Genomic DNA, 115343 nt, shown 5'->3' with positions numbered 1-115343 from the left:
GACCGACCCCACGCCCCCGAGGGGCCGGAGCAGGATCCTCCAGTAGGGGTGGTTCGTGTTTGCGTTCGGAACCGCTGGCGGACCTCCAAGAGAGACCCGTGCCACGTCCGGACCGCCCGCCGCCGGAGCGACCGCGGCGGGCGACGAACGGGGGAACGTGGGCGTCGCTGGTTGCGGCCAGCCGTCGGGTATGGGTCCCCTGATGCCCGTGGTAGTGCGACGAACCACCGGTTACTCGAACAGCCCTTCCTCGCGGAACCCGGCCATCAGATCGTCGACGAGGTCCTCGACCGTCTCGTACGGGTAGTTCTGGTACTCGGCGTACTCCGATCCGAGTTCCATCACCCCGACGCTCACCTCGCCGGCCTCGAACGTCGTGCCCGGGCCGTCCGGGAGCGCCGGAACCAGTTCCATCGGCTCTTCGACGGGGAAGTCGGCGCGGCTGAAAACCTCTACCAGCTCCGCTCGAAGCTGCTCGGCAGTATCGGGCATAGTGTGTTTCGGAGCGAAGCGGACATAAAACCGATCCTCCTTCGACCCACGGGGGCCTCGCGTCCGTTACTCCCCGGTGAGTGCCTCGCTTCCCGGTGCGACGTCGATCGGCCGTCCCAGCCCCTCCTCGCGGGCTTTCTCGTAGAGCAGGTACGCGCCGGCGACGGTCTCGATCCCGGTGCCGCCGCTGTCGAAGACGGTGATCTCCTCGTCTGACTCCCGGCCGGGGGCGTTGCCGGCGACCAGATCCCCGAGATCGGCGTGGACGTGCTCCTCGTCGATTGCGCCCTCCTCGAGGGCGTAGAGGAACGACCCGGCGTCCTGGAACGCCCGGTCCCGGATGTCGGGCACGTAGGTGGCTTGCTCGATGGTGGTCGTGTCGAGCTCGCGCTTGTCGGCGTCGTACTGTCCCATCGCGGTGACGTGGGTTCCCGGCTCCAGCAGATCGCCGTCGAAGACCGGTTCGCTCGCGTTCGTCGCGGTCACGACGATGTCGGCGCCCTCGACGGCGGCCCCGGCGGAGGCGACGGCCGCGACGCTTCCGTCCAGCCGCCGGTCCATCTCGCCGGCGAAGGACTCGCGGTGGTCCTTCGTCGGCGAGTAGATCCAGACGGTTTCGAGGTCCCGGACGGTGGCGAGCGCGCGGAGCTGGCCGCGGGCTTGGGGGCCGCTGCCGACGATCGCAGCCGAGGTGGCGTCCTCGCGGGCGAGTTCGTCGGCGCCGACCGCGCCGGTCGCGCCGGTCTTGAACGGGTTCATACTCGCCCCGTCGAGCAGCGCGATCGGCTCGCCGGACTCCGCGTCGAAAAGCGGCGTGAGGAACCACGCGTCGGACGCACCGAACCCGGCGGTGTACATATAGCCGCCCATCGCGCCGGTCTCCGGCAGGACCGAGGCGTAGGCGGTGAGAAACCCCGCCGGGTCGTCGTTCGGCAGCGTCGTCCGCGGTTCGGCGGGCGCGCCCTCGCCGTACTGCCGGTAGCCCTTGCGGACCGCCTCAACGAACTCCGCGGGGGTCGCGAGCCCGTCGACGTCCGCGCTCGTCAGGAACAGCGTCTCGGTCATAGCCGACCGTTCGACGGCCACCGACAAGAACGTGCGGGGGTCGGAAGCGGTTGCGGTAGTCAGGGGCGTTCCCACACCGGAGCGTTGAACTGACCGCTCGACGCAGGCCGGAACGTGAAGCGGAACGACCGAGCGATCGTCGCCCTGGTGATGCTCGCCCACGCGATGGTGCACACCTACGAGCTCTCGATCCCCATCCTCGTTTCCATCTGGCTCGTCGAGTTCGAGGTGCTGCCGCTGGGCGTCACCCAACTCGAAGTGACCGCGGCGACGCTCGGCGTGGTCGTGACTGCCGGCTATGGCCTCTTCGGCGTCGGCGCCCTCCCCGGCGGGGTGTTGGTCGACCGGATCGGCTCCGCGCGGCTCATCGCGGCGTGTCTGTTCGGGATGGGCGGCTCGTTCCTCCTTCTGGGGTTCGCCCCCAACCTACTCGTCGTCGCGATCGCGTTACTGCTGTGGGGCGCGGCCGCGAGCGTCTACCATCCCGCCGGGCTGACCCTCCTCTCGAAGGGCGTCGAGGAGCGCGGCACGGGCTTTGCGTACCACGGCATCGCCGGCAACGTCGGCACGGGGCTCGGCCCGCTCGTGGCGGCGACCGCGCTCCTGTTCGTGGAGTGGACGGTCGTGGCGGTCGTGCTCGCCGTTCCGGCCCTGATAGCCGGCGTGTACGCGATCCGCGCGGAGTTCGACGAGACCGCCGCGGTCGGTGATCAGGTCCGTTCCGGGATCGCCGACGGCGACGGGGAGTCCGGGGGGGCCGCCGGCGGGATCGAGTCGCTCGCGGCGTTCGGCGCCGAGGCACGGCGGTTGTTCGCCGGCGCCTTTGCCCTGGTCTTCGTCGTCGTGATGGCCTCGGGGCTCTACTACCGCGGGATCCTCACCTTCCTCCCCAGCGTCCTCGAACCGTTCCCGGAGTTCGCGCCGATCCCGCTGACGGCGCTTCTCCCCCCTGCCGTCACCGACGCCCTCGGCGTCGCGCCGGACTCCGCGGGGTCGCTCAACCCCGAACGGTACTTCTACTCGGGGCTGCTGATCGTCGGCGTCCTCGGGCAGTACGTCGGGGGAATGCTGATCGACCGGGTCCGCGTCGAGTACGGGCTCGCGGCCGGGTACGCGCTTTTGGTCGTTCTCGCGCTCCTGTTCCTCCCGGCCGCGTCGGCGGGACTGGTGCCGCTGTTGGTCGTCGGCGCGGTTTTGGGGGCCGCCCTCTTCTTCGTGCAGCCGTTCTACCAGGCGACGGTCGCCGAGTACTCCCCGCCGGGAACCCGCGGGCTCTCGTATGGGTTCACCTACCTGGGCGTGTTCGGCGTCGGCGCGCTCGGCGGGACCGTCGCCGGCGTGATCCTGACGTATGCGACGCCGACGGTCCTCTTCGCCACGCTCGGGGGGTTCGCCGCGGTAGGATCGGGGCTCGGCGTCTACCTCCTCAAGCGTCGGCGGGGGGCCGGGGCAGTCGGCGACACCGACGCGACGTGAGCCTCACCCCTTGAGTTTGAAGAAGAGCCACCTGAAACCCGCGAGCGCGACGCCGCCGGCCAGGAACACCACGACGCCGAAGATCAACCGGAACCCGCCGGAGAAAAGCGGCGAGGCACGGAGCGCGAACCCGATCGCGGCCGCCGGCACCCACGCCCGGACGGCGAGCGGGATCGCGGCCTTCGCCGACTCGGCCGCGCCCGCGGAGTACGCACCGACCAGCGGGCTCACGACCGCCCACCCGAGCAGGAACGGAACCAGGGTCAACAGCCACGCCCCCGTGGCGGTCGTGAGGTAGTCGACGCCGTTGTGGTCGATCACGCCGTAGGTGAGCACCGCCGCCAGCGCGACCACGTCGACCACTGCCAGCGGCGCCGCCGCGGCGTCGATGCGTCGAGCGAGGAACGACTCCTCGGAGGATGCCATACCCGGACGTTCGGACGCATCGTTATGGCTCTCCCGGATTCGATCGCCGGCCCGGTTCGCCGCCGTCTCAGGACCGCGGCACCCGCCCGAGGACGACGTACTCGAACCCCTCGCGGACGATCCGGGGCTCGAATCCGGCGTCGTCGAGCCGGTCACACAGCGCCTCCGGCGCCCGAAACGTCGAGTCGAAGCCGACGAGCCGTTCGGCGGCTTCGAGCAGCCGGCCGCGGTAGCTCCGCGGGTCGAACTCCTGGACGACGACGACACCGCCGGGGCGTATCACGCGGCGTGCCTCCGTGAGCCCCGCGTCCGGATCCGGGAGGTGATGGAGCGCGTCGACGATCACCGCGGCGTCGACGGCGTCGTCGCAGAGGGGCAGCGCCTCGGCGTCGCCGCTGACCGCCGCGTGGCCCGCCTCCCGAGCCCGGCGGAGCATCCCGGCGGAGCGGTCGACGACGACCGGATCGAAGCCGGCCGCCGCGAGTCCGTCCGAGGCCCGCCCCGTCCCGCCGGCGAGATCGACGACGCGGCCGATCCGGCGGTCTGCAAAGGCCAGCCCCTCACGGAGCGGACCGATCCGGGCCGAGGGCATCACGAGGTCGTAGAGGCCGGCGATCCGGTCGAAGAACCGAACGTCGCCGGGGCCGAACCGGGATGACATACCTGGGGTGAGGACCGTCCGGCACAAGTGCGTGCCGACCGCGGGTGGCGGCGACGGGGCCGGTGCGGTCCGATCGCTGCCGGCCACCGCCGGAGTCTTGTCGCTCGGTCGTCTACGTCCGAATATGGAGTACGTCCTCCTCGGATGGCCGCCGGGCGGCCCGACGCTCCGGCTCGACCACCGGCGGTTCGCCTACGCCGGCAAGTTCGTGGTGTCGAACACGGGGAAGGCCGTGGTCCGCCCCGAGGGGGACGAGGCGGACGGGGTCGGAGCCGACGAGGGGCCGAGCACTGCCCCCGACGGGGCCGAGTACGATACCGACATCCTCGCGGCAGTCGCGTTCGACGCCGATCGCACCGACGACCGGACGTTGCGATTCCGGTACATCACGGTGCGATCGGATCTGCAAGGCGAGGGGGTAGGTCCGCGGCTCGCTACCTTCGTCGCCGCAAAAGCGGAGCAGCGGGGGTACGACCGGATCGCAATCGCGGTCAACAACCCGTTCGCCTACGAGGCGATGTACAAAGCCGGGTTCGCGTGGACCGGCCGGGAGAGCGGGCTGGCCGAACTCGTTCTGGAGCGTCCCGCAGGCCCGATCGACGACACCGGGTCGACGCCGGATCCGGGAACATACCACGGAGGGCTTGAGCGGTTCCGCGAACGCGATTTCGGCGAGCCCGAGGCGTCGTTCGTTGCCGGGAAGGTCGGGTCCGACCCGCCGGCGCGGGTCGCGGTCCCCGACGGCGTCGACCGGACGGATCCGGACGCTTAACTCCGATGGCGATCCAGATGGGGGTAATGGGAAACGCGGACCTCCGGAGCCTGGCCGTCATCGAGGACGTCGCCTTCGACACGCTGGCCGGAAGCGTCGTCGCGGTCGACGCCCACAACTGGCTGTACCGGTATCTCACCACGACCGTGAAGTTCACCGACGCGGCGGCGTACACCACCGGGGACGGCGAGGAGGTGGCGAACCTGATTGGCGTGGTCCAGGGGCTGCCGAAGTTCTTCGAACACGACATCGTCCCCGTGTTCGTCTTCGACGGCGGCGTCACGGAGTTGAAAGACGACGAGGTGGCCGAGCGCCGTGCCGCCCGGGAGCGCGCCGAGGAACAACGGGCCGAAGCCGAGGAGCGCGGCGACGCCGTCGCGGCCGCCCGACTCGACGCGCGGACCCAGCGGCTGACTGCTGTCATCCACGAGACCACGCGTGGGCTGCTCGAACGCCTCGACGTGCCGATCGTGGAGGCTCCCGCCGAGGGCGAGGCACAGGCGTCGGTGATGGCCGCCCGCGGCGACGTCGACTACGTCGGCAGCGAGGACTACGACACGCTGCTGTTCGGCGCGCCCGAGACGCTCCGGCAGCTCACCTCCTCGGGGGATCCGGAGCTGATGGGGGTGGAACCGACCCTCCAACGGCACGGGATCACCCGCGAGCAGCTGGTCGACGTCGCGATCCTCTGCGGAACCGACTTCAACGAGGGGCTCTCGGGCGTCGGGCCGAAGACCGCCGTCGACGCGATCAAGCAACACGGCGACCTCTGGTCGGCCCTCGACGACCGCGGGGCGTACATCGAACACGCGGATCGGGTCCGGGAGCTCTTCTTGGATCCGCCAGTGACCGACGAGTACGAGTTCGACGCGGACATCTCGCCGGACATCGACGCCGCGCGGGCGTACGTTACCGACGAGTGGGAGGTCGACGCCGACGAGGTCGAACGGGGGTTCGGTCGGATCGCGTCCGCGACCGTCCAGACCGGGCTCGACGAGTGGACCTGACCCGTGTGACTCAAACGCGCGTTGGAGCTATCCGAACCCGTTTACTGGTGGGTGTGCTATTCGGCATCGATGCGCCGCCGAGCCCTCCTTGCCCTCGTCGCCGGCGTCGTCGGCGGGTGTCTGTCGGCCGTCCAGGCCGACGGGCCGGACGGATCCGACGCCACGCCGGAGCTTCCGCCGACGGGCGACGGCGCCCCGGTGGACGTCGACGTCGGCGACCCCTTCGAGCGGCGGACCGTCGGCGACGCCGAGGCCGGCGCGAGCCACCGGATCGTGGTTTGGAACGACGACGCCGACCGGCGGCCGATCCGGGTTCGACTCCGGGCGGTCGGGGCTGCCGAGCCGGCGGTAGCCGCGACGCCGACGTTTCCGGCCTACGGGACGTTCCGCGTCGCAGTGTTCCGACCTGCCGACTACGTCCTCGAGATCGGCGGCCCCGACGACTCGGAGCGGCGACTCGGGATCCGCCGGGAGTTCGTCGACTGCGACGACTCCGCCACCCACGTCGCGGTCCGCCCCGACGGGAGCGTCCGGGCGCGGGTCGTGTCGACGGTGCTCCCGTGTGACGCCGACCCCCAGCCACGGGTTTCGGGGGCGACGGCGACCCGGCGGAGCAGGTGACGACGCGGAACCGTGGTTCGACCGGTCCAGTGTTCGAACGCGGCCGAACGCCGGGGTCGGCGCAGTAGCTTTTTTGTTTCGTCGTGCTCCATCGGGCGTATGTCTCCGTTTGGGATGGATCGATCACGGCTCGCGTGGTGGGGGCTGGGGCTGGTCCTCGGCGGCGCCTTGGTCTTCGTGATCCACTCCTTCGTGGGCACCTTCGTTTTCGGGCTGTTCCTCTACTACGCGACCCGACCGATCTACCGCCGGATCCGCACCCGGATCCGACCCCCGAGTCTCGCCGCCGCGGTCGCGCTGTTCGTCCTGGCGCTGCCCGCCCTCGCCCTGATCGCCTACACCGGGGCGGTCGCCGTCAGCGAACTGATCAGACTGACCAACGAGGGCCTGTTCGACCTCTCGCGGTACCCGTTCACCGCCGACCAGCTCGCGATGCTGACCGACTTCGAGGAGCTCTTGGAGGTCGACCCCACCGCGATCACGCTCGCCCAGCTCCGCAGTGCGATCTCGTCGCTGGGGTCGGCGGGGGAGGCCGTCGCGTTCGTCGGGATCGGACTCGTTCACCTGTTTGCGATGATCGCGCTCGCCTTTTATCTCCTCCGGGACGACCGGAAGTTCTCGCGGTGGTTCCGGGCGCGGATCGCCGACGACAGGGGGGTGATGGAGGCGTTCCTCGCCGGCGTCGATCGGGACTTCAACAACATCTTCTTCGGCAACATCCTCAACGCCGTCCTCACGGGTACCATCGCCGTGGTGGCGTACTCGGTTCTGAACCTCCTCGCGCCGCCCCGGGTGGCCATCCCCGCGGCGGGGCTGGTGGGCCTCTTTGCCGGCGTGGCCAGCCTCATCCCGGTCGTCGGGATGAAGCTGGTGTACGTCCCCGTCACGGCGTATCTGGGCGCCACCTCGTATCTCGTCGATCCGAACACGCTCTGGTTCACCGCGGCGTTCTTCGCGGTGTCGTTCGTCATTGTCGATACGATCCCCGATCTGGTGCTCAGGCCGTACGTCTCGGGACGTCACCTCCACGTCGGCGCCGTGATGATCGCGTACACGCTGGGGCCACTGCTGTTCGGCTGGTACGGCATCTTCCTGGGCCCGATCATCCTCGTCTTGGTGGTGAACTTCGCCCGACACGTCCTCCCGGTGTTGATCGCGCGGGAGCCGTTGGTCCCGTACGCGGTCGACCCGGGAGTCGTCGTCGGTGAGGATCCGGGGGACCCCGGCTCAGACACGCCCGAGGCAGTCGCCGGGGACCGTACGGGCGGATCGGATCAGGACGGCGGGTTCCGGTTCGGGGCGGAGTCGGGCAGGTCGGCGGACGGCGGCGAGCCGCGGGACGGAAGCCGGTGACTCCCCGGTTCAGTCGTCGATCCCGTCGAAGGAGACGTCCACGTAGGTACCCTCCCAGTCCTTCCGGGCGGCGATCTCGCGGCGCCCGCGCCGGGTGAGCGTGTAGAAGTTGGTGCGTCGGTCCCGTTGTCCCTTGTCGATGAGCCCCTTGTCGACCAGCGTATCGAGGTTGGGGTAGAGCCGCCCGTGGTGGATCTCCTTCTCGTAGTACTCCTCGAGTTCGTCCTTCACTGCGAGGCCGTGTGGCTCCTCGAGCCCGGCGATCACGTACAGCAGGTCGCGTTGAAATCCGGTCAGGTCGTACATTCGTGTAATCTACCCGGACTTCGTCGTTCTCCAAAATAAACATATCGGACTATTGTTGGTCCCACAGACCGCGGTTAGCTCCGCATCATTCGCGTTCGGACAGCATCTCGGGCGGAACGTATCGGTCGTATTACACTGTCGGATGAAGGTAATCAGCCGGTTCGGCGATGCCCCTCGGGGTGCGACGACGCAGGTCGGTCGCCCGGACACTCACGGCTGGTGGTCAGTACCTCCGGCGGACGGACATCACTCTCGGGGGTCGATGCTCCGAAACGGGTGGCAGGCCGCGCAGAAAACGCGCGGCGGTGCCGCCCTGAATTGGTCCCCGCTGACGCTTCGGCCCTCCAGAACGAAGCGTCACCAGATTGTTGCGCGTTGCCCAATATAAATATAACGAACCGACCGAACGGTCGCGACGCGCTTTTCTCGATCCGGCGGGAACCGACAGGTATGCGAATCCGTGGGCGCCGCCGGTGTCAGGACTGCGGGCGCGAGTGGTCGTACTTCGACACGGGACGCGTGGCCTGTCCGGACTGCGGGAGCCTCCGGAGCGTCGGGACGGGCGACAGGGAGCGCCACACCGACGCCCCGGTGGAACTCGACCTCTCGGCGCATCGTGCCGCTTTGGACGACGCCACGGACGTCGGCGACGTCGCCGACGAACTGAAGACGACGCTCCGGGAGTACGTCCGCCAGCGCGGGTTCGTCCGCGGCGGCGAGCTCCGGACGGTCGACGACACCCTCCTGGCCGCCGCCGAACTCCTCCACGGTGTCGACGTCTACGAGCGGATCCGCGGCACGCCCGACGACTCGGTCCGGCTGTACCTGCTCGACCTGCTGTCCGGGGCAGACGACGGCAGGCGACCCGATCCGTCCCGGGTTCCCGACCCGATGGCCGACGCTCGCGGCCTCGCGTACGCCGAGGTGCTCGACCGGTTCTGTACGGACCTGGGGGCGTGGCTCGACGACCACCCCGACCCCGCGGGCGAGCGGGTTCGCGAGCGACTCGACACGCACGTCAGGCGTGTCAGCGCCGTCTACGGCGACGTTCCGGTCACGGAGTCGGAGACGCTGATCCGGGCGGCGCGGGACCTCGGACGCTACCTCACGACCGACGACGGGGCGGCGCTTTCGACCGCCGAGGAGCGGCTCTCCGGGCTGGAGTAGAGCAACGGTTTTGCCGATCCGGCGTCCATTCCCGCGGGATGCCAGCCCGCTTCGACCAACACGCGGTCCGTCACCGGATGAAGCTCCTGCGGGACGACGGCGAGGTGACGCTTTATGCGAACCGCGACGGCGTCCCGTGTCCGGCGTGTGGTGACGCCTTCTCCCGGCTGCTTCTCACCGAGCGGCGCGCACACTCGTTCGACCTCGGCGGCACCGACCGGGTCTGCGTGACACACGAGGACGAGCGGCTGGTCGTCTGTACGCACGACTCCTGATACCGTCGGCTATCGTCCCGTGACGGAGTTCGACACCCCGGGGTGTCGAAACCCGTCACGTAGTTATAGCCAACAGTGAGAGAGCCATCCCGACGACCCGACGGGCGGACTCCGCGTGGTTTATTCCGGCGCCGGAAACAGGGGAGAGGTATGAGACTGGGGGAACGCGGGCCGGTGGCCGCCCTCCGGGGGCTTCTCGAACTCACGCGCCCGGGGAACGTCGTCGCCGCCGGGGTGTTGACGTTCACGGGGTCGTTCGTCGCCGGCGGGTTCGGGGCGGCACCCGTACCGGTCGCCGCGGCCGTGCTCGCGACCGCCTTCGCGACCGCGGCGGGCAACGCGGTCAACGACTACTTCGACCGGGAGGTCGACCGGGTCAACCGTCCGGACCGTCCGATCCCTCGCGGGGCCGTCTCCGCACGAACCGGACTCGGGTTCAGCGGCCTGTTGTTCCTCGGGGCGGTGGGCGCCGCCGTCACGCTCCCGCTCGCAGCCATCGCGATCGCTGTGGTCAACCTGCTGGCTCTGGTGGCGTACACGAAGCTGTTCAAGGGTCTCCCCGGCGTCGGCAACGTCGTCGTCGCGTACCTGACGGGATCGACGTTCCTCTTTGGGGGGGCCGCGGTCGGGCACGTTACGGACGAGGCGGTGGTCGTCTTGTTCGCGCTCGCGGCGCTCGCGACGCTCTCCCGGGAGATCGTCAAGGACGTCGAGGACGTCGCCGGCGACCGCGCGGAAGGGCTGCGGACCCTCCCGATCGTGGCCGGCGAGTCGACGGCGCTCCGGATCGGCGCCGTCGTGTTGGGGGTCGCGGTCGCGGCCAGCGCCGTGCCCTACCTCACGGGGGTCTTCGGACTGGCGTACGTCGCCATCGTCCTGCCGGCCGACGCCGTGATGCTCGACGCGATCCGTCGGTCCTTCGCCGACCCGGGGTTCGCACAGCGGCGGCTCAAACGCGGGATGTTCCTTGCGGCGGTCGCGTTCATCGCCGGCCGGGCAGTCGGTGCGGTCGGTGTCGTCTCCTGATACTGTCGGCTACAGTCCCGTGACGGAGTTCGACACCCCGGGGTGTCGAAAATCTTCACGTAGTTATAGCCAACAGTATGAGCCCCGCGGATCACCCCGTCGCCGCCGACAGGATCAAAAAGAATATTATCTGCACCCGATATTGTCTACTTGTCTGATGGTTCCCGGAGAGTCGCTCACCCGACCGACCGACCCCGCCCGTCCAACTGGCGGCTCGCAGCCGAGGCGACCAGATGTATGACCTCGGCCCGGACCTCGACGAAGAGGTCCCACCGGGAACGAACGTTCTGGTGAGCGGCCCGCCCCTCTCGGGAAAACGCTCGCTGTGTCTCGACATCCTCGCGTCGGGGACCGAGAAGGGCCAGGGATCGATCGTCGTCACCACCAAGGACGGCGCCGACCGGGTACTCCAGGATTACGAGAAACGCACGCCCTACCAGGACCGTCCGGTGGCGGTCGTCGACTGCGTCACCCGCCAGCAGGGTGTGGCCGACGTTCGTGACGACGACCGGATCAAGTACACGTCCTCGCCGGTCGACATGACCGGGATCGGAATCAAGCTCTCGGAGTTCCTCCAGGCGTTCTACCAGAACCAGGGGATCGAACGCAACCGGGTGATGCTCCACTCGCTGTCGACGCTGCTCATGTACGCCGACCTCCAGACGGTGTTCCGGTTCCTCCACGTCTTCACCGGCCGGATCCAGAGCGTCGACGGGCTCGGCGTGTTCGCGATCGACGACAGCGCTCACGACGACCAGACGATGAACACCCTGAAACAGCTGTTCGACGGCATCGTGACGACCCAGGAGGACGGCCCGCCGTCGGTGCGTCTCGCGGGCGACTGAGGGGGGACTCTCGCGGAGTACCACCCGGCGTCCGGGGGCGAACCGTGGCGGTCGCGACGACAGTTCCCGGCGTGTGCTTTATACCGTCCCCTCGATTACCCGGGAGTATGCCCGAGTGCGAGATGTGCGGCAGTGAGCAATCGTCCCTGACGACGGTCAAAGTCGAAGGGGCCGAACTCCAACTCTGCGACGACTGCAAGGAGTTCGGCACCGAGGTCCGCACTGAGTCGAGTTCCTCGACGTCGACGAAGTACTCGACGTCGAGTTCCGGTGGCTCGGGGTCGTCGGGCTCGGGTGGCTCCACTGGCGCCGGCGGCGGGAGCTCCGGCGGCGGGTCCACCCGCCGACGCCGCGATATGTTCGACGACATGGACGAGATCGCGGCGGACTACGACCAGCGCATCCGGGAAGCGAGGGAGGGCCGCGGCCTGAGCCAGGAGGACCTCGCGAAGTCGCTCAACGAGAAGGCGAGTCTGATCCGGAAGCTCGAACGCGGCGATATGCTCCCCTCGGACGACGTCCGATCGAAGGTCGAGTCGGAACTCGGGATCTCCCTGGTCGAAGGCGAGGACGCCGACGACACCGAGTGGTCCGGCGACTCCTCGACGACGACGACGCTCGGCGACGTGGTCAAGCGAAAGGACTGACTGCGGACGGATCTCCGGGGACATCCCGCGCCGATATGAGCAATCTATTTTATCCCGTAGCATCCATACCGGAGCGTGTTCATCCTCGTCAATCTCAAGGCCTACCCCTGCGACCCCATCGAGGTCGCGACCGCGGCCCGGGACGTTGCGGCCGACTCCGGCGTCCGGATCGCCGTCTCGCCGCAGGCCGCAGACATTCCTCGCGTGGCCGACACCGGCGTCGAGACGTGGGCCCAGCACGTCGACCCGAACGGGTTCGGCAGTCACACCGGCAGTACCCTCGCCGAATCCGTCGCCGACGCCGGTGCGGTGGGAACCCTGATCAACCACTCCGAGCGCCGGTTGCGGCTCGCGGACATCGATGGGGCGGTCCGCGCCGCCGACCGCGCCGGGTTGGAGACCTGCGTCTGCGCCAACAACCCCGCCCAGATCGGCGCCGCCGCGGCGCTCGGGCCCGACAGCGTCGCGGTCGAGCCGCCGGAACTGATCGGCGGCGACGTGTCGGTCGCGACCGCGGACCCGGGGATCGTCGAGGACGCGGTCGCCGCCGCAGCCGACGTCGACGGGTCGGTGGACGTGTACTGCGGCGCGGGGATCTCCTCGGGCGCGGACGTCGAAACCGCGGGGGAACTCGGTGCGTCGGGGATCCTGCTGGCCTCCGGGGTCGCGAAGGCCGACGACCCTCGTGCGGCGCTGGCGGCGCTGGTCGAACCGCTGTGACCGCGAGTCCGATCCACGACGGAGTGTCACGATGACGCTACGGCGATTCCTCGACGACGCCGACACCCCCGATCGGTCGCTGGTCGTCATCAACCGTCGGGCGCCGGAGCCGGTCCAGCAGATGCTGGAGAAGATGTTCGACGGCCAGCCGGTGTCGATCGAGGAGGTCGACATCCCGACGGAGGACGACGACCAGGTGCTCGTGGTCGAAGACGAGACCGTCATCGCGCGGTCGCCGTTGCGGGAGCTTCAGGACGCGATCCTCACGGTAAACTCGGATCTCTTCATCACCGGCACCCGGTCCCTCGAGGAGATCGAACTCCCCGACGCGCTGAAGGAACTCGACGAACTCCCCTTCTTCCTCCGCGGCTACCCGGAGTCCCACTCCGAGAAGCTGCTCCTCATCCTGGTGTCCCGGTACATCGAACGGACCGCGTGGGACCACCAGTGTGGCACCTTGCGGACGTCGTTCCAGTCGCTCGACAGGATCGAAGACGAGATCGGCACCAACCAGGTGTACCGCCGGCTGGACGACTCCCCGGTCGACGTCCACGTCTACGGAACCCCGGGGTGGGAGCCCCCGCCGGAATCGACGATCACGATCCACGCGGGGTACGAACAGGACTTCGTGGAGTCGTGGTTCGTGGTCTACGTCCCTCCGGAGGGCGAGGACGGCCACGTGGCGCTGCTCGCCTTGGAGGACGGCCCCAACGAGTGGAGCGGCTTCTGGACCTACCAGCCCGACCGGGTGCTGGAACTGAACGATTACATCACCCGGCGGCTGTGATCACTCCGGGCTGGAGTCGGCGCCCGCCGGCGCGGAGTTCCGCGGCGTCGCTTCCGCATCGTCCGTCTGCATCCCCCGATCGCTCCCCTCGTCGCCGTCGCTGTCGTCGGTGAACGCGGACTCGACGGCGGCGACGACGGCGCGCAGTTCCCCGTCGTCGAGGCGGTCGGCGAACTCCTCGCGGACCAGCCCCGGAAGGGCGTACGCGTACCGGCCGCGGCCCACGTGTTCGACGAACCCCGCCCGCCTGAGAAGCCGGTTTCGGCTGTACGCCAGGTGCGTGTCGCCGACCTCGCCCGCGGCGACGTGTGCGTCGACGGGATCGCAGGCGTCGACCTCGCGGTAGAACGCCATCATCCGCCGGGCGGCGGCGGGCAGCGACGCCACAACGCCGCGGAGCCGTTCGATCACGTCCTCGCGGCCGGTGAGCCCGCCGGTCCCCTCGTGGGCGCGCTCGGGAGCGACGTCCGGTGTCGACGGGCCAACTCCGTTCTCACTCCCGTGGCCGGGGTACGCTTCGGCGGCCGCGGCGGTCACGGCCGCCTCCGCGTCGTCGGCGGTCCCGTCCCCGGCTTCAGGCGCAACGTCTGCGGCCTCCTGCGCCACGTTCTCGGGCTCAGAATCGGTCGGCTCGTCGAGGTCACCTGATGTGGGGTCGACGCCGGCGGCCGCGACGTCGTCGGCTCCCGCAGCGTCGGCGTACTCGTCGAGCGTCGGCGTCCCGTTTTCGGCCCCGTCGGCGTCGTCGGTTCCGGGACCCCGGTACGGCGCCTCGGCCGTCTGAAACATCGCCCGGGCGAACTGGTCGGCCATCCGCGAGAGGTCCCGCGCCTCCTCGAGTTCGCGTTCGAGTTCCCTGATCCTGGCTTCCTTCTCGTCGAGTTCCCGTCTGAGATCCGCGATCTCGCTTTCCCGCCGGGCCTGCTCCTCGGAGATGGCTTCGAGTTCCGAGACCAGGTCGCCGTCGACCGACTTCAACTCCGGCCGCTCGAAGTCCTCCAGCCCGGGCGTCGCGCCCGCGTCGAACGTCCGCTTCTTGTGGAACTGGACCCGGCGCAACGACCCCGACCAGTCGGTGACTAAGAACGCCTCGCCGTCGCCGAGCCCCTCGACGCCGTCGGCGTACTCCGAGCCCAGGATGCGGCCGACCACCTTGGTGTCGTTGTCCCAGGTCAGCCGGTGCCACACCAGCCAGTCACACTGGGTGATGAAGTCCTTCTTGACGTCGGCGGGGCGCTGTGAGATCCCGACGATCCCGAGGCCGTGTTTCCGCCCGCGCTTGCCGATCTTGATGAGCATCCGTCCGGCCTCGGTCATCCCGCCGCCTTCGGGGAGGTACTCGTGACACTCCTCGACCAGCATCAGGAAGGGCTTTTTGAGCTTCTTTTCCTTCGCAAAGAGGCTCTTTGCGACCTCCGTGAGGAGTCGCTGGGCCTCGTCGTCGTCGAGGTACCCCGAGACGTCCAGAATGATCGGGACGTTCTCCTCTAAGGCGAGTCCCGCAATCTTGTCGGCGTGTTCGGGGCTGACGACGATGTCACATTCCTCGTCGGCGCCGGCGTGCAACAGCTCGAACTGCTCTTTCAGCCCGTAGTACTCCCCGTCGGTGTCGACGATGAGTACGGGGAAGCTCTTCTCTAAGAGGTTCTCGATGATCACCGACGCGGTGTTCGATTTCCCCGACCCCGACTTGCCGGTGATGAACCCCCGCCCGGTGAGGATGTCGACCACGGGGAGGTCGACCGACGCCCCGGGGTCGTGGTCCCCGTCGCCGCCCGGCCCGTCGCTCACGTTCGCGACGGTGATCGTCTCGGTGTCCTCGGCCATACTCGTGACAGGCGTCGCCCGGGTCATAAACCATCGCCCCGGAAGCGACGACCCGACGCCGGTCCGCCACCGACCGTGGCGCGTCGGTGACTCGTGAGTCCGTGCGAAGGGTTATCTATCGGTGGAGGATACCAGTACACGGAATGGTCGGGAGCGACTTGGATCGAAGCCTCGGGTTGTATCCGACGATGATGATCAGTATGGGTGCGATGATCGGGAGCGGCATCTTCGTACTGCCGGCCCTGGGGTACAAGAAGGCGGGACCGGCGGTGATCCTCGCGTACGTGCTCGCCGCCCTGGTGGTGTTACCCGCCGCGCTGTCGAAAGCCGAGATGGCGACCGCGATGCCGGAGTCCGGCGGGACCTACCTCTACATCGACCGGGCGCTGGGCCCCCTGTTCGGGACGATCGCCGGGATCGGCGCGTGGTTCTCGCTGGTGTTCAAAAGCTCCTTCGCCTTAGTCGGCCTCGGCGCGTATCTCCTCCTGTTCGCGCCGCTCTCACAGGGGGCGGTGGTCTACGTCGCCCTGGTGCTCGGGGCTTTGGTCGTCGTCCTGAACGTCTCCGGCACCGAACTGAGCGGCCAGATCCAGGCGGTCATCGTCACGCTTGTCGTGATCAGCCTGGCCGCCTATACGCTCAACGCCGGGTTCACGCTCGATACGGCCCGTTTCTCACCGTTCTCTACTGAGGGGAACATCGGCGTCGTCACCGCCGCGGCGTTCGTCTTCGTCTCCTATGCGGGGGTGACGAAGGTCGCAAGCGTCGCCGAGGAAGTGAAGGATCCGGGCCGGAACCTCCCGCGGGCGATCCTCGGCTCGATGGTCGTGATGACGGTGCTGTACGTCGCCGTCGTGGGAGCGATCGTGGGGCTAAGCGACCCGGACGTCCTGAAAGGCGGCGGCCCCGGCGGGTCCGCGTCGCTGACGCCGATGGCCGACGGCGCGGGCGTGCTGCTCGGCGGGTTCGGCGTCCTGTTCATCTCGATCGTCGCCGTGATCGCGCTGACGAGTATGGCGAACGCCGGGATCCTCTCCTCGTCGCGGTTCCCGCTTGCGATGAGCCGCGACGACCTGTTTCCGGCGCCGTTCGGCCGGATCGACGCGCGGTTCAAAACCCCGCGGAACGCGGTGCTTCTCACCGGCGCCCTGCTGCTCACGCTCATCGCGTTCGTGCCGGTGATCGAACTGGCGAAACTCGCCAGCGCGTTTCAGATTCTCGTCTTCTCGGTCATCAACGCCGCACTCGTTGCCTTCCGGGAGGCCGACGTGCCGTCCTACACCCCGGAGTTCGAGGCGCCCGGCTACCCGTACGTCCAGGCGTTCGGGTTCCTCGCCGGGTTGGGGCTGCTCACGCAGATGGGGACGCTTCCGATCCTCGGGGCGGCCGGGATCATCGTCGGGAGTGCGCTGATCTACGCGTTCTACGGCCGGGCCCGGACCGACCGGACCGGTGCGATCGGCACCATCATCCACGCCCGCCGCGGCGAGACCGACGAGGGACTCGCGCCGACGGACCGGGAGTGAGCTACGCCGGCGCCGATCAGCCCCGCGCGTGTCTGTGAGGCCCCCGATCTCGATCGACTTCGCGCCCTCCGCGACGTGGAACAGCGTGAGCTCCCGGGCTGACGCCTGAGGCAGGACCTCGATGAACTCCGGGAGCGGAACGAACTCCGCCGGATCCGGTCGATCACCTCGGTTGGGGCAGAATCCGGCTCCGCGGCCCCGTCGATCCCGCCCCGAACTGGTCGCGCGACGTCGTTCGGCGTCTATTCCGGGACCCCGACGTGGCCCAACGCGACGATGTCGGGCGGGGCCGGGTCCCTGATCAACACGTCCGAGATCGGCTCGGGGTCGGGGAACGCGAAGGGGACGAGGGTGGTGTCGGCCACAGTGTGGCCGCAGCGATCCGATCCAAAACGGTCGTCGTCGCGGGTCGACGGCGTGTCGACCCGGTCCCGTCATCGCCCCGACTCGAACTCGTCTAACGACACCTGGCCGTCCGCGTCCGACTCACCGACCGACCTGCCGTCGGGGACGCCGCCGTTAGCGTCGGATCCCACAACCCCGCCGTCGGACCCCTCGTCGTCCCACCCGTCGAGGCGGGCCTGTTCCCCGGCGGCAAACGAGAGGTTCGACACGCGGACGCCGACCTTCCGGGCTGGGTCGCCCTCGAACTCGGAGAGCAACTCCAAGGCGACCTCTTCGACCAGACCGGGCGCGTCGACCGGCCCCGACAGCGACCGCTCGCGGGTGTTGACGTCGAACGGCGGGACGACGATCTTGATGCCGATGGTGCGGTAGGTCGCCTCGCGGTTCCGGGCGCGGGCGGCGACGTCCGCAGCCAGCGCCGACACGGTCTCGCGTTTTTCGGCGTCGTCGGCCGGTTCCCCGAACGCGGACTCCCGCGAGAGGCTCTTCGGGCGGCCCGTCGGCGTCACCTCCCGGTCGTCGACGCCGCGGGCCCGGTCGCGGAGTTCCGGCCCTCGCGAGCCGAACGCCTCCCGGAGCGCCGCCGGGTCCGCCGCAGCCAGGTCGCCGGCGGTTTCGATCCCCATCTCGGCGAACTGATCGGCCGTCACGGGGCCGACGCCGTGAACCTCGTCGACGGGGAGCGGTTCCAGGAAGGACGCGACCTCACCCGGCTCTACGACGACCAGGCCGTCGGGCTTGTCGTGATCGGAGGCCACCTTCGCGGCCGACATGTTCGGGGCGACGCCGACGCTTGCGGGCACGCCCACCTCGTCGACGATCCGCCCTTTGACGTGTCGGGCGTACCCCTCCGCGAGGGTCCGGTCGCCGCCGTCGACGTGGCGCCAGGCGGTCCGGTCGGTCACGTCGAGGTACGCCTCGTCGATGCTCACCTTCCGGACCACGTCGGCACAGTCCTCGAGGATCCCGGCGATGTCGGCGGCGACCGACTGGTAGTAGTCCAGATCGACCGGGCGGTAGTGGCCCCGGGCGTCGGTACCGTTTGCCGCCCCCTCGGCGGGGTCGGCGTCGCCGACCCGCGGCAGCGCCTCCAACGCTTGGGAGATCGGCTGGGCGCTCTCGACGCCGTACGCCCGGGCCTCGTAGCTCGCGGTGGCGACCGCGCCGAAGGTCTCCCCCGGTTCGTAGCCCATGCCGACGACCACCGGTTCGCCGCGGAGCGCCGGCTCCCGGAGTCGCTCGCAGGACGCGTAGAAACAGTCCATATCGACGTGGAGGACGATCCGGGAGGGGTCGGGGTCGTCGACCCCGGGGAGGGTTTCGCCGCTCATCGTCGGGTGAGCGACCGGCGGTCGGAACGCGGGCTCGGCGGTATCATCGGACGGTTCGACCGTGGCGCGACGGTACGCGGGCGGGGCACTATACGCTTCGGAAACCGGGGCGGAAGTGGAACGTCGACCGACGATCGCCGACGGCGTGGCTACTTCAGTCGCTCCTGGAGGAAGGAGGGATGCGCCGCGGTGATCCCCTCGATCGAGAGGAGGGTCTCGGAGATCACGTCGCCGAGTGCGTCGCCGTCAGCCGCGCGGACCTCGGCCATCAGCATGTGATCGCCGGAGGAGGTGTACAGCGACTCGATCTCGTCGAGTTGCTTGAGTTCCCGGGTTGCCTCCACGTACCGCTCGGAGGCGACGTCGAGGCCGACCAAGGCGATCGACGTCTCCGAGAGCTTCTTCGGGTCGACGTCGGCGGAGTACCCCACGATGATCCCCTCCTCCTCCATCTTCCGGATGTACTTCCGGACCGTCGGCTTCGACACGTCGGCCCGGTCAGCGATCTCGGCGTACGACGCCTGGGCGTCCTCCTCCAAGATATCGAGGATCCGCCCCTCCGTCGATGTGGCTTCCATACTGATATCTTTCGTGTGGCGGAAAAAATACCTTCCGAACCTGAAAACCACGCTTCCGACCTCCGAAGCCGACGGGTCACCCCCGGCGTCGGTGGCGTCCGGAGCTGTGGGTGGATGACGTGCGTGGACTTCTCGCCGGAGGGTCGAGGCGGGCTACTGTCGAGGACTCTCGGCGGGTTGCGGACAGTCCATCGAGTACCCGCCACCGCCGCCGCCCTCGTCGTCCTCCTCGCTGCCGCCGTCGTCGTCGGGACTCCCACAGCCGGCGAGCGCGGCCGCCGCGGCTACGGACGCAACGATGAATCGTCGTCTGTGCATACGTCCCTGTGTCGGCGGTGACTGGTAAAAACTGGGGCCGACGGCCTACTTGTGCCGGTCCAGGAACGTGTCGTAGACGCGTTCCCACTCGTAATCGTCGTCGAAGTACCGCTCCGCGAGGGGCTCGTCGGGCATCTCGCCGATGGCCTGCTTCTCCTGGGTGTAGGAGGGGCGTTCCTCGTCGACGTAGTACCGACCCGTCAGGACCGTCCCCTCGTGGAGGACCGTCTCGGTCTCGTACATCATCTCGGAGGCCTCCGAACGATCGGTCCTGTCGAACTCGTAGTCGTCGGAATCGTTGATGTCGATGTAGGGGACGTACTGCTTTGCGTCCTTGTTCCAGGTGGGACACTGCGTGAGGAAGTCGATGTGGGAAAAGCCGTCGTGCTCGATCGCTTCCACGATGATGTCCTTCGCCTGGTTGGGGTTGACCGCGGCGGTCCGGGCGATGTAGGACGCCCCCGCGGTCAACGATTGGGACAGCGGCCGGATGGGGTCCTTCGCCGACCCGTGCGGCTGGGTCTTCGATTTGTGGCCCTTCGGCGACGTCGGCGAGGTCTGGCCCTTCGTCAGCCCGAAGATCTCGTTGTTGAACACGATGTAGGTCATGTCGTGGTTCTCCCGGGCCGAGTGGGCGAAGTGGTTGCCGCCGATCCCGTAGCCGTCGCCGTCGCCGCCGGCGGCGACGACCGTGAGGCCGGGATTCGCGAGCTTCGCGGCCCGCGCGATCGGCAGCGAGCGGCCGTGGATCGTGTGGAAGCCGTAGCTCTCGAAGTAGCTGTTCAGCTTGCCCGAGCAGCCGATGCCGGTACAGACCAGCATCTCCTCGGGCGACAGGCCCAGTTCGGCCGCGGCGCCCTTCAGGGCCTTCAGAACCCCGAAGTCGCCGCAGCCCGGACACCACGTCGGCTGCGGTTCCAGACCGGGCGTGTACTCGTTGCGGTCGCGTTCGACGTCTTCGCCGATTGCACTGAATGTGCTCATTGTTAATCACCTGCTGCGGGGACGAACTTGGTCTCGTGGCCGGGCAGCGTCCCGTCCTCGACGATGCTCGTGCGGAACCCCTCGACGATCTCGCCGGGCTCGAAGGGGTTGCCGTTGTACTTCAGGAGGCTCGAGAGCTTCTCGCCGAACCGGCCGAGTTCCTTCTGGGTCAGGCCGCGGAACTGCGCGGAGGCGTTCATCTCCACGACCAACACCTCCTCGACGCTCTCGATGAACCCCGCCACCTCGTCGACCGGGTACGGCGCGAGTTCGGAGACGCCGAGCAGCTTCACCGACTCGCCGGCCTCGTTCAGCGTGTCGACGGCCTCGGCGGCGGTCCCCTGCTGGGAGCCGAAGGTCATAATCCCGTAGTCGGCGTCGGCGGGCCCGTAATGGAAGTTGCGCTCGCCGTCGTCGCCGTCGAGTTCCTTCCGGATGGTGTCCATCTTGGACATCCGGCGGTTGACCTGGTTCACGCGGTTCTCGGGGTCTTCGGAGATGTGGCCGGCGGGCATGTGCTCGTTGCCGGTGGCGAGGTACCGACCGCCCTCCTGTCCGGGGATCGACCGGGGGCTGACGTCGCCTTCGACGTCGTACTGGAACCGGTTGAACTTCCCCGATGCGTCGTGGGGGGCGTCCGCCAGCTCCGCCTCGGTGAGGACCGACCCGAGATCGGGGTTCGGTTCCTCGTCGAACACGCTCGCGGGCACGTTCTGGAGCTCCCCGCCGTTCTTCTGGTCGTAGAGGATGATCGAGGGGAGCTGGTACTCGTAGGCGATCCGGAACGCCCGCCGGGTCTGTCGGTACGCTTCCTCGGCGTCGGCGGGCGCGAACACGACCCGGTGGGAGTCGCCCTGGGAGGTGTAGAGGACGTGCTCTAAGTCGCCCTGTTCGGTCTTGGTGGGCATCCCGGTGGAGGGACCGGCCCGCATCGCCTCGATGAGGACGACCGGCGTCTCGGTCATCTCCGCGAGCCCCAGCGGCTCCGACATCAGCGCGAACCCGCCGCCCGAGGAGCCCGACATCGCCTTCACGCCGGCGTGGGAGGCGCCGATCGCCAGCGCCGCCGCGGCGATCTCGTCTTCGACCTGCTCGGAGATCCCGCCGACCTCCGGGAGGTTCTGGGACATGATCGTGAACACCTCCGTCCACGGCGTCATCGGATAGCCCGCGATGAATCGACAGCCCTCGTCGAGGGCGCCGTACGCGATGGCGTCGGATCCCGAGATGAGCACCTGCTCCTCGTCGTGTGAGCCGGTGGGAACCGACACGTCGGGTGCGTCGGCGTCGTACTCCTCGGTGACGACGTCGTAGGCATCGTCGAACACGGACATGTTCGGCTCGAACACCTTCTCGGGCATCGTGTCGTCCATCAGGCTCTTGATGGCCTGCGGTTCGATCCCCGCGATGGCGCAGGTGACCGCGACGCCGGCGGTGTTTCGCATCACTTCCCGGCCGTGCTCGCGGGCGATCGACCGGAGGTCGATGTCGTAGACGTGCCACCCGTGTTCCTCGACGCGCTCGTCGAAGTCGGGGATGTCGTCAGTGTCGAGCAGCCCCGAGTCGTAGACGATGACCCCGCCGTCCCTGAGGTCGTCGAGGTTCTCCGCGAGGGGCTTGACCTCCTCGTTGCCGTAGTAGGCGCCCTCCTTGGGGTTCCGCGCGAAGGAATCGCCCAGCGCGAGCAGGAAGTTGTACCCGTCGCCACGGGATCGGATCGGGTCCGCCGAGACCCGTACCTCGGTGTAGGTGTGACCGCCGCGGATGCGCGACGGATAGTGCCGGTGCGTGAATACGTGCAACCCCGACCGCATCAGGGCCTTCGCGAAGTTCTGGCTGGTCGAGGCGATCCCGTCGCCGGATCCGCCCGCGATCCGCCAGATGAGTTCGTCGGTAGTCATAGTTTGAGCTCACGGCCCGAGGGGGCCACTACCGAATACTTTCGCTACGAGTCGATTAAAGCCTTTGCTATAAGTTACCAAGGAAAGATGATGAAAGTCCTAATATGTGTATGTTTTTAACCTTAAACCGGATTTAATACCCAAATTCCGGCTAAAAATATGCTATTTCTAAGCAAACGTTTATTTATCCACCATACGTCGACCGATTGATCAAATCAGCCGATCGATCTCCCGGTACCGAACGGGATGGAGCCTACTCGTTGTCGGGGCTGGAGGGGTGGTACTCGGTGGCGTACTCGCCGGGACGGCCGTCGAGCCGGTCGGGGTTGATCCGGCCGCCGAGGAGCATGAAGTCGACGATGGTGAGGTTCAACATCGCCTCGACGACGGGAACCGCCCGCGGGGGCAACACGGGATCGTGGCGGCCGACGACCTGGATCTCCTTTTCCTCGCCGGTCTCCCAGTCGACCGTCTTCTGGGTCTTCGGGATCGACGTGGGGGCGTGCCAGGTGGCCTCGCCGTAGATCGGCTGGCCGGTGGTGATGCCGCCCTGGAGGCCGCCGTGTGTGTTGCCCTCGGGGACGGGGTCGCCGTCCTCACTGAACTCCCAGTCCTCGTTTCTGTCCGACCCGGTCCACTCGCGGGCCTCCCGGCCCAGCCCGAACTCGAAGCTCGTGGTCGCCGGGATCGAAAACATCGCCTTGCCCAGCCGGGCGGGGAACGAGTCGAACCGGGGGGCGCCGAGCCCCCGCGGGACCCCGCGGGCCTCGAAGTAGATCGACCCGCCGATGGAGTCGCCCGCCTTCTGGTACTCGTCGATCCGGTCGCGCATCCTCTCGGCGGTCTCGGGGTGGGCACACCGGACCTCGTTTTTCTCGGTGTGTTCGAGCATCTCCTCGAAGGTCACCGGCGGCGCCTCGATGTCGCCGATCTGGTTCACGTGCGCCTTCACCTGGATGCCCTCGCGTTCGAGGATCTTCTTCGCGATTGCGCCGGCGGCGACCCAGTTGACCGTCTCCCTGGCCGAGGAGCGACCGCCGCCGCCCCAGTTGCGGGTCCCGAACTTCGCGGAGTAGGTGAAGTCGCCGTGGCTGGGGCGCGGCGCGGTCACGAACGGCTCGTACTTCCCCGAGCGGGCGTCCTTGTTCTCAATCACCATCCCGATCGGGGTGCCGGTGGTGTAGCCGTCCTGGGTTCCGGAGTTGATCGAAACCGCGTCGGGTTCCCCGCGGGAGGTGGTGATCATCGACTGGCCCGGCTTCCGACGGTCGAGTTCGGCCTGCACGTCGGATTCGTCGAGTTCGAGTCCGGCGGGACACCCCGAGACGGTCACGCCCATCGCGTCGCCGTGGCTCTCGCCGTAGGTCGTGACCTGGAACAGCCGCCCGAATCGGTTCCCGTTCATTACGCCGTCGTCGGGGTTCCGGGGTTAAATACGTTGCAGGACGCACCGCTCGTTCCCGGTCGCAACCGGGCGAGCGCCGCCCGTACGCCGGACCGAAGCCGCGTCCCAGCGCACCCTCCCCTACAGTAGCGTTTGCAACCGGTTGCACGTCCGATCGCACGCCGTCGTGCGATCGAGTGAACGAAGACTTGCAAACGCTACTATACCGTTAGCGTTTAACACGCTGTGAGTGGTAGCTGCGGACGGAGATGCGACGCCCCACGTCCCGGGTCGGCAGGGCGCTCCTCGTCGTCGCCATCGTCACGATCCTGATCGTTTCGGCCGCCCCGACTGCGGCCGACGGGGCCAGCGGGGCGACGGGCCGGGGCGGTGACGGAGCCGCGGCGGTGTGGACCGATCGGTCGGTCGCGGACGGGGGAGACGTTCGGGACACGAGCGACTCGGCCGTGGCGCGACCGGAGCAGCCGACGATCAACGCGACCCACGCGTTCGAGCGGGCCCCCGACCCCGGCGTCGTTGCGGTTCGCGTCACCTACGACGTTCCGCGGTCCGTCACCGGACTCGTGGTCGATCCGGCGGCTCGCAACGCGGACCGACTCACCGTCACGGACACGACCGGGTTCGTCGAGACCTCCGAGGGCGACCGGTGGCGGTGGGAGCGGGACGACTCCGCGGTCGAAGCGCCGTCGCTCCGGCTGCGGTACGCGGTCAACGAGTCGAGCACCGTCTTCGGCGGGTTCGACTACGTCGACACCGGGGAGTGGGCGCTGTTCGGTCCGCCGCGTCCGGTGCTCGGCAGGTACCGGTCGAGTGAGGGGGAGGTGGCGTTCGACCGGGCGGTCGCAGTCGCCGACGGGGAGTCCGGCTACGCGACCCCGGGAATGGTCTACCTCGGGCAGCACGAGCGGACGAACGGAACCCGCCACGGCCAGGAGTTCGTCGTCGTCACGCCTGCGGCGGCGGCGCCGACGAACGCGTCGGCGGTGCTCGACACCCTGGGTGCCGCGAACCGCCTGTACGACGTCCCGAGACGTGACGAACGAGTGGTCGCGTTCGTCGGCCCGAGTCCGCTGCGCGAGGGCGGACTCCGAGCGAGCGTGGGCGGAGTCAACGGGAGCGGCGTCGACAGCATCTGGGTCTCTGCAGAGTCTCCCGCCGACGGCACCACGTACGTCCACGAGTACGTCCACACCCGTCAGGAGTTTTCAACCACGGACCGGATGAACTGGCTCGTCGAAGCACAGGCGTCGTACTACGGGCAGCTACTGCCGCTGTACCGCGGCACGAAAAGCTACCGGGAGTTCCACTCGGAGGTCTCGACCGCCGAAAACGCCACCCGGCGGCTCGCGCCGGAGACCCGCACCGCGGACACCCTCCCGGTGGACTACTCCAAGGGAGCCCGCGTGCTGGCCGCACTCGACGCGAAGATCCGGACCGCCACCGACCGGAACAGGTCGCTCGCCGACGTCGTCCGGCGGCTGAACCGCCACGACGGTCGCGTGTCGTACGCCGACTTCAAGAATGCCGTCGCGGCGGTGTCGGGGCGTCGGCTCGGTGGCTGGCTCGACCGCCACCTCACGACCACCGACGCCCCGACCGTGCCGCTCGATCAGTCGCTGTACGCGCCCGTGCAGTCGGGCGTCGACAGCGACGGCGACGGCCTGCACACGGCGGCCGAACTCGACAACGGGACGGAGCCGTTCGCGGCCGACACCGACGGCGACGGGTTCGACGACGGCGAGGAACTCCGCCGCGGAACCGACCCGCTGTCGTACGACGACTCCCCCAGACGGACCGAATCGGAGGAGCCCGCTCCGGAAGCCGGCGACTCCGAGGGAACTGCGTCCGGCGACGCCGACGGTGCCGCGTCGGGCGACGACGGGATCGGACCCGGTGTCGCGTTCGCCGTCCTCGGGTCGCTCGTCGCCACCGGGGTCTTCGGCGTCGGTGCCGTCGGGGCCGGTGCGGCCAAGTTGCTCAGCCGACGGGTCGGAGTCGAGATCGGCGTTCTCACCCGGCGGTCGGTGGTGCGCCTGGTGCTGTTGTCGGCTGCGTCGCTCGCGGTGTTCACCGCGATCGTCGCGTTCGTCGAGTTCGTCGGGTGACCGGCCACGAGGTCGGTGGTCCGATCGACGACGGCTCGACGACCGGCCGGATCCGGACCGTCGGATTCGCGCGGTCGACCGGTCGTCATCGGCTTCGGTGGACCTCGACGCCGAGTGATTCCAGCGCCTCGAAGAAGCCCGGAAACGACACGTCGACGTGTTCTCCGCCCCGGATGGTCGTCTCGCCGTCGGCCGCGAGCCCGGCGACTGCCAGCGACATCACGATCCGGTGGTCGCCGCGGCCGTCGACCCGTGCGCCCGAGAGGTCGCTCTCGCCGCCGTGGACCGCCAACCGGTCTCGGTCCTCCGTGACCGACGCCCCCAGTTTGGTGAGTTCCGCCGCTATGGCTTCCACGCGGTCGGTCTCCTTGTACCGGACGTGCTCGCAGTTCTCGATCACCGTGTCGCCGTCGGCGACCGCGCCGAGTGCGGCGATCGTCGGGAGCAGGTCCGGGGTGTCGCCCACGTCGACGACGGTCCCCGACAGCGACGCCCGCGGGACGGTGATCTCGCCCGCTTCCTGGTTCCACTCGATCGGCGCGCCCATCGAATCCAGGATCTCCACGATGGCGCTGTCGCCCTGGGCGCTCGGGCGCGCGCCCTCGACGACGACGGCGTCGCCGTCGGCGGCCGCGACCGCCCCCGCCGCGAGCAGGTACGACATCGACGAGAAGTCGCCAGGAACGGCGTACTCGCCGCCCTCGGGCCGGTAGGACTGCCCGCCGGGGACAGCAAAGCCCGCGTCCGTCCGCTCGGCGTCGACCCCGAAATCGTCGAGGACCTCGATGGTGATGTCGACGTACGGCGCGGACTTCAGTTCGGTTTCCAGCTCGATCTCGATCCCCCCGTGGGTGACCGCGCCGGCCATCAGGAGGGCTGTGACGTACTGCGAGGAGACGTCGCCCGGAATCGAGACGGTCCCGCCCTCTACGGGTCCGCCGACCACGAGCGGCGCCTGCCCGTTACCGCGCGTCGACTCCGCGCGGCCGCCCAACTGCCCGATCGCATCGAGCAGCGGGCCCTGCGGGCGCGACCGGAGCGACTCGTCGCCGGTGAACACGCAGAGCCCGTCGACGAGGGCGCCGCAGGCGGTCACGATCCTGGTTGTCGTCCCGGAGTTCGCACAGTCGATCACGTCGTCGGGGACGGCCGGGCGCCCGTCGAAGCCCGAAACGTCGAGCCGGTCGTCGCCGCGGTCGACGGTGCCGCCGAACGCCTCGACCGCTCGCATCGTGGCCCGCGTGTCGGCGCTGAGAAGCGGCTCCGACACGACGGCGTCGTCGCCGTAGCCGGCCGCCAGGATCGCACGGTGGGTGTAGCTCTTCGAGGGCGGGGCGCGAACGCGGCCGGCGACGCGTGACTCCGGGATCGTGACGTCCATACCCGTTGGTGACGCGGGGTGGGGTATCATCCTTACTGTCGCGGCCCGGCGGGTCGGCCGCACGCCGCCGGAGTTATTCCGGACACGTCCGGATTCGGCGTATGACGAGTCCGCTCGCCGAGTACCTCGACGACTTCACGCGCCGCGACTGGCAGACGATCGCCCCCGACGACGTCGACGACCCCGTCCGGGTCGCGGTGGTCGGCCTCGGCTGGTTCGCCCGCGAGTGGGCGCTCCCCGGGATCGCGCGGTCGGCGTTCACCGAGGCCACGGTCGTCACCGACATCGACAACGAAGCGGTCGCGGCGGTCGCCGCCGACCGCGACCTCCGCGGCGTCACGCCCGAAGAACTCCGGGACGGCGCCGCGGCGGACGGGTACGACGCGGTCTACGTCGCGACGCCGAACGCGACCCACCTCGAGTACGTCGCGGCCGCCGCCGAACAGGGCAAAGCCGTGCTGTGTGAGAAACCGCTGGAATCGACGCCCGAGCGCGCCCGGGACCTCGTGGCCGCCTGCGAGGACGCCGGCGTCCCGCTGATGGTCGGCTACCGGATGCAGACCGACCCCGCGGCCCGGCGGCTCCGCGACCTCCTCGACGCCGGGGTCGCCGGCGACGTGGTTCACGTCCACGCGACGATGTCCCAGACGATGCTCGGCGAACTCGGGAGCGACCACGACCAATGGCGGCTCGACCCCGAGTTGTCGGGCGGATGTGCGCTGATGGACATCGGCATCTACCCGCTGAACACGATCCGGTTCGCGCTCGGTGCCGACCCGGTCCGGGTGTCGGGTCGCACCCGCACCGAGCACGACGCCTTCGCCGGCGTCGACGAGCACGCGACCTACCGGCTGGAGTTCCCCGGCGGGATCGACGCGACGTGTACGGTCAGCCAGAACGCCCAGCACGCCAGTCGCCTGGAGGTGACCGGAACCGACGCCCGGCTGATCCTCGATCCGGCCTTCTACGAGCGCGAGGACCGCGGCTTCGCGGTCGTCCGCGACGGGGTTCGCGTCGACATCGACTTCGAGCAAGTCCACCAGATCGAGGAGGAGTTCGCCTACTTCGGCCACCAACTGCTGGCCGACGAGCCGTTCTACCCCGACGGCGAGCACGCGCTCACCGATATGTGGGCGCTGGATGCGATCTACGAGTCGGCGTCGACCGGGGAGCCTGTCGAGCTCGACGGGGAGTGACGGTCGTACCCGCTGAGGGGCTTACTGCGTGATTCCGTAGACATCGCTCGTCCAGTCCCGTGCCGGGAAGTCGTACACCGGCTCGTCGCGGTCGCGGTCGTCGAGCCGCTGGCGGTCCTCCTCGTCCAGCGAGAAGTCGAGATCGGCGTTATTCCGGACGTGTTCGGGCGACGACGACCGCGGAAGCGGGACGATATCCCGGTCGATGGCCCACCGGAGGATGATCTGCGCGGAGCTCCTGTCATACTTTTCGGCGAGCTCCCGGACGACGGCGTCGTCGAGGACGTCTGTCCGGGCCAGCGGCGCCGCCGCCTCAACGACGGTGTCGGACTTCTGGCAGTACTCGACCAGGTCGGGGCGCTGGAACCACGGGTGGAACTCGATCTGGTTGACCGCGATCGGGACCTCGGAGATGTAGTGGGCACAGCTCAGCTGGTAGGCGCTGAAGTTGGAGACTCCGACGTTCCGGACCAGCCCCCGGTCGTGGAGCGCCGCCATCGCCTGCAGCGTCTCCCGGAGCGAGATCGCGGGGTTGGGCCAGTGGATCAAGAATAGATCGAGGTGGTCAGTTCCGAGCCGGTCCAATGATGCCTCACACGACCGGATCACCGACTCGTAATCGAGATGCTTGGGAAGTACCTTCGAGGTGAGGAAGACGCCGTCGCGGTCGTACTCCGCGAGCACGTCGCCGATGACGTCCTCGTTGCGGTACCCCTCGGCGGTGTCGATGTGGGTGTAGCCCGCGTCGAGCGCCGTGCGGACGCTCTCGGCGGTCTGTTCGTCGTCGAGGCCGTACGTGCCGAGCCCCAGGGCGGGAAGCTCGTCGCCGCTCGGGAGCGTGTGTGTCGGGATGCTCACACCGGAGGCGTTCGTCGGATCGCCGATTGAAACTACCGCTTCCGGAACGAATCTGGGCGGACGCGGGAGGCTGCCGTCGCGGAGGTTTATATCCGAAGCCGGGACCACCGCCCCCGTGACGTGAGGTCGACCCCGCGTCGGGCCGCGGTTGTCCGGCACGTCGGCGCGGGCTGCGGTGTGTGCCGGCTGTTCGCTCTCTGTGCCTTCCCGGGCCGCTCTGGTGGTTACTGACGTCTCGCCAGCAACATCACAAGTGCGGCGACCGCGACGACCGACACCGACGCGCCGAACCCGGGCGTTCCGGTGGCGGTCGTCGCCGGCGAGTCGGGGGTTTGCGTCGCCGTCGTCGTCTCCGGCGGTGGGGTCGTCGTAATCGAATCCGCATCCGCCTGGGCCTGGAGCTGACGGTACTCGTCGTAGGCCTCGGGATGGACCGCCTGCATAATGGTCTCCGCGGCGATCACGGCCCGCGGGGCGGGCTGCTGGAGGTAGTTCGTGTCTACGACCACGACGTTACCCTCTTGGACGGCGGTCGTGCTGTTGTAGGCCGGCGTCTCGGGCACCGGGCTGTTCTCGGGGACGACGATCCACTCCGGATCCAGCGTTACCACGACCTCGTCGTTGATCGGTTTGAACCCCGAGATGTTTGCAGCGGCGGCGCCGTTCCGTAGCCCGCCGGTCCCCATCACGTCGCCGATGAACGTGTTCGCGCCGGAGGTGTAGCCGAAGAAGACGTTCAACCCGACGGGCCGCTCCTCGTCGTCGAGCGCCTGCTCCATCAGCGCGACCGACTGCCGCATCTCGGCTGCGCGTTCCGCGCCCGCCTCGCAGTTGCCGGTCAGTCGCCCGATCAGCTCGGTCTTGTTCGCGACGAACTCGAGCGACGTTCCCGGGCCGAACACGTACACCGGGATTCCCTGTGCGCGGAGCTGTTCGACACGGTCCTCGGCAGCGCCGTAGGAGCTGCTCGGGACGAGAACCAGGTCGGGGTCGGCACCGATGACTTCCTCGACGCTCGGGCCGCTGGGGCCGGAGACGTTCTCCGTCGCGTCGGTGCCCTCCAGGTACGACGCGTACTGCGAGACGCCGACGACTTCGTCCTCGGCGCCGATCTCCCACATCGTCTGTGCGGCGCTGGGATTCAGCGTGACGATCCGCTCGGGGTCGGCGTCGATCGTCACCTCGGTTCCGGTGGCGTCGGTGGCGACGTAGGGGAACGAGCACGCGTCGGCTTGCACGGCCGACTGCCGGTCCGGAGCGGTCGCCCCGAACGCCTCGTCATCACCGGGCGCGACGTGGTCCGCGGCGGGTGAGACGGCCGCGACGCCCCCGATAGCCGGGGCGAACGCGGCAACGACGAGCAGGAGCGAGAGGAGCAAGGCGTAGCGTTGCATACGTCACCTGGGAGGTAATGCAACAAGTACTTGGCTAATCCAACTGGACTTGCGCACGTACCGTGACCCTCCGAACCCGCACCCTCGCGTGGTCGACGGGGCTGACGGGCGTCCTCGTGGTCGTCCTGACCATCAGCGCCGGCGTCGGAGCCGAGTCCATTCCGCCGGCGACAGTCGCAAAGGTGCTCCTCTCGGCGGACCCGCTCCCGCTTTCGTTCGATGCGCCCCGGACCAGCCGGATTATCGTCCTCGACATCCGACTCCCGCGGATCGCGCTGGCGGCGTTCGTCGGCGTCGCCCTGGCTTCCGCCGGGACCGTTATGCAGGGATTCTTCCGCAATCCGATGGCTGATCCCTCGATCATCGGCGTCTCCTCGGGTGCTGCGGTCGGTGCGGTGGCGACAATCGTACTCCCGTTCGCGTTCCCGTTCGGCCTGGAGCTGCAGGGCGCCGCCTTCGTCACAGCGGTGCTCACGGCGTTCGGGGTCTACCTCGTCGCGACGCAGGGGGGTCACACGCCGACGGCGACGCTGCTCCTTGCGGGGGTCGCCGTCCAGACCTTCCTCGGCGCGGTCATCTCGCTCCTTTTGCTCCACAGCGGACAGAGCATCCGTCGGGTGGTCTACTGGCTGATGGGCCACCTCGGCGGGACGACTTGGGCGGAGGTCCGGGTGATCGCGGTCGCGCTCCCGCCGCTTTTCCTCGTGCTCCTGTTCTACGCCCGCGACCTCAACGTCCTCCTGCTCGGCGAGGAGGAGGCCCACGGCCTTGGCATCGAGGTCGAACGCACGAAGCGGATCCTGCTTGCGGTCTCGAGCGTCGTCACCGCGGCGGCGGTCGCGGTGACCGGCGTGATCGGGTTCGTCGGCCTCATCGTCCCTCACGGGATGCGCCTGCTGGTCGGCCCCGACCACCGCATCCTGCTCCCGACGAGCGCGCTCGCCGGAGCCTCGTTCCTCGTTGCGACCGACACGCTGGCGCGGTCCGGTCCCGCGGAGATCCCGGTTGGGATCGTGACCGCGGCGCTCGGCGCTCCCTTCTTTCTGTACCTCCTCCGTTCACGGGAGGTGACGGAGCTGTGACCGCCGACCGCTCGCCTCCCGGGGATCCGCTCCTCGCTGTCGACGGACTCCGAGTTCGACTCGGCGGGGCGACCGTTCTCGACAACGTCGATGCGACGGCGGACCGCGGCCGGTTCGTCGGCCTCGTCGGTCCGAACGGCGCGGGGAAGACGACCCTCCTCCGGACGATCGCGGGCGCGATCACCCCCGACGAGGGCCGGGTCACCGTCGACGGCGAGCGGATCCACGACCTGTCCTCGAAGGCCGCGAGCCGCCTCGTCGCAACCGTCCCCCAGGACACGACCGTCGCCTTCGAGTTCGATGTCCGGACGGTGATCGAGATGGGGCGAAACCCGCACCGCTCGCGGTTCGGCGGCTGGACCGAGTCCGACGCCGCGGCCGTCGACCGGGCGCTCGACCGCACCGACACGCGGCAGTTCGCCGACCGGCCGGTCACCTCCCTCTCGGGCGGCGAGCGCCAGCGGGTGCTCCTCGCTCGGGCGCTCGCACAGGACGCCCCGGTTTTACTCCTCGATGAACCGACCGGCAGCCTCGACATCAACCACCAGGTCAGGACCCTCGATCTCGTCTCCGACCTCGTTTCGGGGGGACGAACCGCGCTGGCCGCGGTTCACGACCTCGATCTCGCGGCCCGGTACTGCGACGACCTGCTCTTGCTGTCCGGGGGCCGCGTCGTCGCCGCCGGTCCACCCGCATCGGTGCTCACGGAGTCGGTGCTCCGGGACGTCTTCGGTGCCGACGCGGTCGTCTCCGAGAACCCAGTCACGGGTACGGTGTCCGTCACGGCGCTCGGCGACGGCGAAACGGCCGGCAGAAACCCCGGAGTGGCGTCCCGGCCGCGGTCCGGTTCCGACGGCTCCGGCGGCTGACGCCGGCCAGCCGACACCCCCGGAGGGAATATTGTGTTCGCGAACGGCCGACAGATTTTTTACGCGAGACCAACAATACTTTGTCGAGAGCGAGGCGATGGTTCGGTTCTCATCGTTCTCCCGCAACACAAAATGAGTGATGCCCTTCACGCGCGCACGCGAGACGACGATCGAAAATGGCGTGACCACGACGAGGAGTCCGGCGCCACGACGCAGACCGACGCGGCCGAGCGGTCTGAACAGGCCGACGAGGAGCTCCAGTGTCCGGAGTGCGGTTCGACGGACCTGGTGACCGACAGCGAACGTGGCGAGACGGTGTGTTCGGACTGCGGGCTGGTCGTCGACGAGGACTCGATCGACCGCGGGCCGGAGTGGCGCGCCTTCGACAGCGCCGAACGCGACGAGAAGTCCCGCGTGGGCGCGCCGACGACGAACCTGATGCACGACAAGGGGCTGTCCACCAACATCGGGTGGCAGAACAAGGACGCCTACGGCAACTCCCTGTCGTCGAACCAGCGACAGAAGATGCAGCGGCTCCGGACCTGGAACGAACGGTTCCGGACCCGCGACTCGAAGGAGCGGAACCTCAAGCAGGCGCTCGGCGAGATCGACCGGATGGCGTCGGCGCTCGGACTGCCGGAGAACGTCCGGGAGACCGCCTCGGTCATCTACCGCCGCGCCCTCGACGAGGATCTGCTCCCCGGCCGCTCCATCGAGGGGATCGCGACGGCCGCGCTCCACGCTGCCGCCCGGATGGCGCAGGTTCCGCGGAGCATCGACGAGGTCGCCCGCGTCTCCCGGGTCGACGAAGACGAGTTCGAGCGGGCCTACCGCTACGTGGTCCGCGAACTCTCCCTTGAGATCCAGCCGGCGGACCCCGAGGAGTACGTCCCCCGCTTTGCCTCCGACCTGGAGGTCCCGAAGGAGACCGAGCGGACCGCCCGCGAACTGCTGGAGAACGCCAAACGGGAGAACGTCCACTCCGGGAAGTCCCCGGTCGGCCTCGCGGCGGCCGCGCTCTACGCCTCCGCGCAGTTGACCAACGAGGACCTCACCCAGGCGGACGTGAGTGCGGCGACCGACATCTCCGAGGTCACGATCCGGAACCGGTACCAGGAACTGCTGGAGGCGTGGGATCTCGACTCCCCGCACGGCGGCCGCAGCCGGCGCGCCAAAAGCTGAGGACGCCGGGCTACTCGACGACGACGACGCCTTTCATCCCCATCGTCTTGTGGGGCGTACAGTAGTACTCGACCGTTCCGGGCTCCTCGAAGGTCCGTGAGAAGGTGTGACCATCCTCGGCGACCAGCTTCGACTCGAAGGAGCCGTCTTCGGCGACGACGTTGTGAGTGCTGCCGAGCCCGTTCCACTTCCAGACGACTTTCGTCCCCATAGAGACGCGGATCGCTGCGGGGCCGAACCCGAAGTTCCCGCCGTTGGCTTCGGCCCCGACGGTGACCGTTACCTCCGAGGCGCCGGTCTCATCGACGATGCCGTCGTAGTTGTCGACGTCCGAGAGGTACTCCTCGACCGCGTCGGTCGACCCCCCGGAGGTGGCGGTGCCGGTCGGTTCGTCGGTCGACCCGCTCTCGCCCGACGCGGTGCCGCCACCGCCGGAACAGCCGGCGAATCCGACCGCGGCCGCGGCTGTGCCACCGAGGACCGTCCGCCGCGTGACGCGCTGTTCTGACATCACCTGCCTTACTGTTCCGGTACAAAAGAGAACCACAGTCGTTCCCAGTTCCCGAAAATCGACGGAACGCGTTCGGGGGGAGACCCATACGGATGACCCGATGACCGACTCGAACGTGAAACGCGTCGACGACCCCCGCGGCGACGGGACCCCCGAGTGGGAAGTGTTCCTCCGCGAGGAGCCCGCCGAGCCGCTGCGTCACGTCGGGAGCGTCTCCGCGCCGACCGCGTCGGTGGCGCACGAGCAGGCGTCGTCGCTGTTCGGATGGGCCGCGGACACGTTGTGGCTCTGTCCGGCCGCTGAGGTCGCGCGGTTCACCGAGCGGGACCTCGGGGACGCAGGGGAACCTGAGGACAGCGAGGCCGAACCGGCGAGGAGTTCGGGGGGAGGTGAACGGCCGTGATCTCGATCAGCAAACTCCTCTGTGAACTCGACGCGGAGGGCGACGGGCTTCGGTACGACGACGGCCGCGACTCTTCCCGGGAACAGATCACCGAGGAGCGGACGACAAAGCCCGTGGTGGTGTGGAACCTCACCCGCCGGTGTAACCTCTACTGTGACCACTGCTACGCCGGCGCCGACCTCGATGCGGCACCGGGTGAACTCACGACCGCCGAGGGCAAACGACTGCTCGAGGAACTCGCCGACTACGGCGTTCCGGTGGTGTTGTTCTCCGGTGGGGAGCCGCTGGTCCGCGAGGATCTGGAGACGCTCGTCGCCCACGCCGCCGACGTCGGGATCCGGCCCGTCCTCTCGACCAACGGTACCCTCGTGACGCCCGAACGGGCGGCCGCGCTCCGGGACGCCGGCCTGAAATACGCGGGCGTCTCCGTCGACGGGCTGCCCGAGCGCAACGACGCGTTCCGGGGCGAGGAGGGCGCGTTCGACGCCGCGGTCCGCGGGATCGAGAACTTCCTCGACGCCGGGCTGAAGACCGGGCTCCGGTACACGATCACCGAGCGGAACGCCGCCGATATGGAAGGCGTCGTCGACCTCCTCTCGGAGGTCGGCGTCGACCGGTTCTGCTTTTATCACCTGGACTACGGCGGCCGCGGCGGCGACATCGCCGACGCGGACCTCACGCCGGCGGCGCGCCGTGAGGCCGTCGAACGGCTGTGTGAACTGACCCGATCCTACCACGACGCCGGCGAGGAGATCGAGACGTTGCTCGTTGGCAACTACTGTGACGCCGCGTTCCTCGTGGAGTACGCCCGCGACCGGTTCGGCGAGGAGCGGGCGGCCGCGGTCCGCCGGTATCTCGAAGTCAACGGCGGCGATCCGACGGGCGAGCGGGTCGCAGACGTCGACTACCAAGGGAACGTCCACCCCACGCAGTTCTGGCAGGGGTACAGCCTCGGCAACGTTCGCGATCGGCCGTTCGGCGCGATCTGGGACGACGAGTCGAACCCGCTTCTGCGTGCGCTCCGGACCCGCGAGGAGCACCTGACCGGCCGGTGTGCGACCTGCCGGCACCAGGACATCTGTCGGGGCGGCTCCCGGCTCCGCGGGCTGGCCGCCGAAGGCGACGTGTTCGCTCCGGATCCGCAGTGTTACCTGACGAGAGAGGAGCGGCTCGGGCCGGGGGCGGAGACGGGCGGGTCCGCCGCCGACTGACCTATCGACCGAGGTTGTGGGCGGCAGCCGGCGGATATACCTCGGGACTACGTATAACAGGCCATCGGCCGCGACGATGGGGGAGAGGCCTGAACCACCGGGGGCGGCGTTTCGTGGCCGGTCCGTCCGCGCGTACCGATGTGTATCGGTACTGTTTGTGGTCACATCGATGTGTAACGGGGCTACCGTTTTCTCAATAGTGAGAGTAGCGCGTGTCAGAGGAAAACGCATAATGGATTTCATCGAGGCCCTCCGCGCGACGTACAGCATCGAGATTCTCGGAGCGACCGACACCCCGACGTCGGTGGGTGAACTCAGCGACTCGCTCGACATCCCGCCTGCGACCTGTTACCGGCGGGTCAACCAGCTCTCGTCGGCCGGCCTGCTGGAGGAGTGCGACCCGGAGCACGGCGACTCCCACAGGTCGACGCTGTACCGCCGAACGAGCGACGCCGTCGGGATCCAGTTCGGCCGGAACCCGTCGGTTCTCACCTGCGATTACGTCGCCCACCTGTCGGCCGTCAGCGTACCGGCGGCCGGTCTCTCGGCCGACGGTGGGTCCGAGGGAGGGACCGTCCTGGCGCTGGTGAACGACACTGGATCGCACGATGACGGGCGAGGGGTCGCCGGTGCGGCGGGCGGAGAGAAAAAAGATTAATATGACAGTAATATCAGTTTAGTTATGTCAGCGACACACCCGTCCTCGGGTCGCTTTCTCTCCCTGTCGGCGGCCCTCGACCGTGCTGAGACGGTCGACAGCGCCGTGGACCACGCGACCGAGTTGGCGAACACGGCGTTCGAGCAGCCGGTCGTCTCCGTCTGTGCGTACGAGCCGGCGACCGGAGCGTTCGATACTATGTACGCGTTCGACCCGTTGTCGGCCCCGACAGACGCTGACCCGGAAGCGATCCCGGAGCAGATACGCGCCGAAGTCCGCACCCGGAGCGACGATCAGCCGGCTGGGGTCGACGCCGACGCGACAATCGATACCGATCCCCGGGGACCGCTCCGGGCGGAGGCGTTCGTTCCCGCCGGGTCCCGGTGGGTACTGCGCCTCGGCGTTGCCGAGGCCGATGGGTTCGACGAGGCGGGTGTGGCGGTCGTCGAGGGGATCGCGGCGAACCTCGGGGCAGCCCTCGACCGGATCGACGACCGACGGGAACAGCGGGCCGGCGTCGAACCACAGGAACTCCTGAACGAGGGGCCGTTGCTGTTCGTCCGGACCCGCCGGGTCGACGACGAGGCGGTCATCGACGCGTGTAGCGACCGGTTCCTGCGCCGGCTGGGGTACGACCGGGGCGAACTGGCGGGCGAACCGCTTGCGTCCGTGTACACCGCCGACTCCGCGGCTGACCTGCGGGACGGGGGGTACGACGACGCGCTCGCCGGGTCGTTCGAGGTCACCGAGCGGACACTCGTGGATGCGGACGGGGAGCCGGTTCACACGCTTCTGCGTGCGGTCCCCCGCCGGGACGGGGTCGCCGGGACGAACGCCCTGTTCGTGGACGTAACGGAGCGCGAACGGCAACGACGCGAACTCCGGGAGCGAAGCCACGAGCTGGAGTCGTTCCGGCGGGCTGTCGAAGAGGCGGCCGACGGCGTGGCGATCCTGGAGGACGGCGAGTACACCTACGTCGACCGGACACACGTCGATATGTACGGCTTCGACAGCACGGACGATCTCCTCGGGGAGACCTGGCGAAGGCTGTACGACGACGAGGAGGTCGCACGCCTGGAACGGGAGGCGTTCCCGGCGCTCGAAGCCGACGGCCACTGGCGCGGGTCGGTGACGGGGAGCCGACCCGACGGGTCGACGTTCCCGGCCGAGCTCTCGTTGACGATCGTCGGTGACGGGCGTCTCGTCTGTACGGTGCGTGACGAAACCGAGCGCAAAGCCCGGGAGCGCGAACTCGAACTGAAAGAGCGGGCGATGGACGAGGCCAACGTCGGGATCCAGATCACGGATCCGGACCGCGAGGACAACCCGCTGGTCTACGTCAACGAGGGGTTCGAGCGGATGACCGGCTACGCCCGCGAGGAGGTGCTCGGTAACAACCCACGGTTCCTGCAGGGCGAGGCGGCCGACCCAGAGACGGTGGCTCGACTCCGCGGGGCGATCGAAGCCGAGGACCCCGTCTCGCTCGACGTCCGGAACGAGCGAAAGGACGGGTCGCCGTACTGGTCCCGCCTCTCCGTCACGCCGGTCACTGATGCGAGTGGGGCCGTCCGGAGCTACATCGGCATCCAGCAGGACATCACGGAACGGAAGCGGCGCCAGAAACGGACCGAGTCCAGAAACGACCTGCTGACGCGTATCTACGAGGTCACGACCGACCCGGGGCTCACCTTCGACGAGAAGATCACCGCGCTCCTCCGGGCCGGCAGGGACCACCTCGATCTGCCGTATGGCTTCCTGACGCGGATCGATCGGGGCGAACACGGAGGGTCCGACGCCCAGACCATCGTCGAGGCTGTCGGGTCGCACGAACGCCTCCAGCCGGGCGAATCGGACCCGCTCGAGCGGTCGTACTGTCGAAAGGCGGTGGAGAACGACGGTCCGCTGACGCTCACACACGCCGTCGAGGAAGGATGGGCGGACGACCCGGCCCACGAGACGTTCGGACTCGAGGCGTACATCGGGAGTGAGGTGGTTGCCGGCGACGACCTGTACGGGACGCTGTGTTTCGCCTCGATGGAGCCCCGCGATCGCTCCTTCGACGAGTTCGAGCGGTCGTTCATCCGGCTGGTCGGGCGGTGGGTCGGCTACGAGATCGACCGCCGGGAGACCCAGGCAGAACTGCGGGAGCAGCGCGAGCGACTCGAACTGGCGCTGTCGGGGACGAACACCGGCCTCGCGGAGTGGGACCTGAAGACGGACGCGGTGACGTGGAACGAGACGCTTATCGAAATTCTCGGACGGGAGGTCGAGTCCGCCGAGGAGTTTATCTCGGCGGTACACCCCGACGACCGCGACCGGGTCGAGCGGGAGCTGGAGGCGATGCTCGAAACCGGCACCCCCTGTACCGGGGAGTTCCGGATGCTCGACGGCGACGGCGACACGCTGTGGATCGGATCGCGGGCGACGCCGGTCTACGACGGCGGCGAGGAGCCGGTCCGTGTGCTCGCGACCGGGACCGACATCTCCGACAGAAAGCGGGCGGAGCGCGAGCGGCGCCGCAGCGAGCGGCAGTACCGGCGCCTCGCACGGAACATCCCGAACGGGGCGGTCGTCAGCTTCGATGGGGATCTCAACTACCGGGTGGCGGCGGGGGAGCTCCTCCCGGAGTTCGGTGTCGACCCGTCCGACGTCTCCGGTGCGGCGGTCGGGTCGCTGCTCCCCGACGCCGGAGTTACGGACGACCTGCTCCCGCGCTTCCGGGCGGCGCTCGACGGTGAACGCACGGACCGTCGGGTCGAGCTCGGGGACCGCACGCTCCGGATTCACATCGTCCCGACCGACGACGGCGACGGGGAGGGGCGGTCGGCCGAGACCCGCGGGCTGCTCTTGGCCCAGGACGTGACCGCGGAGGCGCGTCGCGAGCGGGCGCTGTACGAGGAGCGCGAGCAGTTCCGCCTGCTGACCGAGAGCGTCGACGAGTACGCCTTCTTCATCGTCGACGAGGAGGGCGTGATACGGACGTGGAACGACGGGACCGCGGACACCTTCGGGTACGACGCGGAGGCGGCGGTCGGAACGTCCATCGCCGAACTCCACCCGGAAGCCGACCGCGAGTCGGGGCTTCCCGGCCGGCTGCTCCAGCAGGCGCGGATCGCCGGTGAGAGCGCCCACGAGGGGTGGCGCGTCCGAGCGGACGGGTCGGAGTTCTACGCCGACGTCCGACACGCCCCGCTCGAGGCCGACGACGGGGAGTTCCGCGGGTACGCGGTGGTCGTCCGCGACATGACCGACCGTCGGCGACAGCGGCGCCGGACCGAGCGGTTCGTCGAGGAGTCCGACGACGTGATCACCGTCGTCGATCCTGACGGGACGGTGACGTACGCCAGCGGGTCGGCGACCCGCGTTCTCGGGTACGACCCCGACGACCTCGTCGGCGAGAACCTCTTCGACTACCTCCACCCGGATAGCCGGGACCGGGCGATGGAGGCGTTCTTCGCCGGCGTAGACGACCCCGGCGGGAGTTTTCAGGCCGAGTGTCGCTTCAGGTCGGGGGACGGCGGGTGGCGCAACGTCGAGGGACAGTGCCGAAACATGCTGGACGACGACGCCATCGGCGGGATGTTGTTGTACCTCCGGGACGTGACAGAGCGCACGGAACGCGCCCGGCGGTTCGAGAGCATCTTCAACCAGACGTTCCAGTTCACCGGCCTGCTGGATCCCGACGGCACCGTCCTCGAAGTCAACGACGCCGCCTTGGAGTTCGGCGGGATCGACCGCGACGCCATCGTCGGGACCCGGCTGGGAGACGCCCAGTGGTGGGCGCACTCCGAGGCCGTTCGCGACAACGTCGTGGACGCCATCGACCGGGCCGCGGACGGCGAGTTCGTCCGCTACGAGACGGAGGTTCGCGGCGCCGACGGGCTCGCGACGATCGACTTCTCGCTGAAACCCGTGACCGACGAGGACGACGACGTGTCCCTGCTCGTCGCCGAGGGCCGTGACATCACGAGCAGGGAGCAGTACCGACGCCACCTCGAAGTGATGCAGCGGGTGGTGCGCCACAATATGCGGAACGACCTGACCAAGGTCCGGGGGTGGGCGCAGTTGCTGGCCGAGGAGGACAGCGCCGACGAGCGGGCCGAGAAGCTCGAAACGATCGAGGGGATCGTCGACAAGTGGGTGGCGATGTCGGAGAAGATGCGGAAGATCTCGCAACTCCTCCGGGGGCAGCGCACGCACAGCCGCACAGCGGAGTGTGAGACGGTCGTCCGGGACGCCGTCGAGTCGGTCCGTGACGGATACGACGGCGGAACGGTCCGGACGGAGGCCGAAGCGGACGGATCAGTACAGGTGCCGACGACCGTCGGAAACGCGGTTCGCGAACTGGTGGAGAACGCGCTGCAGGCGGGCGACGACGCCACGGTCGCGGTCGAACTCGCACGCCCCGACGAGGACTGGATCGAGGTCCGGGTGCGAGACGACGGCCCGGGGATGCCGGAGATGGAATCGGAGGTTCTCGAGACCGGCGAGGAGACGCCGTTGGCCCACGGGCTGGGGCTCGGGCTCTGGCTGGTCCGGATGGTCGTCACGCAGGCCGGCGGCACGGTGTCGGTCGAGTCGTCCGACGGCGGAACGGAGGTCCGCCTGCGGCTTCCGGCCACCCGGACCCAGCGGGCGCAGGCGGGCGCCGGGGGAGCGGTATGACGGTGACGCAGTCGGGCGTCGCGGGGGTGCTAATCGTCGAGGACGACCGAAGTCTGGCCGAGTTGTACGCCGAGTGGTTGGAGGGGACGTACGACGTTGCGACCGCTTACGGCGGGGCTGCGGCGCTCGAACGGCTCGATTCGACCGTCGACGTGGTGCTGTTGGACCGGATGATGCCCGGCCGTTCCGGCGGGGAGGTCCTTGAGACGATCCGAGCCTCGGAGTTCGACCCGCAGGTGGTGATGGTGTCGGCGGTCACACCGGACCTCGACGTCGTGCAGATGGGGTTCGACGCGTATCTGGAGAAGCCGGTCGACGCCGCGGTGCTGCGGGAGACGCTCGACCGGATGCTCACCCGCGCGGAGTACGACGAGAAGCTCCGGGAGTTGTTCTCGCTGATCGAGCGGCAGGACGCGCTCGAAGCGGTCAAGAGCGCGGAGGTGCTACGCAAAAGCGAGGAGTATCAGTCGCTCACCGAGCGCCTCGAAGCGGTACAGACCGAGGTCGAGGCGTTGTTGGTCGACCTTCCCGGGGAGGACTTCCGCGTCGCGGTCGAGCGCCTCCAGCGGACGGTCGCCGAGCGGACGAACGAGCGGCGGTACGAGTCGCTCACCGAGGACGTCCTCGACGAGTCACGGGAGGCGACGGTCGTTGTCGACGCCGACGGGTCGGTCGTGTGGGCGAACGAGGCCACCGAGCGGTTACTCGGGGTCGACCGGGACGACATCCACGGCCGGGACTACGGCGCGGTCGCGCGCGAGCGGTTGGCCGATGTCGAGGCCGGAGACGAGTCGCTCGTGTCTCTCGTACAGGACGGGTTGTCGCGCCGCGCAGACGAGGTCGAGGCGACGGTCCACGTGCCCGCGGACGGGGAGCGGACGGAACGGTGGCTCGAGTACCGGGGAACGGCGATCCGGACCGGGCTGTACGCGGGTGGCTGGGTCGAGCACTACCACGACATCTCCATCCGACACAGGCGTGAGCAGTACCTCAGGGCGCTCCACCGCGCGACGCGGGACCTGATGGCCGCGGACACGATCGACGCGGTCGCCGAACGGGCGGTCGCGGCGGCGACGGCCGACCTGGAGTTTCCGTACGCCGCCGTGTTTACCAGGGACGAGGCGACGGGAACGCTCGTCCCGACCGCACACGAGGGGGAGACGCCCGACCTGGACCCCGAGTTGCCGACGCTCTCCGGTGGCGACGACCCCGTCTGGACCACGTTCGTCGGTCGGACGGAGCCGCTGGACGCCGAAACGCACCGGGCGCACGACGGGGCCGACGGGTGGCTCGACGCGGCGTTCCGTGACTGGCTCCTCTGCCCGCTCGGTCAGCAGGGCGTGTTTCTCCTGGCGGCGGCGGACGGGCGGTCGCTCTCGGGCGCGAGGCGGAGCCTCGCGGAGACGTGGGCGGCGAACACCCGGCAAGCGCTCAAACAGGCCGCCCGGACGCGGAAACTCCTGGCCCGCGACCGGGAGCTCGAACGGCGGAACGAGCAGCTCTCCCGGCTCGACCGGATCAACCGGCTCATCCGTTCCATCACCCCGGCGGTGGTGAGCACAGACACCCACGCCGAGGTCGAGGCGGAGGTCTGTCGCCGGGTGCTCGATGTCGCCACGGTCAGGGGCAGTTGGATCGCGGACGTCGATCTGTCGACCGGTGCGACGGTCTGTAGGGCGTCAGCGGGTGACCTCGACGCCTATCTCGCGAACGTCCCACAGGCAGGGTCTGAGCCCCCCACAGCGGAGACGGCTCCGTCGACGCCGGCGGTCCCCGCGAGGCGCGCCTACGAGTCGGAGTCGCCGGTGTCGGTGACGGACCTCCTGACCGTCGACCCCGGCGTGTGGTGGCGCGACCGGGGGTTGAACGGGGGCACGAACAGCATTGTCGCGGTCCCGATCGTCCACGAGTCAGTGTGTTTCGGCGTGGTCGAAGTGCACCTTGATCAGCCCGGAGGGATGGTCGAAGAGGAGGTCGATGCGTTCAGCGAGCTCGGCGCGACGATCGGTCACGCTATCGGGGCGTTGCGACGGCGCGACGCGCTTTTGACCGGCGGATCGACGGCGCTCACGTTTCGTATCGACTCGGAGTCGACGCTGTCGCGGTTCGTGACCGACGTCGACGCCCCGGTGTCGGCCACGGACGTGTCGCGCCGCGATAGCGGGACCTGTGCGGTGTTCGTAACGCTCGACCTCGGTCCGGATCAAAACCCCGACGGGATCGGAGCCCGAACCGGAGACCACCCGGGCGTATCGGTCATCCGTGCGGATCCGGGCCGTGTGACCTGCGTCGTGACGCTCAACGCGGAGTCGCCCCTTCAGCAACTGATCAGCCACGGGGCTGCGCTTCGGGATGTCGAGGTAGAGACCGACTCCGGAGCCTCGGTGGTGACGGTGACGATACCGTACGAGACCGGGGTTCGGGAGTACGTCGACGCGGTCACCGAGGCGCTCACCGGTATCGAGCTGGTGTCGAAGCGGTACCTGTCGGTCGACTGGCAGTCCGAACCGGCGGTCGCCGCCGCGGTGGATTCGACCCTGACCGAGCGGCAGCGTGAGACGCTTCGGATGGCGTTCCATGCGGGCTACTTCGACTGGCCGCGGAGCGTCCGTGCGGACGCGGTCGCCGAGGAACTCGGCATCGTGCAGTCGACGTTCAGCCAACACCTCCGCACGGCCGAACGCAAGCTTCTCGCGGAGCTGTTTTCGTGATTCGTGTCCGATACGCGGCCGCGATGTCCCGGGAGGCCTGGATTCACGTCGACGTCCCGGGCTGGTCAGCGCGGGCTGACCTGTCGAGACGTGCGGCACCGAGCCCCGTGTGGCGACGCCGGCCCGACGGCGTGGCCGGATCCGCGCCGCCCGACTGCGGTTCGGCACCGGTCACGCCCGACCCGACCGATCGAACCAGCGACGGAGGACCCACGCCGCACCCGACGGCGTGGGATGGGTGGCTCCGCTGACGAAGGCCTGGAGGGCGTCGTGGGCCGGGCGACGACCCGTCGCGCCGCGGCTACTACCCCGGCCGTGTCGGTTGCCGGACGCGCGGCGCCCGGGAGGCTGCCGTGACACACCGAGCCACCGCGGGCGGCTCTCCGGTCCCCCGTCGTCCGGCGTCGGCTTGCGCGCGACGCCCGGGCAGATGCACAGAGCCGATGTGAATCGGTATTTCAACCTGAGGACCCGAATAACAGCGGAACGGGTGTTATACCTCCTCCGGCAGTCGATCAAATATGAGCGAGCGACAGCGGACGTCCTCGGAGCGAGCACAGGGATGGGAGACGGACACGAAGCTGGTTCGGGAGTTTCCCCGCCCGGTTAGTGTGGCCGATGCCGTTACCTCGACAGTCTCCGAGGCCGCCGCGTCGTGGCCGCGGCTGTCGGAGACCCCGCCTCTTAGCCAGTTCGTCGACGTAGAGAAGCTCAACGGACTGTTCAAGACGAAGGCCACGGACGACAGTAGGTGGCTTCCGTCGGCGGTGTTTCGCTTTCAGGGCTGCCGGGTGACGGTGCTGTACGGGCGATACATCCGCGTGATGATCGAGCAGAACTTCTGAAGCCCTCGGGACCGACTCGGTCGTATACGCCCTCCCAACCCGAACGCGCGTCGTCCGATGATTGTCGTGATCCCGGAGTCCCGGGTCGTACCTGCCGGGACCGCAACACCACTGTTTTCTCGCTTTGGTGCGTCGAAACCCGTATGTCTGTCTCCGACGACGACGGACTCGAACGGATCCTCAACCACGACACGGTCGCGGTCGTGGGGAACTCGACCACGCCCGGGAAGGCGGCCCACGACGTCCCCGCGTACCTGCAGCGCCACGGCTACCGGATCGTTCCGGTGAACCCCTTCGCCGACGAGATCCTGGGCGAAACCGCCTACGACTCACTGGCCGACGTGCCGGACTCGATCGGCGTCGACGTGGTGAACGTGTTCCGCCCGAGCGAGGAGGCCGGGGGGATCGTCGACAGCGCGATCGAACGGGCCGAGCGGCTGGGCGACGTCGCGGCCGTGTGGCTCCAGTTGGACATCACCGACAGCGAGGCGGCCGAGCGCGCCGCCGACGCCGGGCTGGATTTCGTCCAGGACAACTGTATGAAGGTCGAACACCGACGACTCCGCGGGTAAGCGTCCGTCCGGGGCGGTCGGCGGCTCCGCGGGTAGGCGTCGGCGCGGGAGCGTCGCGGGTTCCGGATCGCCCCGATCAGTCCTGTTCGGCGGAGTCAGCGGCCGCCCGATCCGGGTCGGATTCCGCGGCGTCGGTCCCCTCAGCTTCGGCCTCCGAGATGTGTACGTCGGCGGTGACGGCCTCGATGTCGATCCCCTCCGCCTCCGCGAGCGCCTCCACCACCGCCCGCATCTCCGCGGTCTCGCGTTCGAGCCGGTCGACCCGGTCGCTGGTTTCCTGGGTCGTCTTGCGCATCTCGACGACCTGATCGCGGAGGTCGTTCAGCCGGGTGTAGACGTCCTCCGCCATATCGGTCACTTTCTGGAGCTTCTTCGCCGTGCCTCCGAGTCCCATACCCTCCGTTCGTCGGTCCGGGTTTGTGTGCGTTCCGGATTCGGTGCCGCGTGACGGAGCCGAAAACGACACCCTCAGGGGGGCCCCCTCCCGAGTGGGGGTATGCTCTCTCCGGGTGTGGGGGCGGCGCTGGCCGCCGCCGTGCTGTTCGGCTGCTACCTCTACCTCTACAAGCGGCACTTCGACGTGCTGCCGGCGACGGTGTACACGGCGGTCAACGAGGTGGCCGGCTTCGTCTGGTATCTGCCGATCGCCGCGCTCACCTGGCCGGCCGACACGGCCGTGCTCCCGGCCGCGACGACGCCAGCCGACCTGGCGCTTCTCGGGGCGGTCGGGGTGACCGTGGCGGCGGCAAACATCGTCTCGATCCGGGCGCTGAAGCTGGGCGACGCCTCCTACGTCGCGCCGCTGAACAAGCTCGTTCCGGTGTTCGTCCTCCCGATCGAGCTACTGCTTTTGACGACGGCGATCGGGGCCGTCCAGGTTGGCGGGGTCGTGCTCGCCGTCACCGCGATCTACGTCGCGAACTACGAGACGGCGTCGGCCCTCGAACCGCTCCGCCGGGCGGTCACCTACCGTCCGGCCCAACTCGCACTCGGCGGGGCGCTACTGTTCGCCCTCGGCGACGTGGGGACCCGGGCGGTCCTCTCGACCACGCCGATCCCGACCCAGACCACCGCGCTGTTCTCGTTCGTCGCGGTCGCCGGCGTCGCGGTCCCTTTTGCCGTGACCCGCGTGGAGTGGCCGCGTCTCCGTGAGGTGCTCCCGGGGCTGGTAGCGCTCAGTTCGGTGTTCGCGGTCGGAGTCCACCTGGCCACGACCTCGTTCGATCTGGCCCCGGCGAGCATCGCCTCGCCGCTTATCAACACGCAGGTGATCATCGTGGTGCTGCTCGGGAGCCTGCTCCTCGACGAGGGACACCTGTCCCGGCGGCTGGCGGCTGCGGTGCTTGCGGTCGCCGGCGTGGCGCTGGTCGCGACCGGGTGATCGAAGTCACCCCCGCCCCTCAGAGCGCGTCGGCGTCGACGCGGTCGACCAGCCGATGGAGCCCGACGTAGACCGCGACCGCGAGGGCCACGACGCCCGCGACCGCGAAGTAGTCCCCCGTCGTGGGGCTCCCGATGCCGAGCCGGGCGGCGGCGGTCACCGGCCCGTGCGGCAGCAGCGTCGTCCCGCCGATCACGAGCAGGACCCCAACGGAGTAGAGGAACTGCGCGGCCCGGCGGTCCGGCGCAGCTAGTGCGACCGCCGCGCCGAGCCCACAGACTGTGAGCGCCAGCCCGGCGACGAGCGCGACGAGCGGGACCACGTTGGCGACGCTCGTGCCGTTGAGTTCCAGGAGCACGATCCAGAGGCCGGCCTGGACCGGTGCGAGCCCCGCGGCGGCCGCGAGTTTGCCGTCGACGACGTCGTGGAGGGTCACGGGCGCCACCCGGAGGAGTTCGAGCGTCCCGCGGTCGATCTCCTCGGTGACGGAGTCGACCGTGATCGACCCGGAGATGAACACCGGCAACACCAGAAGAAGCGGCAGCAGGATCGTGTACGTGAAGCCGAGGTATGGACTGGAGTCGGTCTCCGGCGGGAGTTCAAGCGGCGTCGACGCCAGGAACGCCGCCCGGTCGGCCCGTTCGGCGCGCTCGAAGGCGCGCAGGACGTCGCGCAACTGCACCACCACGACAGTGGTCTGGACGTTGGAGTCGGGTGCGACCGCCCTGACGAACACCCGCTCGTCGCGGGTTTCAGCCACCAGTACGGCGTCGATCCCGGTCGCGCGGTACTCCTGGAACGCCCGCATCGCCGACGCCTCGCTCCGGTAGAACCGGGCGTCGACCCCGCGAACCTCCCTGGCGGCGCGGATCAGTTCCTCCGAGGCGTCGCCGGTGACCGCGACGTCGACTTCGGTACCGCCGACCTGTCCGGGGTCGTACAGCGACACCAGCCCGACGACGAGGAACGACGAGAACGCCGCGATGAAAAGCTGGAGCACGAGCGCTAATACGATGGTCTTCTCCTTCCGTAGCTGTCCGAGTTCCCGGCGGGCGATCGTGACGCGGGGGTCGGTGCGGTCACGCAAGGCGGGTCACCACCGTGAGGTTGTACGCGGTGTGGAGGAGCACGCTCCCGACCAGGGCAGCGACGTACCACCGGAGGGTCCGCCGCGCACCGAGGGCCGCGATGCCCGTGGTGACCACGTGGAGCACGAGCGGCGCGAGAAACAGTGCCGCACCCTCGGTGACGCCGATCCCGGAGGGCGCAAACGCCGCCCGTCCCAGCACCAGTTCGGGGAGACCGACCACCTGCACGACCGCGGTGAACTTCTCGCCGACGAAGAAGCCCAGCCCCGAGAGCGCTCCGAGGAGGACCGCAGTCCGACGTGTGTCCGGGAACCGATCGGCCTCGAAGGCCGCAAACAGGTGGAGGCTCTTTGCGACCTCCTCGACGACCGCGACCGCGAGCAGGACGATCGGCACGGTGACCGACACCGGCAGCGCGAACAGTACCGCGACCACGAGCAGTTCAGCGACGAACACGAACGGGACCGTAAGCCCCGCGAGGACCGCGGCGTGTCGGGGCTTTGTGACCCGGACCGCGAGCGCGTCCAGCAGCTTCAGCGGGACCGGCCGCTGGGTGAAGAGGTCCTCCTCCCGATAGATCCCGGTCCCGAGCAGGAACAGGACGCCCGCACACAGGGTGAACGGCACGGTCGCGAACGCGAACTCCAGGGGCGCGACCGACTGGAGGGGCTGGAGGTCGCGGACCACCACCGTGAGCGGGGAGATCAGTGCGATCGGCGTCACGTTCGCGAAGATCGCGGGCACGAACGTGTACGCGGTCAGGAAGACGGAGACGGTGACGGTCACGAAGGTGAGTTCCTTGAACGACCGGGCGAACATCGCACCCGCGAAGGTGGCCGAAAGAAACAGGAGCGCGATCGGCAGTGCAGCCGCGACCGCGACGACGCTTCCGCCGACGGCGACTGCGACGAGCGCGGTGAGTCCGACGAGGAGTCCGAGGTACGGCAGCGTCTTCCCGGCCACGATGTCGCCGGGGGACACCGGCGCGACCAAGAGCAGTTCCCCCCGGCGGTTGATCCGTTCGTTCAGCATCGTCGAGCCGTACGCCTGGATCACGAAGTTCATCGGCACCAGAAAGGCGAAGGCGAGCACCAAGGAGCCGAACGGGAAGGGCGGCTGGATCTCCGCCGGGGACCCGGACCCGCCGCCGCCCAGCGGGTTCAGACCCTCCAGGGCCGGGACGCCGAGCGGGCCACCCGTCGAGCCGCCACCGTCGTCCGGTTCCGACCCGGCGTCGCTGCCGTCGGTTCCGTCGCCGCCACCGCCGCTGCCGCCGTCGTCGCCGCCGATGGCTCCCCCGTCACCGTCCCCTGCGGTCACCGAGTCGGGCAGCGCGGCCGACTGGGAGGCGTACTGCACCACGACGACGACCGGGAACGCCGCGGAGCCGTTCTCCTCGGCGCGCATCAGCCCGACGTTGTAGGCCCGCACCGCCGATCGGAACGCCGAGGCCGCGGCCCGGCCCTTCGGGGAGTTCGCGACCAGAACGCGCCCGTCCCGGACCAACACCTCGATCTCGCCGGCGCGAAAGGCGTCGGGCTCAGCAGGCCGGGCGTCGAGCGCGACGCTCCGTTCGACGGGTTCGCGGTAGGGGCTGTCCGGTGCGACCCCGACCCGGTAGATGTCGCGGTCGAGCGCGACCCCGCCGCCGGCAGCGCCCGCGGCGACGACGCCGCCGGCCACCAGGAGTGCGACCACCCCCAGGGCCGCCGTCCGCCGGTCTACGACGCTCGCGGAGCGGTCGACCTCCCATCGGGCGATGCGCAGGACGGCCCGCAGGTGGTCATACGGCGACCGTTTCACCGGCGGTCGCCCCCGGATCCGGGCGTCGACGGCGCCGGTCGGTCGCTCGGACCGTGGCTCGTGGGCGCCCCCCCGTCGCCGTCGTCGACCGGCACACGGCCCCGGTCGGTGTCGGTGTCGGGCGTGCCGCGGGCGAGGTCGAGGAAGATGTCCTCCAAACTCTGCTCGCGGGTCCGGATGTCGACGACGCTCCCGCCCGCCGCCGCGGCGCGCTCCCTGAGCTCCTCGACGGCGTCCATATCCGGGACGACCGCGCGGTGGCGCTCGGAATCGGCGCCGGCGACGGAGTCGCTTCCCTCCACCGGGACCGTCGTGAACACGTGGTAGGTTGTCTCGCCGTACGTCTCGCGGATCTCGGGGACGGTCCCGCGGGCGATGATCTCTCCGCGGTTCATGATCACGATCCGGTCGCAGACGCTTTCGACGTGATAGAGGTTGTGAGCGCTGAACACGACGGTCTTGCCCCGATCGGCGAGTTCGCGGGTGAACTCCAGAACGTAGTTCGTCGTCAGCGGGTCCAGCCCCGATGCGGGCTCGTCGTAGATCAGGAGGTCGGGGTCGTTGACCAGCGAGCGGGCGATGGCGACCTTCCGTTTCATACCCTTCGACATATCCCCCAGCCGTCGCTCGCGGTGTTCGAGTTCCAGCCTGTCGAGCGTCGACTCGGTGCGCTCGGTGGCCTCCGAGCGGGGGACGTCGTAGAGGTCCGCGAAGAACTCCAGATACGACCGCGGCGTCATATCCTCGTAGAGCGGCGACTCCTCCGGCAGGAACCCCAGGTTCCGGCGGGTCTCGGGGTCGTCGGCGGCACGGCCGCCCACCTCGGCGGTCCCCTCGGTCGGTTCGACCAGTCCCGCGAGCATCTTCAGCGTCGTGGTCTTGCCCGCCCCGTTCGGCCCGACGATCCCGAAGATCTCCCCGGCCTCCACGGTGAAGTCGCTCCCGACCACGGCGGGAAAGTCGCCGTAGGTTTTCCGGAGGCCGTCGGCGCGTATCATCCCCATCACCGGTCGTCACGGACCCCTGTAGGTAAAACCCGGCGGCGGGCGCGACCGCCCGTCACGACATTAGTTCATATTCGAGTAAATCAGCGCAACGGAGCCGAAGTGGACTCTTAGCGCCTATAGTGCCTGAAATCGGGACTGCAGGCCGATAGTGACCGAATCGAAGGTGGCAACAAATTTTTGTACTCGGTAACCGCAGTCCCAACTGACGAATCCGTTTCACGAACGACTCACAGATGACCGACACCGACACCACCGATCAGGTCGAATCGATCGCCGCGGCCATCGACGCCGTCGTCGACGTCGTCGCTCGGGCGGCCCCGGAGATCCGTTCCGGCCTCCCGGGGCGTCGGGTGGCCGCGGAGGGGCAGAACCCCTCGGGGGAGACTCAGATGGCCGCCGACGTTTTCGCCGACGACCTCCTCTGCGAACGGCTCGGCGCGCTCGACGGCGTCGGGACGTACGCGAGCGAGGAGCGGGAGACCGCAGTCGACGTCGGGTCGGGCGTGTCGGTCTGCGTCGACCCGCTCGACGGTTCCTCGAACCTCGAACCCAACGCCGCGATGGGGACGATCGTCGCGGTCTACGACGGGCCGCTACCGGCTGCCGGCCGCGACATCCGCGCGGCCGCGTACGTCCTCTACGGGCCGATCACCACGATGGCGGTCGCCAGAGAGGGGTCGGTGACCGAGTACGTGATCCACGAGGACGCCGACTACGACGTGCTGACCGAGGACGTGCGGCTCCCCGACGACCCCACCGTGTACGGGTTCGGGGGTCGGGTGCCACACTGGGTCGAGCCGTTCGAGGCCTTCGCCGCGGACGTCGAGTCGGATCCCTCGCTGAAGCTCCGGTACGGCGGCGCGATGATCGGCGACGTCAACCAGGTGCTCACCTACGGCGGGATCTTCGCGTACCCGACGCTGTCGAACGCTCCCGAAGGGAAGCTCCGCCTCCAGTTCGAGGGCTACCCGGTGGGATACATCGTCGAGGCGGCGGGCGGGGCCTCCTCGAACGGCCGCCGTTCGCTCCTCGATGTCGAGAAGGACGATCTTCACGCCCGGACGCCGGTGTACGTCGGCAATCAGGAGTTGATCGACGACCTGGAGTCGCGGTTCGCCGAGTGAGCCGACAGACGAGTATATAATCACGCCGGAGACTTTTTCCAGTCCGACTCGTTCGGCTATTTTACGGCTTATGAGGCTATTATAACGAGATTCTAATCTCAGGGAAATCTATATATTTGTGGGTTAGCGCGTGCGGTCTCGTAGTGCGTCCGGAACGCGAACCACAGCCCGTGGCGGCCCGGGATCCGCTCGCGCGTGCCGTCCTCGGACCGGAGTTCGTTCCGCGAGAGGCTCCACGTGGTCCCGTCGGCGTCGACGAGGCCGATTCCCTCGTCGTCGTCGACCCGCTCGACGGGCGTCGGCGGCGCCTCGTGAACTGCGGTGTCAGCGGTCGCGTCCAGCGCGGCGACCACCGGCCGGCCGTCGATCTCGGCGGCGAGGACGCCCGCCCCGTCGCGGAGGTCGTCGATCGGGACGACCCACACCTCGTCGGGGTCGCTGCCGGTGATCCCGTAGACGGACTCCTTCTCCGGAAGCCGATCCTGGTCCTTCCGAACCCCCGGCTGGACGATCTCCTCACGGTTCCAGTAGTGTTCGAAGAAGTCGACGTTCCCGTCGTAGTGACTGTAGTCGTACCCGTAGCCCGTCTCGAGGTCAAGCGCGAGCGCGTGGCGTATTCGGCCTTCCACTCGCCCCACTCGGTCCGGGTGACCGCGAACTGGTCGAGATACAGGTCCGGATCGGCCGCAAGCGTCTCCCCGCCGATCGGCCGGCCGGAGTGTTGGTCCCACAGCGTCTCGGTCTCCTCGCCGTACATCACCTTGTTCACCGAGGCGAGCATCCCGGTGCTCCCGAACGTCCGGACGTCGCCGTCGCCGAGTCGGCGGTCGTAGAGGATCGGCGCGTTACAGAGGCTACAGTACGTCAGCGTGACCGGACCCTCGCCGAACTCCGGGTTCAGGAGTTCGTGGGGGAACAGCACCCACCGCGGGACCGCATACGGGATCCCGTCGATCTCGAACCCGAAGACGAGGTGGTCGTCCTCCAAGTATCGCTCCGGGTCCTCCTCGGATCCGGACGCGGATCCGTCACTGCCCGCGTCCTGCAACTGGGTGCACGTCCGATCGCACGCCGTCGTGCGATCGAGTGAGCGAAGACTTGCAAACGCTACTATACCGTTTCGGTTGCCGCCGCGGCGCAAAACCCGTATGCATCGCCTGTCCCGCTCCAGGAGCCTCGCCGCCAGCGGGGGGTATAAGTGCGTCTTTGCCCCAACAGTAGCCATATGCCCGACCGCGACACCGACACCGTTCCGGACGGCGGCGTGGCCTCCGCCACCGCGGCCGACGGTCGCGCCGACTACCAGTACACCTCAGACGACGTCGAGCGCCCGGGGCTGGTCGCCGCCCTCGACGCCCGGGTCGACGGCGAGGTGCGGTTCGACACCTACACCAGACAGCTGTACGCGACAGACGCCTCCGCCTACGAGGTGACGCCGATCGGCGTGGTCTTCCCGACGTCGACCGCCGATGTCGCGAGCGTTGTCGCCTACTGCGCCGACGAGGAGATCCCGGTGCTCCCCCGCGGCGGCGGGACGAGCCTCGCGGGGCAGACGGTCAACGAGGCAGTCGTCCTCGATTTCACGCGACATATGGACGCGGTCCGGGAGATCGACCCCGACGCCGGCGTGGCGCGGGTGCAGGCCGGGACCGTCCTCTCCGATCTCAACGACCGGGCCGCCGAGCACGGGCTCACGTTCGGGCCCGATCCCGCCGCGGGCGACCGCAGCGCGATCGGCGGCGCGATCGGCAACAACTCCACGGGAGCCCACTCGCTGGTCTACGAGAAGACCGACCACTACGTCGAGGAAGCGGAGGTGGTGCTCGCCGACGGCACCGTCACCACCTTCGGCGAGGTGTCGGTGTCGGAACTGAGGGAACGCGCCGACCCCGACGGCGACATCGAGGCGCGGATTGCGGCGGGCGTGATTTCGGTCCTCGACGACCAGGCCGAGGAGATCCGCGACCGCTATCCCGACCTGAAGCGGAACGTCTCCGGGTACAACCTCGACCGGCTGCTCGCGGAGGCCGAGGGGGAGTACGGCGAGGCGGGTGTCGTCAACCTCGCTCACCTGCTTGCGGGCAGCGAGGGCACGCTCGCGGTCGTGACGGAGGCGACCGTCGGATTGGAGCCGCTCCCCGGGTCGAAGTCGGTGGCGCTTCTGACCTACGACAGCGTCCTCGACGCCGTCAGCGACGTGGTCCACGTCCTCGATCACGACCCCGCGGCGGTGGAGCTGATCGACGACACGCTGATCGAGTTGGCGTCGGAGACGACCGAGTTCGAGGACGTTGTCGCGAAACTCCCGGCGGGAACCGAGGCGGCGCTCCTGACCGAGTTCTACGCCGACAGCGACGCGGCGGGGCGGGAGATGGTCGACGGGTTGCTGGCGGATCGGGTGCCGGGATCCGGCGGCGCTACTGCCGCAAACGAGGGCGGGAGGGCCCCGGAGAGCACCGACGGCGGCGTCGTCGCCGAACCCTCGGACGATCGCTACGCCTTCGGTGCCCTGGAGGCCTACGACGACGCCGACCGCAAGGAGCTCTGGAAGCTCCGGAAGTCGGGGCTGCCGATCCTCCTGAGCCGCACCAGCGACGAGAAGCACATCAGCTTCCTCGAGGACTGTGCGATCCCGCCGGAGCACCTCCCGGAGTTCGTCTCCGAGTTCCAGTCCGTACTCGAGGATCACGGCACGTTTGCCGCCTTCTACGCGCACGCCGGCCCCGGTGTCCTCCACGTCCGGCCCCTCATCGACGCCAAATCGCAGCTGGAGGTGGACGCGATGGAGGCGATCGCCGACGGAGTGACCGACCTCGTCGTGGAACTCGGCGGGTCCGTCTCCGGCGAGCACGGCGACGGCCGCGCGCGGACCCAGTGGAACCGGAAGCTCTACGGCGACCGGTTGTGGGAGGCGTTCCGCGACCTCAAGACCGCCTTCGACCCCGACTGGCTCCTGAACCCAGGCCAGGTCTGCGGCGACGTCGCCCTCACCGAGAACCTGCGGTTCGACCCCGACTACGAGTTCGAGGCGGGCTTCGACCCGGCGCTGGAGTGGGACAACGACAACGGGATGCAGGGGATGGTCGAACTCTGTCACGGCTGCGGCGGCTGCCGCACCCAGCAGTCGGAGGGCGGGGTGATGTGCCCAACCTTCCGCGCGGCCGACGAGGAGATCACGAGCACCCGCGGGCGGGCGAATATGCTCCGGCAGGCGATGAGCGGCGACCTCCCCGACGACCCGACCGACGAGGAGTTCGTCACCGAGGTGATGGACCTCTGTATCGGGTGTAAGGGCTGTGCCAACGACTGCCCCAGCGAGGTCGACCTCGCGAAGCTGAAGGCGGAGGTGACCCACGCGTACCACCAGGAGCACGGCTCCTCGCTCCGGTCGAAGCTGTTCGCCAACGTCGACACCCTCGCGAAGGTGGGCAGCGCGCTCGCGCCGGTCTCGAACTGGGCGGCGAAGGTTCCCGGCGCCCGGACAGTGTTGGAGGAGACCGTGGGCATCGCCGGCGAGCGGACGCTGCCGACCTTCCGCCGGAAGACGTTGCGGGACTGGTTCGACGCGCGCGGCGGCTGTCGGGTCGACGCCGCGACCGCCGACAGACGGGCCGTTCTCCTGCCGGACACCTACACCAACTACAGCCACCCCGCAGTCGGGAAGGCGGCGGTCCGCGTGCTGGAGGCCGCGGGCGTCTCCGTCGACCTCGCCGACGCCACCGACAGCGGCCGGCCCGCCTTCTCGAAGGGATACCTCGACGCCGCGCGGGAGTCGGCCCGGAGCGTCGTCGACGAACTCGCGCCCCGGATCGACGCGGGGTGGGACGTCGTGGTCGCCGAACCCTCCGACGCGGTGATGCTTCAAACCGATTACGGCGACCTGCTCTCGGGGCCGGACGTCGACGCGGTCCGCGCGAACAGCTACGGGGTGTGTGAGTACCTCGACGCCTTCCGGCTGGACGAGGCGGTCGACTTCGGCGCCCCCGACCGGTCGCTGGCCTACCACGGCCACTGCCACCAGAAGGCGACGAAGAAGGACCACCACGCGGTCGGCGTGCTCCGGCGGGCGGGCTACCGCGTCGACCCGCTGGATTCGGGGTGTTGTGGGATGGCCGGCAGTTTCGGGTACGAGGCCGAACACCACGCGATGAGTATGGCGATCGGCGAGGAACTCGGCTCCCAGGTCGAGGACAGCGACGCGACCTCGGTGGTCGCGCCGGGCGCGTCGTGTCGGACGCAGCTCTCGGACCTGGGCGCGGGCGTCGACCGGGCGCTGCTCCCCGACGCCGGAAGCGACCGGTCGGAGCCGCCGACGCCGATCGAGGCGCTCGCCGCGGCGCTCGAATAGCATCCGTCCGCCGGGTCGGTCGGGTCCCGTTCAGGCGTCCGCGGCCGGCGCAGTCCCGCGGTAGAACAGGACGCCGCCGAGCAGCGTCGCGCCGCCGAGGAACACGAGCGGGGCGGTGTACCCCCCCGACGCCGACCGGAGCAGGCTCAATACGACTGGCGCCGAAAAGGAGGTCACCGCCTGGCCGACGGTGAACGCTCCCACGACCGCGGTGGCGTTCCCGGGACCGAACCGGCCGATGACGATGGGCGAGAACAGCGGCGCGACGGCGCCGAGCCCCGCCCCGAACGCGACAAGGAGCGCGTACATCGGGAGCGTGGCGGCGATCCACGGGAGGACCGCCAGGCTGAGGCCCGCAACGACGACGCCGCCGGTGAGGGTCACCCGCATCCCGATCCGGTCGGCGAACTCCCCACTGGCGAGTCGGCCGACGACGCTGACGCCGCCGACGACCCCGAACGCGGTCGCCGCGACCCCCCGCGGGATCCCGTTGCCGGTGAGGATGCCGACCAGGTCCGCCGAGAGGACGAAGTACCAGGTCCACAGCAGCGAGAAGCCCGCGACCGCCGCGAGGAACCGCGGATCGAGGACGTTCCGCCGGATCCACTCGGTCCCGACCGCCAGCTCCCCGCCGGACTGCCGCCCGGTCGGCCGCCGGTAGATCGTCGCGGCCGCGAGGACGGCCAGCGCCGTCGCGCCGCCGATGACGGCGAACGCGCCCCTGATCCCGGTCCGTTCGAGCAGCCACACCCACGCCGGCGGCAGCACCAGGATGCCGAGGCCGTTGCCCGTGAACGTGATCCCCATCGCCCGGCCCTCGTACTCGTCGAACCACTGCGGGACCAGGGAGATGACGACGACGAAGATCGTCCCGCCGGCGGTCCCGAGGAGCCCGAACGCCGCGACCACCCCCGGGTATGAGGTCGTGATCTGTAGCAGGCCGACCGACGCGGCGATGGTCCCCCCGGCGGCGGCGACGACGGGCCTGAGCGGCACCCGCGCGGCGAGGACGCCCGCCACGCCGCCGGCGACGTAGAACGCCGCCGTAGTGATCGAGAACACCGTCGAGGTCCGGAGTTCGGAGAGCCCGAACGCCGTCGACAGCGCCTCCGAGTAGACGGTGAACGTGAAGATGACTCCCCACACCAGAAGCAGGACGACCACGCCGAAGGCGACGACGAGCCGGCTCGTGAGCGAGTCGAGTTCAGAATCGGGTTCCCCGTTCATCGTGGTACGACCGGACTGGGGGCGGACGGCGGACCCCCGAGCCGGCCCGTTAGGTGAACTCACCCCGTGCCGCGATTTATAACTTGTCGTCTCGGGGCAGGCCGGCACTGTCGGGTCGACGCGGCAAACGGGACTGACCGCACCGACGACGCGGCCGCGAACCGCCGCCGCGGATCGACCGCCCGGATATCACCGGCGTAACCAGGTTATGCGCGTGAAACCCGATCTCCACCAAACTTTCATTATTGATGTGGTGGACCGGGAGCCACCTGTAGACCGTCGTCGTAGACCGCGCGGCGATACCGCCGGGACGGCGCGCGATCCCGCCCGATCGCCCGCATGGCCGTCGACGGCCACCGGATCGTTGAGTGTGAAAGGCATCTTTTATCAGTGATTCCGCCGTCCGTCCGGGTATGCGATTCGTCCGCTACGACGACACTCGGCTCGGACTGCTCACGGATGACGGTACCGGCGTGATCGACCTCACCGACCGGCTCGGCCTCGAAAGCGAGGAACCGCTCGTCGAGTATATCGAGGGCGACTACGACGCCGCCGAGTACGAGGGTGCCGAGCCCGACCACGACGTCGCGGACGTCCACGTCGGCTCGCCGGTCGGCCGCCCGGGGAAGGTCATCGCGGCCCCGCTCAACTACGAGAAACACATCGAGGAGGCCATCGCGGACAAGGACATCACCACCGAGGAGTGGTTCTCGATCACGGACAAGGGCTACTTCCTGAAGGCGCCCTCCAGCGTGGTCGGTCCGGACCACGGGATCGAACTCCCTTTTGACGACCGCCGGACGGACCACGAGATCGAACTCGCGTTCGTGATGGGCGAGGAGACCAAGGACGTCACCGCCGAGGAGGCGTGGGACAAGGTCTTCGGGTACACGATCCTGCTCGACATCTCCTTGCGCGGCGACCAGGACCGCTCGAACCGGAAGTCCTACGACACGTTCTGCGTGATCGGTCCCTGCGTCGTCACCGCCGACGAGATCGACGACCCCCAGGATCTCCGGATGGAACTCCACCTCAACGGCGAGCGCCGGCAGTACGAGAACACCGGCGATATGGTGTACACCTGCGCCGACATCGTCCAGTACGCCTCCCTGGGTGCGACCCTGGAGGTCGGCGACGTGATCACGACGGGCACGCCCGAGGGCGTGAGCGAACTCCACGACGGCGACACCATCGACGCAGAGATCGAGGACGTCGGCTCGATGACCGTCGACGTCACGGGTCGGGACGTCAGCTACGCCGACGCGAACGTCCGGAAGGGCGGTCAAGGGTAGCGCTGCGGGCCGTTCGAGTCGGCTCCGGAGTTACGACGACGGCTCGGCCTCGGCGTAGAGGTTGATCGACTCGAACACCGGCCGGTCGGTCATCGCGAGCAGCTTCGCCTCCTCGTCGGGGTCGTGGTGGTGGATCTCGTCCGGCGGGACCACGAAGACGTCCCACTGGCTCCACTCTAAGGCCTCGTTGCCGACGTGGGTCGCACCCTCGCCCTCGATGACGAAGTACACCTCGGTGGCGTTGTGGAAGTGCGGGTCGGTCTCCTCGAAGAGGAGTTGTGCCCGGAACGACATCGTGGGGAACAGCGGCGGCTCCCCGGAGGCGGGATTGACGTACGACAGGCTGTAGCCGTCGTGTGGGTCGGGGTCGCCGTTGTCGGCCCGCTGGCGGAGCGACTCGATCATCTCCGCCCACTGGAACCGGTATGGCGGCGTCGGCTCCTTGGTGCCCTCGAAGGGCCCCGGGATGCTGTCGTCCTCCACTTCGTCCTGTGGACGGCCGCGACCGTACTGGGAGGCCCAGTATCCCTGGGTCTTGGTCACCGGCTGCCGCTCGAGTTCGTGGTACTCGAAGGTGTTCTTCGCGTTGAGCGAGTCCAAGACCAAGGGGAGGTCCAGGACGTCGAGCCACGCCGCCGTCTCGTCGCTCTCGTTGACGTGATCGTGCCACTCCCACTGCGGGGTCGTGATCAGGTCGTTGTCCTTCATCGGGAACTCCTCGCCGGCGACGACGGTCTTCATGTCCTCGGCCCCGTCGATCGTGAACCGGAGGGCGTTGGCGCCGTGGCGGTGCGCGGGCGCGGTCTCGCCGGGCGAGACCGTCTGGATCCCGACGTAGATGGTGTTCGAGATCGCGTTGGCGGTGTCGATCGGAACGGCGACCCGACGCTGGAACCCCGGCGGGAGGTCGGCGATCGGGACGTCCCGCTCGATGGCGTCGATCGACTCCTGGATGTCCTCCCACTTCCAGATGTCCGCCTCGGGGTCGTCCATCACGGTCCCGAACCGGTCTTCGACCTCCCACAGCGGCTCGAGGCTGTGTTCTTCGAGGATGCTCCGCGTCTCGGAGCTCATCTCTAAGAGGTCTTCTGGCTCTTGCTGTGCCATACCACTACTTGGTGAAACGCGGGCATAAATGTACTGGGACCGACGAACGTCGGCGTCGAGACCGCGACGGCGGTCGTCGTCAGCTCGTCTGCGCCTCGAGGATCTCGTCGGTCCTGAACAGCGCCCGGCAGTCCTCACACACCATCCGGCGTTGGATCCCGTACTCCCAGAGTTTGCCGCCGCACTCCAGGCACTCGAAGTGGGCTTCCACGAACGGGTCTTCCTCCGCGTAGGGGTTCGTGAACTCGGCCATAGACGAAGTTGCCGTGTTGATAGTAAAAACGTAACGAACAGCCCCTTACTCCTCGGCGTAGTCGAGGAACTGCTCGCGGATCCCGTCGGGGATCTCGATGGCGCCGCCACCACCCGTCCGCGCACAGACCCGCTGTTCGTAGCCCGAGAACGCGAGCGTGTCCCCGGCGTACGCCTCGTACTCGAACCGGACGGCACGGGTACTCGGGTCCGGCGTCAGTGTGATCCGGACCTCGTCGCCGGCGTGCAGCGGGGCGTCGAACTCGAAGTCCATCTCCACCAGCGGGAACCCGAAGTCCCGGTTCTGTGCGAGCTCCCAGAACGGGAAGCCGATCTCCTGCATGAACATATCCGAGGTCTCGTGCAGGGCGTCGACGATCCGTGGGTAGTGGGCGATGCCGTGCGGGTCGGTGTCGGAGAACCGAACGGTCCAGATGCGTTCGAACATCACGCGTCCTCCAGTACGACGAGCGCGTCGAGCGCTATTACTCCGTCGGTCGTCGCCAGAAGTGGGTTGACGTCGAGTTCGGCGATCGGGTGCTCGGCCACGAGGTCGCCGACCGCGACGACCGCCGCCGCCAGGGCCTCCACGTCGGCCGGGTCGCTCCCGCGGTAGCCGTGCAGTAGCGGCGCGGCCTGTAGCTCCTCGATCGCGCCCCGAGCCTCCGCGTGATCGATCGGCGCGACCCGGTGGCTGGTGTCCTCGAAGATCTCGGTGAAGACGCCGCCCAACCCGGTGAGCACGACCGGCCCGAACGAGGGGTCCCGGACGCCGCCGACGATGACTTCGATACCGCGATCGAGGTCCGCGGCCTCCTCGATTAACACCTCGGCGTGGATGCCGCGCTCGTCGCCTGCGGCGAAAACTTCGGCCGCAGCCTCCCGGACTGCCTCCGGCGAGTCGCGTCCGACCGCGACGCCGACGCCGCCGGCCCAGTCGCTTTTGTGCGTCACCTCCGGTGCGGAGACCTTCGCCACGACCGGGTAGCCGATCTCCTCGGCAGCCTCGACCGCGGCGTCGGCGTCGGCGCAGACACGGAATGCGGTCGTCTCGACGCCCGCCGAGGCGAGGAGCCGCTTGCCCTCCGCCTCGGTCAGCGTCGTCCGCCCCTCGGCACGGGCGGCGGCGATCGGGTCGGGGTCACTCATCGCGGGGCACCTCCCCGGGCACGCCGCGAGGTCCGCTGTGCAGCGACCGCCCGCCGTCCGCCGTGGCCTCCGGCGCGTCGTCGGCGTGAAGCCGGGCGTATCGGGCGAGCACGCCCGCGGCGTCGGCGGCCCGCTCGGGCGTCTCGAAGGTTGGAATCCCGGCAGCTTCTAAGGCGTCACGCTCGGCTGCGAGTTCCGCCTCGATCCCCTCGGTCGCGAACAGGACCGGCTTTCCGACCCGCTCTGCGAGCCCTTCCAGCGTGTCGACCGGGAGGCCGAGCGCCTCCTCGAACAGTTCGTAGACGAGCACGATGTCGATCCGATCGTCCTCGGCGACCGCCGCGACGAGGTCGCCGAACTCCGGCATCGGCCGGCCGGTGTCGACCGGGTTGTCGTCGTAGGTGATCCCCGGGAGGATGTCGTCGACGCGGGCGTTGGTCTCGGCGGTGAGTTCGGGCAGCCGGCCGCCGGCCCGCTGGATCCGGTCGGTGATGATGATGCCCGGCCCGGCCTGGGCGGTGACGACGCCCACGTTCGGGCCCTGCGGCGACGGCGAGTTGCCGAGCGCCGCCGCGGCGTCCAGCAGGTCGTCGGTGGCGTCGACGGTCGGGACGCCGTACTGGGCGAACCCCGCGGTGTAGAGCTCGTGGTCACCGGTCAGGGCCCCGGTGTGGGATTCGGCGAACGCCCCGACGTCGGACTGGCCGACCTTGTACGCGATCACCGGCGTGTCGCTTTCCCGGCAGGCTTCGAGCAGCCGGCGGCCGTCGTCGGTCCCCTCGATGTGGAGCACGATCGAGTCGGTCCGGTCGTCGCCGTCGAAGTACTCGATCGCCTCCGCGAACCCGACGTCGGCGCGGTTTCCGAGGCCGACCATCGCCGAGACGCCGCGTCGCTGCCGGCGGGACTGGAAGCCCAGCACGTGGGCGACACCGCCGCTCTGGGCGACGACCGCGGTGTTCCCCGGCGGAACCTCCTCGACGCCGCTGGCGAAGGAGCACCGGAGGTCGGTCGCGGGCACCAGAAAGCCGCTGGTGTTCGGTCCCAGGAGTGAAACGTCGTGCTCGTCTGCGACCTCGACGATCCGCTCCTGGAGTTTTTCGCCCTCGCCGCCGGCCTCCGCGAACCCGCTGGCGTAGATCACGGCCGCGCCGATCCCCGCCTCGCCGCACTCCGCTAAGACGTCCGGCATCGCCGGACCCGGGACGCAACACAGCGCCAGGTCCACGGGGCCGTCGATCTCCGTCACCGAGGGAACGAACTCCGCGCCGAACAGCTCCCCCGACCCGGAGGGGTTCACCGGATACACCGGCCCCTCGAACTGCGTCGCGTTCGCCATCGCCACGTATCCGATCTTGCCATCGGTCCGCGACGCGCCGACGACCGCGACCCCCGAGGGCTCGAACAGCTGTGTCAGACTCACACCCCGGGTTTCGTCGAAGAGTGTCAAAGCGTTTTCCCACCGCCCCACTCCGCCGGGAGACGGGCGGGGAACCGGGAAGCGGCGTTTCCCAACGAGCTCCAGGAACGCGTCGATCTTCCCGCTTGCCCCCTCGGTCAGGCTGGAGCCCTAATAAACGAGACCGGCCTCGAAGTCGTACTCGAGCAGCCGCGACAGGGAGTCGTCGGCGGTCGCGAGGTCCACGGAGTAGTGTGCCGCCGGGAGCCACGGGCGTCGGCGCCGAACAGCGCGTCGCCGATCACGGCCACGCCGGCGGCTTCGTCGACCAGTACGTGGTGGGCGTCGGTGTGACCCGGGACGGCGATCGCGGTGAACGGTCCAACGGCGTCGCCGTCGCCGACGCGGTAGTCGGCCCGGACCTCGACCGCGGCGCCTTCGGGGACCCACGTCTCCGGGCTGAAGCGCCCGGCGAGGCCGGCGAGCCCGCCCACGTGGTCCGGATCACCGTGGGTGACGGCGGCCCCTCCGGGGGTGATGCCGAGGCGGTCGGCCGCGTCGCCATCGGTACCCTCATTTGGGTTGCCTGAGACGCCCGATACCGTAACGTATGACCGACGGACTCCCGGGCCGCGTCGCCGCTGCCCTCCCTGTCGATCCCGCGTGGCTCGCGGTTCCGGCCGGCGTCGCGGCCGCCGGGATCGTGCTCGGGGCCGCGCCGCTCCCCGCCGACGCCGCCCGGATGCTTGCGATAACGGTGTTCTGTGTCGCCCTCTGGATCGCCACCCCGGTGGATCCGTGGTTCACTGCGCTGGTCGGAATCGGGTTGATCGGGGTCGCGTTCTCCCCGGAACTCGCGCTCACCGGGTTCCAGTCGCCGGCGACCTGGCTCGTGGTCGTGGGGCTGCTCATCGGCGAGGCGGCCGGCGAGAGCGGGCTCGCGGGGCTTGTAGAGTGGATCACCCTCGACCGGATGCCCGACGGGGTCGCCGGCGACGCGCTGTCGGCGTACCGGTATCTGCTCGTGGTCCTGTCGGCCGGGGGGCTCGCGCTCGCGGTGCTCGTTCCCTCGTCGCTGGTCCGGGTGTTGATCCTCGCGCCGATCGTGCTGTCGGTCGGGGAGCTGTTCGACGAGCGGGCGGCGACGATCGGGCTCTTTCTCGGCCCGCTTTTCGTGACCTACTACGGCGGAGCCGGCATCCTCACGGCGTCGCTCGCGAACATCATCGTCACCGGATTGATCGACGCCGGCGGCGGCCCCTCCATCTCCTGGACCCTCTGGGCGCTGTGGATAGGGCCGGTGATGGCGATCTGCCGGGCCGTCGTCGTGATCGGGGTCACGTACCTGCTCTACCGCCCGTCGGACCGCGACGCGATGACGGCCCCGGACGTGATCGAGTCGACCGCGGCGTCGCCGCGGGAGCGCCGGATGCTCGCCTTTCTGCTCGTCGGGGTGGCGATCTGGGCTACCGACTTCGTCCACGGGCTGCATCCGCTCTTCGGCGCCGCCGTCGTCGCCCTGCTCGCGTTCGCGCCGCGGATCGGCGTGATCGACCACGGGGCCGTCGGCGAGACCGACCTCTCGATCATCTTCTTCATGGGCGCGATCTTCGCGATCGCGGAGGGACTCCAGCGGACGGCGTTCACCGACCTCGCGGCGAACACCCTGCTTACGTACCTCCCCGCGGACCTCTCGCTGCCGCTCGTGATGGTGTTCGTGACGGCAGTCTCGATGGGGTTGGCGTTCCTGATGGAGGGGCTGGCGGTCGCGAGCGTGATCACCCCCGTGTTCGTGTCCTTTGGGAACACCGCCGGGATCCCGCTTCTCCCGATCGCGGCGGCCGAGAGCGTCGCCCTGAACAGCTACTTCTTCCCGTATCAGTCGGCGGTGCTCGTCGCGATGTTGGGGCTGGACGTGGTCGACTCCGCGGAACTCAGCCGGATGGCGAGCGCCTGTACGGTCGCGACGCTCCTTCTCCTCTTCCCGATCCAGATCGGGCTGTTCGTGCTGTTCTTCTGACGGCGTCACCGCCCGCGGGCGAAGGGCCGCTCAGGCGAAGTACTCCTGTACGAGTTGCTCTCTCAGTACCGTCCCGGTGTCGCTCCGCGGGAGCGGCTCGTCGGTGATCGCGTAGGCTCGCGGGCGCTTGAAGTTCGCGAGCCCGTCGTGCTGGAGGCAGTAGTCGTCGAGGTCGTCGTCGGTCACCCTCGCGCCCTCCTCGGTGACCACGACTGCGGTAACGATCTGGCCCCACTCCTCGTCGTCGCGGCCGAAGACGCAGGCCTCCGCCACGTCGGGGTGGTTGCCGAGGACGCGCTCGACCGCCGCGGGGTAGATGTTCTCGCCGCCGCTGACGATCATATTGTCCACGCGATCGACGATGTAGAGGAAGCCGTCCTCGTCGATCTCGGCGACGTCGCGCGTCCGGAGCCACCCGTCGAAGTAGCTCCTTTCCTCGGCCTCGTCGTTGTCGATGTACCCCGTCGACATCCCCGGCCCGCGGGCGATGATCTCCCCGCGCTCGCCGGCGTCGACCGTGGCCTCGGGGTCGGGGTTCTCCGAGAGGCCGGGGGATTCGACCACGCGGAGCTCCCAGGAGAACGCCTCCTTGCCGATCGTCCCCGGGTGCTCGGCCTGGGCGCTGGGGCGTGCGAAGGTGAGGTCCGGCCCCGCCTCGGTCATCCCGTAGGTGTTGTAGACCGCCTCGCTGAGGTGCTCGTGGGTCTCCTCGATCAGGGTCTCGGTCACGATCGCGCCGCCGGTCCGGACGTACCGCAGCGAGTCGGTGTCGTAGGGGTCCTCGACCTCCTTTTGGACGCCGTTGAGCGCTTTCAGCTGCGTTGGGACGCCGAGGAGCCCGGTCACGTCGTGGGCCGCGATCAGCTCCAGCGCCTCCTCGGGCTCGAACGTCGAGTGGAGCACGACCGTCGCGCCGGCGACGAAATGCGGGTAGAGCCACGCGTCGGTCGTGACCATATGGTACCACGGCGACGTACAGAGGGCGACGTCGGTCTCGTCGATACCGTGTTCCATGATCCCCTGGATGGCGCCGTACCACAGCTGTTCCTGGTCGAACGGGACCGCCTTCGGGACGCTCGTGGTGCCGCTCGTGTACAGCACCGCACACTCGTCGTCCGCCGGCAGGGTCGGTTCGAGTTCAGGGTCGGCGCCATCGAGGACGGCCTCGTAGGACTCGACGTCATCGCGACCGATCTCCCGGTCGCCGGTGTGGATCGCGACCTCGAAGACGCCCCTGTCTGTGAGTTCCAACGCCTCGTCGGCGTTGTGATCGTCGAAGAGGACCGCGGTCGCCCCCGCCGTGTCAGCCATACTCGCCAACTCCTCGACGGTTGCCCGGTACGACAGTTGGACGGTCGCGATCCCGCGTTTGTTCCCCGCGAACATCGACTCGATCGCGGCCACCGTGTTGACCGAGAGGATCGCACACCGGTCGGTGCCGATCCGCTCGCCGAGGGCGTTCGCCAGCCTGTCGGCCCGGGCGTCGAGTTCCGCGTACGTGAGCGACCGTCCGTCGTCGGTCACGAGGGCGGTCTTGTCGGGGTAACACCGCACCGTCCGGTCGAGCGCATCCTTGAGGTTCATACGGGTCTATGACGGGAAGACAGGCGAACGGCCCTGTTAATAATTGTGATCCTCGCCGGTGTCTCGTGGCGGAATCGGTGACCAGGCCCGAACGCGCCCGTTTCATTGACCGGCCCCCGGATATGGCGCGGACGATCCACGGGGCCCTGGCGTACGTCCGCCGACGTTTACGTTCCCCGTGGTGGGGGGCTATACTAGCGTTTGCAACTGGTTGCACATCCGATCGCACGCCGCCGTGCGAGCGAGTGAGCGAAGACTTGCAAACGCTACTATAGCGGTACGCAAGCGTGAGATCGATCTCGTCGGTGGCGGCCCGGAGCCGATCGAGGATCTCCCCTTCACACCGCTCCCTCGGCATCCGGTGGGCCGGCCCGGCGACGCTCAACGCCCCCTGTATCTCGCCGTCGACGGTCAGGCGCACGCCGACCGCGTGGATCCCGCTCAGGTCCTCGCTGAGATTGAGCGCGTATCCCTGCTCTCTGATCCGATCGAGTTCGGCGAGCAGTCGGTCCGGGTCGGTGATGGTGTTCTCCGTCCGCGCCGGGAGTCCGTGGGTGTCGATCACGTCCGCCACCGCCGATTTCGAGAGGTGCGCGAGGATGGCTTTGCCCCCGTAGTGCATATGCGTCCGCGTCCCCAGTATGGTGTTCACGTGGATGTCGTTTTTGCCGCTGCGCCCGTAGACGTGGATTGCCTTCTCGTTCCGGTGGGCGAAAAGCCACACCATCTCCCCGGTCTCCGCCTCGAGTCGCTGTACGGCGAACGTCGCCGACTGGACGATGTCGAGTTGGCTCCGAACGTACTGCCCGTACTCGAAGAACCGAAGCCCCAGTTCGTACTGTCCGGACTGCTTGACGACGAACCCACGCTCCCGTAGCGTCGTGAGGTGACCGTGGACGGTGCTCTTTGCGATTCCCAGCTCCCGGGCCAACTCCGTGACGCCTGCGCCGTCGAGGCTCCGAAGTAGTTCGACGGGATCGAACAGCGTCTCGTCGGAGTCGATCCCGCCTCCGCCGCCAGCGCTTCCGCTCATATCGGGGTTTCCCGACCGGTCGAATGATAGCTTTTCGGGCGGTGAGTCGGCGGTTACTCGCGTTCGCCGCCCGTACGAGCGTGTTTGACAGGATCGAACGCGAGGGGGGACTCCCTACCGAATAACAACTGTACGGATGTTACTACCGGAGTCGGGTCCGCGTCGGCCGTAGTCGTCGGCGACGATTCCCGGGCCAACAGGTCACGGTACCGCCGTCCGGGAGGTGAACCGGGCTGGACGCGAGCCGATAGTAGCGTTTGCAACTGGTTGCACATCCGATCGCACGCCGTCGTGCGATCGAGTGAGCGAAGACTTGCAAACGCTACTATACTGTTCGATCATATCGAACGGATGGATCCAGTACGAATCCGGCGCGCGATCCGACCTACCGTCTCAGCGTCCGGCTCCCCGCGGACGGGAAACGACCGCGGAGATATAAGTGGGTGGCGGGGAGACGTTCGGGTATGGTTCGGATACTACTCGCACTCGACGACAACGTTCCGCAGGCTCGCGCACAGACCAACGCTATCGCCGACATCGTACAGTCCGCCACCGGTGCGGAGATCCACCTGCTCCACGTCTTCGGCGACAACCCCGAAGGCGCCTCGGTTCACCAGGTCGAGGCCGTGCGGGAGGCTTCGGGTCGGCTGGAGGAACTCGGCGTCGAGGTCAACCTGCTCGAAGCCAGCGGCTCCCCCGCAGACGAGATCCTCAGGTACGCCGACGAGTACGATGTCGACCAGATCTGCGTCGGGGGACGGAAGCGGTCGCCGACGGGGAAGGCGCTGTTCGGCAGCGTCACACAGGACGTGATCCTCGGCACCCACAGGCCGGTGCTCGTGTGCGGGAGCGCCCCCGAGGAGTAGTAACCGAACCTACTCCGTTCGGCCTCGGTCCTTGTCGGGGCACCGTGTGCCGTCGGCTCCGGTCCCGAGCGTTCGGGGGTTCCGTCCGCCCCGGAAACCACGGGGTGAGAGCTACTCCTCGTACCCACGTCGCTTGACCAGCGCGGTCGATCCGTAGCTGACGACGACCGTGTCCTCCTGGTTTACTCCCTCGAATTCGACGGTGACGTAGCCGCGGTCGTCGTAGGTGTTCGACGGTCGCCTCCCCAGCACCTTCGATTGCAGAAACAGGTGATCCCCGGCCGGACGCGCTCGTGCCACCGGATCCTGTCGGCACTCACGCCGGCCAACGCCGCGAGTGGATCGGGCCGGTCCGCGACCATCCGCATATAGTAGCGTTTGCAACTGGTTGCACATCCGATCACACGCCGTCGTGCGATCGAGTGAGCGAAGACTTGCAAACGCTACTATACACATCGCCGGGAGCGGGGTCGTGTTTAGTTAAGCGAATGCTGGCCGAAGAACCACCGACGGGTGGGACTGGAAGGGGCCGCGCTCTCGACGAAGACGGCTGACGCAAGGACCGCAGGAGCGAACTTGTGAGCGACGAGGACCGCAGCGAAGCCATCGAGTCGAGAGCGCGGGGGCTTCCAAGGCCGTCCTCCTCCCGTTCTCACCGATTTCACTCCTAACTGAACACGGCCGGGAGCGGACCACAAAGGATTAAATACGAGACGTGGCAGACCCGAATATGGTGAACGATTCCGACCTCAGGAGGGCAGCCGAAACCGCCGAGGACCTCCCGGACCCCCACAGCATCGTCGGGCGGGACGAGGAGATCCCGCTCGGTGAGATCTTCGACGACGCGTTCATCGGGGAACACACCGACTTCGACACCTTCGACGAGATGGTGGCAGCCAGCCCGTCGGACGCCGCCGACGCCGACGAACTCGGGAAGGTCGGTGACGACGAGTGGGACGCGTTCGTGGCCGAGACGACTGTTTTCGAGGACGAAGAGGAGTTCGTCTTCGCCGCACGGGACCACTGGGTCGCCGCCCAGCTCGGGCTCGACTGACCGGCGGATCGACGCCGCGGGGAGCCCCCGTCGCAGCCCGTGGCCGCAACGGTTATTACGACCCTATACGATCTTCAACGTACGATGAGTTCGACCGAACCCGTGTTGATCGCCGGCGCCGGGCCGACCGGCTTGACCGCCGCCCTCGCGCTGCGGGCACGCGGGGTCCCGGCAGCGATCTTAGAACAGGAGCCGGCCGACCGCGACCGCGACGGCAGCCGCGCGATCTACGTCCACGGGACGACGCTCCGGACCCTCGGGCGGAACTACCCGGGGCTCGGACAGGACCTCGTCGACGAGGGCCTGGTGTGGCCGACCCGTCACACGAAATGGCGCGGGAAGACCGTCTTCCGCCGGACCTACGACAACCCCGGCGGCGACGGCGAGTTCCCCCACTTCAGCAGCGTCCCGCAGGTCATCACCGAGCGCTATATGCACGAGGCCCTCGACGATCTCGGCGTCGACATCCACTGGGAAGCCGGCGTCGACACCGTCAATTCGACCCCCGACGGCGTCCACGTCACCACCGAGGACGGCCGCGAGTGGGAGACCCCGTACCTGATCGGCGCCGACGGCGGCGGCTCCCAAGTCCGCAAGGGGATCGGCGCCGAGTTCGACGGCGAACAGTCGGAGAACTCCTTCATCATCGCGGACGTCGCGACGCTCGACGACAACACGATCGAGGAGGAACCGATCCCCTTCGAGCGGCTGTTCCACTACGACGACCCCGCTGCCGGCGGGCGGAACGTGATGCTCGTGCCGTTCACCGGCGGGTGGCGGCTCGACATCCAGTGTCTCGGCGACGACGACCCCGAGGAGGTCGCAAGCGAGACGTCGATGGAGGAGTTCGTCACGCGGATTATGGGCGAGGAGTACGCCGGCAACGTCGAGTGGACCTCGACGTACAAGTTCCTCCAGGTGATGGCCGACACCTTCGTCGACGAGCACCGCCGCGTCCTGCTCGCCGGCGAGGCCGCCCACCTGCTCGCGCCGTTCGGCGCCCGCGGGATGAACTCGTGTATCGCCGACGCCGACGAGGCCGCCTCCGCGATCGCCGTCGCGCTACAGGCCAACGACGCCGTCGCCCGCAACGAGATCGAACTCTACGCCGCCCGTCGCGAACGGGCCGCGGAGTACAACCTCGACGCCGCCGGCCAGGCGCTGGATTACCTCCAGGGCGACACCCCGGTCACCGTGCTCCAGAAGGAGGTCGCGGCGTCGCTCGCCGACCACTTCGAGCCTGCCGGCGAGTACCTCGACGACGCGCCGTACGGCCCCCACGAGGCGCCGCCGATCGCCGCGACGGGGAACTACTGACCGCGGCGTAGCCCGGCTGTCGCCGGGAGCCCGTTCCGGATTGTCGGACGGGGCCGGTCGCTCAGAAGTTGCGACAGATCGGATCACGCTGGACCGCTCTCGCGCCCTCGGAGGTCATCGGAAGCCGAACGTCACGGTAGACCCGGGCGATCCGTTCCTTGCTGAGAACTCCCGGCCGCCGTGGGGTTTCATCCCGGTCTCCGCGCACTCGGCGGCGGTCCCGGTTGCCTTCGCCATCGCGGCCCATCGTTTTAGCCGGCGATTGCGGCCACCTCGGCGATGCCGTGGCCCATACTGCCGGCTCAGAGAACCGCGACGCTGCCGATTTCCGTCTCCATCGGGCTGCGATCGGGAATCGGTCATTACTGTACCGATGAGCGGCGCGGCGTCCGCTACGGCGCGAGGAACTCGATCGCCTGCCCCTGCCCGAAGCCGACACACTCCGTGGCGAGCCCCAGGTCGGCGCCGCGGCGTCGCATCTCGTGAAGCAACGTGACCGGCAGCCGGGCCCCGGTCGCCCCGAGCGGGTGCCCGATGGCGATCGCCCCGCCGTTGACGTTGTAGACGTCGTCGTCGAACCCCAGTTCCCGCTTGCAGTACAGACACTGGGAGGCGAACGCCTCGTTGAGCTCCACGAGGTCGTAGTGGGCGGGGTCGCGGCCGGTCCGGGAACACAGTTGGCGGACGGCCGGCACCGGCCCGATCCCCATCACTGTCGGATCGACGCCGGCGACCTCGTGGGCGCCGACTGCCGCGAGGACAGCCAGCCCGTGATCCTCGGCGAACGCCTGACTGGTTACGACTACCCCCGCGGCGCCGTCGGAGATCTGTGAAGCGTTGCCGGCGGTCACCGTTCCCCCCTCCTCGAACGCGGGCGGTAGACCCCCGAGGGCTTCGAGGCTCGTGTCCCGCCTGATCCCCTCGTCCTCGATCACGACGCCGTCGTCGGTCTCCACCGGCACGATCTCGTCGTCGAACCGGCCGGCGTCGGTCGCTTCGGCCGCCCGCCGGTGGCTCCGGAGCGCGTACTCGTCCTGCGCGCGACGCTCGACGTCGTACTCCGTCGCAACGGATTCGGCCGTGGTTCCCATCCGGAGGCGATCGACGCCGTACCGCTCGTCGATTGCGGGGTGGACTGAGTCGAGGTTCTCGACGTTTCCGACCCGGCTCATACTCTCGACGCCGCCGGCGACGACGCAGTCGCGCTGTCCAGCGGCGACGGCGTCGGCCGCGCGCGCTATCGCCTCCGCCGACGAGGCGCACCACCGGTTGATCGTCGCCGCCGGGACCGACTCGCCGAGGTCGGAGAGCAGCGCCACCGCGCGGGCCAGGTTGTTCCCCTGCTCGCGGGTCTGCTGGGCACACCCCCACGAGAGGTCGTCGACGGCGTCGGACTCCAGGCCGGTTCGGGCGAGGAGTTCGTCGACGACCGCGACCGAGAGGTCCTCGCTGCGGCACGCCGAGAGCACGCCCTCGCGCTTTCCCTGGGGAGTCCGGGCCGCGGCGACGACCACCGGCGTCGTGCTCGAAGTCATACGTGAGAGTTGTCGCGACCGTACAAAACAGCCCGGGTCCGGCCCTGCGGCTGGCAGACTGCGGTGCGGCTCGCGTGATCCTCCGTTCCGGTCGGCGGTGGGAGACGCGTATGGAGTATCGATGACGAACCACTGCAGCACATAGCGATCTGCCGTCGATGCCGGCGGCGCGCTATGTGGACCGGTGGGCGCTGATCGCCTCCGGCCGGACGTAGTCGTTCGCCGACCTCGAAGCGCGGGCGAAAAGCGTCGCCACCGTCGTCTCCGACAACGGTCTCGATCCGGGCGACCGGGTCGAGGCGTCCCGCCCGAACACCCTCCGGTTTCCCGAGTCGCACTTCGGCAGGATCAGGACCCGGCGTCCCCGTCCCGCTGAACCTCCGGCTGGATCCGGAGACGTGGCTGGACCGGGTTCGGGAGCCACTCACAGATGGTTTCGAGGATAACTGAGCCCGATGACCGGGTCGGGTCTCCGGGAGCGCGGAGGCTCAGTCGCGACCGTCGGAGACATCCCTCGAAGTACGCGCAGTCGTGTCCGAGATACGCGCAGTCATCCATCGCGGGGTGGGGGGGGCGCTGGCGCGACGACTGTCGACGCTGGTGTAACAAAAGTACAGTTGTTACAAACGTCTGCGCCAACGTTTCGAACGGGCGAACGGTCCGAGGAGAAAACAACACAAATCCGAGTAGTTTTTCCAAACTCGATCGCTCGGTCTCCGGAATAGCCGTTTTCAGCGCGAACGGCAGGCATTCGTCGAACCGAGGGAGGTATAGCATATCTGATCGTTCAGATCCCGACGAGACACATAAAACATATATAGATGACTGGTGTGATGATTCGTATGGCCACTTCGGAGCAGCTGGCGGAGTCCGCACGCTTCTCAGTCGAGAACATCGGCGGGATCGATCGGACGGAGGTCGACATCCCACCAGGGGTAACCGTCCTCACGGGCAAGAACGCGACGAACAGAACCTCGTTCCTGCGGGCGATCATGTGCGCGATGGGAAGCGAGCGCGTTTCCCTGAAGGGCGACGCCGACGAGGGCGGCGTCGAACTGAGTCTCGACGGGGAGACGTACGAACGGCGGCTCTCCCGAGCGGGTGAGGGCATCACCTACGAGGGCGACGCCTACCTGGAGGACCCGGAGGTCGCAGACCTGTTTGCGTTCCTGCTTGAGACGAACGACGCCCGGCAGGCGGCTGCCCGCGAGGAGGAACTCCGGGACGTCATTATGCGGCCGGTCGACATCGACGCCATCCGGGCGGAGATCCGACGCCTCGAATCCGAGAAAGGCGAGATCAACGACGAGCTGGCACGGATCGAATCCCGGAAGCGGGACCTCCCGGAGCTCGAGCGGAAACGGACGAGCGTCCAGGAGCGGATCGAGGAGAAACGCGAGGAGCTTTCGGAACTCGAAGAACGGATCGACGACAGCAGCCGCAACGTCGAGGAGGGCCGGAAGGAACAGGCCGAACTCGAATCGCGGCTCCAGGAGCTCCGCGAGACGCGGTCGGAGCTGGAGTCGATCCGCCGGAAGATCGAACGCCAGGAGGAGAGCATCTCCTCGCTGAAGCGCGAACGGACCGAGTTGGAGGAGGACCTCGCGGACCTGCCGGAGGCGCCGATGGGCGACCACCGCGACCTGGAATCCGACATCGACCGGCTCCGGACGCAACGCCAGGAGCTGAACACCGAGATCAACGAGCTCCGGAGCCTGATCCAGTACAACGAGGAGCGGCTCGAAGCCGAGGACTACGAACTCCTCCAGGGCGACGACGCCGACGGGGACGTAACGGATCAACTGGTCGGCGACGACGCCGAGACCGTGGTCTGCTGGACCTGCGGGTCGTCGGTGGACAGAGAACAGATCGAATCCACCATCGAGCGGCTGAAGTCGCTCCGATCGGAGAAGGTCGAGGACCTGAACGACGTCAAAACCCGACTCGAGGAGCGCAAGCAGGAACAACGCGAGGCCGAGCGCAAACAGCAGCGTCGGACCGAGGTCGAGGAGAAACTCGACGAGATCGACGCGGAACTCGACCGTCGGAACGACCGTGTCGAGGCGCTGAAGTCCAACCGCGAGTCGCTGACCGACGACGTCGAGGCGCTCGAAGCCGAGGTCGACAGCCTCGAGTCGGCGGACTTCGACGAGATCCTCTCGCTCCACAAGGAGGCCAACCAGCTCGAGTTCGAGATCGACAGCTTGGAGACCGACCTCGAGGAGGTCGAAAGCGAGATCGAGGAGGTCGAAAGCGAGATCGAACGCGCCAAGCAGCTCCGCGAGACCCGCTCTGAGCTGGTCGACCAGCTCACAGACCAGCGGACGAAGATCGACCAGATCGAGGCCGAGGCGGTCGACGCGTTCAACGGTCACATGGAGTCGATCCTCGATCTGCTGGGGTATGAGAACATCGAGCGCATCTGGATCGAGCGGATCGAAACCCCCGCGGCCGACGACGCCCAGACCCGGTTCGAGCTCCACATCGTCCGGACGACCGACAACGGCGCGGCCTACGAGGACACCATCGACCACCTCTCGGAGAGCGAACGGGAGGTCACCGGGCTGATCTTCGCGCTCGCGGGGTACCTGGTCCACGACCTCCACGAGACGGTGCCGTTCATGTTGCTGGACTCGCTTGAGGCGATCGACTCGAACCGGATCGCCGCCCTCGTGGAGTACTTCGCGGACTACGCCGACTTCCTCGTGGTGGCACTGCTGCCCGAGGACGCACAGGCCCTCGACGACGACTTCACCCGGGTCCGTTCGATCTGACCGGCCCCAATAGGTTTTTGCCGCTGTTGGGCGAAACATCGATAATGCCTGATACGTCCGACAACCGGCCGTCGAGCAAGGTGGCACGGTTGATCGCCGAGTACGGCCTCGACGGTCTCGGTGAGGAGTTGGAGACCCGCTGGACCGGCGACGGCGTCGAGCGGACCAGCCTCCGCGATCTGGCGGACTACTTCAACGAACGCCTGCTTGAACGGGCACTCATCGACGCGGGGATGAGCGCACTGGACAGCGACGTCTCGACGATGTACCGGAACCTCACCGACGACGACGTGAGCACGGGGGTCCGGACCGACGCCCGCAACCGACTGGAATCCAACGGCGTCGACGTCGACAGCCTCGAGTCCGACTTCGTCAGCTACCAGGCGATCCGGTCGTACCTGACCGAGTACCGGGACGCGGAGTACCGCCGGCTCTCCGACGAGGAGAAAGTCGAGAAGGACCTCCAGAGCATCCAGCGGCTGATGACCCGGACGCTGTCGGTGACCGAAGAGCGGATCCAGAAGCTGGAACAGACCGGGCGGATCGACGTAGAGGAGTTCGAGGTCCTCCTCGACGTGCAGGTGCTGTGTGGCGATTGTGGGGAGCAGTACTCGGTTGCGGAGTTCCTCGACGAGCGCGGGTGCGACTGCCAGCGGGAGTGAGAACCTTTCGGTGAGCGGGTGTCGGCGGGGAGGCCCGCGTCGTGAACCGGCGGGGCCGCCACCCGAAAGAATATGTCCTCACCGTCGTTACCCTGGTGGTATGTCACGGACTCCCGCGGTCGATCGGGCCGGCGTGGGACCCGCCGTACGTCCGGGTGGGCAGGACTCCGAGTACGCCGACCTCGCTGCCGACCTCCGTGCGGCCGTCGACGGGGCGGTTCGGTTCGACGAGTACGCGCGCGTCCTCTATGCGACCGATGGCAGCATCTACGGCGCCCAGCCTGCCGGCGTCGTCGAACCTCGCGACGTTGCCGACGTGCGCGCCGCTGTCGACCTCGCAACCGACCACGGCGTGCCGATCCTCGCACGGGGTGCGGGCTCGTCGCTCGCGGGCCAGGCAGTCGGTTCCGGCTGCGTGGTCCTCGACCTCTCGACGCACTTCGACGAGGTCCTCGACGTGCGGCCCGAAGAGCAACGTGCAGTCGTCCAACCGGGCGTCGTTCAGGACCACCTCGACGACCGGCTGGCCGCGGACGGGCTGAAGTTCGCGCCCGACCCGGCGTCGTCGAACCGCGCGACCATCGGCGGGGGGATCGGGAACAACTCCACCGGCGCCCACTCCGTGCGGTACGGCATCACCGACGCCTACACCGAGCGGCTGAAGGTCGTGCTCGCCGACGGGAGCCTGATCGAGACTCGGGAGGTCGTCCTCGACGGCCCCGAGTGGGACCGGATCGTCGGGGCCGACACCCGCGAGGCGGAACTGTACCGGACCGTCCGCGGCCTCGTGGAGCGCCACGAGGACGAGATCGAGGCCCGGTATCCGGACCTCAAGCGGAACGTCTCTGGGTACAACCTCGACCGGGTGATCTACGAGAACGACGACGGCGACCGCGTCATCAACCTCACCAAACTGTTCGTCGGTGCCGAATCCACGCTGGGGATCGTGGTCGAAGCCGAACTGTCGCTCGTGACGCGGCCGCCGGAGACGGCGCTTGCGCTGTACTGTTTCGAGGACCTGATCGAGGCGCTGTCGGCCGTCCCGGAGGCGCTGGAGTACGACGTGAGCGCGGTCGAACTGATGGACGACGAGGTGTTCCGGCTGGCCCGGGAGTCCGAACAGTACGCCCGCTACGAGGCGCCGATCCCGGACGACGCGGCCGCGGCGCTGATGATCGAGTTCGACTCCGAACTGGTGGACGACTTCGAGGCCGCGATCGCGGAGACCTCGACGGCGTTCGTCGCCGACGGCGACGCCTTCGACGTGATCGAGGCGTACACCGACGACGCCCAGGCTGACCTCTGGAAGCTCCGGAAGGCGGCGATCCCGCTTCTGATGAGCCTCGACGGCGACGCGAAACCGTACCCGTTCATCGAGGACGCGACGGTCCCGCCCGAGGAACTCGCAGAGTACACGCAGAAATTTATGGACGTGCTCGACGACCACGGGACCTCGGCGGCCTACTTCGCTCACGCCGGCAGCGGAACCTTGCACATCCGCCCGATCCTCTCCTTGAAGCAGGAGGAGGGGATCCAGCTGATGCGGTCGATCGCGGACGACGTCACCGACATCGTCGCCGAACACCACGGGTCGTTCTCGGGGGAGCACGGCGACGGGCTCGCCCGGACGGAGTTCAATCCGAAGATGTACGGCGACGACCTCTGGAGCGCCTTCCAGGAGCTGAAGACCGCGTTCGACCCCGACTGGCTGCTCAACCCGGGGAAGGTGGTCTACCGCGAGGACGACCCGACCGATATGCGCGAGGATCTCCGGTACGGTGCGGACTACGCCACGATCGAACCCCAGACGCGGCTCGACTTCTCCGAGGAGGGCGGGTTCGCCGAACTGGTGGAACTCTGCAACGGGTGTGGAACCTGTCGGCAGCAGGACGACGACGTGATGTGTCCGACCTACCGCGCGACGGACGACGAGATGGCGACGACTCGCGGGCGGGCGAATATGCTCCGGGCGGCCATCAGCGGCGAGCTCCCCGAGGAGGAACTGTACTCGACGGAGTTCCAGGAGGAGGTGCTGGACCTGTGTGTCGGGTGCAAGGGGTGTAAGTCCGACTGCCCGACCGGCGTGGATATGGCGAAGCTGAAGGCCGAAGTCAAACACCAGTACCATCAGGAGGACGACCCGGGGCTGCGGACCACGCTCTTCGGCAACATCGACGCGGCGTCGGCGTGGGGCTCCAAGCTGGCGCCGCTGTCGAACTGGGCGACGGCGATCCCGGGGTCGCGGGTCGTGCTGGAGAAGCTGCTGGGGATCGCCCCCGAGCGGTCGCTGCCGTCGTTCACGCGGGAGTCGTTCGTGGAGTGGGCCCGGGACAGGACGCCGGCGGTGTCGGCCGCGGACGCGGACCGGAAGGTGCTTTTGTTCCCCGACACCTACACAAACTACAGCTACCCCGCCCCGGGGAAGGCCGCGGTGCGGGTGCTCGAAGCCGCAGGCGTCCACGTCCGCGTTCCGACCGACGTCGCCCCGAGCGGCCGCGCGGCGTACTCGGTCGGCCTGCTGGACCGCGCCGCCGACCGGGCCCGTACCAACGTCGAGTTGTTCGACGACTACATCGACGACGGCTGGGCGGTCGTCGCGGTCGAACCCAGCGACGCGGTCGTGTTCCAAGACGAGTACACGGACCTCCTCGACACCGGGGCCGCCGAGCGGGTCGCGGCCAACGCCTACGGGGTGTGTGAGTACCTCGACGTCCACCGGCTGGTCGAGAACCTCACCGTTGAGGAGGCGGCGACGGATCGGGCCCTGGCGTACCACGGCCACTGTCATCAGCACGCCGCCGGCACCGACCACCACGCGGTCGGCGTGCTCCGCCGGGCCGGCTACGACGTCGACCCGCTGGATTCGGGGTGTTGCGGGATGGCCGGGAGCTTCGGGTACGAGGCCGAACACTACGACGTCTCGAAGTCGATCGCCGAGCGGCTGTTCGAGAAGATCCGTGCGAGCGACGCGCCGGAGGTCGTCGCCCCCGGCGCCTCCTGCCGCAGCCAGATCGGCGACGGCGACGTCGCGGACGCCTCCCCGCCGCACCCGATCGAAGCGGTGGATCGGGTCGTGGATCGCTGAATAAAGGTTCCGGGTCGAGCCGGCGCGTTCGCCGGAGTGTCCGAATCCTGGTCGTATCGACCGCTAACAGACGCACGTATGATATCCGGGACCGCCGACGGGAGCGTGCCCAAGTTCCGAGCGGGGATACCGGAAGCCGTCGGCCGTCCGTCGTCGAACCGGGAGAACCCAACCCACGGTAGTTTTAATATCCGCCCCACGGCTGTCTAAAACACCGATATGAGCGTCAACCGCCACTACGATCGTGAGTTCGTTCGGACCTTCTTCACGTCGCCGACCGCCGTGGAGGGCGAGAACGACTCCGCGAAGATGCTTCGGAGCGCGGCCAAACTGCGAGGACTGGAGGCCCCCGACGTGTGGGTGCCCGACAACGAGGACGCGACGGCCCCGTCGATGCGCGCGGAGGGGATCGACAACATCATCGAGGTCGTCGCCGAGCACGGAAGCGACTTCCCCGGCGAGATCCACCCGCGCGTGGTCTGGCACCGGGAGGACCCCACGACCCGGTATCGGGGGTTCCAGCAGATGCTCCGGGTGGCCGAATCCGACGCGATCAACCACGTCGACGGGTTCGTGATCCCCGAGGTCGGCGACGTCGACGACTGGAAGAAGGCCGACGAGTTCTTCACCATCGTCGAACACGAGGCGGGGCTCGAACCTGGGAGCCTCTCGATGTCGGTGATCGTCGAGTCCGGGGAGGCGGAACTGGCGATGGGCGACCTCAGAGCGGAGATGGGCAAGCCCGCGAACAACCTGGAACGCCTGTTCCTGCTGGTCGACGGCGAGGTCGATTACACGAAGGATATGCGCGCGATGACGCCGACCGGCGAACTCCCGGCGTGGCCCGAACTCCGTCACAACACCTCGCGAGGCGCGGCCGCGGCCGGACTCATCGCCGTCGACGGCCCCTACGACGACATCCGCGACGTGGAGGGGTACCGCGAGCGGATGACCGAAAATCGCGCGAAGGGGATGACCGGCATCTGGTCGCTCACCCCCGGCCAGGTGGTCGAGGCGAACAAGGCACCCCTCCCGCCGAAGACCGGCCGCTGGCTCGTCGAGGCCGGCGGTCGCGACGTCGAACTCGAAGCCCGGGACGGAAAACAGGTGTACGAGGGGTCCGAGCTGGGATTGGAGGTGACGGGCGACCGGGAGTACCATCTCCGCGTCGGCGACGACGAATATGTGCTCGACGAGCCGGAACTCGAGGAGGAACTGTTGGATCTGACCGCCTACGTCCCCAGCCTCGACGACATCGTCGACTCGATGGAGGAGTTCGAGGCGGCGAAGGCGGCGGGGCGCGGCGCGATCGCGATGTCGCGGTCGGCCACCCTGGTCATCGACGGCGTCGAGGTCGAAATTACCGCGGACCGGATGTGGGACGAAGCCACGTATCAGGCCGCAGGAACCCCGATCGCGCTGTTCCAGGACGTCTACGAGCACCGACCCGATCAGCACGAGGCGTTGGCGGAGATGTACGGCCGGGACCTCATCGAGCGCGCGGTGGCAGTCGGGGAGTGACGGCGTACAGGCGGTAGTCCCGGCGCCGACGGCCTCCAGGCTCAGGCCGCGTCGCCGTCTGACGGCCCGACGACGTGGTTCCGGAGGGTTCCGACGCCCTCGTAGGTGATCTCGATTACGTCGCCCGACTCGACGGTCCCCGGGTTCGCGGGGCTCCCGAACGCGATCACGTCCCCGGGACGGAGCGTGAAGCGACGGGAGAGAAACGAGACGATCTCGGCGGGCGAAAACAGCATCAATTCGGTGTTCGCGTCCTGCCGCGTCTCGCCGTTGATCACCGTCTCCATCCCGATCCCCTCGGGGTTCAGGTCGGTCTCGATCCACGGCCCCAGCGGCCCCGATCCGTCGAACGCCTTCCTCGCGGTCCGGCCCTGCTGATCGAGCGCGTCGACGTCGTTCATAACCGTGTACCCTCTGATCACCTCGGAGACGTTCGCCTCGGGTACGTCCCGACACCGCCGATCGACGACGGCGGCCAGCTCCCCCGCGTAGGTGAGTTCGTCGGTCCACCCGGGATACCGGATCGGATCCCCGTGGCCCGAAAGCGACGCCGGGGGCTTGATGAAGAAGTCCGGCTCCGGGGGCCGGTCGTAGTCCATCTGTTCGAGGGTCTCGGCGTAGTTGCGGCCGACGCAGTAGATCGCCGAGGGAGCGCAGGGGTACGTGAGCGACCCGTCGCGACCGACTTCGTACTCGCCGTCCGCGGCGACGATCCGTCCGTCAGTGTAGCGCCCCCGTACGATCCCGTCGTCGGTTCGGAGCCGTGCCTGTCGCATATCTCACCCACCGCCGCGGACGTACATACCGTTTGCTGTACCGAACGGCCGGCCGTGGTCCTGGGCCGTGATCAGGTGGCGACGGCAGACCCCCCAGGTGTGACCACGTTCACGCCTGCCCCAGCTTCAATTCCAGTTCGGTCGCGGCCCCGAGGAGTTAGTCGACGATCCCGTCGTCGAGCTGTCTGTCGGTCATCCGATCGGCAGGCCCCGCGATGCTGATCGCTCGTGCCCCCATCGAAGACGATCGCGCGAGCATCAGGCGCTCGCTGGCCAGTAGTTACATATATATACGCAACATCCGCCGGGGGCGGCGACGGATGTTTCAACTCACTTGCGTATCTACGGACGACGTTACACGCAAGCGGGTCGCTGCTTTCGTCGACGCGGGCGACCGGACAGCGGGGACGGAGAACATCGACGCGGAACTGCGGGAGTTCATCGGCGTCGGCAGGGACATTACGGACAACCCAGCCCGTCCCGCGGCGTGGCTGGGGGATCGGCTCGCCGACGTCGGCGACGGATTCAGGGAGGGTGAACTGGTGATGAGTGGCGGGATCACGGCCGCACTCGACATCGAACCCGGCGACGTTTACTGGATCGAGTTCGCCAATCCCGGGTCGATGGAACTCCGCGTCGGATAACCCGGGCGTTTTTTAATCGACTTCGAAGCGAACGGGCGGTCGAGGTAGTCCGTAGCCGACTGCTGTCGGTGGATTCAAGATGCCGTAACAGCCGTACACCTGTTTCCGTCACGTGCTATCGTCGTGCGGTCGTCCGTACAAGGCGGTTTGAATGCGGAAAACGGGGCTGGGCTACTCGATCAGTCGTAGCGGGTCCCGGGGAAGATGTCCTCGCGGGTGTCGACGCCGACGTTCGTCCCCTCGACGGCGTCGATGGTGACTTCGAGCGTGCGGCGCCCCCGCTCTATGCTGAACGGGTAGTCGGTCCCGAAGACGACGTTCCCGGCGTCGAAGAACGACTCCACACACTCCAGCGCCGGCGTCGACCCCGGTACTGCGGTGTCGGCGTCGACCCGCGTGAAGTACTCCTCGGCGGGCTCCGAGCGGTCGGCGGCGCGTTCGTGGAACCCGGGGTAGGCCTGTCGCTGCTGGTAGGACATCCGGACCCGACGTCGGTAGTACGGCACCATTCCCCCGCCGTGGTGGGGGACGATCCCCAGGTCGGGGTACGCCGCCATCACCCCGCCGAACACCAGCCGCGACAACCCGAGCGTGGTGTCGAAGCGCCACCCGCACAACCGGTGTTCGATATACTCCGAGGCCCACTCGTACCGCTCCCGGAGTTGGGGGGTGGATCCACAGCGGCGCGTCGGTCGCCTCGGCGCGTTCGTGGAGCGGCCGGAACCGGTCGTCGTCGAGCGGCCGCCCCTCGACGTTCGAGAGGATCCGGACGGCAGCCGGTACCCCGCGCGGGCGTCGAGGCTGACCGCGTAGCCCCTCCAGGAGTGGGACAGATAGACGGCCTGGCCGGCCTCCTCGGTCGCCAGGTTCGCCAGCATCCTCGTGTCCTCGACGAGTTGGTCGACCGTATCGGTACAGCGGGGACCGACTCCTGATACTGTCGGCGATAGTCCCGTGACGGATTTCGACACCCCGGGGTGTCGAAAATCTTCACGTAGGTATAGCCAACAGTATGGGGTGGTTGTGGACGTCGCTTCTGCTCGTCTCGACGCGATCAGCCGGTTCCGTGGGCCGAAACCCCTCGTCGGTGTCGAGCGTCTCGATCAGCCGGAGAGTCTTCCCCGGCGTCCGGATCGGGGGGTCGCCCTCGGCTTCATACGCCCGATTCGTCGAGGGGAAGCACGTGTTTTCAGTGTGAAAATGGGCCCCGAGGTAAACCAACTGTAAGTTTATTATTGTGCTGAACTTCAGAATGCTATACGATCGTTTCCCTGCGCTTTTCGATCGAATGTCTGCTTCGAACTGTAAACTATATATCTGTTTATATGCTATCAGGCGGAAAGAACCCGTTCGCCGCCGGGCGATCCCGAAACGTCGGGTTCGCCATCAGTATTATAACGTTTATACTTGCAAGAGGTAAGCGTATGTCCGAGGTCAACCCGTTCGAGAGCCTGCAGGAGCAGATCGACGACGCCGCGGCGTATCTCGACGTCAACGACGGCGTGATCGAACGGTTGAAACACCCCGAGCGGGTGCTGGAGTCGAACCTCACCGTAGAGATGGACGACGGGTCGCTGGAGCGGTTTCGTGCGTTCCGCTCGCAGTTCAACGGCGACCGCGGGCCCTACAAAGGTGGGATCAGATACCACCCGGGCGTCTCGCGGGACGAAGTCAAAGCGCTGTCGGGGTGGATGACCTACAAGTGTGCAGTCGTCGACATCCCGTACGGCGGCGGGAAGGGGGGAATCGTCGTCGATCCCCGCGAGCTCTCGATGTCCGAGGTCGAGCGGCTCACCCGGTCGTTCGCGACGGAACTCAGGCCCATCGTCGGCCCGGATCGTGACGTCCCGGCGCCGGACGTCAACACCGGCCAGCGGGAGATGAACTGGTTCAAAGACACCTACGAGACGCTGGAGGACACGGTCGCGCCGGGCGTCATCACCGGGAAGGCCGTCTCCGCGGGCGGCAGCGAGGGGCGAGTCGAAGCCACGGGACGCTCGACGATGCTGGCCGCCCGGGAGGCGTTCGACTACCTGGGCGACGACCTTGACGGGACGACAGTGGCAGTGCAGGGCTACGGCAACGCGGGGTCGGTCGCGGCCACGTTGCTCGCAGAGCAGGGCGCGAGGGTCGTCGCAGTCTCCGACTCCTCGGGGGCGATCTACGATCCGGACGGCCTCGATCCGACCGCCGTCAAGGAGTTCAAGACCGAGACCGGGTCGGTGACCGGGTTCGGATCGTCGTCGGAACTCACGAACGAGGAACTGCTCACCCTCGACGTCGACCTCCTCGTCCCGGCGGCACTGGAGAACGCGGTCGACGCCGAGATCGCGCGGGACGTCGCGGCCGACGTCATCGTCGAGACCGCGAACGGACCGCTGACGCCCGGCGCCGACGACGTCCTCGGCGACCGCGACGTCCTCATCGTGCCGGACATCCTGGCAAACGCCGGCGGCGTCACGGTCTCGTACTTCGAGTGGGTCCAGAACCGACAGCGGTTCTCGTGGACCGAGGAGCGCGTGAACGACGAACTCGAACGGGCCATCACCGGGGCCTTCGACGACCTCGTTTCCGCATTCGAGTCCCAGGACCTCCCGAGCCTCCGGATCGCGGCGTACGTGGTGGCGATCCGGCGGGTCGTCGACGCCTACACCGACAGCGGAACCTGGCCGTAGACGGGAACTCGAAGTCCGCAGCGGCGAGGCGGCCCGCCGATGGGACCCGAGCGATTCAAGTCCGTGCCGCGTGGGTGGACAGACGATGCGCCAGGACCACCTCATCTCCGCGACCCAGCTCTCGCGGGCGGACATCGAGGCGGTGCTCGACCGCGCGGCGGAGATCGACGCCGATCCCGCGGCGTGGCACGGTCGACACTCGGGGTCGATCCTCGGGCTCTGCTTCTTCGAGCCCAGCACCCGCACGCGGATGAGCTTCGACACCGCGATGAAACGCCTCGGCGGGCGGACCACCGATATGGGCGCCGTCGAGTCGTCGTCGGTCAAGAAGGGGGAGACCCTGGCCGACACGATGCGGGTACTCGAAGGGTATGCCGACGCCCTCGTGCTACGACACCCCTCGGAAGGGGCGGCCGCGATGGCCGCGGAGTTCGTCGACGTTCCGCTCGTGAACGCCGGTGACGGGGCCGGACAGCACCCCACACAGACGCTGTTGGATCTCTATACGATCCGCGAGAACGCCGGGCTGGACGACATCACTGTGGGGATTATGGGGGATCTCAAGTACGGCCGGACGGTCCACTCGTTGGCGTCGGCGCTGACGAACTTCGACGTGCGCCAGGAGTTCGTCAGCCCCGAGAGCCTCCGACTCCCGCGGAGCGTCCGCTATGACCTCCACGGGTCCGGAGCACAGGTGCGGGAACACACCGACCTCGACGGGGTGCTGGCCGACCTGGACATCCTCTACGTTACCCGGATCCAGCGCGAGCGGTTCCCCGACGAAAACGAGTACCGCAAGGTGGCCGGCGAGTACCGGATCGACGCCGAGGACCTCGATGTCGCCAAGGACTCGCTGACGGTGCTGCACCCGTTGCCGCGGGTCGACGAGATCGCGCCGGAGGTCGACGACACCCGCCACGCGAAGTACTTCGAGCAGGCACACAATGGGGTGCCGATCAGGATGGCGCTTCTGGATTCCCTGCTGGAGACCGACACGGAGGGGGATCGATGACCGACACCGACCGCGAACTCCGCGTCTCGAAGATCCGGAACGGGACCGTGATCGACCACCTGACTGCGGGGCAGGCGCTGAACGTGCTCGCGCTGCTCGGGATCGACGGGTCCGGCGGCGAGACAGTCTCGGTCGGGATGAACGTCCCCTCCGACACCCTCGCGACGAAGGACATCGTCAAGGTCGAGGATCGGGAACTGAGCCAATCCGAGGTCGACGTGCTGGCGGTGATCTCCCCGGAGGCGACGATCAACATCATCCGCGACTACGAGGTCATCGAAAAACAGCGGATCGAGCGGCCCGAGTCGGTCGAGGGAGTGCTTTCGTGTCCGAACCGGAACTGCATCACGACCGGCGACGAGCCGATCCGAACCCGGTTTGCCGTCCTCGAGGAGGGACTCCGGTGTCACTACTGCGACGAGATCGTCAGGGAGTCCGAGATCACCTCGCACCTCACGGTGACCTGACGCGACTGCCGCGAGGTGCCGATCGCCCGACTGGAGCCGGACCCGGGACCGGAGGACAACGGTTTTGTACCGAGAACGAGTATCCACGGGTATGTCCAGTAAGGCGAAGTTCATCCTGGCACTGGCGCTCGTGGCGGTAATCTACTTCCTCGTCTCCGGCGACGAGGACCCCATCGAGGTCGACGTCGACGGCGGCGACGAGTAACGACGCCGGCCTCCTCGGTTCGAGCATCGCGCGAAAACCCCGCTTCTGCGATTCCGTGACGACCGCGAGCGACGGGTGTCGGACGGCAGGGCCCGTACTGTCGTCGTAGCCGGCCGATTCCCGTGAGGCCGTCCGACGGACTGATACGAGTCGCCGGCGAACGTGAGGTATGTACGGCCTCGTCACCCGGAACGCCGAGGAGGTCGAGTGGTCGGAGTTCGGAGTGGGGTTCTACGAGGTCAAGGACGTGACCGGCCGGGCCGCCGAACCCCTCCCGAACGCGACGAACATGATCTCGTGTTTCGGCGACACCGCGGCCGCGGACGCCGACCCGGATCTGGTTCCGATCGACGACGACGGAACGCCCGCGACCCGCGAACAGCAGTACTTCGATTGGTCGTACGTCTGCCCGACACACCGGGAGTACCGCGCGGGACTCTTCGAGATCATCGAGGACTGTGCGACCGCAAACGCCGACGTCAGGCTCGACGACGTCGGGTTCCCGCGCGAGGGGTACTGTCGGTGCGACAGGTGCGACCGTCGGTTCGACGAGGGCGATCACGACGACCGGGTCGCGTGGCGGGCCGCCGAGATCACCGACTTCGTCGTCGACGCCGCCGGGCGTGTTCCGGGCACGACGTATCTCACCCTGTACCCGGATCCGTACCCGGAGCATCTCTACCGGCGGTCCGGTATCGACGTGGCGGCAGTAGCCGACCACATCGACGAGTTCGTCGTCCCTCTCTACGACAGCCACTACGCGACGACCTACTGGCTCGAAACGATCGCGAAGGGGTTCGAGAGCCTGCTTGCGCCGACCGACACGCCGTTTGCGATCGAACTCTACGCCGTCGATGTCGACTTAGACGACCTGGTCCACGCGACGGAAGTGGCCGAAACGTACGCCGAGAACGTCTACTTCGGGTACGACGCGTCGAACGCGGCCGCGGCGATCCGGCGGAAGGACGCCGACGCCCGGGGCGGCGTGACCCACCGGCCGGACGGCGACGACGGGTCGTAGCGGGATCCCGTCGGCGGTCAGATGACGCCGGCGAGCCACGCAACCACGACGATTCCGCCGACGAACACGACCGCGGCGAAGGCGAACAGTCCCGTGAGGAGCCGGCGCTGCTTCGGCGAAGGGTCGGCCATACGGCCGGTTCGGCGGCAGCCGTAATATACTCCCTGGGCAACCCCTTACTCGCTGTCGGGTAGCCCCCCCTCCCGCCGCAACGGGTCGAACGCCGCCCCGGCGAGTCCGGGCCCCGACGGAACGACCATCCGGCCGTCCTCGACCGGCGCCGGGTCGGCCGCGAGATCCGATTCGAGTCGCTCTCCGGTGGCAAGCCCGCAGGCGGGGACGTCCGGCAGCGCGGCCGCGACGTGCAACGCACCGGTCCGGGCGACGGCCCCGTCGATCGTCGTCGTCACGACGCCTTCGACCCCGTCGGCCGCGGCACGGCGGGCGAGGTCGCGAGTCCGGACGGGCCCACCGAGGGCCATCGGCTTGCAGACGACAACGTCGGCCGCGTCGCGTTCGAGCACCGCGTCGATGCCGACGGCCGCAATCGACTCGTCGAGGGCGATGTCGATTCCCCGGTCACGCAACGCGGCGTTGCCGGCGAGATCCGACGCCGGCCGCGGCTGTTCGACGTACGCGAAATCCAGGTCGGCAGCCACGCCGACGAGTCGCTCGGCCGCGGAAGCGTCCAACCCCCCGTTGGCGTCGGCGCGGAGTTCGACGCCGTCGCCCGCAGCCTCCCGCACGGCACGCAGCCGTTCCTCGTCCTCGCCGACCTTCCGCGCGCCGATCTTCACTTTCACCGCCTCGTACCCCGCGTCGACGGCCTCGCGGGTCGCCGCCGCGCTGGCCTCGATGGAGGCGTCGCCGACAGTCGCGTTGACCGGAACCGACCCCGCGGGTGACCCGTCGGCGAGCCACGCCGCGAGCGACTCGTCGGCCGCGCGGGCGAGTGCATCGGCTCGTGCGAGTTCGACCCCGTGCCGCGCTGCGGGCGTCGCGACGTCGACTCCGGCGGCCGGATCGTCGGGTGCGGGGGCGTCATCCCCGTTCGGTGCGGCCGCATCCGCGAGGGCCGCCTCGCAGTCGTCGTACGACTCGGTCCACCCGGGCAGCGGTGCCGCCTCGCCGACCCCCCGGTGGCCGTCGGCCTCGACCCGGACCACGAACCCCTTCCGGTCCGTGATCCGGCCGGCAGCCGTCCCGAGCGGCGACGACAACCGCAGCGAGAAGGGGTCGTATCGGATCATACGAGCCCCGTACTCGCGAGGCCGAGGGCGAACAGGACCGCATACCCCGCGAGCAGTCGGCCGGTCCGCTCTAAGATCGGATTCAACACCTCACCTGCGGTCTCGGTCAGCATCGTCCGCGCGATGGTGAGTGCGTACGGGAGCGTCAGGTACGGGAGCACGACTGCAGCGGAGTACCCCGGCCGCAGGAGGAACCACAGCGGGACGGCGTACGCGAGCACGAGCATCGCGACGAACTGCGCCCGCGCGAACCCGTACCCGAACCGGACCACGAGCGTCCGCTTGCCGGTCGTGGCGTCCTCCGCCCTGTCGCGGACGTTGTTCACCACCAGGATGTCGGTCGAAAGCGCCGCGATCGGGAGCGCGGCGACGACCGCCGCGGTCGGGAGCGTCCCCGGGGGGATCCCGACCGGGAACGGAGCGGCCATCACCGCGGCAGCTTGGGCGTAGTAGGTGCCCGCGACGGCGACGATCCCGAAGAACACGAACACGAAGAGGTCGCCGAGACCGTGGTATCCGAGCGGGTACGGCCCCCCGGTGTAGGCGATTCCCGAGGCCACAGACAGCACCCCGATCACCAGGATCGGAACGCCGCCGACGTAGACGAGGTATGTTCCCAGGAGGATCGCTGCCGCGAAGGTGAGCACCATCGCGCGTTTGACGCTCTCCGCCGCGATGAGGCCGCCGGCGGTGACGCGGGTGAACCCCTCCCGCGCTTCCGTGTCCGCGCCCTGTACCGCGTCGTAGTAATCGTTGGCGAAGTTGGTGCCGACCTGGATGAGTCCCGCGCCGACGAGCGCCGCGATCGCGGGGAGAACCGCGAAGACGCCGTCGTGGACCGCCAGTCCCGTGCCGACGATCACGGGCGAGGCGGCCGCGGGCAGGGTTTGAGGTCGGGCGGCGATCACCCACGCCTCCCGCCGGGAGATGTCCTGCGTGGTCATTGCCGTCCTCTCAGTATGGCGTCGGTGTCAAAGTTCGGATCCACTCTCATGTCGAGCATCCGCGAGCGAGCGCAGTGAGCGAGCGGTTCACCGCCGACGAGCGGCCGGGAGGCCGCGAGTTCGGCGGGATTTTTTGATCCAGATTTTTTGTACGGAGGGTTCCCGCAGCGAGCGCAGCGAGCGAGGAAACCCTCCGTACGAAAAAAGGTGGGTGCTAGTAGTGCCAGGGATACTCCGAAAAGTCGGGGTCGCGACCCTCCAAGAACGCGTCCCGCCCTTCCTGTGCTTCCGCGGTCATATACGCGAGCCGGGTCGCCTCCCCGGAGAACACCTGCTGGCCGACTAACCCGTCGTCGGCCAGGTTGAACGCGTACTTCAGCATCCGTATCGCGGTCGGTGATTTATCCGTCATCTCGTCGGCCCACTCTAAGGCGACGTGCTCCAACTCCGCGTGGGGGATCGCCTCGTTTGCCATCCCCATCTCGACGGCCTCCGCCGCGGTGTAGGTCTTCCCGCGGAAGAAGATCTCCCGGGCCTTCTTCTGGCCCACCTGTTTCGCGAGGTACGCCGACCCGAACCCGCCGTCGAAGGAGGCAACGTCGGGGTCGGTCTGGAGGAACTTCGCGTGTTCCTCCGAGGCCAGCGTCAGATCGCAGATCACGTGCAGCGAGTGGCCGCCGCCGACAGCCCAGCCCGGCACGACCGCGACGACGGGTTTGGGCATAAACCGGATCAGCCGCTGGACCTCCAGGATGTGGAGCCGGCCGGCCTTCGCCTCACGAACCAGGGGGTCGTCCGATGCGTCGGCCTCGTCGTCGTCGCGATACTCGTAGCCCGACTCCCCGCGGACCGACTGGTCGCCGCCGGCGCAGAACGCCCACCCGCCGTCCTTCTCGGAGGGTCCGTTCCCGGTGAGCAACACGCAGCCGACGTCCGCCTGCTTTCTGGCGTGATCAAGCGCCGCGTAGAGTTCGTCGACCGTGCCCGGCCGGAAGGCGTTCCGCTTTTCGGGGCGGTCGAAGGCGATCCGGACGGCGGGGACGTCGATCGCGCGGTGGTAGGTGATGTCGTCGAACGCGTCGGCGCCGTCGACCCGCTCCCACCGGTCGGCGTCGAAGATCTCCGAAACCATACGGGGTGGGGGAACGGCGGGCGCAAAAAGATTCGTTTCGGGCCCCGCCCCATCCCTCACGTCGTCGCGTCGAGCACCCGATCGGCCGCCCGCTCGCGGAGGCGGTCGCGGACGCGGTGGCTGGCTTCCGCGTCCGTCCGGACCTCGATGACGTGAGAGCCCTCAGACGCCGTCGCCTCCCGGTAGGCCTCGCGGAACGCCCCGTCGCCGGCCTCAACGCGGGCAAAGGAGAGCCCGTAGAGGTCTCCTGTCGGCTCGAACTCCAGGCCGTGGGGCGTCACGAACTGCGAGGTGAAGGGTGGATCGTACGATTCGATCGGGAGCATATGGAAGATCCCGCCGCCGTCGTTGTTGATCAGGACGATCGTTGCCTCGACGTCGCATCGGTCGATCGCCGCCAGGCCGTTCATATCGTGGTAGTACGCCAGGTCGCCGGCGACGAGCGTGAGGTGGTCGGTCGTCGCCGACCCCGCGCCGAGCGCGGCCGAGACGATGCCGTCGATACCCGAAGCGCCGCGGTTTCCCAGCGCCGTGAGCGACGCCGTCGTCGGCGCGCCGAACCGGTCGAGGTCCCGGACGGGCATCGAGTTCGAGACGAAGAGGGTCGAGGGGTCGGGCGCGAGGTCGACGACGTCGGCCAGAATCCGCCCCTCGCAGAACCCGTTGGACTCCTCAAGGACCCCGGCGTGCGCTGCCTCGGCGTCGACCCACCGCTGTCGCCAGTCGTCGCTTCCCGGCCCGGCGAGCAGCCGCGACAATCGGCCGAACAGCCGCGTCGGGTCCGCCACAACCAGATCGGTCGCGGTGAACGCCGCCTCCCGCCACCCGCCGGCGGGATCGATCACGTACTGGTCGGCCTCGACCGCGGCGAGGTACTTCCTGAGGGGTTTCGACGTCGGCGACGCGCCGGCGCGGACGACGACGTCGGGATCGGGCCACGCGTCTCTGATCTCATCGCCGAGATAGCCGTCGTAGCCGCCGATTACGGGTGTGGTCCGGACGATGCCGCCGTAGCGGACCCCCGAAAGCGGGTCCGCCAGGACTGGAAATCCGGTGGCGTGGGCGAACGCCGCGACCGCCTCGGGGTCTATGCCCGGCGCGTCGTCGGGTCCGAGGACGATCAGCCCGCGCGGCTCCGACAGCGACGACGCCAGCTCCCTGAGGCGGTCGTCGTCGAGGTCGGGGACGCCCGCCGTCGTGTCGACGAACGCTCCGTCACGTCCCCTCTCGGCGGGTTCGGGGAGGTCGAGTGGGACATCCCCCTCGACAGGCGTCGGCTCAAGCGGCTTCCGGAACGGGAGGTTGAGGTGGACCGGACCGGCAGGAGTGCCGGTAGCGCGGGCAACGGCGCGGGCCGCGGTCGTCCGCAGCGACCGGAGCTTTCGGGGCGTCGCTTCGGGTTCGGCGACGTCGCGGTACCACCGGACGGCGTCCCCGTAGAGCTTCTCCTGGTCGATCGTCTGGTTCGCGCCGGAGTCCCGGAGCTCCGGCGGCCGATCGGCGGTCAGGGCGAGCAGCGGCACCCGCGATTGGGACGCCTCGATCACGGCGGGGTGGTAGTTGGCGGCGGCTGTCCCCGAGGTACACACGAGCGGCGTCACCTCGCCGGTCCGGCGGGCCCGTCCCAGGGCGAAGTACGCCGACGACCGCTCGTCGAGGTGCGAAAGGACCCGGATGTCGTCGTTGCGGTGGAACGCGACGGTCAGCGGCGTCGACCGACTTCCGGGTGAGACACAGACGGTGTCGACCCCGGCGGCAGCGAGTTCCTCGGCCAGCACGCGACCCCAGAGCGTGTTCCGGTTCGGGTCGGTCACGTGTGGGGCTCCTCCCGGTCGGGCGTCCTGGGGACGCTGCGTCGGCTCACCGCCCGTCGTCCTCCCGTTCGAGTTCGTCGAGGATCGGCCGGTACTTCAGCTGAACCTCGTCCCACTCGCCGTCGGGGTCGGAATCGGAGACGATGCCGACGCCCGCAAACAGCGTCGCGGTGTCGCCGCGGGCCACGGCCGACCTGAGCGCGACCGCGAAGGTGCCGTAGCCCGCGGCGTCGATCCACCCGACCGGCGCGGCGTACCACCCGCGGTCGAACGGCTCGGTCTCCCTGATCGTCTCAAGCGCCCGCTCCGGCGGCAGCCCGCCGACCGCGGGCGTCGGGTGGAGCGCCTCCACCAGGGACAGCACGTGTTCGGCGCGATCGAGCGTCGCAGTGATCGGCGTCCGGAGGTGCTGGACGGTGGCGAGCCGTCGGATCCGGCGCGGCCCGGCGCTCACCGACGCCGCGAAGGGCGCGAGCTGTTCTTTGATCGTGTCGGCGACCAGCTGGTGCTCGTGGGCGTTCTTGTCGTCCTCGGCGAGCTCCGCGGCTAACCACTCGTCTTCCTCCGGGGTTTCCCCGCGGCCGGTCGTTCCGGCGAGGGCGTCGGTCTCGACTGTCCGACCCCGGACCGACACCAGCCGCTCGGGCGTCGCCCCGAACAGCGACGCCTGCAACCGTCCCGCACCCGGCTCGGGCTCGACCAGGAAGCGGTAGCAGTCGGGGTACCGCTCCCCCAGGCGGGCGAGCACGTCCGGCAACGGGAGGTCGCCATCGAGGTCGACGTCGAGCGCCTGTGCGAGCACAACCTTCTGGAGGTCGCCCGACTCGATCCGATCGACCGCGGCCTCAACGCCCTCGCGCCAGTCCTCGCGGGCGGTGGTCCGGCGTCGGTTGCGCACGCCGGGCGGGTCCGCGAGGTCGCCGGCGTCCGGGAGCGACTCGATCCGGCCGCGCTCCTCGGCCAACCGTGACTCGACTGACTCGGCGGTCGCCTCCGGGCCGACTGCGTTCACCGTCACCCACGCGTCGCCGTCGACCCAGGTGACCTGCACGCGGGGGAAGACGAACCGCGCGCCGGGGAAATCCTCCCACGGCGGCCCCGTCGTGCTGTCGGTGTGGAAGCCGAACCCGCCGAACAGCCGCGGTCTGGCGGCTTCGGTGCCGGCGTGGACGTCGCCCGACGCGAACAGCGCCTCGGCGGCGTTCCTGATGGTGTCGAACCGACCCGCGCCGTCCGCGGTGAGCGTTGCCGCCGCGCCCTCGCCCGCCACGGTCGCCTCCTCGGGGGCGCCCCAGACCGTCCGGGGGGTGTCGGCGGCGCGGAGCACAGCCCGAAACGACGGCGGCTCGACGGGGACCGACCGACTGACGAGGTGCGTGCCCGCCGCGTCGGTCCGCAACGGTTCCATTGTCGAACCTCGGGATCCCACTGCCTTTTATTTGACTATCCCACCGACCTTTTGCTGCGGGCGGCTTCGCCGCCCTGGCAAAAGCTCGGCCAAAAGCACGGCGTCGGCCCCTTCGGGGCCTCCTTGGCCCGCTCGCTCACTTCGTTCGCTCGCGGTACAGCAGTCGCTCGTATTAATTGATTCTTATTTTCACGTTTAATTTCGACAAATTGGGCTATAGAACTGATGTGCGCACCGACCTTTTGCTGCGGTCGCTCGCTTCGTCGCCGGGCTTCGCCCGGCTGCCAGCGGGACCTCCGGTCCCGCCCTGCTCGCTCCCTGGCAAAAGCTCGGCCAAAAGCCTGCGTCAGGGGCTTTGCCCCTTCCTCGGCCCGCTCGCTCACTGCGTTCGCTCGCGGTCGGTAGTTCACCTGTACTGAGCGAATTGATGGGACCTATAGTAGCGTCTGCAAGTCTTCGCTCACTCGATCACACGCCGTCGTGCGATCGGATGTGCAACCAGTTGCAAACGCTACTATAGAACGTCTGTGAACTTTGGTGTGGGTTCCGTTATACCGCCGACTACCCGTACCGTTCCTCGTTCCAAGGGTTCGCAGTGGCGGAGTAGCCGCGCTTTTCCCAGTAGCCCCGTTTGGGCTCGGTCAGGAACTCGACGCCGTCAATCCACTTGGCGCCCTTGTACGCGTACTTGTGGGGGGTGACCACCCGGAGCGGCCCGCCGTGGTCCGGCGCCAGGCTGTCGCCGTCGTGACCGTACGCGAACAGGACGCCCTCGTGGAGACAGTCCGACAGCGGGAGGTCGGTGGTGTATCCGTCGAGCGCGTGGAACAGCACGTGGACGGCGTCGTCGCCAACTCCGGCCCGTTCGGCGATCGTGGTGAACGGGACCCCGGTGAACTCACAGTCCAGCGCGCTCCAGCCGGTGACGCAGTGGAAGTCCTGCCGCTGCGTCGTCGACGGCAACTCCTGGAACGCCCCGTAGGAAAGCGAAAGATCGGTCTCGACGGCGCCCCACACCTCGAAGGACCACGTCTCGCGGTCCCACGACGGCGTTTCGCCCTTCGACAGCACCGGGAATCGGTCGCTCGCACGCTGCCCGGGCGGCACCCGCGAGTCGCCGAACTCCCGGTAGAGGTCGGTGACGTCTTCGGCCATACCCTCACTTCGGCCGCAGGTTCATATGCTGCCTGGCTCGGATGGGTTCGTCGCCCGTCCGGGACGTATAAAACCGCGGTTTTACCGAAATTGCTAATACTTTTATTTCGATCAAAAATAGATTCCCGAATTTTCAAAGCGATATTTCGCAAACCGGGAAAGGACGCCACAGGAATTAAATACCCCGGATTCAAAGCGTCGGACGATCAGATGCCCAAGGTGAATATAAGCGTCCCCGAACACCTCGAAATGCAGATCGCGCAACTCGTCGATCAAGGCGAGTTCGTCAACCGGGAGGAGGCCATCGAGGAACTCCTCTCGACCGGCCTCCGTGCGTTCAAAACGAGCGGCCCGATCGACGAGGACGACCGCCTCGAAGACGACGGGATGATGGGACACGACGACGAGTACGTCTTCTGACAGCGTAGCCACTCAGCGGCCGGGTTCGGGGCTTCGGACGGCGTCCGACCCGTACGACGACAGTCCCGACCGTGTGAGCTTCCAGCAAAAACCCTTAACATCGCCTCTCGCGTACGTTGCCGTATGCACAAGGACGAGCTCCTGGAACTCCACGAACAGATGCTGATCATCAAGGACAACTTCGCGGGGCGCGAGGAGGTCGACGAGAGTATCTTCGAGGAGTACGAGAACCTCGATGTCGACCCTTCACACGTCCACAAATCGAAGAGCGAGCACAAACACGCCGTGTTCGTCCTCGGCAACGCGCTCGCGTCGGCGATGACCGACGAGGAGTTCTCCAACGCCGGCCGCGTGGGCAAGCGGATGGAGGAGCTGGCAGAGGACGCCGAGAGCAAACTCTGACCCGGCCGGTGAGGCGTCCCGGTTTCGATCGGCTTCCGTCTCGCGACGCAACGCCTGCGGACTGCGTAGCTTCTTAACGGTTCGCTCACTCACTCGGAACTATGGATTCGCTTCCGGTCGATCTCCTCTCCCGTCTCGCAGTCGTGGCCGCGCTTCTGGTCTCCCTCGCGGTGACGTTCCTCGTGGATCGGCCGTCGGTGTTCGGCGCCCGTCTTCGCGAACGGTTCGTGCTCGGGGTCCCCTGGGGCACGCTCCTGTCGGCCGGCTTCGTTCTCGCGGTGTACCTCCTGGTGCAGGGCGGGCTCCGGAACTGGTATTCGCCGGTCACGATCCCGTTCCGGGCGTGGTCGTACTTCTACCCGACCGGTATGCTCACCGCGGCGTTCTCCCACAACGGCGCGAACCACCTGATCGGGAACCTGATCGGGACGCTCACGCTCGCCCCGCTGGCGGAGTACGCGTGGGGCCACTTCCCCAGACGCCGGGGGGCACAGACGTTCTCCTCGTTCCGGACGAACCCCTACGTCCGCGGGTTCGTGGCGTTCCCCGCGGCGGTGATCGCCGTCGGGTTTCTGACTTCGGTGTTCGCAGTCGGCCCGATCATCGGCTTCTCGGGGGTCGTGTTCGCCTTTGCGGGCGTGGCACTGGTGAACTACCCGCTGGGGACCGTGATCGCACTCGTCGGCGGCGGCGCGCTCCGACTCGTGTACAACGCGCTCCGAACCCCCACGCTCGTCGCGATGGGCCGCCCCGCGTACATCTCGCCGTGGTGGGCCGACATCGCGATCCAGGGCCACGCCCTCGGGCTCCTGATCGGCGTCCTCCTCGGGCTGTGGATCGTCCGAACCCGCCTGGCGGGCGACCGGCCGAGCGCGCGCCGGCTCTGGCTGGGCGCCCTGCTCGTCGCGGTCGAGCAGTCGCTGTGGGCGGTGTACTGGTTCCGCGGCGGAGAGACGTACGTGCTCTATCGCGCCGTGGGCGTGGTGCTCGTCGCCCTGTTGGCCGTTCTCGTCGTGGTGGCGGTCGTCGCCCGCGACGATCCCCTCTTCGAGTGGGAACTCGGCGCCGACAGCGGCGTGGTCCGGAACTGGCAGGTCGCGGCGGGGGTGCTGCTGCTCGCGACCGCGGCGATCGCCGGGCCCGCGGTCCCGGCGAACCTCTTCACCGCGGAGGCGGGGGAGCTTCCGGGCGAGGAGCGAACGGTCCGGGATTACGAGGTCACGTACGCCGAGAACGTCCGGAACGGGCTCGTGTCCGTCGTGGACGTCGAGGCCTTCGGGGAGACCACCGCGGTCAACACTTCCGGCGTGATCGTGCGGAGCACCGACCGCGGGATCTGGACCACGGCGGTCCCGAAGGGACGGCTGGCGTTCACCGGCCGGGTCGCCGTCCGGCTCGGCGGGGTCGGCTGGCGCGAGACGGTGTACGCACAGCGCGACGGCTGGCAGGTGCTCGGCGGGGGCACCGCCTACCGGGTCGGGCTCGGCGACCGCGACGCGATGCAGGTGGTGTACACCTCCGAGCCGGCCACTGCCGGGCCGACGCTCGCCGGCCGGAACGTGACCGTCGTCCCCACGCGGGAGGCCTACCGGTTGCGGGTCACGCGCCACAACGGCTCGAGCAACGAGACTGTGGCCTTCCCCGGGAAAAACGAGTCCGTGACCGTCGACGGGCTCCGGTTCGACCGCAACGTCTCGCGGGTGACCGTCTCGTACAACGGCACGCGGCTCCGGCTTCTGACCCAGGAGACCTACGAGTGACGGAGGCCCGGCGGGGGCGCGACCGGTCAGCCGTCCGGGAGGTCGATGGCGACCGTGGTCCCGTCAGCCCCGCCGGAGACGAGTTCGAGGTCGCCGCCGTATCTGTCTGCCACCCACTTGGCGAGCCACAGGCCGAGGCCGGAGGCGTGCTGGAGTTGCGTGATCTCGCGGTCGCCTGCGACCACCGACCACTCCGCGTCGGGGATGCCGGGACCGTCGTCCGCGACCGCGATCCGGATACCGCCGTCGTCCCGATCGGTGACGGTGACGACGACCGTGTCGCCGTCCTCCGGCGTTCCGTACTCGACCGCGTTGTCCAGTAGCTCGGTGAGCGCACGCTCGATCGGCTCGTCGTACGGGACCGGCTCGTCGGTATCGATATCCACTCGGACGTCCGTGTCGGGCGCGACCGACGCTGCCAGGTATTCGAGCCGGTCCGGGAGGTCGCCGACGGGCAGCGGATCGGAGTCGACCTGGTCGGCACGGAGGATCCGTTGAATCGACTGTGCGGTCTCGCTGGTGTCGAGCAGCGCGCGGCTGGCGTCCTCGATCCGGTCGGCGTGGGCGGCGATCCGGTCGTCGGCCGTCTCGGCGGCGATGAGCTCCGCACGACCGTGGATCACGTTCGTCTGGTTCCGGAGGTTGTGCCGCAACAGGCGGTGGAGGACGCGGAGGTGCGTACCCTGCTGTTTGACCTCGGTGATGTCGGTCAGGACGACGAACGCGCGTTCGCCGTCGCCGCTCCGGTAGGGCACGCTCCGGACGAGGTAGAACCGGACGCCGGCATCGGTCCGGACGCGGATCTCCCGCTCGATCTGTTCCCGTCGCGCCGCGGTGGCTTCGAGGGCGTCGGCGATCGGCTCCGGGAGGAGATCCGCCACCGCCGCCACCGGTTCGTCCTGTAGTTCGCTCCCGCTTGCGTCCGCCAACCCGACGAACTGGTCGTTGGCCGTGACGACCGTCGGGCCGGGCGGTTCGAAGGACAACTCCACCAGCGGGTCGGTCAGCGACCCGAAAAGCTCGGTGAACCGGCGCCGCTGCCGGGAGGCCTCCTGTTCGGCCAGCCGTAGCTCCCGGATGTCTTGGACGGTCCCGACGACGCCGTCGACGGCCGCATCCGAGATCGGCGAAACGGAGATGCGCGTCGGGATCTCGATGTCGTCCCGCGACCGGAGTTCGGTTTCCGTGACGTGGGAGCCGGCGGGCGGGGACGCGATCAGTTCCGCAACGCCGTCGTCTATCACGACGTCCTCGATCGGGGTTCCTACCAGTTCCGATCGGCGCGTTTCCAGCAGGTTGGCGAGGGACTCCGTGACGAGTGTGAACGTGCCCTCGGCGTCGAGCGTGAACAGCATGTCGTCCGCGGTCTCGACGACCGCCTCGTAGCGGCGGCGCTCCTGGTCGCGCTCGACGCGGTCGAAGACCGACTCCGCAGTGGCAGTCAGGAGTTCGAGGAACTGCCGTTCGTCGTCGGAGACCGACTCGGTCCCCTCGTGGCTCACGCTGAGTACTCTGGTGTCGCCGATCGGAAGGTACGTCGCCGAGCCGACGCCCCCGGCATCCAGGTGGTCCGGGTCGTCGACCTCGACCGTTCGGCCCTCGGTGAACGCGGTCCCGACCGGCCCCTCGTCGGCGTCGTAGACCGGGCGGTCCCCCAGCCGTTCGCGGGCGGACTCGGAGACCGATAGCGGCACCAGGGCGTCGGCCGCGGGGTCGTACTCCCGGACGGCCGCTCCGTCGGCGTCGATCGTATCCGTCGCCACGTCGACGACCCGGCCGGCGACGTCCGCGGTGGTTTCGGCGGCGACCATATCCTGGGTCGCTTCGAGCAGGTTGCTGAAGATCTGCTCCCGCCGGCGCTGCCGGCTCACGTCCCGGAGGGTCCCGACCGTCCCGGTGAACGAGCCGTTTTCGAGCGGGCGCAGCGTCATCCGGTCGGTACAGGGGATGCGGCTGCCGTCCTTCCGGACGAGTTCCACGTCCAGCTTCGCGATCGACATCTCTGCCGGCCCGGCGTCGCCGTTCTCCCGGAGGAGTTCCCTGAGTGCGTCCTCCGCCGCCGCGACGGTTCGGTCGTCCTTGGTGAGATGGACCGACGATCCGAGGAGTTCCTCCCTGTCGTACCCGGTCATCTCACAGAGCGCGTCGTTGACGAAGGTGAACCGGCCCGCCTCGTCGAGGATGTAGACCGCGTCGCCGACCGTCTTCACCAGGTGTTCGTACATCGTGCGGTCGGTCTCGGCGCGGCGTTCATCCGTGTCGCGGACCGCGACCGAGAGCCGCTCTTCCTCGGGGTACAGCGTCACGTCGAGCCGTCGGCCGTCGCCGGCGACGACCTCGGTAGTGGTCGTGGTTCCGGACGTCCGCGCCTGCCGGACGGCGTCCCGGACGTCGCTGAGCGCCCGCTCGGAGAGGACGTTCCAGACGGAGCGTCCCCGGAGCGTCCTCCGGTCCGCGTCCAGTAGTGACGCGGCGGCCTCGTTGAGATACGCGATCCGGTTGTCGCCGTCGACTTCGAGGATCCCGTCGTCGACCCGTTCGACCGTCCGGAGCGCCGGTTCGGCGCGCGGCCCGCGGTCGGGGTCCGCATACGAGCCGTCGGGCACCGCCGGCGGGTGTAGCGCTCGGGGGAGTTTGGTTTCGAGGAGGCCGAGGTCCGACCCCGGCTCCCAGGTGATCGCGTCCCGGGCGCCGGCGGCGACGGCCTCGCCCGCCGCGTCGGGATCCGGCGTCACCCAGACTGTCGGGGGGTCGATACGTTCGGGAACCGAGTCGGCGTGCGTCGCGAAGACGAGCGTCCCGCCGGCCGCGGGGCCGTCGGAACCGAACCGATCGAGCGGCGCGAGGTCGTCGAAGACGATGTCGGCCTCGGTGGAGAGTCGCTCCAGAGTCCGTTCGAGGTCGTCCGTTCGGGCCTCGTACCCACGATCGTAGTACGGTGTGACGCGTACCCCTGGGGACTGATGGCCCCGTGACATATGTGTCTGTGTAACGGATACCCGTTTTTTAATGTTGGTTTCCGTTTCGACTATTGATAACGGGAGGTTCGGGCGGTGTACTCGGTGACAGGTGCCGGATGGGGCAGGTCCGACGGCTACTGCTCCAGCCCCCCGGCCTTCTTGTATCGGCGCCGGTTCTCCCGGTAATGTTCGACCGTGTCCTCGATCACGGCCGCCTGCTCGGGGGTGAGTTCCCTGGTTTCGGCGGGAACGCCGTATGCGAGGTGTCCTTCCGGGACCACGGTGTCCTCGGTGACGAGGGAACCGGCGGCCACGAGCGAGTTCGACTCCACCGTGGCGTCGAACTGGATCGTACTCGACATCCCGATCAACGCGTCGTCGCCGACGACGGCGTGGTCGATGACGACGTTGTGGCCGACGGTGACGCGGTCGCCGATGTGAGAGCCGTGGAGCATCGAGAACTCCTGGACGTTCGTCGCCTCCCCGACGACGGTGTCGCGGATGTCCCCGCGCAGACAGACGAACGGCCAGAGGCTCGCGTCCGCCCCCACGTCGACGTCGCCGACGAGGTAGGCCATCTCCGAGACGAACGCCGAATCCGCCACCGACGGCGACGCCCCCATAACCTCTCGTTCCATACGGACCCTCTCGGGGACCGACGGAATAAGCCTCCCGGGAGCCACGACGAACGCCGCCAGGAGGGACGCCACCTGGTCGTGAGCAACCCGGTTTGGGTCCGCTTCGACGATAAAGTATATTCTTTACGTTACTATACGAAATATTATATTAGGGAACCGTCGAAACCACCGCTGGCGCTTATGGGTCGGTTCCGCCGCCGGGATCGACGAGGTGGACCGGGTGTGATGCGGGTCGTTCGAGCAGCGAATCGAGCTGTTCGACGCACGAGACCCCGCTTGCGACGACCCGACGGCCCTCGGTCTCCGGCTCGGTGAACTGCGATTCGAGCCTCTCGCCGACGGCCATACTCAACTCGTAGTAATCCGACTTGTATCCGAAACTACCAGCCATCCCACAGCATTCGACGTCGGACGTTTCGACGTCGTACCCGCAGGTTTCGAGGACCGAGACCGTCCCCGCTTCGAGGTCGAGGGTGCGCTGCTGGCAGTGGCTGTGGTAGGCGACCTCCGCGTCGCCGTCGGCCGGCGACCCGAGGGCGTCGGGGTCGGCGCCCTTTTCGAGCAGTCCGAACACGTACTCGAAGAGTTCGTAGCTGTGTTCGGAGATCATCTCCGCGCGGTCGTCGTCGAGCAGCTTTCCGTACTCCCGGCGGAACAGCGCAAGGTCGCTCGGCTCCACGACGACCACGTCCCGCCCGGCCTCGATCTCGGGGGAGAGCGCGTCGGCGACCGTCTCCGCGCGGTCCGTCGCGGTCGCGACCATCCCCTGTGAGAGGGGGGCGCGGCCGCTCGCGCCGACGTTCGGGACCGTGACGTCGACACCGAGCGCTTCCAGGGTCCGGACCGCGGCTTTCCCCCGCCCGGTTGCGACGTAGTTGGTGTACACGTCGGGATAGAGTACCGCCTCACGGGTCGGGTCGGCCGGGCCCGCGTCCGGTCTGGAGCGGAACCACTCCGTCAGCGGCTCCGGGTCGAACCGCGGGAGGTCGCGCCGGCGGTCGACGCCGGCCACCCGTTCCAAGGCCGCGCGGGCCACCGACGACGCAGCGAGCGCGTTCGCGACCGGTGCCGTCCGACTCCCCCACTTCGCCAGCGTCCCGAAGTTTCCGAACAGCCGCTTTCCGAGGTCCAGCCCTGCCGGCTCCGCGTCCGGGGTGAGTCCCTCTACGAGGAAGTCGAAGCGCCCCGGCTCTTCGCCCCGATTGAGCCGGTCGCGGACGACCGTGTTGATCCACGGGATGTCGATCTTCACCGGGCAGGCGTCGACGCATCGGGAACAGCCCGTACAGAGGTCGTTGAACTCGGCGGCGGCCTCGGGGCCGCCGATCCCCGCCTCCCACCCGGTGGCGATCCCCCCGGAGTACGTCTCGCCGCCGAACGCGTGGCCGCCGACCTGCTGGAAGTTCGCACACGAGTTCGCACAGGCCCCACACCGGACGCAGTACAGCGTCTCCCGGAGGTCGTCGTCCTCGCGCATCGCCGTTCGGCCGTTGTCCAGCAACACCAGGTGGAACTCCCGGTCGTCGGGGTCGCCGAACCCGGCCGTCCCGGGCGCCTCGAAGTCGATCGCGGGCGTCTCGACCGGCGGCGTGAGAAGCGACACGTAGGCGGTGATGTCCTGGCCCGCCCCCGCGGGGCCGATGAGCTCCAAAAACGGCGCGAGGTCGGCCATCGAGGGGACGATCTTCTCGACGCCGGCGATCGCGACGTGGGTGTCGGGCGTTACCGCACACTTTCGGGCGTTGCCCTCGTTCGTGACGAGCGCCAGCGTCCCGGTGTCGGCGGTCAGGAAGTTCGCGCCGGTGATCCCGATGTCGGCCTCCGTGACCCGTTCGAGCAGTCGCTCGCGGGCGAACCGGGTCAGCTCCTCGGGGGTTTCGAGCGGCTCGTCGAGGTCGAAGGTCCGCGAAAAGAGGGCCGCGATCTCCGAGCGGGACTTGTGGATCGCGGGGGCGACGATGTGGCTCGGCTCCTCCTCGGCGAGTTGGAGGACGAACTCCGCGAGGTCGGTCTCGGTGACGTCGATCCCGTCGGCTTCCAGGCCGGCGTTGAGGTGGACCTCCTCGCTGGTCATCGTCTTGCTCTTGACCACCGACTCCGCGTCGCGGTCGGCGGCGACTTTGCGGACGTACTCGCGGGCGTCGGCGGCGTCGTCGGCCAGGTACACGGTTCCCCCGTTTTCCTCCACCTGTTCGGTCAGCGCCTCGACGAGTTCCGGCAGCCGCTCTATCGCCTCCTCCTTGATCCGACGGGCTTCCTCGCGGTACTCCTCGGTGGCGTCCATCTCGGCGTACCGCCGGTATCGACCCGCGTTGAACGTCGAGACGTTCTCCTCGACCGCCGCGCCCTCGGTGTCCAGAAGCTCCCGGAGTCGGGCCGCGGTTCCGGCGCGGGAGCGGGGTCGCTCCTCGCTCATCTCACCGGTCCTCCAGGAGGAGGATCCGCAGTTCGGCCGGGCCGTGGACGCCGTAGACCGGTGCCCCCATGTCCGCGGTCGCGCTCGGTCCGGTGGCGAACACGGCGCTCGAAAGCCCCGCGGCGATCTCTTCGCCTACCTCCGCGAGGGCCGTCGAGAGCGACGCGTGGACGTCGCTGGCGGCGAGGACGGCGACGTGGGTCTCGGGGTAGAGGCTGATCGCCTCCGCCCCGCGTTCGTCCGAGGGGACGACGACGCTGCCGTACTCCGCGACCGCCGGGCCGACCGGCGTGACGCCCGTCGCGGCCGCCTCGAGTGTGGCCGGTGAGGGGTCGATTTCCACGGGATGGTTCGCGAGCGAAACCCCGTCGAACGGCAGCGGGACGCCCACCGCCGGCTCGGCGAGACAGTCGGCGAGGGCCCGGTCGAACTCCGGGACGGTGGTGCGCTCGACGGTCGCCCGCCGGTCGGCGGCGCGCCGTTCGAAGGTGGCGACGGAATCCGATGACATACCTTTTGGTGCGAACGATCGGTCTTAGCCGTTTCGCCGGGTAATAGATCCACCCGAAGATTTAACAATGGTTATGTGAATCTTCCTGGAGAGCCAGCTATGGAAGCCGAACTAGACACTGTCAAAGTCGAGAAGGACGGGAGGATCGCTACGGTGACGCTCAACCGGCCGGAACGCCTCAACGCGAACAGCCACGAGATGGCGCGCGACCTCGATGCGGTCTCGCAACTGCTGGACGGCGACAAGGACGTCCGACTCGTCGTCATCGAGGGCGCCGGACGGGCGTTCTCTGCCGGGATCGACCTCAAGGAACTCCCGAAGGACAACATCGACATCGAGATGATGCCGCCGTGGGAGAACGGGCTCCGACGCTTCGAGACGATGGACGCGCTTGTGATCTCGCTGATCCACGGCTACGCCATCGGCGGCGGGCTGCAGATCGCTCTGGCGAGCGACATCCGGGTGTGTACGCCGGACGCCGAACTCGGCCTGACCGCGATCGAGGAGAGCATCCTCCCCGGGCTCGGCACCTGGCGGCTCCCCCGGTACATCGGGCTGGGCCGTGCGATGAAGATGAACACGCTCGGAAACCACATCGACGGCGAGGAGGCCCGCCGGATCGGGCTCGTCGACCACCTCGTCGACGAGGAGACCCGCCACGAGGAGCTCGACGAGATCATCGAGGACTATATGGCCGGCAACTCCCTGGGCGGGCGGAACACGAAACACGCCACCAACGCGGCCTTCGACCACAACTACGAGGAGTTCATGGACCTCTATATGAAGCTCCAGCGGGAGTCGATGAGCTCCGAGGACTTCGAGGAGGCGATGGCGGCCCTCCGCGAGGACCGCGAGCCCGAGTGGGTCTGAGACGGGTCCCCGCGGTGTTCTGCCGTTCCGAATCGGATCACTCCCCGACGCCGCTGCCGACCTCCGACTCGACTGCTTCGGTGATGCTCACCCGGTCGATCTTCCCGATCGGCGTCGTCGGCAGTTGTTCCACGAACCGGACGTGTCGCGGGTGTTTGAACGCGGCGTCGGTCTCGATGAACCACTCCTTCAGTTCCTCCTCGGAGAGCTCCTCGCCGTCTTCGAGCACGACGTTTGCGACCGGCACCTCCGATTTCCGCTCGTCGGGGATCGAGACCACCACCGCCTGTGAGACTGCGGGGTGTTGCTTCAGCGTCTCCTCGACGTCGGTGGGGTAGACGTTCTCGCCGCCGACGATCAGCATATTGTCCAGCCGGCCCGTGATGTGGAGGTAGCCCTCGTCGTCGAACATCCCCAGGTCCTCGGTGTGGATCCACCCCTCTTCGAAGACCTCCGCCTCGCGCTCCGGACGGTTGTGGTAGCCGGGCGTGAGCTTGTCGCCGGTGAGCATAATCTCGCCGATCTCGCCGACCGGCAGTTCCGCGCCGGAATCGGGATCGACGATCTTCGCGTCCGCGAGGTCGCCGATCACTTTCCCGGTTGAGTCCAGCGGCGCGTCGGCGTCGCCGAACTCGGTGATGGCGATCACCGCCATCGTCTCGGTGAGCCCGTACGCCTGGACCGGCTGGGCGCCGAGGTCGCGGAACTCCGCAGCCAGCTCCTCGGAGACGGTGTCGGCGCCGACGAAGATGTACTCCAGGCTACTCAGGTCGTACTCGTCGACGTCGTCGTGATGGACGAACTCGTAGCCCATCTGCGGTACCAGATCCATTCCCATCACCGACTCCCGTTCGACGAGTTCCAGCGCCTCGCCGGGGTCCCACCCGCTGCCGACGACCACCGTCCCGCCGCAGGAGAGGCGACTGAGCGTCATATCGATCCCGCCGGAGTGGTAAAACGGGAAGTAATGCAGGTTGCGGTCCTCGGGGCCGATCTTCCGGCCGACCGCGACGCCGACGCTCCCCGAGAGGGTGTGGTTCGTGTGTTTGACCCACTTCGGCCGGCCGGTGGTTCCGGCGGTATGGAGCAGGAGCGCGAGCTCGTCGTCGAGCCGCGGGGTCACGCCCGGATCCGCCGATTCGGGCAGGTGGGATTCGACGTCGCCGTCCGGCCCGGAGGTGAGCGCGTCGACCCCGTCGATCCCCCGGGCGACCGATTGCAGGTCCCCCCTGGATTCGTCGACCACGACGGTCCCTGCCTCGGCGTCGTCGACGAGGAACTCGATCGTGTCGTCGCCGAGCCGAACGTTTACGGGCGCGGCGGTCGCACCGACCTGCCACCCCGCCAGGATGAGCGAGAGCATCCGCGTGGAGTTGCCCATCAGCAGCGCGAACCGGTCGTCGACGCCGATCCCCAGGTCGCCCAGCGCCGCCGCGTACCGGTCCACCCGGTCGTAGAGGTCGCCGTAGGTGACCTCCTCCTCGACAGTGACGACCGCGGGCGTGTCAGCGTACGCGTCGGCAACGAAGCGGAGCCTGTTAACGATGTTCATAATTACCAAGCGAACGGTCAACCGCATCCCACCTTAATGCTTCGCCGGCGGTCCGGGCGGACGCCGTGAACGCCCTCGGCGACTCCCCCCTACACCGAGAGGTTCATCCCGGCGCCGACGCCGAGGTGCCTCTCCATCACGTCCTCCGCCTCCCGGAGCTCCGGGGTCGTCCCGTCGAAGACGTTCTGTCCCTTGTTGATGACGTAGTGGCGGTCGGCGACCGCCATCGCGGCCCTGACGTTCTGCTCGACGAGCAGGATCGTGACGCCCTCCTCGCTGATCGTCTCGACCACCTCGATGACGTCCTCGACGATCTGCGGCGCCAGCCCCTCGGTGGGTTCGTCCAACAGGAGAAGTTTCGTCCGGCCGAGGAGCGCCCGTGCGATGACCAGCATCTGCTGTTCGCCGCCGCTGAGATGCGACCCGTTGTAGGAGCGCCGGTCGGCCAGCCGGGGGAACAGCTCGAACACCTCATCGAGGCTGAGCGTCCCCTCGCCGCCGCTTTTGAGCTGACCCATCCGGAGGTTCTCGTCGACGGTGAGGTCCGGGAACGCCTGCCGTTCCTCGGGCACGTACCGGATCCCCCGGTTCACGGTCTCGTAGTCGGGGTACCCGGTGATGTCCTCGCCGTCGAAGGTGATCGTGCCCGCGGTGGGCGTGAGGATGCCGAGGATCGCCCGCAGGGTCGTGGTCTTGCCGGCCCCGTTGCGCCCGACCAGGGAGACGACCTCGCCGCGGTCGACCGACAACGAGAGGTCCCTGAGGATCCGGCTTTGGCCGTAGGCGGCGTCGATGCCGTCGACGTCGAGCAGGCGGTCGCTCACAGCTCCGCACCTCCCAGATAGGCCCGCTGAACCTCCTCGTCGGCGCTGACCTCCTCGGGCGACCCCTCGGAGATGACCGCGCCGCCCTGGAGGACGGTGATCGTATCGGAGATGCTCATCACGATCTCGAGGTCGTGTTCGATCAACATGAGTGTGAACCCGCGTTCCTCGGAAAGTCGCTGGACGAGCTGGATGGTCGAGACGGTGTCTTCCCGACCCATCCCGGCGGTCGGCTCGTCGAGCATCAGGAGGTCGGGGTCGGTCGCCATCGTGATCCCGATCTCCAGTTTCCTGCGGTCACCGTAGGCGAACTCGCTCGCCCGCTGTTCGGCCCGGTCGGCCAGCCCGATGTCCTCTAAGATCCCGTCCGCCCGTTCCTCGGGCGCCGCGAGGCGGTCGGCCGACCGCCACATCGACCCGGCGCCGGCCTCCCCGTACTGTGCCGCGATCCGGACGTTCTCGAGGGCGGTCAGCCCGTCGAAGACGTCCGTGATCTGGAACGACCGCGCGAGCCCGTGACGGGCCACCTTGTGCGGCGGCAGGCCGGTGATGTCGTCGCCGTTGAACGTCACCGTGCCCTCCGTCGGCTCCAACATTCCGGTGATGACGTTGAAAAGCGTTGACTTGCCGGCGCCGTTCGGCCCGATGACAGAGTGCGTCGACCCGTCCTCGACCGCGAGGTCGATGTCGTCGTTCGCGACGAGGCTGGCGAACCGCTTCGTCAGCCCGTCGGTCTCGAGGATGGCGCTCATTCGGGCTCACCCCCGTCGCGGGCGGGCGTCTGCTCCGGGGCGGCCGTGGGGCCGCCGCCGGATCCCGCCCGGTCGCGGAGCCGCTCGATCAGCGACTGATACACCGTGACCAGCCCGCGCGGCGCGGCCATGATCGTCAGCACGAGCAGCAGTCCGAGCACGAACCGCCACTGGTCGGTGTACGACGAGAGGATCTCGCTGAGCGCAACGAACGCCGCACCCCCGATCATCGGCCCGAACAGGGTGCCCATCCCGCCGAACATCATCGCGATGACGACGTCGCCGGAGACGACCCAGAACAGGGTCGAGGGGCTGACGAACGTCTGGTAGGCCGCGAGCAGCGCCCCCGCGAGCCCGCCGATCGCGCCCGAGATGGCGAACGCGCGGCGCTTGAACGTGTTCGTATCGTATCCGAGAAAGGAGACCCGCCGCTCGCTTTCGCGGATCGCGGTGACGATCCGGCCGAACGGCGAGTCGAGGAACCGCACTGCGCCGGCGTAGACGCCGACCGCGACGAGCAACGAGACGTAGTAGAAGATCACCGTGTTGCCGAGGTTGACGAGCCCGAGTCCGAAAAGCTCCATCGACGGGATCGAGAGCCCGTCGCTGCCGCCGGTCACGACGTCCCAGGTCAGCGCCAGCTGGTAGAACATCTGAGCGAACGCCAGCGTGATCATCGCGAAGAACACCCCGGAGAGCCGGATCGACATCACGCCGATGATGTAGGCGACGATGGCGCTGAGCACGATCGAGACCGCCGCCGCAAGCAGGAAGGAGTTGTAGACGTTCAGCACGGTCAGCCCCGTGACGTAGGCGCCGATACCGAAGAAGGCGGCGTGGCCGAACGAGAGCAGCCCCATATACCCCATCACCATATCCAGGCTGAGCGCCAGGATCGCCCAGATGAACATCAGGGAGAGCAGGCCCACGAAAAAGGAGGAATAGAACGTGCCGATCCCCAGCGGGACCACCGCGAGCACGGCGATCAGGCCGAGCACGCGCCGGTCGGTCACGGGAACCGGGTCGATGATCTCGCTGAACGTCACCTTCGTGGACTCGCTGCGGACCTCGTACTCCCCGAGCAGCCCCTGCGGCCGGAGCAGCAGGACGCCGATCATCAGGATGTAGATGGTAAAGCCCGTGAGCTGTGGCAGAAACACGGTCCCGAGCGACTGGAGCAGTCCGATGAGGAGCGCCGCAACGACCGACCCCCGAAAGCTCCCCAGTCCGCCGACGACGACGGTGATGAACGCGACGATCAGGATCGAATCGCCCATCGTCGGGGAGACGTTGAGGAACGGCCCCGCGAGCACGCCCGCGACCCCCGCCAGGATCGACGCGAGGACGAACACGAGCGTGAAGTAATTGGAGACGTTGACCCCCATAATCCGGACCGTGTCGGGGCTCTGTGCGCCGCCACGGACGATCAGCCCGAAGTCCGTCTTCTCGAACAGGAGCCAGATGCCGAGCGCGACCGCCGCGCCCGCGACGATCAGGAACAGCTTGTACCGCGGGTAGAAGATCGGTCCCAACTCCATCGCTCCCGAGAGGATCTCCGGCGCCGAGAACTGCTGGGGCCCCTTCCCCCAGATCAACTCCACGGCGTCGGCGATCATCAGCGCCAGGCCGAACGTGAGGATGATGTGGTACAGCGGATCCCGGTCGTAGATGCGGTGCAGCGTCGTCCGTTCGAGGAGTCCGCCGACGACGCCGACGATCAGCGGCGCCACGATCAGCGCGACCCAGAAACTGCCCGCGAAGTTGAACACTGACAGGCCGACGTACGCGCCGAGCATATACAGCGCCCCGTGGCCGAAGTTGATGATGTCCGTCATCCCGAAGATGACAGACAGCCCCGAGGCGATGAGCAGATAGAGGACGCCCAGGGCGATCCCGTTGAGCAGTTGTAAAGCGAGGAGAGTGAGGTTCATTCCTTAGAACTCACAGCCGACGTCGCTGCAGGGCTGGATCGCATCCTCCGAGGAAACCGTCTGGAGCACGTCCATACTCGGCCACTCGTAGTCGGCGGGTTCGACGATCTCGCCGATCGAGACCGGGTGGATCGCCTGGTGGTCACACTCCCGGTAGCGGGTGGTCCCCATCGGCGCCTCGAACTCGATGTCCGGCTGGGCGTCGATAACGGCGTCGGTCCCGGTGCCGCCGGCCTGTTCGGCGGCGAGGGCGTACATCTGGACGTTGGTCCACCCGTCGTGGGCGAACGCGTCGGGCGCCGAGCCGTGCATCTCGGTGAAATCGGAGACGAACTGCTGGTTGACCTCGCTGTCGAAGCCTTCGAAGTATCTGATGGACGCGAAGGTCCCGATCGCGGCCTCGCCGGCGGCCCGCCGGATGAACTGGAAGGAGTTGACGGGGCTGACGATGGTGGTGTTGTTCTTCAACCCGTAGCTTTGGGCCTGCTTCAGGAAGTTCACCGCGTCGCCGCCGTTGAGTCCGGTCAGGACCCACTCGGCGTCGGAAGCGGCGATCTCGCTGATGTACGACGAGAAGTCGCTGGCGCCGAGTTGGCTGGTCGTGCTTCCGACGACGTTGATGCCGTCGGCGGCGTTTCTGGCTTCCCGTTCCCAGGCGTTCGCGACCGAGTTCCCCCACAGGTAGTCGGCGTTGTGGATCCAGAAGTTCGTGCCGAACCGGTCGACGGCCCACGGCGCCCCCGAGGTCGCCATCTGGGTCGCGCGGGTGGTGTAGCGGAACGTGGTCCGTCGGCAGTTCTCGCCGGTGATCTGGTCGGCGGCGACCACCGGATAGTAGGGGACGTTGACCTCGGCGGCGTAGTCGGCGACCGCCGCCCCGACCGCCGAGGAGATGGCGCCGAACAGGACGTCGGCGCCGTCGTCCTCGATCAGCTTCCGGGCCTTCTGGTTCCCGGTCTGGGGGTCGGCCTGGGTGTCCTCTCCGACGATCTCGACTTCGGTCCCGTTGATGCCGCCGTTCCCGTTGATCTGTTCGACCGCGAGGTTGTTGCCCTGCCGCATCAACTGTGCCAGCCCGCCGTAGGGGCCCGTCAGCGGGTAGAGCGCGCCGAGGGTGATCCCAGCGTCGCTGGACCCCGCGTCGGTGGCCGTGCCGCCGGACTCCGTCTCCGTGGAGCCGCTGCCGCCGGAGTCGGAGCCACCGCCATCGCCGTCGGAGCCGCCTCCGCCGCCGGCACAACCGGCGAGTGCGACCGCGCCGGCCGCACCGACCGTTCGAAGGAACGTTCGTCGACTACCGCCCCTGTCGCTACCGGTATTGCGAGGCATGCGTGAGGTGATCATACCCACGTATATATGTGTTTGGGTATAATAATGATAGATTCCCGGGATGGGGCCGCTCCCATCGCCTCGAGAGGAAAGTTAACCTGCGGTACTGTCGCATTCACGGAGCGAACGTCCTACACCGGCTCCGATACGTCGCCGACGCCGCCATAGACCGGACGGCCGTCGCAAGCGTCGATGGGGAGCTGACCTACGAGGAGTTCTACGACCGCGTGGATCGGGACGACGCCGCCCTCGGACGGCTGGGGATCGAACCGGGCGACCGGTTTGGCCTCGTGATGGGCAATTCGATCCGGACGCTCTGTACCCTGTTCGCCGGGTGGCAGCGCGGTGCGGTCCCCACACCCGTGAACACCCGGCTCGACGACGCGACCGCGGCGGCGCTGCTCGGTACGGCCGGCGCGGGTACGGTCGTTCTCGACGGCGACTCCGCCGACCGGCGGGAGGCGTTCGCGGACGCCGGTCACGAACTCGTGCGCTCGGCCAGCGACGCCGACGAGTTCGACAGTTACGTCCCCGGGGAGGCCACGACCGAGGTCGAGCCCCGTCTGGACGGCGACGACGCGCTATTTCTCCACACCGGCGGGACCACCGGCCGCCCCAGGTGGGTCCGGATCACCCACGGCAACCTCGCGGCCCAGTTGGGCCAGGGGCTCGACGGAACCGACCGGAGCCTCCACTACTACCCGCTGTATCACTCCGGCGGCATCGACGTGACGCCGTGTCGCCTGCTCTGCGGCGGAACCGTCGTGATCGGCCGCGGGTGGGATCCCGGCGAGGCCCCGGCGACGATCGAGCGCCACGCCGTCGACGGGATCACCGTCGTCCCGCAGATGGGATACGAACTCGTCCACCACGACCTCGACGACTACGACCTCTCCAGTCCGGAATACTTCATCGTCGGCTCCGACACGGTGACCGAGGAGTTGGCCGCGACGTTCCGGGAGTTGGGTGCCCAACCGATGCAGGCGTACGGGCCGACGGAGACGATGGCGGTGATCGCCGTCACCGAGTTCGGCGACACCGACTGTCCGCTCGACTCCACCGGGGAGGTCATCGAGGGGGTCGCGCGGGTCCGGATCGTCGACCCCGAGACCGGCGATCCGGTCGAGCGCGGCGCGGCCGGGGAGATCCTCGTCCGCGGCGACAAGGTGACCCCGGGCTACCACGACCGGCCCGACGCCGAGGCCGAGACTTTCGAGAGCGGGTGGCTCCACACCGACGACCTCGGCCGGGTCGACGACGAGGGGTACCTCTACATCACGGGCCGGCTGGACAATCTGCTGATCGTCGGCGGCGAGAACGTCTACCCCACCGACGTCGAGGAGACGCTTGCAGCGCACCCGGCGGTCGCGCAGGCCGTCGTCGTCGGCCGCCCCGACGAACGCAGGGGGGAGATCCCGGTGGCGAACGTGGTGCTGGAGGACGGCGAGGACCTCTCGAAGGCGGAACTCACGGAGTGGTTCATCGAGCGCGACGCCGCGTTCAAACACCCGCGGGAGGTCCGCTTTGCGGGGTCGCTGCCGAAGACGCCGGTCGGCAAGATCGACCGGTCGACGCTGTCCGAACGGGTTCGCGACGGGGACTGACCGCTCGGGGGAGGCAGCCGCCCCCCGACGACAGAATTTTATTGCGGGTCGCGGAAGGCTGCCTATGTCACGCGACTGCTCGTTCCTGCGTGATCTCCCGCTCTCGGCGGAGCAGGTGAGTTTCGCGACGGAGGACAGAGCCGAGTTCGGGACCGACTACGGCGTCGTCGAAGCCGACGCCAGCCCGCCGGACGCGGTGGTGTACCCCGAATCGACGGAGGACGTGTCGGTCACCCTGGCTGCAGCCAACGAGCGTGACGTGCCCGTGACGCCGTACGCCGCCGGATCGAGCACCGAGGGCAACGCGGTGCCCGTGGCGGGCGGCATCACCCTGTCGATGGAGCGGCTGGATTCGATCCTCGGGTTCCGGCCGGACGATATGCAGGTCGACGTCCAGCCGGGCGTCGTCGGCGAGGAGATGGACGCCCACGTCGCCGACGAGGGGCTGTTCTTCCCGGCGTTCCCACAGTCGGCGGCGTTCTCGACGGTCGGGGGGATGATCGCCAACGACGCAAGCGGGATCCGCGCGGTGAAGTACGGCGAGGTCCGCGAGTGGGTGCTCGAACTCGAAGTCGTGAAAGCCGACGGAACGGTGATCGAGGTCGGGACGAAAGCCCGGAAGACCTCCGCGGGCTACAACTTGCTTGACCTGATCGTCGGCAGCGAGGGCACCCTCGGGGTCGTGACGCGGGCGACGATGGACCTGGCAGTCGCGCCCGCACGGACGCTCGGCGGCCGCGCGACCTTCGACGACCTCGACGACGCGGCGGCCGCGATCACCGAGGCCGTCAGGGCTGGCGTCGACGTGGCGACGATCGAACTCATCGACCCGCTGACCGCCGAGATCGCGAACAGCTACACCGACGCGGGGTTGCCCCCGGTCCCGATGGTGTTCTTCGAGCTCCACGGCCGCGGCGTCGACCGCGAGGCCGAGGTGCTCTCGGGGATATTCGAGCGTCACGGCGCCCGACGGATCGAAACCAGCGAGGACGACGAGGAGATGACCGACCTGTGGCGCGCCCGCCGGGAGATCGGCCGGGCGCTGCCGGAGTACGACCCCGACCGCGTGCTCGACGTCGTCGGGGACGTGACCGTCCCGATCGGCTCCTACCCGGAGATGATCCGGTTCATCGGCGAGGTCGGAGACGAATACGGGATCCCGATCCCCGCGTTCGGCCACGCGGGCGACGGCAACGCCCACTACGCCATCCTGGTGAACCGCGACGACCCCGAGGAGGTCGACCGCGCCCACGAGGCCGCCGAGACGATCGTTCGGGGGGCGATCGACCGCGGCGGCACCTGCACGGGGGAACACGGCGTCGGCGTCGGAAAGCGCGGGTACCTCACCCGCGAGTACGACCCCGCGGTGCTGTCGACGATGCGGGACGTGAAGGAGGCTCTCGACCCCAACGGGATCCTGAACCCCGGGAAGATCTTCGAGTAGGCGCCAGGAATCGCGGGGACGGGGCACGCGGAGTACCAAGATTTATGTTCGGCTTCGGCGACGAACGAACGACGTATGAACGAGGCCCCCAGACCGGAACCGCCGGGTTCGATCGACCCCGAGGTGGGGTCGATCTCGCAGGCGGATCTGACGGTCGACACGTACCAGGTGATCGACGCCGACGGGTCCTACGACACCGAGCGACTGCCGGACCTCACCGAAGAGCAGTTCCAGGACCTCTACCGGTGGATGCTCCTGCAACGGACCTACGACGAACGCGGGACCAAACTCCAGCGCCGCGGCCGGCTCGGTACGTTCGTCTCCGGGAAGGGTCAGGAGGGCGCGATCGTCGGCAGCGGGTTCGCACTGCAGGATCAGGATTGGGTGTTCCCGTACGGCCGCGCGGCCGGCACGCTGTTGATGCACGGCCTGTCGTTGCGTGACATCCTGCTGTACTGGCGGGGGGTCGAGGACGCCTCCCGGATGAAGGGCGCGAACGTCTACGGCTTCGCGATCTCCATCGGGTCGCACATCCCCGTCGTGACCGGCGCGGGGTGGGCGATGAAGCTCGACGGCCGGGATTCGATCGCGTTCGCGAGCCTCGGCGACGGCGCCACCTCGACGGGCGCGTTCCACGAGGGGATGAACTTCGCGGGCGTCCTCGACGTCCCGGCGGTGTTCTTCTGTCACAACAACCAGTACGCCATCTCGCTGCCCTTCGAGAAACAGACCGCCGCCGACACTGTCGCCCAGAAGGCGCTCGCCTACGGGATGGACGGCATCCGCGTCGACGGCAACGACGTCTTGGCCGTCTACAACGCCGTCGCGGAGGCACGGCGGCGTGCGCTGGCGGGGGACCCCGTGCTGGTCGAGGCGGTCACCTACCGCCGGGCGGCCCACACCACGAGCGACGACCCGACGCGGTACCGGAGCGACGAGGAGGTCGAAGACTGGGAGCGGCGCGACCCGCTTGAGCGCTACGAGACGTTCCTCCGGGACGCCGGGTTCTGGGAGGGGATCGACGAGGAAGCCATCCGCGAGGAGGTCGAAGCCGAGTTCTCCGCGGCGGTCGACGCCGCCGACGCCTTCGAGGAGCGCAACGTCGAGGAGATGTTCGCGTACATCCACGAGGAGATGCCGCCGGAGGTCCGCCGGCAGTACGAGGAGTACGCGGCGTTCCTGGAGGACCACCCGGAGATGGACGACTACATCGAACAGCGGCCGAAGGGGTAATC

At 68.4% G+C, this 115343-nt stretch carries 96 protein-coding genes and 3 pseudogenes; 49 read left to right on the top strand and 50 right to left on the bottom strand.

Annotated features, from left to right (window positions below; genetic code table 11):
* Positions 1-231: 231 nt before the first annotated feature.
* Positions 232-492, bottom strand: coding sequence for an MTH865 family protein (locus H5V44_RS08260; protein ID WP_185192627.1), 261 nt, complete (start codon positions 490-492; stop codon positions 232-234).
* A 66-nt stretch (positions 493-558) separates the two neighbouring features.
* A complete protein-coding gene (locus H5V44_RS08255; RefSeq protein ID WP_185192626.1) occupies positions 559-1557 on the bottom strand; it encodes an ornithine cyclodeaminase family protein in 999 nt (332 codons plus the stop codon).
* Between the two features lie 150 nt (positions 1558-1707).
* On the opposite strand from H5V44_RS08255, the gene H5V44_RS08250 reads away from it, so the two are divergent.
* Positions 1708-3033, top strand: a complete 1326-nt coding sequence (locus H5V44_RS08250; RefSeq protein ID WP_185192696.1) for an MFS transporter — start codon at positions 1708-1710, stop codon at positions 3031-3033.
* Between the two features lie 3 nt (positions 3034-3036).
* Here H5V44_RS08250 and H5V44_RS08245 read toward each other — a convergent pair whose 3' ends face one another.
* Both H5V44_RS08245 and H5V44_RS08240 read right to left on the bottom strand, forming a co-directional pair.
* The gene (locus tag H5V44_RS08245; RefSeq protein WP_185192625.1) at positions 3037-3459 is read right to left on the bottom strand and encodes a DUF3054 domain-containing protein; all 423 of its coding nucleotides are present in this window, start codon (positions 3457-3459) and stop codon (positions 3037-3039) included.
* 67 nt (positions 3460-3526) lie between these two features.
* Positions 3527-4120: a class I SAM-dependent methyltransferase gene (locus H5V44_RS08240; protein WP_185192624.1), complete on the bottom strand. Its 594-nt coding sequence runs from the start codon at positions 4118-4120 to the stop codon at positions 3527-3529.
* A 124-nt stretch (positions 4121-4244) separates the two neighbouring features.
* Here H5V44_RS08240 and H5V44_RS08235 point away from each other — a divergent pair, with 124 nt between their 5' ends.
* From H5V44_RS08235 to H5V44_RS08220, 4 genes are all read left to right on the top strand, one after another.
* Positions 4245-4892: a GNAT family N-acetyltransferase gene (locus H5V44_RS08235; RefSeq protein WP_185192623.1), complete on the top strand. Its 648-nt coding sequence runs from the start codon at positions 4245-4247 to the stop codon at positions 4890-4892.
* Between the two features lie 26 nt (positions 4893-4918).
* Positions 4919-5899 carry a flap endonuclease-1 gene (fen, locus tag H5V44_RS08230; protein WP_185192622.1) on the top strand — a complete coding sequence of 327 codons (981 nt, stop codon included), beginning with the start codon at positions 4919-4921 and terminating at the stop codon, positions 5897-5899.
* Positions 5900-5968: 69 nt separating this feature from the next.
* Positions 5969-6520 (top strand): hypothetical protein, encoded by a 552-nt coding sequence (locus H5V44_RS08225; RefSeq protein WP_185192621.1) that lies wholly within the window; start codon positions 5969-5971, stop codon positions 6518-6520.
* Between the two features lie 99 nt (positions 6521-6619).
* Entirely contained in the window at positions 6620-7873 is a 1254-nt protein-coding gene (locus tag H5V44_RS08220; RefSeq protein WP_185192620.1) for an AI-2E family transporter, read from the top strand.
* A gap of 9 nt (positions 7874-7882) precedes the next feature.
* On the opposite strand, the gene H5V44_RS08215 is transcribed toward H5V44_RS08220, so the two are convergent.
* On the bottom strand, positions 7883-8179 hold the full coding sequence (locus H5V44_RS08215; protein ID WP_185192619.1) for a PadR family transcriptional regulator: 297 nt from the start codon (positions 8177-8179) through the stop codon (positions 7883-7885).
* A gap of 450 nt (positions 8180-8629) precedes the next feature.
* On the opposite strand from H5V44_RS08215, the gene H5V44_RS08210 reads away from it, so the two are divergent.
* The 7 genes from H5V44_RS08210 to H5V44_RS08180 all read left to right on the top strand — a co-directional run bounded on the left by H5V44_RS08210 (position 8630) and on the right by H5V44_RS08180 (position 13646).
* Positions 8630-9346, top strand: coding sequence for a DUF7117 family protein (locus tag H5V44_RS08210; RefSeq protein WP_185192618.1), 717 nt, complete (start codon positions 8630-8632; stop codon positions 9344-9346).
* Positions 9347-9384: 38 nt separating this feature from the next.
* Entirely contained in the window at positions 9385-9621 is a 237-nt protein-coding gene (locus tag H5V44_RS08205) for a DUF7385 family protein (RefSeq protein ID WP_185192617.1), read from the top strand.
* 150 nt (positions 9622-9771) lie between these two features.
* On the top strand, positions 9772-10647 hold the full coding sequence (locus tag H5V44_RS08200) for a geranylgeranylglycerol-phosphate geranylgeranyltransferase (protein ID WP_185192616.1): 876 nt from the start codon (positions 9772-9774) through the stop codon (positions 10645-10647).
* A gap of 233 nt (positions 10648-10880) precedes the next feature.
* Positions 10881-11492 (top strand): RAD55 family ATPase, encoded by a 612-nt coding sequence (locus H5V44_RS08195; protein WP_185192615.1) that lies wholly within the window; start codon positions 10881-10883, stop codon positions 11490-11492.
* A 107-nt stretch (positions 11493-11599) separates the two neighbouring features.
* A complete protein-coding gene (locus H5V44_RS08190; protein ID WP_185192614.1) occupies positions 11600-12139 on the top strand; it encodes a multiprotein bridging factor aMBF1 in 540 nt (179 codons plus the stop codon).
* A gap of 75 nt (positions 12140-12214) precedes the next feature.
* Complete coding sequence (gene tpiA / locus H5V44_RS08185; RefSeq protein WP_185192613.1) at positions 12215-12859, top strand: triose-phosphate isomerase; 645 nt, start codon at positions 12215-12217, stop codon at positions 12857-12859.
* A 31-nt stretch (positions 12860-12890) separates the two neighbouring features.
* Positions 12891-13646: a DICT sensory domain-containing protein gene (locus H5V44_RS08180; protein ID WP_185192612.1), complete on the top strand. Its 756-nt coding sequence runs from the start codon at positions 12891-12893 to the stop codon at positions 13644-13646.
* On the opposite strand, the gene H5V44_RS08175 is transcribed toward H5V44_RS08180, so the two are convergent.
* Positions 13647-15473 carry an ATP-binding protein gene (locus H5V44_RS08175; protein WP_185192611.1) on the bottom strand — a complete coding sequence of 609 codons (1827 nt, stop codon included), beginning with the start codon at positions 15471-15473 and terminating at the stop codon, positions 13647-13649.
* Positions 15474-15616: 143 nt separating this feature from the next.
* On the opposite strand from H5V44_RS08175, the gene H5V44_RS08170 reads away from it, so the two are divergent.
* Entirely contained in the window at positions 15617-16999 is a 1383-nt protein-coding gene (locus H5V44_RS08170; RefSeq protein WP_185192610.1) for an APC family permease, read from the top strand.
* 242 nt (positions 17000-17241) lie between these two features.
* On the opposite strand, the gene H5V44_RS17800 is transcribed toward H5V44_RS08170, so the two are convergent.
* From H5V44_RS17800 to aroC, 7 genes are all read right to left on the bottom strand, one after another.
* Positions 17242-17364: a hypothetical protein gene (locus H5V44_RS17800; RefSeq protein ID WP_281381248.1), complete on the bottom strand. Its 123-nt coding sequence runs from the start codon at positions 17362-17364 to the stop codon at positions 17242-17244.
* Positions 17365-17433: 69 nt separating this feature from the next.
* Positions 17434-18735, bottom strand: coding sequence for a DNA polymerase IV (gene dinB / locus H5V44_RS08165; protein WP_185192609.1), 1302 nt, complete (start codon positions 18733-18735; stop codon positions 17434-17436).
* A gap of 149 nt (positions 18736-18884) precedes the next feature.
* Positions 18885-19313: an HTH-type transcriptional regulator LrpA1 gene (gene lrpA1 / locus H5V44_RS08160; protein ID WP_185192608.1), complete on the bottom strand. Its 429-nt coding sequence runs from the start codon at positions 19311-19313 to the stop codon at positions 18885-18887.
* A 153-nt stretch (positions 19314-19466) separates the two neighbouring features.
* The gene (locus H5V44_RS08155; protein ID WP_185192607.1) at positions 19467-19631 is read right to left on the bottom strand and encodes a twin-arginine translocation signal domain-containing protein; all 165 of its coding nucleotides are present in this window, start codon (positions 19629-19631) and stop codon (positions 19467-19469) included.
* 45 nt (positions 19632-19676) lie between these two features.
* Positions 19677-20615, bottom strand: coding sequence for a thiamine pyrophosphate-dependent enzyme (locus tag H5V44_RS08150; RefSeq protein ID WP_185192606.1), 939 nt, complete (start codon positions 20613-20615; stop codon positions 19677-19679).
* A gap of 2 nt (positions 20616-20617) precedes the next feature.
* Positions 20618-22516, bottom strand: coding sequence for a 2-oxoacid:acceptor oxidoreductase subunit alpha (locus H5V44_RS08145; RefSeq protein ID WP_185192605.1), 1899 nt, complete (start codon positions 22514-22516; stop codon positions 20618-20620).
* Between the two features lie 253 nt (positions 22517-22769).
* A complete protein-coding gene (gene aroC / locus H5V44_RS08140; RefSeq protein ID WP_185192604.1) occupies positions 22770-23921 on the bottom strand; it encodes a chorismate synthase in 1152 nt (383 codons plus the stop codon).
* A gap of 248 nt (positions 23922-24169) precedes the next feature.
* Here aroC and H5V44_RS17525 point away from each other — a divergent pair, with 248 nt between their 5' ends.
* Entirely contained in the window at positions 24170-26026 is a 1857-nt protein-coding gene (locus H5V44_RS17525; RefSeq protein WP_185192705.1) for a hypothetical protein, read from the top strand.
* A gap of 85 nt (positions 26027-26111) precedes the next feature.
* On the opposite strand, the gene aroA is transcribed toward H5V44_RS17525, so the two are convergent.
* A complete protein-coding gene (gene aroA, locus H5V44_RS08130; protein ID WP_185192603.1) occupies positions 26112-27407 on the bottom strand; it encodes a 3-phosphoshikimate 1-carboxyvinyltransferase in 1296 nt (431 codons plus the stop codon).
* Between the two features lie 101 nt (positions 27408-27508).
* Here aroA and gfo6 point away from each other — a divergent pair, with 101 nt between their 5' ends.
* Positions 27509-28603: a D-xylose 1-dehydrogenase Gfo6 gene (gene gfo6, locus H5V44_RS08125; RefSeq protein WP_185192602.1), complete on the top strand. Its 1095-nt coding sequence runs from the start codon at positions 27509-27511 to the stop codon at positions 28601-28603.
* A gap of 21 nt (positions 28604-28624) precedes the next feature.
* Here the strand turns inward: gfo6 and H5V44_RS08120 are convergent, their stop codons facing one another.
* Positions 28625-29461, bottom strand: a complete 837-nt coding sequence (locus H5V44_RS08120; protein ID WP_185192601.1) for an aldo/keto reductase — start codon at positions 29459-29461, stop codon at positions 28625-28627.
* Positions 29462-29685: 224 nt separating this feature from the next.
* Positions 29686-30855, bottom strand: a complete 1170-nt coding sequence (locus H5V44_RS08115) for a PGF-CTERM-anchored ABC transporter substrate-binding protein (RefSeq protein ID WP_185192600.1) — start codon at positions 30853-30855, stop codon at positions 29686-29688.
* A gap of 62 nt (positions 30856-30917) precedes the next feature.
* Here H5V44_RS08115 and btuC point away from each other — a divergent pair, with 62 nt between their 5' ends.
* From btuC to H5V44_RS08100, 3 genes and pseudogenes are all read left to right on the top strand, one after another.
* On the top strand, positions 30918-31937 hold the full coding sequence (gene btuC / locus H5V44_RS08110; protein WP_185192599.1) for a vitamin B12 ABC transporter permease BtuC: 1020 nt from the start codon (positions 30918-30920) through the stop codon (positions 31935-31937).
* Positions 31934-32728, top strand: a pseudogene (locus H5V44_RS08105) (ABC transporter ATP-binding protein); the annotation flags it as partial. The gene btuC and the pseudogene H5V44_RS08105, both read left to right, overlap by 4 nt.
* Before the next feature lie 210 nt (positions 32729-32938).
* Positions 32939-33988 (top strand): transcription initiation factor IIB, encoded by a 1050-nt coding sequence (locus H5V44_RS08100; protein ID WP_185192597.1) that lies wholly within the window; start codon positions 32939-32941, stop codon positions 33986-33988.
* A 10-nt stretch (positions 33989-33998) separates the two neighbouring features.
* Here H5V44_RS08100 and H5V44_RS08095 read toward each other — a convergent pair whose 3' ends face one another.
* A complete protein-coding gene (locus H5V44_RS08095; protein WP_185192596.1) occupies positions 33999-34499 on the bottom strand; it encodes a halocyanin domain-containing protein in 501 nt (166 codons plus the stop codon).
* Positions 34500-34599: 100 nt separating this feature from the next.
* Between H5V44_RS08095 and H5V44_RS08090 the strand changes: the two genes are divergently transcribed.
* From H5V44_RS08090 to H5V44_RS08060, 7 genes are all read left to right on the top strand, one after another.
* Positions 34600-34902, top strand: a complete 303-nt coding sequence (locus tag H5V44_RS08090; RefSeq protein WP_185192595.1) for an Htur_1727 family rSAM-partnered candidate RiPP — start codon at positions 34600-34602, stop codon at positions 34900-34902.
* Positions 34899-36113 (top strand): TIGR04347 family pseudo-SAM/SPASM protein, encoded by a 1215-nt coding sequence (locus H5V44_RS08085; protein WP_185192594.1) that lies wholly within the window; start codon positions 34899-34901, stop codon positions 36111-36113. The genes H5V44_RS08090 and H5V44_RS08085 overlap by 4 nt, the downstream gene beginning before the upstream one ends.
* A gap of 232 nt (positions 36114-36345) precedes the next feature.
* Positions 36346-36771: a winged helix-turn-helix domain-containing protein gene (locus H5V44_RS08080; protein ID WP_185192593.1), complete on the top strand. Its 426-nt coding sequence runs from the start codon at positions 36346-36348 to the stop codon at positions 36769-36771.
* Between the two features lie 24 nt (positions 36772-36795).
* Complete coding sequence (locus H5V44_RS08075; RefSeq protein WP_185192592.1) at positions 36796-41436, top strand: PAS domain S-box protein; 4641 nt, start codon at positions 36796-36798, stop codon at positions 41434-41436.
* The gene (locus tag H5V44_RS08070) at positions 41433-44147 is read left to right on the top strand and encodes a helix-turn-helix domain-containing protein (RefSeq protein WP_185192591.1); all 2715 of its coding nucleotides are present in this window, start codon (positions 41433-41435) and stop codon (positions 44145-44147) included. The genes H5V44_RS08075 and H5V44_RS08070 overlap by 4 nt, the downstream gene beginning before the upstream one ends.
* 521 nt (positions 44148-44668) lie before the next feature.
* Positions 44669-44992, top strand: a complete 324-nt coding sequence (locus H5V44_RS08065; RefSeq protein ID WP_185192590.1) for a HalOD1 output domain-containing protein — start codon at positions 44669-44671, stop codon at positions 44990-44992.
* Positions 44993-45135: 143 nt separating this feature from the next.
* On the top strand, positions 45136-45564 hold the full coding sequence (locus H5V44_RS08060) for a CoA-binding protein (protein ID WP_185192589.1): 429 nt from the start codon (positions 45136-45138) through the stop codon (positions 45562-45564).
* A 76-nt stretch (positions 45565-45640) separates the two neighbouring features.
* Here H5V44_RS08060 and H5V44_RS08055 read toward each other — a convergent pair whose 3' ends face one another.
* Positions 45641-45958 (bottom strand): DUF5798 family protein, encoded by a 318-nt coding sequence (locus H5V44_RS08055; RefSeq protein WP_185192588.1) that lies wholly within the window; start codon positions 45956-45958, stop codon positions 45641-45643.
* Between the two features lie 102 nt (positions 45959-46060).
* On the opposite strand from H5V44_RS08055, the gene H5V44_RS08050 reads away from it, so the two are divergent.
* On the top strand, positions 46061-46945 hold the full coding sequence (locus tag H5V44_RS08050) for an EamA family transporter (protein WP_185192587.1): 885 nt from the start codon (positions 46061-46063) through the stop codon (positions 46943-46945).
* A gap of 19 nt (positions 46946-46964) precedes the next feature.
* Here H5V44_RS08050 and H5V44_RS08045 read toward each other — a convergent pair whose 3' ends face one another.
* The 3 genes from H5V44_RS08045 to H5V44_RS08035 are packed head-to-tail and all read right to left on the bottom strand — an operon-like array spanning position 46965 to position 50834.
* Positions 46965-48032, bottom strand: a complete 1068-nt coding sequence (locus tag H5V44_RS08045) for an ABC transporter permease (RefSeq protein WP_185192586.1) — start codon at positions 48030-48032, stop codon at positions 46965-46967.
* Entirely contained in the window at positions 48025-49836 is a 1812-nt protein-coding gene (locus H5V44_RS08040) for a PrsW family intramembrane metalloprotease (RefSeq protein ID WP_185192585.1), read from the bottom strand. Before H5V44_RS08040 ends, H5V44_RS08045 begins: the two co-directional genes overlap by 8 nt.
* Entirely contained in the window at positions 49833-50834 is a 1002-nt protein-coding gene (locus tag H5V44_RS08035; RefSeq protein ID WP_185192695.1) for an ABC transporter ATP-binding protein, read from the bottom strand. The genes H5V44_RS08040 and H5V44_RS08035 overlap by 4 nt, the downstream gene beginning before the upstream one ends.
* A 242-nt stretch (positions 50835-51076) precedes the next feature.
* On the opposite strand from H5V44_RS08035, the gene H5V44_RS08030 reads away from it, so the two are divergent.
* The gene (locus H5V44_RS08030) at positions 51077-51967 is read left to right on the top strand and encodes a class 1 fructose-bisphosphatase (RefSeq protein ID WP_185192584.1); all 891 of its coding nucleotides are present in this window, start codon (positions 51077-51079) and stop codon (positions 51965-51967) included.
* Positions 51968-52065: 98 nt separating this feature from the next.
* On the opposite strand, the pseudogene H5V44_RS18120 reads toward H5V44_RS08030, so the two are convergent.
* Positions 52066-53192 (bottom strand): annotated as a pseudogene (locus H5V44_RS18120) (DUF3179 domain-containing (seleno)protein).
* On the opposite strand from H5V44_RS18120, the gene H5V44_RS08020 reads away from it, so the two are divergent.
* Complete coding sequence (locus tag H5V44_RS08020; RefSeq protein WP_185192582.1) at positions 53193-56315, top strand: FAD-binding and (Fe-S)-binding domain-containing protein; 3123 nt, start codon at positions 53193-53195, stop codon at positions 56313-56315. It abuts the pseudogene before it with no gap.
* A 30-nt stretch (positions 56316-56345) separates the two neighbouring features.
* Here the strand turns inward: H5V44_RS08020 and H5V44_RS08015 are convergent, their stop codons facing one another.
* Complete coding sequence (locus tag H5V44_RS08015; RefSeq protein WP_185192581.1) at positions 56346-57542, bottom strand: MFS transporter; 1197 nt, start codon at positions 57540-57542, stop codon at positions 56346-56348.
* A gap of 413 nt (positions 57543-57955) precedes the next feature.
* On the opposite strand from H5V44_RS08015, the gene H5V44_RS08010 reads away from it, so the two are divergent.
* The gene (locus tag H5V44_RS08010; RefSeq protein WP_185192580.1) at positions 57956-58834 is read left to right on the top strand and encodes a fumarylacetoacetate hydrolase family protein; all 879 of its coding nucleotides are present in this window, start codon (positions 57956-57958) and stop codon (positions 58832-58834) included.
* A gap of 30 nt (positions 58835-58864) precedes the next feature.
* On the opposite strand, the gene H5V44_RS08005 is transcribed toward H5V44_RS08010, so the two are convergent.
* From H5V44_RS08005 to H5V44_RS18115, 6 genes are all read right to left on the bottom strand, one after another.
* The gene (locus tag H5V44_RS08005) at positions 58865-59941 is read right to left on the bottom strand and encodes a cupin domain-containing protein (protein ID WP_185192579.1); all 1077 of its coding nucleotides are present in this window, start codon (positions 59939-59941) and stop codon (positions 58865-58867) included.
* A 79-nt stretch (positions 59942-60020) separates the two neighbouring features.
* Positions 60021-60194: a hypothetical protein gene (locus H5V44_RS08000; RefSeq protein WP_185192578.1), complete on the bottom strand. Its 174-nt coding sequence runs from the start codon at positions 60192-60194 to the stop codon at positions 60021-60023.
* Positions 60195-60239: 45 nt separating this feature from the next.
* A complete protein-coding gene (locus H5V44_RS07995) occupies positions 60240-60641 on the bottom strand; it encodes an acyl-CoA thioesterase (protein WP_185192577.1) in 402 nt (133 codons plus the stop codon).
* Positions 60641-61342 (bottom strand): acetate--CoA ligase family protein, encoded by a 702-nt coding sequence (locus H5V44_RS07990; RefSeq protein ID WP_185192576.1) that lies wholly within the window; start codon positions 61340-61342, stop codon positions 60641-60643. The genes H5V44_RS07995 and H5V44_RS07990 overlap by 1 nt, the downstream gene beginning before the upstream one ends.
* Positions 61335-62765: a CoA-binding protein gene (locus H5V44_RS07985; protein ID WP_185192575.1), complete on the bottom strand. Its 1431-nt coding sequence runs from the start codon at positions 62763-62765 to the stop codon at positions 61335-61337. Before H5V44_RS07985 ends, H5V44_RS07990 begins: the two co-directional genes overlap by 8 nt.
* A gap of 134 nt (positions 62766-62899) precedes the next feature.
* Positions 62900-63235, bottom strand: coding sequence for a hypothetical protein (locus H5V44_RS18115; protein ID WP_185192574.1), 336 nt, complete (start codon positions 63233-63235; stop codon positions 62900-62902).
* A gap of 116 nt (positions 63236-63351) precedes the next feature.
* Here H5V44_RS18115 and H5V44_RS07975 point away from each other — a divergent pair, with 116 nt between their 5' ends.
* Positions 63352-64761 (top strand): SLC13 family permease, encoded by a 1410-nt coding sequence (locus tag H5V44_RS07975; RefSeq protein ID WP_185192573.1) that lies wholly within the window; start codon positions 63352-63354, stop codon positions 64759-64761.
* Between the two features lie 30 nt (positions 64762-64791).
* Here H5V44_RS07975 and H5V44_RS07970 read toward each other — a convergent pair whose 3' ends face one another.
* Positions 64792-66345, bottom strand: coding sequence for a class I adenylate-forming enzyme family protein (locus H5V44_RS07970; protein ID WP_185192572.1), 1554 nt, complete (start codon positions 66343-66345; stop codon positions 64792-64794).
* A 352-nt stretch (positions 66346-66697) separates the two neighbouring features.
* Positions 66698-67378, bottom strand: a pseudogene (locus tag H5V44_RS07965) (IclR family transcriptional regulator); the annotation flags it as partial.
* A gap of 464 nt (positions 67379-67842) precedes the next feature.
* On the opposite strand from H5V44_RS07965, the gene H5V44_RS07960 reads away from it, so the two are divergent.
* Complete coding sequence (locus H5V44_RS07960) at positions 67843-68244, top strand: universal stress protein (protein WP_185192571.1); 402 nt, start codon at positions 67843-67845, stop codon at positions 68242-68244.
* Between the two features lie 111 nt (positions 68245-68355).
* Here the strand turns inward: H5V44_RS07960 and H5V44_RS07955 are convergent, their stop codons facing one another.
* Positions 68356-68544: a hypothetical protein gene (locus H5V44_RS07955; protein ID WP_185192570.1), complete on the bottom strand. Its 189-nt coding sequence runs from the start codon at positions 68542-68544 to the stop codon at positions 68356-68358.
* 430 nt (positions 68545-68974) lie between these two features.
* On the opposite strand from H5V44_RS07955, the gene H5V44_RS07950 reads away from it, so the two are divergent.
* Together H5V44_RS07950 and H5V44_RS07945 are read left to right on the top strand one after the other, a co-directional pair.
* Positions 68975-69298, top strand: coding sequence for a hypothetical protein (locus H5V44_RS07950; protein WP_185192569.1), 324 nt, complete (start codon positions 68975-68977; stop codon positions 69296-69298).
* 84 nt (positions 69299-69382) lie between these two features.
* Complete coding sequence (locus H5V44_RS07945) at positions 69383-70615, top strand: FAD-dependent monooxygenase (protein WP_185192568.1); 1233 nt, start codon at positions 69383-69385, stop codon at positions 70613-70615.
* Between the two features lie 392 nt (positions 70616-71007).
* Here the strand turns inward: H5V44_RS07945 and H5V44_RS07940 are convergent, their stop codons facing one another.
* On the bottom strand, positions 71008-72150 hold the full coding sequence (locus tag H5V44_RS07940) for a thiolase family protein (RefSeq protein ID WP_185192567.1): 1143 nt from the start codon (positions 72148-72150) through the stop codon (positions 71008-71010).
* Positions 72151-72992: 842 nt separating this feature from the next.
* Here H5V44_RS07940 and H5V44_RS07935 point away from each other — a divergent pair.
* The 4 genes from H5V44_RS07935 (at position 72993) to aceB (ending at position 80192) form a co-directional block, all read left to right on the top strand.
* The gene (locus tag H5V44_RS07935) at positions 72993-74924 is read left to right on the top strand and encodes an archaea-specific SMC-related protein (protein WP_185192566.1); all 1932 of its coding nucleotides are present in this window, start codon (positions 72993-72995) and stop codon (positions 74922-74924) included.
* Positions 74925-74968: 44 nt separating this feature from the next.
* Positions 74969-75586, top strand: coding sequence for a rod-determining factor RdfA (rdfA, locus tag H5V44_RS07930; RefSeq protein WP_185192565.1), 618 nt, complete (start codon positions 74969-74971; stop codon positions 75584-75586).
* 100 nt (positions 75587-75686) lie between these two features.
* Positions 75687-78671, top strand: a complete 2985-nt coding sequence (locus H5V44_RS07925) for an FAD-binding and (Fe-S)-binding domain-containing protein (protein WP_185192564.1) — start codon at positions 75687-75689, stop codon at positions 78669-78671.
* A gap of 219 nt (positions 78672-78890) precedes the next feature.
* Positions 78891-80192, top strand: a complete 1302-nt coding sequence (gene aceB, locus H5V44_RS07920) for a malate synthase AceB (RefSeq protein ID WP_185192563.1) — start codon at positions 78891-78893, stop codon at positions 80190-80192.
* A 41-nt stretch (positions 80193-80233) separates the two neighbouring features.
* Here the strand turns inward: aceB and H5V44_RS07915 are convergent, their stop codons facing one another.
* Positions 80234-80968, bottom strand: coding sequence for a fumarylacetoacetate hydrolase family protein (locus H5V44_RS07915; RefSeq protein WP_185192562.1), 735 nt, complete (start codon positions 80966-80968; stop codon positions 80234-80236).
* A gap of 320 nt (positions 80969-81288) precedes the next feature.
* Between H5V44_RS07915 and H5V44_RS07910 the strand changes: the two genes are divergently transcribed.
* On the top strand, positions 81289-81612 hold the full coding sequence (locus H5V44_RS07910; protein WP_185192561.1) for a hypothetical protein: 324 nt from the start codon (positions 81289-81291) through the stop codon (positions 81610-81612).
* A 179-nt stretch (positions 81613-81791) separates the two neighbouring features.
* On the opposite strand, the gene H5V44_RS07905 is transcribed toward H5V44_RS07910, so the two are convergent.
* Positions 81792-82490 carry an amidohydrolase family protein gene (locus H5V44_RS07905; RefSeq protein ID WP_221625619.1) on the bottom strand — a complete coding sequence of 233 codons (699 nt, stop codon included), beginning with the start codon at positions 82488-82490 and terminating at the stop codon, positions 81792-81794.
* 546 nt (positions 82491-83036) lie between these two features.
* On the opposite strand from H5V44_RS07905, the gene H5V44_RS07900 reads away from it, so the two are divergent.
* The 4 genes from H5V44_RS07900 (at position 83037) to H5V44_RS07885 (ending at position 86992) form a co-directional block, all read left to right on the top strand.
* Positions 83037-84287: a Glu/Leu/Phe/Val family dehydrogenase gene (locus H5V44_RS07900; RefSeq protein WP_185192560.1), complete on the top strand. Its 1251-nt coding sequence runs from the start codon at positions 83037-83039 to the stop codon at positions 84285-84287.
* An 85-nt stretch (positions 84288-84372) separates the two neighbouring features.
* Complete coding sequence (pyrB, locus tag H5V44_RS07895; protein ID WP_185192559.1) at positions 84373-85299, top strand: aspartate carbamoyltransferase; 927 nt, start codon at positions 84373-84375, stop codon at positions 85297-85299.
* Positions 85296-85766 carry an aspartate carbamoyltransferase regulatory subunit gene (gene pyrI, locus H5V44_RS07890; protein ID WP_185192558.1) on the top strand — a complete coding sequence of 157 codons (471 nt, stop codon included), beginning with the start codon at positions 85296-85298 and terminating at the stop codon, positions 85764-85766. Before pyrB ends, pyrI begins: the two co-directional genes overlap by 4 nt.
* A gap of 374 nt (positions 85767-86140) precedes the next feature.
* Entirely contained in the window at positions 86141-86992 is an 852-nt protein-coding gene (locus tag H5V44_RS07885; protein ID WP_185192557.1) for a hypothetical protein, read from the top strand.
* 176 nt (positions 86993-87168) lie between these two features.
* On the opposite strand, the gene H5V44_RS07880 is transcribed toward H5V44_RS07885, so the two are convergent.
* From H5V44_RS07880 to H5V44_RS07855, 6 genes are all read right to left on the bottom strand, one after another.
* Positions 87169-88242, bottom strand: a complete 1074-nt coding sequence (locus H5V44_RS07880; RefSeq protein ID WP_185192556.1) for a mandelate racemase/muconate lactonizing enzyme family protein — start codon at positions 88240-88242, stop codon at positions 87169-87171.
* Positions 88239-89186: a 1,4-dihydroxy-2-naphthoate polyprenyltransferase gene (locus H5V44_RS07875; RefSeq protein WP_185192555.1), complete on the bottom strand. Its 948-nt coding sequence runs from the start codon at positions 89184-89186 to the stop codon at positions 88239-88241. Before H5V44_RS07875 ends, H5V44_RS07880 begins: the two co-directional genes overlap by 4 nt.
* Positions 89187-89400: 214 nt before the next feature.
* A complete protein-coding gene (locus H5V44_RS07870) occupies positions 89401-90318 on the bottom strand; it encodes a 1,4-dihydroxy-2-naphthoyl-CoA synthase (RefSeq protein ID WP_185192554.1) in 918 nt (305 codons plus the stop codon).
* Positions 90319-90374: 56 nt separating this feature from the next.
* The gene (menD, locus tag H5V44_RS07865; RefSeq protein WP_185192553.1) at positions 90375-92132 is read right to left on the bottom strand and encodes a 2-succinyl-5-enolpyruvyl-6-hydroxy-3-cyclohexene-1-carboxylic-acid synthase; all 1758 of its coding nucleotides are present in this window, start codon (positions 92130-92132) and stop codon (positions 90375-90377) included.
* Positions 92133-92178: 46 nt separating this feature from the next.
* Positions 92179-93540: an isochorismate synthase gene (locus H5V44_RS07860; protein ID WP_185192552.1), complete on the bottom strand. Its 1362-nt coding sequence runs from the start codon at positions 93538-93540 to the stop codon at positions 92179-92181.
* 561 nt (positions 93541-94101) lie between these two features.
* Positions 94102-94695: a sulfite oxidase-like oxidoreductase gene (locus tag H5V44_RS07855; protein ID WP_185192551.1), complete on the bottom strand. Its 594-nt coding sequence runs from the start codon at positions 94693-94695 to the stop codon at positions 94102-94104.
* Between the two features lie 210 nt (positions 94696-94905).
* On the opposite strand from H5V44_RS07855, the gene H5V44_RS07850 reads away from it, so the two are divergent.
* The 3 genes from H5V44_RS07850 to H5V44_RS07840 all read left to right on the top strand — a co-directional run bounded on the left by H5V44_RS07850 (position 94906) and on the right by H5V44_RS07840 (position 97277).
* Positions 94906-95115, top strand: a complete 210-nt coding sequence (locus H5V44_RS07850; protein ID WP_185192550.1) for a ribbon-helix-helix domain-containing protein — start codon at positions 94906-94908, stop codon at positions 95113-95115.
* 123 nt (positions 95116-95238) lie between these two features.
* Complete coding sequence (locus H5V44_RS07845) at positions 95239-95517, top strand: UPF0058 family protein (protein ID WP_185192549.1); 279 nt, start codon at positions 95239-95241, stop codon at positions 95515-95517.
* A 101-nt stretch (positions 95518-95618) separates the two neighbouring features.
* Positions 95619-97277 (top strand): rhomboid family intramembrane serine protease, encoded by a 1659-nt coding sequence (locus tag H5V44_RS07840; protein ID WP_185192548.1) that lies wholly within the window; start codon positions 95619-95621, stop codon positions 97275-97277.
* 26 nt (positions 97278-97303) lie between these two features.
* Here the strand turns inward: H5V44_RS07840 and H5V44_RS07835 are convergent, their stop codons facing one another.
* The 4 genes from H5V44_RS07835 to H5V44_RS07820 form a co-directional block, all read right to left on the bottom strand.
* Positions 97304-100255, bottom strand: a complete 2952-nt coding sequence (locus H5V44_RS07835; protein WP_185192547.1) for a PAS domain S-box protein — start codon at positions 100253-100255, stop codon at positions 97304-97306.
* Between the two features lie 116 nt (positions 100256-100371).
* The gene (locus H5V44_RS07830; protein WP_185192546.1) at positions 100372-100875 is read right to left on the bottom strand and encodes a gamma carbonic anhydrase family protein; all 504 of its coding nucleotides are present in this window, start codon (positions 100873-100875) and stop codon (positions 100372-100374) included.
* 178 nt (positions 100876-101053) lie between these two features.
* Entirely contained in the window at positions 101054-103291 is a 2238-nt protein-coding gene (locus H5V44_RS07825) for an LUD domain-containing protein (RefSeq protein ID WP_185192545.1), read from the bottom strand.
* A gap of 1 nt (position 103292) precedes the next feature.
* Positions 103293-103802, bottom strand: coding sequence for an LUD domain-containing protein (locus H5V44_RS07820; protein ID WP_185192544.1), 510 nt, complete (start codon positions 103800-103802; stop codon positions 103293-103295).
* Between the two features lie 99 nt (positions 103803-103901).
* On the opposite strand from H5V44_RS07820, the gene H5V44_RS07815 reads away from it, so the two are divergent.
* Complete coding sequence (locus tag H5V44_RS07815) at positions 103902-104672, top strand: enoyl-CoA hydratase/isomerase family protein (protein WP_185192543.1); 771 nt, start codon at positions 103902-103904, stop codon at positions 104670-104672.
* Between the two features lie 37 nt (positions 104673-104709).
* Here H5V44_RS07815 and H5V44_RS07810 read toward each other — a convergent pair whose 3' ends face one another.
* The 5 genes from H5V44_RS07810 to H5V44_RS07790 form a co-directional block, all read right to left on the bottom strand.
* Positions 104710-106224 carry a class I adenylate-forming enzyme family protein gene (locus tag H5V44_RS07810; protein ID WP_185192542.1) on the bottom strand — a complete coding sequence of 505 codons (1515 nt, stop codon included), beginning with the start codon at positions 106222-106224 and terminating at the stop codon, positions 104710-104712.
* A gap of 89 nt (positions 106225-106313) precedes the next feature.
* Entirely contained in the window at positions 106314-107048 is a 735-nt protein-coding gene (locus tag H5V44_RS07805) for an ATP-binding cassette domain-containing protein (RefSeq protein ID WP_185192541.1), read from the bottom strand.
* Complete coding sequence (locus tag H5V44_RS07800) at positions 107045-107800, bottom strand: ABC transporter ATP-binding protein (protein WP_185192540.1); 756 nt, start codon at positions 107798-107800, stop codon at positions 107045-107047. The genes H5V44_RS07805 and H5V44_RS07800 overlap by 4 nt, the downstream gene beginning before the upstream one ends.
* On the bottom strand, positions 107797-109731 hold the full coding sequence (locus H5V44_RS07795; RefSeq protein WP_185192539.1) for an ABC transporter permease: 1935 nt from the start codon (positions 109729-109731) through the stop codon (positions 107797-107799). The genes H5V44_RS07800 and H5V44_RS07795 overlap by 4 nt, the downstream gene beginning before the upstream one ends.
* A gap of 3 nt (positions 109732-109734) precedes the next feature.
* Positions 109735-111060: an ABC transporter substrate-binding protein gene (locus tag H5V44_RS07790; RefSeq protein WP_185192538.1), complete on the bottom strand. Its 1326-nt coding sequence runs from the start codon at positions 111058-111060 to the stop codon at positions 109735-109737.
* 29 nt (positions 111061-111089) lie between these two features.
* Here H5V44_RS07790 and H5V44_RS07785 point away from each other — a divergent pair, with 29 nt between their 5' ends.
* From H5V44_RS07785 to H5V44_RS07775, 3 genes are all read left to right on the top strand, one after another.
* A complete protein-coding gene (locus tag H5V44_RS07785; RefSeq protein ID WP_185192537.1) occupies positions 111090-112664 on the top strand; it encodes an AMP-binding protein in 1575 nt (524 codons plus the stop codon).
* Between the two features lie 64 nt (positions 112665-112728).
* On the top strand, positions 112729-114108 hold the full coding sequence (locus H5V44_RS07780; protein ID WP_185192536.1) for an FAD-binding oxidoreductase: 1380 nt from the start codon (positions 112729-112731) through the stop codon (positions 114106-114108).
* Between the two features lie 75 nt (positions 114109-114183).
* A complete protein-coding gene (locus H5V44_RS07775) occupies positions 114184-115341 on the top strand; it encodes a thiamine pyrophosphate-dependent dehydrogenase E1 component subunit alpha (protein WP_185192535.1) in 1158 nt (385 codons plus the stop codon).
* The last annotated feature ends 2 nt before the right edge of the window (positions 115342-115343 follow it).

This window comes from Halobellus ruber (assembly GCF_014212355.1).
GTDB classification, from domain to species: Archaea; Halobacteriota; Halobacteria; order Halobacteriales; family Haloferacaceae; genus Haloquadratum; species Haloquadratum rubrum.
The sequence above is the reverse complement of the archived record's forward strand: the minus strand, read 5'-3'. Positions and strand labels throughout refer to the sequence as shown.

Excerpts from the sequence above, each read along its gene's own strand:
- H5V44_RS08260 (WP_185192627.1), bottom strand. The coding sequence starts at position 492 with ATGCCCGATACTGCCGAGCAGCTTCGAGCGGAGCTGGTAGAGGTTTTC.
- H5V44_RS08255 (WP_185192626.1), bottom strand. The coding sequence starts at position 1,557 with ATGACCGAGACGCTGTTCCTGACGAGCGCGGACGTCGACGGGCTCGCG.
- H5V44_RS08250 (WP_185192696.1), top strand. The coding sequence starts at position 1,708 with ATGCTCGCCCACGCGATGGTGCACACCTACGAGCTCTCGATCCCCATC.
- H5V44_RS08245 (WP_185192625.1), bottom strand. The coding sequence starts at position 3,459 with ATGGCATCCTCCGAGGAGTCGTTCCTCGCTCGACGCATCGACGCCGCG.
- H5V44_RS08240 (WP_185192624.1), bottom strand. The coding sequence starts at position 4,120 with ATGTCATCCCGGTTCGGCCCCGGCGACGTTCGGTTCTTCGACCGGATC.
- H5V44_RS08235 (WP_185192623.1), top strand. The coding sequence starts at position 4,245 with ATGGAGTACGTCCTCCTCGGATGGCCGCCGGGCGGCCCGACGCTCCGG.
- fen (WP_185192622.1), top strand. The coding sequence starts at position 4,919 with ATGGGAAACGCGGACCTCCGGAGCCTGGCCGTCATCGAGGACGTCGCC.
- H5V44_RS08225 (WP_185192621.1), top strand. The coding sequence starts at position 5,969 with ATGCGCCGCCGAGCCCTCCTTGCCCTCGTCGCCGGCGTCGTCGGCGGG.
- H5V44_RS08220 (WP_185192620.1), top strand. The coding sequence starts at position 6,620 with ATGTCTCCGTTTGGGATGGATCGATCACGGCTCGCGTGGTGGGGGCTG.
- H5V44_RS08215 (WP_185192619.1), bottom strand. The coding sequence starts at position 8,179 with ATGTACGACCTGACCGGATTTCAACGCGACCTGCTGTACGTGATCGCC.
- H5V44_RS08210 (WP_185192618.1), top strand. The coding sequence starts at position 8,630 with ATGCGAATCCGTGGGCGCCGCCGGTGTCAGGACTGCGGGCGCGAGTGG.
- H5V44_RS08205 (WP_185192617.1), top strand. The coding sequence starts at position 9,385 with ATGCCAGCCCGCTTCGACCAACACGCGGTCCGTCACCGGATGAAGCTC.
- H5V44_RS08200 (WP_185192616.1), top strand. The coding sequence starts at position 9,772 with ATGAGACTGGGGGAACGCGGGCCGGTGGCCGCCCTCCGGGGGCTTCTC.
- H5V44_RS08195 (WP_185192615.1), top strand. The coding sequence starts at position 10,881 with ATGTATGACCTCGGCCCGGACCTCGACGAAGAGGTCCCACCGGGAACG.
- H5V44_RS08190 (WP_185192614.1), top strand. The coding sequence starts at position 11,600 with ATGCCCGAGTGCGAGATGTGCGGCAGTGAGCAATCGTCCCTGACGACG.
- H5V44_RS08180 (WP_185192612.1), top strand. The coding sequence starts at position 12,891 with ATGACGCTACGGCGATTCCTCGACGACGCCGACACCCCCGATCGGTCG.
- H5V44_RS08175 (WP_185192611.1), bottom strand. The coding sequence starts at position 15,473 with ATGGCCGAGGACACCGAGACGATCACCGTCGCGAACGTGAGCGACGGG.
- H5V44_RS08170 (WP_185192610.1), top strand. The coding sequence starts at position 15,617 with ATGGTCGGGAGCGACTTGGATCGAAGCCTCGGGTTGTATCCGACGATG.
- dinB (WP_185192609.1), bottom strand. The coding sequence starts at position 18,735 with ATGAGCGGCGAAACCCTCCCCGGGGTCGACGACCCCGACCCCTCCCGG.
- lrpA1 (WP_185192608.1), bottom strand. The coding sequence starts at position 19,313 with ATGGAAGCCACATCGACGGAGGGGCGGATCCTCGATATCTTGGAGGAG.
- H5V44_RS08155 (WP_185192607.1), bottom strand. The coding sequence starts at position 19,631 with ATGCACAGACGACGATTCATCGTTGCGTCCGTAGCCGCGGCGGCCGCG.
- H5V44_RS08150 (WP_185192606.1), bottom strand. The coding sequence starts at position 20,615 with ATGAGCACATTCAGTGCAATCGGCGAAGACGTCGAACGCGACCGCAAC.
- H5V44_RS08145 (WP_185192605.1), bottom strand. The coding sequence starts at position 22,516 with ATGACTACCGACGAACTCATCTGGCGGATCGCGGGCGGATCCGGCGAC.
- aroC (WP_185192604.1), bottom strand. The coding sequence starts at position 23,921 with ATGAACGGGAACCGATTCGGGCGGCTGTTCCAGGTCACGACCTACGGC.
- H5V44_RS17525 (WP_185192705.1), top strand. The coding sequence starts at position 24,170 with ATGCGACGCCCCACGTCCCGGGTCGGCAGGGCGCTCCTCGTCGTCGCC.
- aroA (WP_185192603.1), bottom strand. The coding sequence starts at position 27,407 with ATGGACGTCACGATCCCGGAGTCACGCGTCGCCGGCCGCGTTCGCGCC.
- gfo6 (WP_185192602.1), top strand. The coding sequence starts at position 27,509 with ATGACGAGTCCGCTCGCCGAGTACCTCGACGACTTCACGCGCCGCGAC.
- H5V44_RS08115 (WP_185192600.1), bottom strand. The coding sequence starts at position 30,855 with ATGCAACGCTACGCCTTGCTCCTCTCGCTCCTGCTCGTCGTTGCCGCG.
- H5V44_RS08100 (WP_185192597.1), top strand. The coding sequence starts at position 32,939 with ATGAGTGATGCCCTTCACGCGCGCACGCGAGACGACGATCGAAAATGG.
- H5V44_RS08095 (WP_185192596.1), bottom strand. The coding sequence starts at position 34,499 with ATGTCAGAACAGCGCGTCACGCGGCGGACGGTCCTCGGTGGCACAGCC.
- H5V44_RS08090 (WP_185192595.1), top strand. The coding sequence starts at position 34,600 with ATGACCGACTCGAACGTGAAACGCGTCGACGACCCCCGCGGCGACGGG.
- H5V44_RS08080 (WP_185192593.1), top strand. The coding sequence starts at position 36,346 with ATGGATTTCATCGAGGCCCTCCGCGCGACGTACAGCATCGAGATTCTC.
- H5V44_RS08075 (WP_185192592.1), top strand. The coding sequence starts at position 36,796 with ATGTCAGCGACACACCCGTCCTCGGGTCGCTTTCTCTCCCTGTCGGCG.
- H5V44_RS08070 (WP_185192591.1), top strand. The coding sequence starts at position 41,433 with ATGACGGTGACGCAGTCGGGCGTCGCGGGGGTGCTAATCGTCGAGGAC.
- H5V44_RS08065 (WP_185192590.1), top strand. The coding sequence starts at position 44,669 with ATGAGCGAGCGACAGCGGACGTCCTCGGAGCGAGCACAGGGATGGGAG.
- H5V44_RS08060 (WP_185192589.1), top strand. The coding sequence starts at position 45,136 with ATGTCTGTCTCCGACGACGACGGACTCGAACGGATCCTCAACCACGAC.
- H5V44_RS08055 (WP_185192588.1), bottom strand. The coding sequence starts at position 45,958 with ATGGGACTCGGAGGCACGGCGAAGAAGCTCCAGAAAGTGACCGATATG.
- H5V44_RS08050 (WP_185192587.1), top strand. The coding sequence starts at position 46,061 with ATGCTCTCTCCGGGTGTGGGGGCGGCGCTGGCCGCCGCCGTGCTGTTC.
- H5V44_RS08035 (WP_185192695.1), bottom strand. The coding sequence starts at position 50,834 with ATGATACGCGCCGACGGCCTCCGGAAAACCTACGGCGACTTTCCCGCC.
- H5V44_RS08030 (WP_185192584.1), top strand. The coding sequence starts at position 51,077 with ATGACCGACACCGACACCACCGATCAGGTCGAATCGATCGCCGCGGCC.
- H5V44_RS08020 (WP_185192582.1), top strand. The coding sequence starts at position 53,193 with ATGCCCGACCGCGACACCGACACCGTTCCGGACGGCGGCGTGGCCTCC.
- H5V44_RS08015 (WP_185192581.1), bottom strand. The coding sequence starts at position 57,542 with ATGAACGGGGAACCCGATTCTGAACTCGACTCGCTCACGAGCCGGCTC.
- H5V44_RS08010 (WP_185192580.1), top strand. The coding sequence starts at position 57,956 with ATGCGATTCGTCCGCTACGACGACACTCGGCTCGGACTGCTCACGGAT.
- H5V44_RS08005 (WP_185192579.1), bottom strand. The coding sequence starts at position 59,941 with ATGGCACAGCAAGAGCCAGAAGACCTCTTAGAGATGAGCTCCGAGACG.
- H5V44_RS08000 (WP_185192578.1), bottom strand. The coding sequence starts at position 60,194 with ATGGCCGAGTTCACGAACCCCTACGCGGAGGAAGACCCGTTCGTGGAA.
- H5V44_RS07995 (WP_185192577.1), bottom strand. The coding sequence starts at position 60,641 with ATGTTCGAACGCATCTGGACCGTTCGGTTCTCCGACACCGACCCGCAC.
- H5V44_RS07990 (WP_185192576.1), bottom strand. The coding sequence starts at position 61,342 with ATGAGTGACCCCGACCCGATCGCCGCCGCCCGTGCCGAGGGGCGGACG.
- H5V44_RS07975 (WP_185192573.1), top strand. The coding sequence starts at position 63,352 with ATGACCGACGGACTCCCGGGCCGCGTCGCCGCTGCCCTCCCTGTCGAT.
- H5V44_RS07970 (WP_185192572.1), bottom strand. The coding sequence starts at position 66,345 with ATGAACCTCAAGGATGCGCTCGACCGGACGGTGCGGTGTTACCCCGAC.
- H5V44_RS07960 (WP_185192571.1), top strand. The coding sequence starts at position 67,843 with ATGGTTCGGATACTACTCGCACTCGACGACAACGTTCCGCAGGCTCGC.
- H5V44_RS07950 (WP_185192569.1), top strand. The coding sequence starts at position 68,975 with ATGGTGAACGATTCCGACCTCAGGAGGGCAGCCGAAACCGCCGAGGAC.
- H5V44_RS07945 (WP_185192568.1), top strand. The coding sequence starts at position 69,383 with ATGAGTTCGACCGAACCCGTGTTGATCGCCGGCGCCGGGCCGACCGGC.
- H5V44_RS07940 (WP_185192567.1), bottom strand. The coding sequence starts at position 72,150 with ATGACTTCGAGCACGACGCCGGTGGTCGTCGCCGCGGCCCGGACTCCC.
- H5V44_RS07935 (WP_185192566.1), top strand. The coding sequence starts at position 72,993 with ATGGCCACTTCGGAGCAGCTGGCGGAGTCCGCACGCTTCTCAGTCGAG.
- rdfA (WP_185192565.1), top strand. The coding sequence starts at position 74,969 with ATGCCTGATACGTCCGACAACCGGCCGTCGAGCAAGGTGGCACGGTTG.
- H5V44_RS07925 (WP_185192564.1), top strand. The coding sequence starts at position 75,687 with ATGTCACGGACTCCCGCGGTCGATCGGGCCGGCGTGGGACCCGCCGTA.
- aceB (WP_185192563.1), top strand. The coding sequence starts at position 78,891 with ATGAGCGTCAACCGCCACTACGATCGTGAGTTCGTTCGGACCTTCTTC.
- H5V44_RS07915 (WP_185192562.1), bottom strand. The coding sequence starts at position 80,968 with ATGCGACAGGCACGGCTCCGAACCGACGACGGGATCGTACGGGGGCGC.
- H5V44_RS07910 (WP_185192561.1), top strand. The coding sequence starts at position 81,289 with ATGTTTCAACTCACTTGCGTATCTACGGACGACGTTACACGCAAGCGG.
- H5V44_RS07905 (WP_221625619.1), bottom strand. The coding sequence starts at position 82,490 with ATGCTGGCGAACCTGGCGACCGAGGAGGCCGGCCAGGCCGTCTATCTG.
- H5V44_RS07900 (WP_185192560.1), top strand. The coding sequence starts at position 83,037 with ATGTCCGAGGTCAACCCGTTCGAGAGCCTGCAGGAGCAGATCGACGAC.
- pyrB (WP_185192559.1), top strand. The coding sequence starts at position 84,373 with ATGCGCCAGGACCACCTCATCTCCGCGACCCAGCTCTCGCGGGCGGAC.
- pyrI (WP_185192558.1), top strand. The coding sequence starts at position 85,296 with ATGACCGACACCGACCGCGAACTCCGCGTCTCGAAGATCCGGAACGGG.
- H5V44_RS07885 (WP_185192557.1), top strand. The coding sequence starts at position 86,141 with ATGTACGGCCTCGTCACCCGGAACGCCGAGGAGGTCGAGTGGTCGGAG.
- H5V44_RS07880 (WP_185192556.1), bottom strand. The coding sequence starts at position 88,242 with ATGATCCGATACGACCCCTTCTCGCTGCGGTTGTCGTCGCCGCTCGGG.
- H5V44_RS07875 (WP_185192555.1), bottom strand. The coding sequence starts at position 89,186 with ATGACCACGCAGGACATCTCCCGGCGGGAGGCGTGGGTGATCGCCGCC.
- H5V44_RS07870 (WP_185192554.1), bottom strand. The coding sequence starts at position 90,318 with ATGGTTTCGGAGATCTTCGACGCCGACCGGTGGGAGCGGGTCGACGGC.
- H5V44_RS07860 (WP_185192552.1), bottom strand. The coding sequence starts at position 93,540 with ATGGAACCGTTGCGGACCGACGCGGCGGGCACGCACCTCGTCAGTCGG.
- H5V44_RS07855 (WP_185192551.1), bottom strand. The coding sequence starts at position 94,695 with ATGGCCGAAGACGTCACCGACCTCTACCGGGAGTTCGGCGACTCGCGG.
- H5V44_RS07850 (WP_185192550.1), top strand. The coding sequence starts at position 94,906 with ATGCCCAAGGTGAATATAAGCGTCCCCGAACACCTCGAAATGCAGATC.
- H5V44_RS07845 (WP_185192549.1), top strand. The coding sequence starts at position 95,239 with ATGCACAAGGACGAGCTCCTGGAACTCCACGAACAGATGCTGATCATC.
- H5V44_RS07840 (WP_185192548.1), top strand. The coding sequence starts at position 95,619 with ATGGATTCGCTTCCGGTCGATCTCCTCTCCCGTCTCGCAGTCGTGGCC.
- H5V44_RS07835 (WP_185192547.1), bottom strand. The coding sequence starts at position 100,255 with ATGTCACGGGGCCATCAGTCCCCAGGGGTACGCGTCACACCGTACTAC.
- H5V44_RS07830 (WP_185192546.1), bottom strand. The coding sequence starts at position 100,875 with ATGGAACGAGAGGTTATGGGGGCGTCGCCGTCGGTGGCGGATTCGGCG.
- H5V44_RS07825 (WP_185192545.1), bottom strand. The coding sequence starts at position 103,291 with ATGAGCGAGGAGCGACCCCGCTCCCGCGCCGGAACCGCGGCCCGACTC.
- H5V44_RS07820 (WP_185192544.1), bottom strand. The coding sequence starts at position 103,802 with ATGTCATCGGATTCCGTCGCCACCTTCGAACGGCGCGCCGCCGACCGG.
- H5V44_RS07815 (WP_185192543.1), top strand. The coding sequence starts at position 103,902 with ATGGAAGCCGAACTAGACACTGTCAAAGTCGAGAAGGACGGGAGGATC.
- H5V44_RS07810 (WP_185192542.1), bottom strand. The coding sequence starts at position 106,224 with ATGAACATCGTTAACAGGCTCCGCTTCGTTGCCGACGCGTACGCTGAC.
- H5V44_RS07800 (WP_185192540.1), bottom strand. The coding sequence starts at position 107,800 with ATGAGCGCCATCCTCGAGACCGACGGGCTGACGAAGCGGTTCGCCAGC.
- H5V44_RS07795 (WP_185192539.1), bottom strand. The coding sequence starts at position 109,731 with ATGAACCTCACTCTCCTCGCTTTACAACTGCTCAACGGGATCGCCCTG.
- H5V44_RS07790 (WP_185192538.1), bottom strand. The coding sequence starts at position 111,060 with ATGCCTCGCAATACCGGTAGCGACAGGGGCGGTAGTCGACGAACGTTC.
- H5V44_RS07780 (WP_185192536.1), top strand. The coding sequence starts at position 112,729 with ATGTCACGCGACTGCTCGTTCCTGCGTGATCTCCCGCTCTCGGCGGAG.
- H5V44_RS07775 (WP_185192535.1), top strand. The coding sequence starts at position 114,184 with ATGAACGAGGCCCCCAGACCGGAACCGCCGGGTTCGATCGACCCCGAG.